This is a genomic window from Janthinobacterium pasteuri (assembly GCF_051380775.1).
Taxonomy (GTDB): domain Bacteria; phylum Pseudomonadota; class Gammaproteobacteria; order Burkholderiales; family Burkholderiaceae_D; genus Janthinobacterium.
In genome coordinates this window covers 1-83530 of sequence record NZ_JBNYXS010000024.1, presented here as the reverse complement: position 1 = coordinate 83530, position 83530 = coordinate 1, and the positions used below count along the sequence as shown (strand labels likewise).

Sequence of the window (83530 nt, the reverse complement as noted above, 5' to 3'; positions counted from 1 at the left end):
TATTACAATCACGACCGCATCAAGATGAAACTAAAAGGGCTGAGTCCTGTGCAATACAGAACCCAGCCCTTGGCTACCTAACAAACTTAACCGTCCAACTTTACGGGGTCAGTTCATGCGGGTCGCCGTTTTTCATTGCGCCGCCGGCTTTCCCCTTGCAGGGCGGTACAATACGGCCAGGGCCGATGGCCACCTCAATCAAATTACAGAAAAATCCCATGTCCAGCATCTCCACCACCTCGCCCCTCTCTGACGACGAATACGCCGAACTCGACACCCTGCTGGCCGCGCCTGCGCTGGAAAACCGCGCCATGGACGTGTCGATGCTGGAAGGTTTGCTGACGGCCGTCGCCCTGAGCCCGAAACAGATCACGCCTGAACAATGGTTGCCCTGGGTATGGGACAAGGCGGCGGGCAGCGCCGCGCACGCGCCGGACGAGGCCAGCGAACGGGCAACCAGCCTGGCGCTGCGCCACCACGCTTACATGGTCGAATGGCTGGCGAAGGACCCGGACAGCTTCGAACCCATCTACGTCTGCGGTCCCGAATGGAGCGTGCCCGCCTGGTGTGCAGGCTTCCTGCTTGGCACCAGTCTGGACAAGCCCCAGTGGGCGGCCCTGGCCGTCAGCCACCCGCAATACCTGACGCCGTTCCAGCATTTGGCCGCTGCCAGCGAGCTTGACGACGATGTAGCCGAAACGGCCATGGATGGCGTGATTCCTTCCGTCATCGCCATCAACGCCGCCTGGGCGCGCCAGCGCCACCTGAAAAGCCAGGCACACAGCCAGCCCGGCGCCACCGTGCTACGCGACGTGCCGAAGACGGGCCGCAACGACCCGTGCCACTGCGGCAGCGGCAAGAAGTATAAAAAATGCTGTGCCGACGCCGATAGCGCGGCCAGCTAAGGACGCATCTCCTTGCGCCAGTTGCTGACGGCCCTGCTGCGCTTTCTGCTGCGCCACGCGCTGCAGTTTGCACTGTTCATCGTCATCCTGCTGGCCGGACGCCTGCTGCTGGCCGAATGGCGCGCCTACAGCGCCGGCAGCGAGGCCGTGACCACCCTGCGCCAGGCTTCCAGCAACGCCGGCAACCATGGCGCAGGCCTGGCCGATGCCGCCACGGTCCGCGTCAACGCCTTGCAACACGCCTCGCAAACCGCCATCGCCACCCGCCTGCAAGAAGCACAGGCGCAGCTGCACCAGCTGCGCGCGCGGCAGCAACCGTCGCTGTTTACCCTCCCCCTGCCCGACACGAACACCCTGGCCCTGCACGCGCAGGACGAAGCGGCGCGCCGCGTGGAAATCGAAGTGCTGACGCAGGAAGCCCGTTATCTGAGCGCCCTGCACGCGGCGATCAGCGGTGAAGATGCGCGGCAGACCCTGGCGCGCCTGCACGCAGCACACGTCAGCGCGTATGGCGCGCTGCAGCACAACCTGCGCCAGCGCCGGGAACTGGAAGCGCAGCACCCGCTGGCGGCCCGCTTGCCCGGCAGCGACGCTTACGCGCAGTTGTCGCGCCTCGAAGCCGAGGGCCAGCGCTTGCGCGAGGTCAACCTGCAAGCGTATCGCGCCTGGCTGGCGCAGCGCGCACGCACCAGCGATGCGGCCCGCCCCATGCCATTCGCCATTGACACCAGCGCGCTGGCCGGCGCACTGGCGCCCTTGCAGACGGCCATCTCCATGAGCGAAGCGCTGCTGGCGCGCAACTGGATCGCCCGCTGGCGCGCGCCCGTGCTGGACGTGGCGCCCACGGCCGCACTGCTGGTGCTGTCGGCCATCCTGCTGCCAGTCGCCATCAAGGCCTTCTTTTACTTCGTGCTGGCGCCATTGGCTGCGCGCCTGAAACCATTGTCCATCGGGCACGCGCTGAACGTGACAGCCACTACTCTCCCCCTGCCGCCCGATGGCCAGTCCCGCATTTCCGCCGTCTCGCAGGCGCTGCAACTGCAGCCTGGCCAGCTAATGCTGATCCACCCCACATACCTGCAATCGTCGCCCGTCAGCAGCACCAAGCGCACGCAATGGCTGCTGGACTGGCGCTTCCCGTTCACCAGTCTGGCCGCCGGCATGGTGGCGCTGACCCGTTTGCACAGCGACGCGACGGCATCCGTCACGATCTCCGCCAGCGACGACCCGCTGCTGGAAATCGCCATCGTCCACCTGCCAGCCGGCAGCGCATTGGTATTCCAGCCACGGGGGCTGGTGGGATTGATCTGCAATTCTGGCCAGCCGCTGGCGATAGCGAGCCACTGGCGCCTGGGCAGCCTGCACGCCTGGCTCACCTTGCAGCTGCGCTTCATCGTCTTTCGCGGCCCCGTCACCCTGATCGTGCGAGGCTGCCGCGGCGTGCGGATGGAGCGGGCCGGCCAGGGCCGCAGTATCAGCCAGTCCGCCACCCTGGGTTTTAGCACCGACGTGCTGTATTCGACCCTGCGCAGCGAAACCTTCATCCCCTACCTGCGCGGCCAGCAGGCGCTGCTCAACGACCGCTTCGACGGCGGCAACGGCGTCTACCTGTACGAAGAAACCCCGCGCCACGGCAAACAGCCGGGCAAGGTGGGCAGCTGGTTCGAGGGTTTCACGGACGCCCTATTGAAAGTGTTCGGCATCTAGCCGGAGAGACCCTATGAACGATTTCCTGTTTGCCGATTTTCTCGAGGACCTGGCCGTGTATGCGGCGGTAGAGGCCTACTGGCAGGCACGCCTGGCCTTCCTCGACGGCCAATGCGCGCCGTATCTGCGCACCGCGTTTGCCAACGGCCAGCCGTTTTATGACGGCAATCCCATCGTCAATCTGGCGGACCGGAACGCTGGCAAGGCGGCGCGCATCGTGCAGGAATGCCCGCTGGAGTTCGGCCCCTGCTACACAAGCTTCGAGCAAGCCATCGAACTGGCCGACGGCGATAGGCACCGCCCGGCGCAGGAAAAGGTCATCGTGCTGACCTTGACGCAGGCAACGGCGCAACGCGCCGAGGATGAACTGCGCGCCTGGTTCATGCCACGCTAAGGGCAGCAGCATCCGGCACAAAATCGGGTTGCAGCAATCCATACACATGCAGGTCGACAAACACGCCGTTTAACCATTCCGCCTGCCGCAACACGCCTTCGTGCGCAAATCCCAGCCGCCCGGCCAGCGCCATGCTGGCGTAATTGCCGGCCGCGCACTGCAACTCGATGCGGTGCAAGTGCAGCGCGCCAAACGCATGCGCCAGGACGGCGCCTACCGCTGCGCTGGCGATGCCCCGGCCCTGGAACTGGCGTCCGACGTAATAGCCGATGCTGGCCTTGTGGTCCGCTGTATCGATCTCTTTCAGGCGGATGCTGCCGCATAAGGCTGTGCCGGAAAAAATATGCCATTCCAGTATGTCACCGCTGGCGGCGCGCGCGGCAGCGGCGCACAGATACGCCCGGGCATCATCGACGCACGCCAGTTGCACCACGGCGGGCAGGAAAGGCTGCAGATGCTCAAGGTTATTCCCTACCAGTTCAGCAAGGGCTTCGGCGTGTTGCGCCAGGATTGGAACAATAGAGATATCAGGAAATGTTGAAAGATTCATGCGCATCAAACTCTGGCGGGCCGGAAAGTTAAAGGACAAACACGTAGTGTGACCGTTACGCTGCAATCGAATGCGACACCGTCAGCCACTCGCCCGGCTGCAGCTTGGCCGCCGCCTCGCGGGTGGCCAGCACGCTGTCGGGGTCCAGGTCGGACCGGTTCAGCTTGTAGGAATAGGCAAAATCATCAACATCGAATGCCTGCCCTGCCTTGACGTAATACTTGAAACCGACAAAGGAGTCGGGATTGGTGACGACCGTGTATTCAAGCGTGACGCTGTTCATGGCGGGCCCCGTCAACGATGGTGAAGTAGTCATTATGCGTCAATTCTGGCGGCAGCGATGCGGCGGATGACCCTTGCGGCAAGTCAATGGCCCTGCCGGCTGCCAGCGCTACAGTAGCCTGAGCCGACCACCACGCCTTGACTGTCCATTACTGCCATGCACACCTTGCTCATGAAGATCAGGAACACACTGGCGCCGCAAGCGGCCCTGCCGGCGGCGGCGCGCATGGAGAGGCTGTCGGACAGGCGCGGCCTGCCCGCCGTCGACCCCGGACCGCAAGCCGTCGTCAAGGCTTGCACCGCCTGGCTATGCGCGGCGCAAGACCATTCCACCTCGGACGACGGCGGCGTCGCGCGCGACTACAGCCTGCTGACAGGCTGGTCGAGCTCCTACCCGGAGACCACCGGCTACATCATCCCCACCATGATCGCCCTGGCGCAGCGTACGGAAGACGATGCGCTGCACGGGAGGGCGCGCCGCATGCTCGACTGGTGCGTGGCCATCCAGTTCCCGCAAGGCGGTTTCCAGGGCGGAAAGATCGATTCGACGCCGCGCGTGCCCGTCACCTTCAATACGGGCCAGATCCTGCTTGGCCTGGCCGCCGGGGTGCAAGCGTACGGCGCGCCCTACCAGGATGCCATGCACCGCGCGGCAAGCTGGCTGCGCGACAGCCAGGATGCCGATGGCTGCTGGCGCAGGCATCCGACGCCGTTCGCCAGCGCCGGCGACAAGGCCTACGAAACGCATGTGGCCTGGGGCCTGTTCGAAGCGGACCGCATCGCGCCGGGCCACGGCTATGGCGTGGCCGGCTTGCGCCAGGTCGATTGGGCATTGAGCAAACAGCGCTCCAACGGCTGGTTCGCCTCCAACTGCCTGGACAACCCGCTCCTGCCTTTGACCCACACCATCGGCTACGCCTTGCGCGGCCTGCTCGAAGCGCACCGCTTTTCGGCACGTGCCGACTTGCTGGAGGCCGCCGCGCGCACCGGCACGGGCATCGCCAAGGCCGTGGCGGCCGATGGCTACCTGGCGGGCCGCCTCGGCCCGGACTTCCAACCCGGAGCCGATTACGCCTGCCTCACGGGCTCCGCGCAAAACGCGCATTGCCTGTTCCTGCTGTACCAGCTCACGGGCGAGCGGCACTACCTCGACGCGGCACGTCGCCTGAACCGTTACGTGCGGCGTTCGGTCAGCATCGACGGTCCCGCGCACGTGCGCGGCGGCGTCAAGGGCTCGTTTCCCGTCGATGGCGACTACGGCACCTGGGCTTACCTGAACTGGGCCGCCAAATTCTGCATCGATGCGAACCTGCTGGAACTGGCGCTGGAACCGCATTTGGAACGGAAAGCCGGCGATGCTTGAACCGGTCCAACGCACCGCCAGGGCCGCGCTGGAAGCGTGGCGACGCGCCGCCAGCGCCCGGCACGTGCGCCACAGCGCACCCCACGTGACGCGCGCCGCCATGGCAGCCGGCCTGGCGCGGCTGGGCATCGCGCAGGGAGATACCTTGTTCGTGCATTCTTCGCTGAAAAGCCTGGGCTACGTGGAAGGCGGCGCGCTGGCGGTGATACGCGCCCTGCAGGATGCCGTCGGCCCGCAAGGCACCCTGCTGCTGCCCACCTACTATCTGCCCGGCGGCACGGTGCGCGCCACCTGCGCGATGCCAGACTATGTGTTCGACCCGCGCCGCCACGGCACGCACATGGGACGCCTGCCGGAAGCCTTCCTCGCCAGCGCCGGTGTCCGGCGCAGCATCCACCCCACCCATTCCGTTTCCGCGTGGGGCCGCCATGCCGCCGATCTCACCGAGGCGCATCACCGCGCGCCCTCGATCTTCGGCATGGACTCGCCCTGGCAGAGGTTTATCGGCTGCGAGCACGCGAAGGTGCTGGGTCTCGGCATCTCCATGGGGCCGGTGACGTTCTATCACGCGCTGGAAGACGCCATGGGCGACGCCTTTCCCGTGCCCGTGTGGGAAGACCGGACCGCGCTGCTGGCCTGCCTGGACCACGCCGGCCAGCGCTGGGAAGTGCCCGTGCGCCCTTTCGATCCGGCAGTCGCGCAGCGCCGCATCGACCATCCCAGTCGTGGCGACCTGCGCGAGTACTTTCACCGGGAATTTGACGCCGCCGGCCTGCGCGTCAACGGACAGGTCGGCGATGCGGCGTCGTGGGCCATTCCGGCACAGGCATTTTTCGGGCACCTGCGCCAGCTGGCGTCCGAGCACGTGACGATCTACGCCAGCGCGGCGCAGCTGGCGGCGCGGCCTGTATCGCATCCATCGCCGTAATGCACACCTATAAAAAAAGCCGCCCGTATCGTCATGACACGGGCGGCTTTCACTGGATTGGCTAAAGCGTCAAGCCTGCGGGCTGCCCGCTTTTTTCTCTCTTGCGACGATATACAGCAGCACGATGATGACCGCATACGGCAGCAGGGACAGCGCATCCGAGTGCAGGCCCGCGTAGAACGGGTTGCCGTGTTCGGCCCAGTCGGCCATCATCTGGTCGAAGTGCGTCAGCACGCCGGCCGTAATCGCAATGATGATGCCGGCCAGCGCGCCGCCGGCGATGTAGCCGGAAGCCAGCAACACGCCCGAGCTGCGGTCACCCGCCAGCTGGCGCTCTTCTTCATTGAGCTTGGCGTTGTGTTCCAGCTTGTTGTTGCGGCGGTCCGCCAGCCAGCGCACCAGGCCACCGACGAAGATCGGCAAGGTGGACGACAGCGGCAGGTACACGCCCACGGAAAACGCCAGCGACGGGATGCCGGCCATTTCCAGCACCACGGCGATCATCACGCCAAACAGCACCAGGGTCCACGGCAGTTGCTGGTCGAGGATGCCCTTGATGATGTAGGACATCAGCACGGCTTTCGGTGCATCGTATTTCTTCACTTCCGAACCGTCGGGACGCTTGCTGTAATGGCCATTGATGCCAGGATCGACCAGGTAAGCCAGCTGGCCATCTTCCTTGACAAAATATTTGCCGGCCGGGCCGCCCACGGTGTCCGTCTTTTGCCAGACTTTATACGTATTGTGGTCGGTGTCGGCTTGCGGGCCATGCAGCTCGCCCATCACGGTCAGCTTCGACGCATCTACCGTCAGGCCAGGTGCCACTTGCGCGGCCGGCACGTAGACGGTGCTCGCTTCGTTCAGTTTCAGCAGAATCGGTCCGAGTATCAGCGCCGACGACAGCGCACCGGCAAGAATCGCATACTGCTGCAGGCGCGGCGTGGCGCCCACCAGGTAGCCGGTTTTCAAGTCCTGCGAGGTGGTGCCGGCATTGCTGGCGGCGATGCACACGATGGCGCCCACCGACAGGGCCGTCACATAGTAACGCCCGCCCGTCCAGCCCATGATCAGGAAGATCAGGCAAGTGAACAGCAAGGTGGCCACGGCCATGCCGGAGATCGGATTCGACGAGGAACCGATTTCGCCCGTCAGGCGCGACGACACGGTGGCGAACAGAAAGCCGAAGACGAGGATCAGCAGCGCACCGAGGAAATTCATGTGCAGCGGCGTGGCGAAGGTGATCACGGCGATGATGGACAGGCAGCCGATGATGACCCATTTCAGGGGAATATCCTGCTCGGTGCGCAAAGTGGAATTGCTCTTGACGCCCTTGCCGATGCCTTTCAGGCCAGCCGACAGGCTGCGCCAGATCATGGGCATGGCGCGCACCAGCGAAATCAGGCCGCCGGCGGCCACGGCGCCTGCGCCGATGTACAGCACGTAGGCGCTGCGCACGTCGTCGGCGCCCATTTCGCTGATCAACCTGGTACCGGGCGAGAGCACGGTGGTGAGGCTGTCGCCGAAGAACTTGATCATCGGGATCAGCAGCAGGTAGGACAGCACGCCGCCGGCCGCCATGGTGGCGGCGATGCGCGGGCCGATGATATAGCCCACGCCCAGCAATTCAGGGGAAATCTCGGCACCGATGGAGCCGCCCTTCAGCGGCGCGGCAAATTCCACGCCCGGCGTGTCCTTCCAGCCCTTGAACGAGATATTGAACACTTTATACAGCAAGCCGACGGCGAAACCGCCGAAGATGATCTTGGCGCGGCGCTTGGCGTCCAGCGCGGCAGCCGAGTCTTTCTCGATGCTTTCGCCGGCGGCGATGCGCGATTCTTCCGTGGCGGCCGCCTTCAGCACTTCGGCGCAAGCCGTGCCTTCGGGGAATTTGAGTTCCTTGTGCTGGTCGACGATCATGGTGCGGCGCATGGGGATCATCATCAGGATACCCAGCAAGCCACCGAGGATGCCGACCAGCATGACACGCGAGATTTCCAGGTCGAAGCCGAGGATCAGGATGGCGGGCATGGTCACGCCCAGGCCGAAGGCCAGCGATTCGCCGGCCGAACCGGCCGTTTGCGTGATACTGTTTTCCAGGATCGACGAATCCTTGCCGCCCACCTTCTTGGCCAGGCCGAACAGGGTGATGGCGATCACGGCGACGGGAATCGAGGCGCTGACGGTCAGGCCCACTTTCAGCACCAGGTACAGCGAGGAGGCGCCAAAGACCATCCCCAGGATGACGCCCATGAACAGCGCGCGGAAGGTCATCTCGGGCAGCTTCGCATCGGCCGGAATATACGGCTTCACGGCGCTCGGCATTGCATCTTTTGCCATAAATAAATCCTTAATTTTATAAAATAAACAGCCCGGATTTAAGTAATCCTCGGGAAATTAGTGTGAATTTATGACAAACAGAACCGGATGCTATGCAAGGCGCTCGCTGCGACGCAGTGCGAGCACTGCTAGCAGTGAGCAACGCCGCAGAGCGCCGGTTATGGAAGTCAGAAATCACAATAATTTATTGGGGGTTACTTAGGCCCGGGCTATTTGCTTGAAGCCGAGACTATCGCACAGCCACGTTTCGATGAAAAGGTTTTTTGCTCCCGCTCCCGGCGCCCCGTCCGCGCCGGAGCGGCTGGCGCATTGGTCTATAATCGCTGCCACCGTGCCTTGCACGCTACTGTGAGACTGCCTTGACTGCCAAACGATCCGGATTCCCCTGGCCTTCCCGCCGCGCCATCGTGCGCGGCTTCATCCTCGCCGGCTGCGCCGCGCTGGCCGCTGCCGTGCTGCTGGCCGCCTACCTGTTCCTGTACGTGCGCCCGCGCCTTCCCGAGCTGGGCGTCATCACGGACTACCAGCCGAAGATACCGCTGCGCGTGTACACGGCCGACAATGTGCTGATCGGCGAATTCGGCGAGGAGCACCGCGACTTCGTGCCGATTGCGCAAGTGCCGGAAATGATGAAAAAAGCCTTGCTGGCGATCGAGGACGGCCGCTTCTACGAACACCACGGCATCGACTTCGTGCGCGCCGGCGGCGCCGTGCTGTCGAACCTGCGCCACGGTTTCGGCCACGGCGGCGGTTCCACCATCACCATGCAGGTGGCACGCAATTTCTTCCTGACGCGCGAAAAAGTCGCCTCGCGCAAGCTCAATGAAATCATGCTGGCCCTGAAGATCGAAGCGGCCCTGTCGAAAGAGCAGATTCTCGAGCTGTACATGAACCAGATGTACCTGGGCCAGCGCTCGTTCGGCTTCGGCAGCGCGGCGCAGACCTACTTCGGCAAACCTTTGTCGGAACTGTCGATCGCGGAAATGGCCATGCTGGCCGGGCTGCCGCAAAATCCGTCGCGCCACAACCCGATCAGCAATCCGAAAAAGGCGCACGCGCGCCAGCAGCTGGTGCTGAAACGCATGCGCGAACTCGATTACATCAGCGAAGGCCAGTACCAGCAGGCGCTGGCGCAGCCACTGCATATCAATACCCGCGGCAAGCAGGGTTTTGACACGCACGCCGAATACGTGGCCGAACTGGCGCGCCAGGCCGTCTACGCCCAGTTCAAGGAAGACAGCTACACCAAGGGCATCAGCGTCTATACGACCATCCTGAAAGCGGACCAGGATGCGGCCTACGCCTCGACGCGCCGCAACGTCATCGCCTACGACCAGCGCCACGGCTACCGCGGCCCGGAAACCTTCATCGACATGCCGATCGACCCCGAACAGCGCGACGATGCCATCGACGCTGCACTGCAAAAACGCCCGGACAGCGACGGCCTGATCGCCGCCGTCGTCACGCAAGTCGCCAGCGGCAAGGTGGTGGCCGACACGGGCGATGGCGACGCCAAGGCCATCACGGGCGAGGGCTTGCGCTTTGCCGCCCCTGCGCTGTCCGCCAAGGCGAGCGCCGGCATCAAGCTGCGCCCGGGCGCCGTGATCCGCATCGCCAAGGATGGCAAGGGCAACTGGGCCATCACGCAAGTGCCGCTGGTGGCCGCCGCCTTCGTCTCGCTGGACGCGGAAACGGGCGCCTACCACGCCATGGTGGGCGGCTTCGACTACAACCTGCAAAAATTCAACCACGTCACGCAGGCCTGGCGCCAGCCTGGTTCGGCCATGAAGCCCTTCGTGTATTCGGCGGCGCTGGAAAAAGGCTTTTCGCCAGCTACCCTGATCAACGACGTGCCGCTGGAAATGCAGGCGGGCGGCAAGGTATGGGCGCCGCAGAATGATGACTTCAAGTTCGACGGCCCCATCACCATGCGCTATGCGCTGGCGCAATCGAAGAACGTGGCCTCGGTGCGCATCTTGCGCGCGCTGGGCGTCTCCTATACGCACGACTTCATGGAAAAATTCGGTTTCGACCCGGCCCGCCAGCCCAGCAATCTCACCATGGCTCTGGGCACGGGTTCCGTCACGCCCGTGCAGATGGCGGGCGCCTACGCCCTGTTCGCCAATGGCGGCCACCAGGTGGAACCGTATCTGATCGACCGCATCGTCGACGCCAAGGGCACGGTGCTGATGCAGACCAAGCCGCCCGCGCCTAACGATGACAAGACCCTGGCGCTGGACCCGCGCAACGCCTTCGTGATGGACAGCATGCTGCGCGAAGTAGCGCGCACCGGCACGGGCGCGGCGGCGACGAAAAAACTGGGACGCAGCGACATCGCCGGCAAGACGGGTACCACCAGCGACGCCGTCGACGGCTGGTTCGCCGGCTACGGCGGCGGCATCGTGGCCGTGGCGTGGATGGGCTATGACGAACCGAAATCGCTGGGCGGACGCGAATTCGGTTCGACCCTTGCCATGCCGATCTGGATCGACTACATGCGCACCGCGCTTTCCACGCGCCCGCAAGTGACGCGCGCCGTGCCGGCAGGCCTGAGCCAGGTCGATGGCGAGTGGCTGTACGATGAATTCATCGACATGAACGGGATCAAGACGCTGGATATGGACGTGGAGACGCCGACGGACCCGGCGGCGCTGCCGGAGACGCTGCCTGTCGAGACGAACTGAGGCCGTCTTACATGCCGCGCGTGTTTGTGAGCCTGCTATGCTTCGGTTTGTCCGGCGAAGGCATTGAGGAGGCGATTTACGACATCCAGGCCATTCGCGCCGTCGTCGGCATCGACGCGGGCCGCGAGTCGGCACTGGACGCGATTACGTTGCCCAAGTTTCGCCACCTCCTCGAGTCGAAGGAGCTGAGGCACCGGAACCTCGACACAATCAACGGCCACTTAGCCGAAAAGGGGCCTGACGATGCGCGAGCGGACCATCGTCGACGCGACGCTGATCGTCGCGCCACCATCGACAAAACAAGTCAGCAAGCGCCATCTGGAGATGCACCAATCGAAGATGTGACGCAAGCGCATGCGCTCCTGCACGGCGACGAGACCGCCGTGCTCGCCGCCGCCGGCTCTCAAGTCGCCGAAAAGCGCCCCTGAATTCCAGGCAAATCCGTGACCTTGCATGTGACCATGAAGAAAAATGCTACCGCCACTAGTATGCGCTGTCCGGTATCGTAACGGAGAAGCAGCTACCAACTCCCGGAGTGCTGACCAGCACTATCGTCCCTCGCATGGCGGTACTGACCAGGTTGTATGTAGTATGCAAGCCAAGGCCGCTGCCCCCCTGACCTAGTTGCGTAGTGAAGAACGGATCGAATACACGGCTTTGGTCCGCTGCCGATATGCCAACGCCATCGTCACTAACTGTCAATTCGATGCAGCGTGCATCCGTCATGCGGGCAGCGACCGTGACATTGCCCGGGGCACGACCAACGAACGCGTGACGTGCAGCATTTTCCAGCAATTCTACAAGCACATCGGCAAAAGCGCCCAGATAGCCGGTCATCGAAAGGTCTTCGTTGACGTTGTTGACGAGACGCAAACCTGGCACGGCGGCGGCCACGGTCTCGACAGTATGACGCAGGTTGAAGTGGCTCGGCGTCATATCAGTCGGATCCACGGAAATCCGTTTGAAGCTGGCTACCAGCTGCGACGCCCGCTCTAGATTACGCGTCAGCAGGAAGGTACCGTCATGCATAGCCTCACAAAAGCTGCTGAGATCAGTACGCGTCAGGCCTGTCGCCATCTTGTCGCGAAAAGCCAATGCCTGATCTTGGATTGTGCTGGCCACCAGTATGCTGTTACCGATAGGCGTGCCAAGCTCGTGCGCCACGCCGGCCACCAGCGCACCCAGGGCCGCATTCTTGGCCGATTTCAACAGCTCTGATTGCATCGCCGTCAGCGTGGCAAGTGCCAGATTGAGTTTTTCATTTGACCGCTGCAGTTGCTCGGCATCGCTGTGTTGGCGGGCAATGGCGGCGGTCAGCTCGATATTACTTCGCTTAAGCTGCTCTTGCTGCTCTATGAGCTGTTGCTGCTGCTCCATTAATTCTAAATCGCGCTCGATACTCTTTTTTATTTCCCACATCAGCTCGACGTACTTTTCATGGTAGGTACGAGTTTTGTTATCGAGGACGCAAATAGTGCCGAACACGTTCTGGTTCGGCCCAAGCAAAGGTACGCCTAGATACGAAATCATGTCCAACGCGACGTCGGGATTATCCTTCCAGTGAATATCGTCTAACGCATTGGGCACGTACAACAAGGCGCGAGTTTCCATCACCGTCTCACAATACAGGCCCGTGTTGAGCACGGCCATCTCGTTGGCGTGGTATGGATTGCCTACCCTTTGGGCGGCCACCAGCACTTCAATCTGCCCCGGCTGCACGCGCATGATCAGGCCAGCTGGCACCTCAAATACTTCGGCCATGACATCGACGGTATGCTGCCAGTTGTCCAGCACATATTCGGGAATCGTGGATGCCGGCTCAGGCATGGGATAGTCCTTTCGTTTTGGGGCAACGGCTCGCTAAGCAAGGTAGAGAATTGACGTCCCCTACCAGACAAGTCTACAGTTGACGGTACAACATAACCATTCCCGCTGCAAGCCATCGCACCTCACGGATAGACAGTCCGCTTACAAACGCCATGATACTCCGCCAAGAAAAAGCGCACGCGGCGCGACCGCTTCCGCGCCGAGATCGACAGCGTGACGCCGTGGGACTAGCTCCACAAACTCGTCGAGCCGTTCTATCCGAAGGTCGAGGGCGCGGGTCGGCCGCCAATCGGCTCGGCACGCATGCTGCGCATGTATGTGGCCCAACAATGCTGCGGTTTGTCGGACGAAGGCATCGAGGACACGATCTATGACAGCCAAGCCCTTCGCGCTTTCGTCGGCATAGACTTGGGCCGCGAGTCGGCGCCGGACGCGACGACATTGCTCAAGTTTCGCCACCTGCTCAGTCGGATCGGTTCAAATTGCTGTCGTAGCGCTGCAAAAATCGATCAACGTTGCCGGCGTTGGCGTCCGACTGCGCAGTTACCGATTACTGGCTAAGAAATCGAATTGGTCAGCGGCTCGCTGGAGGGTAAGGCTGCGCTCCGGCGGGCAGCGGTAGCCTGCTGCCAACAGGGCTCGTAACGGGGCCATGCCCTAGTGACATGCGCAACTGCCGGACCAATGCGGACGCCGCTCTAAACGCCGGTCACGCTCAGATACCCGCGCACCGTACTGACTACGCTATCGGCGAAATCGTCGACATTGACCTTCGCCGCGCGGTACTTCCAGCGCTTCACGTACCAGTCCTGGAACAGGGCCAGGCAGTGCGCGGCCAGCAAGGTGGGGTCGCCCTGCGGCTTCGGCTCGATTTCCGCGATGGTAGCGGCGATCAGCGTCTGCACATACAGTTCGGAATTTTTCGCCATGCTGCGCTGCTCCACCTGCAGCACGCGCGAATCCATGAAGACAAAATAAAACCACGGCTGCAGCACTTCGGACAGGTAGATCGACGAACGTATCATCGCCTCCAAACGGTCCAGCGGCGACTTCACGTTGGCAAACAGGAGCGGCAAGGCTTGCGTGGCGTGGCGCACCACGTCCTCGATCATTTCGGCCAGTTGATCCTTGCTGGTGATGTAGCCATACAGGCCGCCCATCGACAGCCCGGTCTCGCGGCACAGGTCGCGCAAGCTCATGGCGCGGAAGCCCACGTCATTGGCCAGGCGGAAAGTGGCGACGAAGATGCGCTCAAGATTTTCCAGCGCCGGCTTGCGGCGTTTGACGCCGATGCGCTCCGCATGGCGGTCAAGAATATATTCCCAGATGTTTTCGCCATTCAAAGGCGTCATCTGCTGAAACTGTTCAAAATTAAAATGGGTCGACAAGTGCATTCCCAAGTAACGGTGTAGGAACGATATCCATGCAATGCCTGGAACGGCATCGCAAGACGGCGGGACGGCTGATGCCGGGCCGATTATAGCTCAGGAAAACAACTGAGACTTTTCAACTATGCAATGGGCGCAAATGCAACGCAAAATTCCCACAGTTATTGCGCTGCATCATGCAATTCACTGCAATTTATATCCAGTGGTGCTACATTCAAAAACCGAGCGCTCGCTATCTTTAATGCATCGAGAATGTGCAGGAGCGCACGGTTCATCGCTACAGCATCGACATTTCCACTATTAATCGAGTATTAATACATAACGGAGACAACATGAAGACCCGCTTTTGGCAACTGCTATCCACCCTTCTGCTTTCCCTCGCCATCCTGCCCGGCAGCGCCAGCGCCGCCGGCTACACGCAAACGAAGTACCCGATCGTGCTGGTGCACGGCCTGTTCGGCTTCGACAAGCTGGGGCCCGTCGAATATTTCTATGGCGTGCCCGCTGCCCTGCGCAGCGGCGGCGCGCAAGTGTATGTAACCACCGTGTCGGCTGCCAACAGCACCGAAGTGCGCGGCGAACAATTGCTGTCGCAGGTGCGGCAAATCCTCGCCGCCACGGGAGCGGCCAAGGTCAATTTGATCGGCCACAGCCACGGCGGCCCCACGGCCCGCTATGTCGCTTCCGTGCGGCCCGACCTGGTGGCGTCCGTCACCAGCGTGGCCGGCGTCAACAAGGGTTCCAGGGTGGCCGATATCCTCAGCGGCGCCATTCCCAACACCAGCGGTGCTCTTGGCAATGCGCTCGCCTCCCTGATCGGCATTTTATCGGGCAACAAGGGGCTGCCGCAAAACGCGGGCGCCTCGCTGACCTCCCTGTCCACGGCCGGCTCGCTGGCTTTTAATAGCCGCCATCCGCAAGGCGTGCCCACCTCCGCCTGCGGCGAAGGCGCCTACCAGGTGCAAGGCGTGTACTACTTTTCGTGGAGCGGCGCGCAACCGTACACGAATGTGCTCGACGTGGGCGACCCTGCCCTGGCGGCCATCAGCCTGGCCTTCGGCGGCGTCAAGAACGATGGCCTGGTCAGCAGCTGCTCCAGCCACCTGGGCAAGGTGATCCGCGACGACTACGCCATGAACCACCTCGATGAAGTCAACCAGTTCGTCGGCATCGTCAACCTGTTCGAAACGAACCCCGTCACCGTCTTCCGCCAGCAAGCCAACCGCCTGCAAGGCCTGGGACTGTAAGGAGATGCGCATGCACGCGAAATGGATCATCGGCGGCAGCCTGGCAGCCCTGGCCCTGTACCTGGTGCTGCGCCCGGGCGAGCCGCCCGCCCCGCCGCAGGAAAAGCCGGAACCGGACCTGTTCGCGTTCGTGCGCTCGATGCAGGGCACGCGGCCCGACGGCAACGTGACGGTAGCCGCCGGCGACAAGCTGGTGGTCGACGCGGAACTGGGCCATCTGTTCGACTACTACCTGGCGGGCCTGGGTGAAAAGCCGCTGGCCGCCATCCGCAGCCAGATCGAGGCGGAACTGGACCGGCGCCTGGCGCCCGTCCCCGCCCGCGAAGCCAAGCGCCTGCTGGGCGCCTGGCTGGCCTACAAGCAGGCGCTGGCCGGTGCGGAACAGGCCTTGCCGCCGCAAGCCGATGCTGCCCTTGCCGCGCGCGCGCGCCTGCAAGCGATGCGCGCGCTGCGCGGTAATTATTTTACGCCCGAGGAAAGCGCGGGCCTGTTCGGCGCCAGCGACGCGTATGACGACGATGCCGTGGCGCGCATGGCGATACTCGGCGACGTCACCTTGGATGAAGCGCAGCGCCAGGCGCAACTGGCGGCGCTGGATCAAAAAATGTCACCGGCCCAGCGCGCCGCGCGCGATGCGCCGCTGCAGGTGGCACAGCTGGACGCCTCCGTCAAAACCCTGCGGGCACAGGGCGCCGGCGAGAATGAAGTCTATCGCCTGCGCGCCAGCACCTTCACGCCGGCGGCGGCAGCGAGACTGGCGGAACTGGACCGCGAGGAATCGCAGTGGCAGCAGCGCATCATCGCCTATCAAGCGCTCAAGGCGCAGCAGGCCGGCCTGGCCGGCGGCGCGCCAGATGCAGCGGCCCTGCAGCAGCTGCGCGACGCCAGTTTCACGCCGGAGGAGCAGCGCCGGCTGGGCGCTTACGAATAGCCATCAGGCCAGCTGCACCAGCAAAGCTGGCCGCCGCCATCACATCCTTGGTGTCACGCCCCTGCACCGTGATCTGCTCGGGCCCGCTGATGTATATAGCACTATTTTTTAGCAAGTGAAAACCGTAGTGCACGCCTGGGCACGCATGCAAAAACGGCCGCGCAAGGCGGCCGTCCGAAAGCGCATGCCGGCGCCGTCGATCCGTCAGAACACTTCCCACTCGTCGTCGCGCGGCGCGCTGTGGCGCGACGACGGTACGGCGTGCAGAGCCGGGCGGCCTGCGGTGGGACGCGGTGCCGGCCGCTTCGGTGCGGCGCTGGCCATCACGACACGCGGCGCGGCCGCTTTGGCATGCGCGGCCGGTGCCAGCACGCCATCGAGCTTGAAGACGCTGACCACTTCGGCCAGCTGGCCCGATTGCTCCTGCAGCGATTCGGCCGCAGCGGCCGCCTCTTCCACCAGGGCCGCGTTTTGCTGCGTCACCTGGTCCATCTGGCCGATGGCCTGGTTGATCTGGTCGATGCCCGAACTTTGTTCCTGCGTCGCCAGGCTGATTTCGGCCATGATGTCCGTCACGCGCTGCACGCTGGCGACGATTTCGGCCATCGTGTTGCCCGCCTCGGCCACCAGCTTGCTGCCCGCATCGACCGCCACCACGGAGTCGCCGATGAGGGTCTTGATTTCCTTGGCAGCTGCCGCCGAGCGTTGAGCCAGGTTGCGCACTTCCGTCGCCACCACGGCAAAACCGCGACCCTGCTCTCCCGCGCGCGCCGCTTCCACGGCCGCATTCAGAGCCAGGATATTCGTCTGGAAGGCGATGCCGTCGATGACGGAAATGATATCGACGATCTTGCGCGAGGAATCGTTGATGGCGTCCATGGTCTCGACCACCTTGCCCACTACCTCGCCGCCCTTGACGGCCACGCCCGAAGCGCTCAACGCCAGCTGGTTGGCTTGCTGGGCATTGTCGGCATTTTGCCGTACGGTGGACGTCAGTTCCTCCATCGACGACGCCGTCTCTTCCAGCGAACTGGCCTGCTCTTCGGTGCGTGAGGACAGGTCCAGGTTGCCGCTGGCAATTTCCGACGACGCCGTGGCGATGGTCTCCGTACCGCTACGCACCTGGCCCACGATGTTGACCAGGCTGGAATTCATGGCTTTCAGCGCCTGCAGCAGCTGGCCAGTTTCTTCCGTCGTGTGCACCTCGATGCGGCTGGTCAGGTCGCCCGAAGCCACCGTTTGCGCCACTTTCACGGCCGAATTGATCGGCTGCGTGATGGCGCGCGTGATGTAGGCGGCGCAGCCGATGCCCAGCGCCGACGCCAGCAAGCCCAGGATCAGCATCAGGCTTTCCGAACGCACTACGGCAGCGCTGCCATCCTTGATGCCAGCGTCGGCCACGCCGTTATTGAGCTTGATGATCTCATTGAGCGTGGCTTCGGCCTTGCCGAACAGGCTGCGCGAATCGAGGTACTGCTTGTAGAACGCCACGAACAGGGTCTTTTGCTGCTGCTCATCGCGATTGTCGGCCAGCTGGCGCAGGATGGCGCGCACCTTGTCGTCGTCCGCCTTCCAGGCTGTCCACTCGCCCTGGAAGCGCTGCCACAGCACGGCTTCCTCGGCGGTTTGCGGCAACGGCTCGTACAGCTTGCGGCCCGCCTCGATATTGCTCCAGGCCTTGGTGCGCAACTGCAGCGCTTCCGCGAACTTGTCTTGCGCCTGGTAATTGTTTTCATAGATGGCGGCTGTCAGGGTGGCGGCGGCGACGGCCGTCTGGCCTTCGCTGATCATCATCAAGCCCTGGATCGAAGGCAGGCGCACCACGCCAATTTCATTGACGGCGCGGCCCACGGTGGCGATGCCCGAGTAGCCGCTGATGCCCACCACCAGCAAGGCCGCCATCATCACGGCGACGAGGGTCGCCAACTTCCATTTGATCAGTAAATTCTTAAACACGACTAGGTCCTTTATAAAGTCACGACGACTGCTGGCGAGGTTCGGGCTAGCATGTTCGAGTAAAACAGCTGACAGTTGTATAAAGGTGGCGGGGATGGGGCATACGCTTCGTTACAATTGGTGATAATTACATCTGCAAGCATAGAGGAAAAATAGGTTTCTGACTGATACATACTTGATACAAAACAATATTTAATGTTTTATTGTGGCGTGCCTTGCACATAAACATCATTAAATGCCTCAATGCAATGCTTTGGTGCAAGAAAACTCCCTGTTCCACTATTGGCCAGGCAATTGATAGTCGTATAAGATGAGCAACAGGCAAACAACAGGCAGACCATGGCTTATCCTATCGAACACAAACTGGTGATCGGGGTCGCTTCCAGCGCCCTGTTCGACCTGGCCGAATCGCATCAGGTCTACCTCGATAACGGCCCCGAGGAATACCGCAAGTATCAGGAAGCGCATATCGACACGGTTTTGCCGCGCGGCGTGGCCTTTCCCTTCATCCGCCGCTTCCTGAACATCAACAAGCACTATCCGCGCCAGTCGCCCGTGGAAGTGCTGCTGTTTTCGCGCAATTCGCCCGAAACGGGCTTGCGCGTCATGCACAGCATCGCCCACTACGGCCTGGATATTTCGCGCGCCGCCTTCATGACGGGCAAGTCGCCCTATCCCTACCTTCCCGCCTTCAACGCCTCGCTCTTCCTCAGCGCGAATGAAGACGACGTGCGCAGCGCCCTGGCGTGCAACTATCCGGCCGGGCTGGTGCTGCCGTCGCGCACGGAAGACGACGAGAGCGACGAAGAACTGCGCGTGGCCTTCGATTTCGATGGCGTGATCGCCGACGATGAAGCGGAAACCGTGTTCAAGCGCAACAATGACGTCGATGAATTCCACGCCCATGAAACCCTGAACGTGGGCACGCCGCACCGCCCCGGCCCGCTGGCCGACCTGTTCCAGAAGCTGGCCACCATGCAGCGCCTGGAAGAAAAGGCGCAACGGCGCGACCCCGGCTACAAGAAGATCCTGCGCATCGCCATCATCACGGCGCGCAACGCTCCCTCGCACGAACGGGTCGTGACGACCCTGAAAAGCTGGGGCGTGGCGGCTGACGAGACGTTTTTCCTCGGTGGCATGGACAAGTCGCGCGTGCTGGCCGTGTTCAAGCCGCATATTTTCTTCGACGACCAGCTGAGCCACCTGAAATCGGCGGGCGGCACGATCCCCATGGTCCACGTTCCCTTCGGCATAGCGAATGTTCGCGCAGGATAAAACCTGCTGCGCGTCGTGCTTTGCGGCCTGCGATGCTCACCGTACTAGAGCACGGTTGCGCTTCTTAGCCACAAATCACTGCCGCTCGCGATGGTTTTCTCAAGCGCGGAGATAAGGGCGATGGTCTATAATCTCGCCTGTCGGCGCCGTCACTGGCGGCGCTGCGCGCACCACAGCTGTCCCACTCAACTGCCTCTGCCACTAGTGTCATCGCCTGCATGTCCTTAGACTTAAAAAAAGCCCTCCCAAAGCCCGGCAACCGCTACGCGCTGCCCGCCCTGTATGGTTCATCCGACGCCTATGCCCTGGCGCTGGCCGCTCTGGAATTGAAAGCGCGGGGCCAGATGCTGGCCGTGGTGGTGGCGCAGGCCAGCGACGGCCAGCGCCTGCTCGATGAAATCCCGTGGTTTGGCGGCACGGAACTGCGCTGCCATCTGCTGCCGGACTGGGAAACCCTGCCCTACGACGCCTTTTCGCCGCACCAGGACCTGGTCTCCGAACGCCTGGCCACGCTGCACGAAATCCAGACGCGCCAGTGCGACGTGCTGATCGTGCCGGCCACCACGGCGCTGGTGCGCCTGGCGCCGCCGTCCTTTTTGGCGGCCTACACCTTCTTCTTCAAGAAGGGCGAAAAGCTCGACGAGGCTCGCCTGAAGTCGCAGCTGACCCTGGCCGGCTACAGTCATGTGTCGCAAGTGATGTCGCCCGGCGAATACTCGGTGCGCGGCGGCCTGCTCGACCTGTTCCCCATGGGTTCGGCCCTGCCCTACCGTCTCGACCTGTTCGGCGACACCATCGAGACCATCCGCACGTTTGACGCCGACACCCAGCGCTCGCTCTACCCCGTGCACGAAGTGCGCTTGCTGCCGGGGCGCGAATTCCCCATGGACGAAGCGGCGCGCACCACCTTCCGCAACCGCTGGCGCGAACAGTTCGAGGGCGATCCATCGCGCTCCGTCGTCTACAAGGACATCAGCAGCGGCATCGCCTCGGCCGGCATCGAATACTATCTGCCCCTGTTCTTCGAGCAGACGGCCACCCTGTTCGACTACCTGCCGCCTGACGCTTCGCTGGCCCTGGTGGGCGAGATCGACGCGGCCATCGGGCGCTTCTGGACCGATACCCAGTCGCGCTACCGCTTTTTAAAAGCGGACCGCGAGCGGCCGATCCTGCCGCCCGAATCGCTGTTCCTGTCCGACGAGCAGTTCTTCGGCCTCGCCAAGCCCTACCCGCGCCTGGCCATCGTGAAATCAAACGATGCGCTGGCGTCCGAACTGTCGGCGCCCGTGCCGAACATCGCCGTCAACCGCCGCGCCGACGACCCGCTGGCCAACCTGCGCAGCTATCTGCTGCAATCGGGCCGCCGCGTGATGATTTGCGCCGAATCGAACGGCCGCCGCGAAACCTTGCAGCAGTACTTTACCGAATACGATCTGCACCTGACACCGGTGGAAGGCAGCGACGGCTTCCTGCAATCAAGCGCCAAGCTGATGCTGGGCGTCGCGCCGCTGCACGCGGGTTTCGAACTGTTTACGCCAGAAGGCAATCTGGCCTTCATCACCGAGACGGAGCTGTATGCAGGTTCCGGCCGACGCGTCGGAACAAAAAAACAGGAAGGCGTGACGCAGGTCGAATCGATGGTGCGCGACCTGTCGGAGCTCAAAATCGGCGACCCCGTGGTGCACATCAACCACGGCATCGGGCGCTACATGGGCCTGACCAGCATGGACCTGGGCGAAGGCGAGACAGAATTTTTGCACCTGGAATACGCCAAGGACACCAAGCTGTACGTGCCCGTGTCGCAGCTGCATGTGATCTCACGCTATTCGGGCGCCGCGCCGGAAGACGCGCCGCTGCACTCGCTCGGTTCGGGCCAGTGGGAAAAAGCCAAGAAACGCGCGGCCGAACAGGTGCGCGACACGGCCGCCGAGCTGCTCAACCTGTATGCGCGCCGTGCCCTGCGCCAGGGCCACTCGTTCGAATTCTCCGCGCACGACTACCAGCGCTTCGCCGACAGCTTCGGCTTCGACGAAACGCCGGACCAGGCCGAGGCCATCCACAATGTCATCAAGGACATGACTTCCGGTAAACCGATGGACCGCCTTGTCTGCGGCGACGTCGGCTTCGGCAAGACGGAAGTGGCGCTGCGCGCCGCCTTCATCGCCGTCATGGGCGGCAAGCAGGTGGCGATACTGGCGCCCACCACCCTGCTGGCGGAGCAGCATGCGCAAACCTTCGCCGACCGCTTCGCCGACTGGCCCGTGCGCATCGCCGAACTGTCGCGTTTCCGCACTGGCAAGGAAATCACGCAGGCGTTCAAGGGCATGGCCGACGGCACCATCGACATCGTCATCGGCACGCACAAGCTGCTCTCCGATGACGTGAAGTTCACCCGCCTGGGCCTGGTCATCATCGACGAGGAACACAGGTTCGGCGTGCGCCAGAAGGAAGCATTAAAGGCATTGCGCGCCGAAGTGGACGTGCTGACCCTGACGGCCACGCCGATCCCGCGTACCCTGGGCATGGCGCTGGAAGGCTTGCGCGACTTTTCCATCATCGCCACGGCGCCGCAAAAGCGCCTGGCTATCAAGACATTCGTGCGCAGCGAGGGTGAAGCCATCATCCGCGAAGCATGTTTGCGCGAACTGAAACGCGGTGGCCAGATCTACTTCCTGCACAATGAGGTGGAAACCATCCAGAACCGCCTGGCCATGCTGACGGAACTGCTGCCCGAGGCGCGCATCGCCGTGGCGCACGGCCAGATGCACGAGCGCGACCTGGAAAAGGTCATGCGCGACTTTGTCGCCCAGCGTTTCAACATTTTGCTGTGCACGACGATCATTGAAACGGGCATCGACGTACCGACGGCGAACACCATCATCATGCACCGCGCCGACAAGTTCGGCCTGGCGCAGCTGCACCAGCTGCGCGGCCGGGTCGGACGCTCGCACCACCAGGCTTACGCCTACCTGCTGGTGCACGACGTGCAGGGCCTCAGCAAGCTGGCGCAGCGCCGCCTGGACGCCATCCAGCAGATGGAAGAACTGGGCAGCGGCTTTTACCTGGCCATGCACGACCTGGAAATCCGCGGCGCCGGCGAGGTGCTGGGCGAAAGCCAGTCGGGCGAGATGACGGAAATCGGCTTCCAGCTGTATTCGGACATGCTCAACGAAGCCGTGCGCTCGCTGAAGGCCGGCAAGGAGCCGGACCTGGCCGCGCCGCTGGCGTCAACGACGGAAATCAACCTGCACGTGCCGGCCCTGCTGCCGGCCGACTTCTGCGGCGACGTGCACGAGCGCCTGTCGATCTACAAGCGCCTGGCCAACTGCGCCACGCAAGAGAAAATCGACGATATCCAGGAAGAGCTGATCGACCGCTTCGGCAAGCTGCCCGACCCCGTGAAAGCGCTGATCGAGACACACCGGCTGCGTATCGCGGCGAAAACCGTGGGCATCGTCAAGATCGACGTGCATGGCGAAGCGGCCACCCTGCAATTCATGGCCAAGCCGCCCATCGACCCGATGCGCATCATTGACCTGATCCAGAAGAACCGCCATATCAAGCTGCATGGCCAGGACAAGCTGAAAATCACGGCCGCCATGCCCGACCTTGCCGCGCGCGTGACGCAGATCAAGACCACCATCAAGCAATTGACGGTGTAAACAATTTCGACAATCTATGCAGGACTGCCCCATGACTAACACGACTTCCATCACCATGAATCTGATCCTGCAGGGTCTCGACGGCGACATGGCCAGGCTTGATCGCATCGCCGCCCTGGCCGCGCCGACGTCCATCACGCGCCTGGGCCCGAACGCCGTGCGCTGCGAAAAGATCGCCTATTCGCCCGCACTGCGCCCCACCATCGAAGTGGCGGCCCAGGCGGCGCAGCTGGACGCCACCTACATGATGGGCCAGCGCGAACTGAGCGAATTCAAGCTCGTGGCGATGGACATGGATTCAACCCTGATCACCATCGAGTGCATCGATGAAATCGCCGACATGCAGGGCCTCAAGCCGCAGGTGGCGGCCATCACGGAAGCGGCCATGCGCGGCGAACTCGATTTCGCCGCCAGTTTGAAGCAGCGCGTGGCCCTGCTTGAAGGCCTCGATGCGTCGGCCCTGCAGCGCGTCTACGACGAGCGCCTGAAACTGTCGCCGGGTGCGGAAACCATGCTGGCGGCCGTGCAAAAAGCCGGCCTGAAAACGCTGCTGGTGTCGGGCGGCTTCACTTTCTTTACCGAGCGCCTGAAACAGCGCCTGGGCCTCGATTACACGCATGCGAACGAACTGGAAATCGTCGATGGCAAGCTGACGGGCAAGGTCATTGGCGGCATCGTCGACGCCGAGGAAAAGCAGCGCACGGTGGAGCGCGTATGCGCGCAGCTGGGCATTACGCCAGCGCAGGCCATCGTCATGGGCGACGGCGCCAACGACTTGAAAATGATGGGCATCGCCGGCCTGTCCGTCGCCTTCCGCGCCAAGCCGGTGGTGCGCTCGCAGGCGGACGTGGCGCTGAACTTTGTGGGTCTCGATGGCTTGCTGAACGTATTGAGCTGACTTGGCGTCTGGCGGCGCGCGCACGGTGGAAAATTTTTGCTATATTGCAAACTTATGACTACCAAGCTTGCTCATCGTGAAAGAACACCGCATGCCGCCCTCGCTGCCAGAAGAGATACAACGCCACCTGGACTTGTTTGTCACCGCCGCGCAAAGGGCCTTTGGTAATGACCTTGCCGCCGCTGTGCTGTTTGGCTCGGCCGCCGATGGCCAGTTGCGCGCCACGTCCGACGTCAACTTGCTGTTGCTGCTCAAGCGCTTTACGCCGCCGGCGGCCGATGCGCTGCGCGGGCCATTGCGCATGGCGCACGCCGCCATCGATTTGCAAGTGATGTTCCTGCTCGAAAGCGAGTTGCCGCAGGCCGCCGACGCCTTCGCCGTCAAGTTTGCCGATATCATTGCGCGCCATCAAGTGCTGCTGGGCAATGATCCCTTCGCCAGCCTGCATACCAGCCGCGACGCGGTGCTGCGCCGGCTGCGGCAAGTGCTGCTGAACCAGCAGGTGCGCATGCGCGAACGCTATCTGCTGCTCAGCCTGAACGAAGAACAGCTGGCTGGCGCCATCGCCGACGCGGCCGGTCCGCTGCGCTCGGCCGCTGCATCGCTGGCGCAGCTCGATGGCCGGACGGCACTGTCGGGCAAGCAAGCGCTCGAAGCGTTTGTCGACCAACTGGGCGAACCTGCCCTGCACTCTGCCTTGCAAGCCATGTCGACGGCGCGCGAAACGGCGCACCTGGCGCCGGGGCAGGCCCTGCCCGCCTTTACTGGCCTGATGGCCATTACCGAACGCTTGCGCGAACACGCGGAGACCATGCGGTGAACGGGGTCAATCCGTTCGACTGGAGCGGGCCGTGGTTCCTGCTGGCCTACCTGATTTTCGGCCTGCTCGTGTATTACAGCGTGCGCGAATTGCTGATACGCCAGGAATTGCGCAATCCGCACGCCCAGCTGTCGCTGGCCGATGATCCCTACCGCATCGCCTTCCTGCGCGGCGGCGCCCTCGAAGCCGTGAAAATCGCCGCCATCGTGCTGGTCGACCGCGGCTTGCTGCGCGCCGATGGCCCGCTGCTGGAAACGGCCAGCGCCGACAGTCTGCGCTTCGCCACTCACGACATCGAACGCGACGTGCTGCGGCTGTACCTGGACCGCCAGGGTCACAGCAAGGAACTGGCCGTGCAGGCCGACATGCTGCCTTCGTGCCGCGCTTACCGGGACAGCTTGACGCTGCAGGAATTGCTGGTCGGCCCGCCGCTGCTGCGCCGCCGCGAACGCCTCACCTGGGTCGCACACTATCTGCTGCTGACGGTGGCCGCCATCAAGGCCGTCATCGCCATCAGCCGCCAGCACTACAACCTGCTGTTCCTGGCGCTACTGCTGACGATCTTCCTGCTCATGCTGCGCGGTTTGCGCACCCAGGCGATCAGCTGGAGCGCGCAGCGGCTGCTGAGCGACCTGCGCATGCTGTTTGGCCGGCTGAACCTACGCGCGTCGCGCCTGCAGGCTGGCAGCAGCAGCGCCGATATGGCCCTGCTGGCCGCCATCTTCGGACTCGGCGCCCTGCCCTTGTCCGTGTACGCGTATGTCGCCGAGCTGTACCCGGTACCCCGGCACAGCAGCGGCTCCTCGTCCGGCAGCACGGGCGACTCGTCATCGGGCGGCGGTGATGGCGGCGGCGATGGCGGCGGCAGCGGCTGTGGCGGTTGCGGCGGGGGCGGCGGCTGTGGCAGCTAGCACGGGTGCCACACGCGACCGCGTCGGCCTGGGCTGGCGCGGCGAACTGGCCGCCGGCATCCTGTCCAACCTGGCGCAGATCGACGTGCTGGAAGTGATCGCCGATGACTATTACCGCGCCTCGCGCGCCGGCATCGCGGCCTTGAGCAGCCTGGCGCGCCAGGTGCCCGTCAGCCTGCACGGCGTGGGCATGGGGCTGGCGTCAAGCATTCCCGCCGACCCGCGCCGCCTGCGTGCGATGGCGCGCCTGATGAAAGCGGTGCAGGCGGAGTCATGGTCCGAGCACCTGAGTTTCGTGCGCGCCGGCGGCGTCGAAATCGGCCACCTGGCGGCCCCGCCGCGCACGCCGCACAGCGCCGCAGGCGCGGTGGCCAATATCGCACTGGCCACCCGCATCGTCGGCAGCGCACCGCTGATGGAAAACATCGCCACCCTCGTCCAGCCTCCCGCCAGCACGATGGACGAAGCCACATGGCTGGCGCAGATTATCCACGGCGCGCAAGTGCCCCTGCTGCTGGACCTGCACAACCTGTATGCGAATGCCGTCAATTTTGGCGAGGCGCCGGAGGAACTGCTACTGCGCCTGCCCCTGGCCAGGGTCGGCGCCGTGCACCTGAGCGGCGGCCACTGGGTAGCTGCGCCTGGCGGCGGCCAGCGCTTGCTGGACGACCATCTGCACGATGTGCCGCCCGCCGTCTTTGCTTTATTGACCTTGCTGGCGCGCCATGCGCCGCAGCCCCTGACGGTGATCGTCGAACGCGACGGCAATTACCCATCGTTCGACCATGTGCTGGGCCAGCTGGACCTGGCGCGCGCTGCCTTGCGTGCGGGGCGGTGCGCATGAGTTCCGCCGCACTGGAAACCTACCTGGCAAGGCTGTACACGGACGACTCCCTGCGTACTGCCTTCCTGCTGGAACCCCGGGTGCAAGCCTTGCTGCATGGCTTGTCGCAGCAGGAAGCCGAGGCGATGGCGGCGATGGACCGCATCGGCCTGCAAATGGCGGCTGCCAGCTATCGCGCCAAACGCACCGGGCGCGCCGAGCATGGCAGCCAAGCCAGGCCGGCGCAACGCTGGTGGCGCCGGCTGCTGCAAGTCTGGCGCTGACGGCCAGCCGCAGCTGCTACAACTGCCACAGTCGCAGCGGCAGCAAGCCCCACCAGGCCAGCACCAGCAGCAGTTGCAATGCCGCCAGCAAGCCTACCCAATCCCATTTCGCCCACGAGCCGGCCTCGCCCGCCGTACCGCGGCTGCGCCAGCAGCGCGCCAGGCCAAACGCCATGGCCAGCGGCAGCGCACCCGTGACCAGCGCCAGCAGCACGCTGGCCACGGTGACATCGCCCAGGCGAAGGTAAGACTGGAAATAGAACAGCGGCAGGGGCAGGAGCAGCGACAACAGCGACAGCAGCGGCGCGAACAGATGATCGCCCCGCCCCAGGCTGCGCAGCGCGGCGCGCCAGACGCCCACCACCAGCACATACAGCAAGCCCGCCAAACCCAGCGCCAGGCTGCCCCACAACACCAGCATGCGCAGCATCGACACCCGCTCATAGCTGCGCAAGCCGTCGCTGAGGATATGCTTGCCATCCTCTTGCATCAGCACGTGCGACGCGGTGCTGCGGTCGCTGGCGCGGAACAGCAAGCCACCCACGGGTTCCAGTTCCCTCGGTTCGCCCTGGAACGGGATCAGGAACAGCGATTCGCCATCCCATTTCAGGCGCGTAAAGCCGAAGACCGCATCGACCCAGGCCATGCTGGCCATGGGGCTGGGCGACGGCACGTACACGCCCTGCCAGTTTTCCACCGTGGGTGCGGGCGTACCCTGCGGAGCCGGCGCGCGCAGCGGCAGCTCCAGGTCGCGCAGCAACAGGCGGTTGAAGCGTTCATAGTCGGCCTGTTCCGCATCCGTATTGAAGGCCACGAAGAAGGCGCTGTCCTGCTCCGGGTAGATGCACAGCATGGCGCGAAAACCCACGGTCGTGCCCGGGTGGCAGGCGCCCACCACATTGTGGCGGTCGCGCACGGCCAACGCCAGGCCGTGGCCCGTCTCCAGGCCCGCCTGCGCCGCATCCGTGCCGGCCGGATCGGACAAGGCACCCATCAGCGCCGGGTCGATGAAGCGCTTGCCCTGCAACTTGCCATCACCCATCAGGAATTGCGCCAGCTTGCCCATGTCGGCCGCCGTCGTGGTGAATTGCGCGGCCGGACGCAAGTACTGCGGCACGGCCGGCTGCGCCACGCCATGCTCGAAGTGGCCCATGGCCAGGCGCGGGTCCGCATGCGGGCCCGTCTGCGTGACGAAAGTAAACGTGCTGTCCGCCATTCCCAGCGGCTGCAGCAGCTGCGCATCAAGGTAGCGCTCGTAGGGCTGGCCCGTGACCTTTTCAATCACCATGCCCAGCAAGCCATAGCCCATGTTCGAATACGCGTAACGGCTGCCGGGCCGCGCCCGCACGCGCAGCAGATTGCGGCCGCCGTCGAAGGCGGCCGCCAGCGGCGTATCCGGCGCCGGGTTCAGGCTGAACGCCTGCCAGAAGCGCACATTATCGAGGCCGGACGTATGCGCCAGCAGGTGGCGGATGCGCACAGGATCGCTGGCCTGCCACGGGTTTTTCAGCGCCAGGTCCGGCAGCACCTGCTGCAAGGGCGTGTCGAGCGTGAGCCGGTCTTCGCTGATCAGGCGCAAGACGCCCAGTGCCAGCGCCACCTTGCCCACGGAGCCCACCTGCACGCGCGTGTCCGCCTGCATGGGTATGTGCTTGGCGGCATCGCGCAGGCCCGACGCGCCGACTTTGACTGTTCCGTCGGACAAGACTTCGCTCCAGACTGCGCCCGCCAGGCCCTCGTCCTTCAAGCCAGAAGCAAACTCCGCCTCCAGCGTAGGGCCGGCGGCATGGGCCACCGTGGCGCACAGCAGCAAGGCCGGCAAAGCGCGGCGCAGCCATGATCGGGCACGCGCAGACAAGGTGGGATGTGGATGTGCTTTCAACAATGTATTCCGCCTTTTTCCATGGACTGCGCTCCTGCGCAAAATAGCTTGTTACAATAAAAACCTGATTAAAACATCAAGCAGGAGCCTGCATGTCACAAGATATGATTCTCGATACCCAACTCCAGCAGACCAAAAACCTGGCCTGGTGGTTGTACCTGATACATGGCGCCAGCTTTGTGTTTTCGTTGGGCGCATTTTCCTTCATTCCGCTCATCATCAATTATGTGAAGCGCGGCGAGGCGGCCGGGACCTTCGTGTACAGCCATCACAGCTGGATGATCCGTTCCTTCTGGTGGTATGTGGCCTGGATCGTCGTCGGCGCCATCCTGTGGATCACGCTGATCGGCATTCCGCTGGCGCTCGTCGTGTGGGGCGTGGCATGGCTGTGGAAAGCCTACCGTTTGCTGCGCGGCTTCCTCGACCTGCACAACAACACCCCTGTGCCCATGTAAAAGGTGCTTCGCGGCAAGCCAACGGTTTGCCGCTGCCTACATTGCTGCGAACGCCCGTTCGATATCGGCAATCAAGTCCTGCGGATCTTCCAGCCCCACGTTCAGGCGCACCAGCTGACCCGGCAATTGCCAGCCCTTGCGCATGGCGCCGATGCGGTACGGCATCACCAGGCTGTTTGCGCCGCCCCAGCTGTAGCCTATCTTGAACAACTGCAAGGCGTCGACGAAACGGTCAGTGTGTGCCTCCGTGTAGCGGGCATCGAACAGCACGGAAAACAGGCCGCCTGCGCCCGTGAAATCGCGCTGCCAGATGGCGTGACCCGGGCAATCGTCGAAGGCCGGATGCAGCACCGTGGCAATCTCGCCTCTAGCCTTGAGCCAGCTGGCCACCGCACGCGCACCCGCATCATGGGCGTCGAAGCGCAGCTTCATGGTCGGCAAGCCGCGCAGCACCAGATAGGCGTCATCGGCGCCCACGCCCATGCCCAGACGCATGTGCGCCAGCGCCAGGCGCTCGTGCAGCGCGCGCTCGCGCGTAATGAGCGCGCCCATCAGCACATCCGAGCCGCCTGACTGGTATTTCGTCAGCGCCTGCATGATGATGTCCACGCCCAGGTCAAAGCCGCGCAGCGCCAGGCCGGCCGACCAGGTGTTGTCCAAAGCGACGAGTACGCCGCGCGCGTGGGCGGCCGCGCAGATGGCGGGCAAGTCCGGCACTTCCATGGTCACGGAACCCGGTGCTTCCGTCCAGATCAGCTTGGTATTTTCCTGGATCAAGCCTGCGATGCCGGCGCCGATCTGCGGGTCGTAATAGCGGGCCGTGATGCCGAAGTCCTGCGCCAGCCAGCGTCCCAGTTCACGGTTCGGGTTGTAGATATTTTCCGGCAGCAAGACATCATCGCCCGTCTTCAGCAGGGCAAAGTCCGCCATGGCGATGGCCGCCAGTCCTGACGGCGCCAGCAGGCAGTGCTTGCCACCTTCGATTTCGGCCAGCCGCGCTTCCAGGGTGAACGTGGTGGGCGTGCCGTGCAAGCCGTAGGTGTAGGCATTCTTTTCTTTCCAGTCGCCCGAACGCATGGCGGCCACGTCCTTGAACAGCACGGTCGATGCGTGATGAATGGCGTTGGGAAACGCGGCAAAGCCTTGCGGCGCCTGGTAATCGCTGTGGATCAGCGCGGTTTGCGGAGATTTGATGATGGTCATGGCGGCGTCGGCAAATAAAAAGGCGGGCCAGCAATTGCTGGTCCGCCTTGATTGTAAGGGCTTATGCCCTTGCCTGCCGTACTGTTGTTACACCTGCTTACTCGGCAGCGCCCCACAGGTCGTGCGCATCGGCCGACGTGATGGTCACGTCGACGAATTGGCCGACGGCCAGCTTGCGGTGCGGCTCGAACGGCGGCTTCACATACACGACGCCATCGATTTCGGGCGCGTCGGCGGACGAGCGGCCCACGCCGCCGGAGCGGGTGACTTCATCGATCAGCACGCGCACGGTCTTGCCGACCTTGGCTTGCAGGCGTTTTTTCGAAATTTCTTCCTGCAGCAGCATCACGCGGCCGCGGCGCTCTTCGCGCAGCTCTTCCGGCACGGGGTTGGCGATGGCGTTGGCGGTCGCGCCTTCGACAGGCGAATAGGCGAAGCAGCCCAGGCGGTCGATCTGCGCTTCCTTGAGGAAGTCGAGCAAGTACTCGAATTCCTCTTCCGTTTCGCCAGGGAAACCGGCGATGAAGGTCGAGCGGATGGTCAGGTCCGGGTTGATGGCGCGCCAGGCCTGGATGCGGTCCAGGTTTTTCTCGCCGCTGGCCGGGCGCTTCATGCGTTTCAACACGTCAGGATGCGCATGCTGCATGGGAATATCGAGGTATGGCAGGATGTGGCCGCCGCTCATCATCGGGATGATCTGGTCCACGTGCGGGTATGGATACACATAGTGCAAGCGCACCCAGGCGCCGTAGGACTTGGCCAGTTCGCCCAGCGCTTCCGTCAGTTGCGTCATGTGCGTCTTCACGGGACGGCCATTCCAGAAGCCGGAACGGAATTTCACGTCCACGCCATACGCCGAGGTATCTTGCGAAATGACCAGCAATTCCTTGACGCCGGCCTTGAACAGGTTTTCCGCCTCGATCATCAGTTCGCCGATCGGACGCGACACCAGGTCGCCGCGCATCGATGGGATGATGCAGAAGCTGCAGCGGTGGTTGCAGCCTTCGGAGATTTTCAGGTAAGCATAATGCTTCGGCGTCAGCTTGACGCCTTGCGGCGGCACCAGATCAAGGAACGGTGCATGCGGTTTCGGCAGGTGCAAGTGGACGGAATCCATCACCTCGGCCAGCGCGTGCGGGCCCGTGACGGACAGCACTTTCGGGTGCACCTTCATGATGATGTCGTCGCCGGCAGCATCTTTCTTGGCGCCCAGGCAGCCGGTCACGATCACTTTACCGTTTTCAGCCAGCGCTTCGCCGATGGCGTCGAGCGACTCTTGCACGGCAGCATCGATAAATCCGCAGGTATTGACGATCACCAGATCGGCGCCAGCGTAGGATTTCGCCGTTTCGTAGCCTTCGGCGCGCAGTTGGGTCAGGATTTGTTCAGAGTCGACCAGCGCTTTCGGGCAGCCGAGCGAGACAAAGCCCACTTTCGGCGCCGCACCTGGCATGGCCTGCATGGCCTCTGGCTTGGCGGAAGGAACAGCAATACGGTGAATTTCAGACATAGTTGGCAGCTAGTAAAATGGTGAGGCGAATCGGCTATTGTACCCCGAGCCGCCCTTAGCTGTCAGTGGCGGTCTGGTTTTGCTGCGGGATATGCAACGGTGGGAGCCACGGGCGACCTGCCCTGAGCATATTCTTTCACGCATTCCATATCTGGCTGCAGCCCATACTTGACTAATTTACTTGTTATTTCATACACAGTCTCGCTATAATAAGATTTTATTGCACTGTGGAAATAAAATGTTCATCAAAAATTTCGTTGCCAACGTTTTTGCAGGAGCCGTCTCTGCGCTGATGCTCGGTGGCTGTGTCACAACGCATGTGCAGCGCCCTCTCAGCGTCGGCGTGCCCTCCGAAGGTACAGCCGTTACTGTCAGCATTACTGCCAACACTGATGAGGTGAACGGATTGGGCCAGATCACCTTGGGCCGCCTGAGTAGCGGAGACGCAGTATCGAGCCTGGTCCTGCAGCAATATATCCTGAACCAGGTTGCCAAGGATATGGCGCGCGACACGACTCTTTTCATGGGGACCCTGCCACCGGGGAAATACTACTTCAGTCAACTGGCCGACGCCGGCAAATCAAACCGCTACATCAAAATGGGCAGCGGCCTGGGCTTATTTACTGTGGAGGAAGGCAAGCCGGTCGATCTGGGACGCCTGATCGTCACGCCTCTTTATGGCGAGCGTGTACTGGTCGGCCGCAGCGTGCGGGTGCGAGACAACCGAACCCTGCTCGAACGCTATTCTCCCGAGCACCTGAAGCTGTTTGCACCCGAAAAGACAGTCAGCTGGTCCGGATCGCGCAGTGATACGGATCGCGCTGAGGAAGTCGCCATGGCCCGCCCCACCGGCGCCGAATGCGTGACGGAGCTACCAGACGGCAGCGTGGCGGCCGCAACCCGCATGGGCACAGTGCTGTGGCGCAGCCCTGAGGGAACATGGAAACAACTGGCCAGCGACAAAATAGAGACGCTGAACTGCGTGCAGCCGGTGCAAATGCCGGATGCAGACTTGCTGGCCTTCGGCGAGTTCGGCACCCTGCTGCGCCATGCGCCGGGACAGAACAAGCTTGAACCGATTGACACTGGCAACCTTCCCTATGGCAATCTGGTCGGACTGGCTGGCAATATGGACGCTGGCTGGTATGTCGCCGTCCAGCGTAACAATGAAGTCACGATTTATCATTCCGCCCGTCTCGAGCGCGGCGAGTGGAATCAGGTACGCAGTGAAAAGCTGGGGAAGTGGCTCCTGAACCAGGACACCTGGTTCTGGCTGCGCGATATCGGCACAGGCTTTGCCTACACGTCGACGAAAGGAACGCTGCACCTCTACGACTACGCCAGTGGCCAGTGGTCAGAGCGGGCAATGCCCGATCGCCGTGTGGATGCGATGCGCATCAGCGGCAGCGGCATGTGGAGCCTCATAACACAAGGTTACGGGCCATTTGCGATCACCTCCAGAGATGCTTTCGTTTCAGTGAATCAAGGTCAAACCTGGCAAGAGGTCACCGCTAGCCACATTCCGCTGGTTCAGCGTACCGATGGCACCCTGCTGCGTTTTGAAAGCAGTATGATGAGCGATACGACCTTACATGCCAGTAGCGACATGGGCAAAACGTGGACACTGGTGGATGCCAAACCGAAATCACGCGAGTTGACCCCGCTTAAATCGGGTGCGATTCTGGGAAAAATAATGCGCTGGAGCGTGCCGGCGCAATTTGAAATATCGAACGACGGCGGTAAAAGCTGGACTGCCGAAAGCATGAAGTGAAAGTTCTGACCGTCAGTCGACAATGCCATGCCCACCCGATGTGAACGATGACTACCAGACGGCATCCGTGCCGTCTGCCTGGATCGACTTGCAGAGCAAGAGCCGGATGGCGGACGCGCCTGAATATGTGGTGGAAGGCACGTCGATTGAAACCCTGATTGAGCAGATCTTTGGCAGTCAGGAAGTCAGCCATATCCACGTCCACAACGCCAGACGCGGTTGCTACGCTGTCCGGGTTGACCGGGCATAGGTAGCAATAGATTGCATGTGCGATTCTCAGGCTGCTGCATCGCTTATCATCAAATGCAGGCTATGAGCTTGCTCAGTCCGGTTCCAAAGCACGGCAGGAAGCAGCACCTGGGAATTCAATACGTAGCTTGGGCCAGGTACCTTGCCAATTCTTGCCACGCACGCGGCCTGCGTAGACCGATTGCTTCGCTGTCAGAAATCGCTCTGTCGGCCGGACCACCAGATCGAAAAGATCATGCAGGCCGAAAGGAGCCGCTATATCGATGTCTGCAAGGTCATTGAGTCGCACACCCACGGCAGTGGCGGTTTCCGGCCAGTATCTCATGGCATCGGAAGCGGTCAGGTAAGGCAGGTCCGCATTGCGTTCATGCATACGCGCCTGATTCTTTACCGACCAGCCCAGCGTGCCGTCCCGCGCTCTTAAACTCGACTCAAGCATGGCGTCATGCGCCTGTGTCGCCTTGCTTGGGTCGTACCAGATGACGTCGATATCGTGAGGCAGTGGCGAAGGCGAACGTTGGTGCAAATGATCCCAGACACAGCATCGCACAAATCCCGCAGCAACCCAGCAATCGGGCAGATCAAGTTCCCTGACAAGACGAAGGACATGCATACGCTCATTATCGGCTGCAATCATTGCCTGCAATTGTTCAAGCAGCGCCATATAGACTCCTCGTGGACCTGCAGTTGCATATCAAACGAACGCTGCGATGTCATCCTTGCCGGACAGCGTCTGCCCATCAAGGAAAAATGGTTGCACCATGCTCCGATCAAAACCCGGCACACCGAGGCGATATGGCGCCTGAATGCACAACGGCACAGGAACTCCTGTGCCGTTGTGCGACGTAAAAACCGGATCAGCTTATTTTTTGTCCGTCGGCGGCACCGGCGGAACGAAGGGGAAGGTGCCGAACAGATTCTTGCTCTGGCTCTGCATCTGTTCCTGCATCTGCACGAACAGGCTCTTGCTCTGGTCGATGTAGTTGTTCATCATGCCTTGCATCATCGGGCCCTGGACATTCATGAACTGGGTCCACATTTCCGGGCTGAATGGCTTGCCTTCGAAGCTGCCGGCCGACGTGCCAGTGAATTTGTGCTGGATATCGGTGAACGCTTGAACGTTCTTTTCCAGGTAGGATCCCATCATGCCCTGCATGGCATGGCCATAGTAGCGGATGATCTGCGACAACACGCTGCTCGAGAACATGGGCGCGCCGTTCGCTTCTTCTTCCAAAATGATTTGCAGCAAGATGCTACGCGTCAAATCTTCACTGGATTTGGCATCGACGACGGTAAACACTTCATTGTCCAGCACCAGCTGCTTGACGTCCGTCAAGGTGATGTAGGAACTGGTTTGCGTGTCGTACAGACGGCGGTTGGGATATTTTTTAATCAGGCGGTCTATACTTTTTTTTGCACTACTCATCACAAGTTCCACTTATTGCGCCGCAGCGCGTACTGAGTTAATCCGAAAAAAAAGCGAACGTGGGTCCGCTTTCGCACCTGCCTACTTTTTCCATTATAGAGTGGAAAATGGCTCCATTGCACATCAGGGTAGTAGATTCCCGCATTTATTGCAACGCAACTAAAAGTAGATTCCTGACAAGACCGATGATTACGCCGACCTTGTCAGGCAAAAACGCTTTGTGACTTAATCTGCCCTGACTTTAACATATCGCCCCGGCGCCGGCTCGATTGCCGCGTGGCGTTTGTTGCCTGGCTTGCCTGGCGCCTTCACCTGTGCGCCGCCGTGCTCGGCCAGGAAGGCCGCCCATTCGGGCCACCAGCTGCCCACGTGCTCGGTCGCGCCTTCCATCCATTGCTCGGCGCTCAAGGGCTTGGCTTTCGCCGTGCGTGGCTGGTCATTGCTCCAGTAACTGCGCTTTTTCTTCGAGGCCGGATTGATCACGCCGGCGATATGGCCCGAAGCACCGAGGATGAAACGGTTGGCTTTCGGTTTTTTCGGGTTCAGCAGGGCCGTGCTGGCGTAGGCCGCGCCCCAGGGCACGATATGGTCTTCGCGCGAACCATAGATGAAAGCGGGCGCGTCGATGCTGCTGAGGTCGACCTGCTCCCCGGCCACCGTCAGCTTGCCCGGCACTTTCAGGCTGTTTTCCAGGTAAGTGTTGCGCAGATACCAGCAGAACATCGGGCCCGGCAAGCCCGTGCCGTCGCCATTCCAGTACAGCAAGTCGAACGCAGGCGGCTCCTTGCCTTTCAGGTAATTCGACTGCACGTAGTTCCACACCAGGTCGTTCGGCCGCAGGCTGGAGAACGTGCTGCCCAGGTCGCGGCCCGACATCAGGCCACCCTTGGCCAGGCTCTGCTCGCGCAACGCCACTTGCGGCTCGTCAATGAAGACGTCGAGCGCGCCCGTGTCGCAAAAATCGAGGAAGGTGGTCAAGAGGGTCAGGCTGGCGGCCGGACTCTCACCGCGCGCCTTGAGCACCGCCAGCGCCGTCGAGACGATGGTGCCGCCCACGCAAAAGCCGAACATATTGAGCTTGTCCTGGCCGGAGATGTCCTGCGTCACCTGGATGGCTTCGATCACGCCTTGCTCGACGTAATCGTCCCACGTCAGGTGCTGCATGCTCATGTCCGGATTACGCCAGGACATGAGGAATACGGTATTGCCCTGCTCCACCGCATAGCGCACAAGCGAGTTTTCTGGCTGCAAGTCAAGGATATAGAATTTATTGATGCACGGCGGCACCATCAGCAGCGGCCGCTGGTGTACCGTGGCCGTCGTCGGCGTGTACTGGATCAGCTGGAACAAGGCGTTTTCAAACACCACCGTGCCCGGCGTGGTTGCCACGTTGCGACCCACTTCGAAGGCCGATTCGTCGGACTGCGAGATGCGGCCCTTTTGCATGTCGGTCAGCATATTGCTCAAGCCCTTGGTCAGGCTTTCGCCCTTGGTCTCGATCAGGGTTTGCTGGGCATCGGGATTGGTGGCAAGAAAATTGGCGGGTGACATGGCGTCGACGATTTGCTGCACGGCAAACGCAATCTTTTGCTTCTGGTGCGGCGTCGCTTCCACGGCATCGGCCATGGCGCTGAGAAACTCCGCATTCAGTAAATAGGCGGCCGCATTGAAGGCCGACAGGGGACTGGCGTGCCAGGCGGGCGCGGCGAAGCGGCGGTCTTTCAGCTCTGGCGTCTTGCCGGCCATAAAATCGGTCCACAAGCCCGTCAGCTTGGCCACGTAGGCATCTTTCAGCTGCTCGATCGCTTCCGGCTTGATGCTGGCGCCCGCATCCTGCAAAATGCCGGCAATCGGATTGCCCTGGGGCTGCGGTACCATGTTGAACCACGTTTTCCACTGCTCAGGATTGCTGATCTGCGCCATCCATTCCTTGGTCATCATTTGAGGATCGGGCATATTCATAAAATGTAAGTCCATTCAAGAATTAATAAATAATTACTTCCGGGCCACCTGCATGCAAACTTTTACTGACTGCCACTACGCATGATGCTCATGACCGCTGTTGCCTGGATCTATGTCGTCGGCCTCATGGCGCTAACGGAACCATCCATCGTCGCCGGGGTGATGACCTTCGTGCTGTACTGCGTCATCCCGCTGTCCATCCTATTCTATCTGACGGGCTCGCGGCGACGCAAACGCAAGGCGGCGCGCATCGCTGAACTGCAGGCGCGCGCGCTTGCCTCAACAGACGATAAAACAAAAACGGCAGACACATAAGTGTCTGCCGTGCAGATTATTTGCGCCAGATCAAGCTGGCCTGTCTTCCCGTGACGCCATCGCGCCGGTACGAGTAAAACTGCGTCGCATCACTGACGGTGCAGTACTCCCCGCCCGCCACTTGCGCCACGCCATCGCGCAGCAACATGGTGCGCGCCAGGGCATAGATGTCGGCCAGGTACTTGCCCGGCTTGCCAGCGATGGCGGCGAACGCAGCACTCAGCACTTGCCGCTCGGCAGCATCGCGCGCGCCGTCGCGAAACGCTTGCAGCACGTCCTGTCCCACTTCGAATTGCTGCGGACCAATGGCCGGCCCCAGCCAGGCGAGGATATCCGTCGCGCCCTGCGCCCGCATGTTTTCCACCGTGCGCTGCAAGACGCCGTTGGCCAGGCCGCGCCAGCCCGCGTGGGCCGCACCGACGACCATCCCATCTGTCGAACAGAACAATACCGGCAAGCAATCGGCCGTCATCACCACGCACACGGCACCCGCCTGCGTGGTGATGCTGGCATCGGCATCGGGCACGCAACCGTGCAGCTTGGCTGCGTCCGCCACGGCCACGCCATGCACCTGCGACAGCCAGGCGGGCTCGGATGGCAAGATGGCCGCCAGCCGCGCGCGGTTGGCGGCCACGTGCGCGGGCTCGTCGCCCACGTGCACGCCCAGGTTCAAGCCACCGCCGCCCTGCCCGTCACCGTAAGGTCCTTGGCTGACGCCGCCCGCGCGCACGGTCGCCAGCGCGCCCACGTTCGCGGGCAGGCCGGGCCAATGGGGAATAATGCAAGGCAACGGTGACGTCATCAGACCTGTTCCGGCTCGGGAATACCGGCTGTGGCGATCAGCTCGGCGAAATCATCGGCCAGCGGCACGATCCACTCGCACGCTTCCAGGGTGCCCGGATGCACGAGACCCAGGCGGCGCGCCTGCAATGCCTGGCGCGAGAAGACGGACACCAGGTGCTGCTTGCCGTACACGTAGTCGCCGACCAGCGCAAATCCCAGGTGCTGCATGTGCACGCGAATCTGGTGCGTGCGGCCTGTTTCCAGGCGGCATTGCATCAGGCTGACGGGACGGCGGTCGAGCTCGCCGCTGCCGATCAATTCATAGTGCGTAATAGCCGGCTTGGCCGTAAAGTTTTCGGACACGGCCATCTTGACCCGGTCGCGCGGGTGGCGCGCGATGGAGGCGTCGATGGTGCCCGCCATTTTCGGCGTGCCCCACACCAGCGCAAAATACTCGCGCTTGACGGTGCGCGCCTGCAACTGGCGCACCAGATCCGTTTGCGAAGCCAGGGTCTTGCCGACCACCATCAGGCCGCTGGTATCCTTGTCCAGGCGGTGCACGATACCGGCGCGTGGCACGCCAGCCAGTTGCGGACAGTGGTGCAGCAGGCCGTTGAGCAGGGTGCCGGACCAGTTGCCGGGGCCCGGATGCACGACCAGTCCGGCCGGTTTGTTGATCACGATGATATGCTCATCTTCGTGCACGATGTTCAATTCCATCGCTTCCGGCTTAAAAGCCTCGTCTTCCGGCGCGCTTTGCGGCAGAATGACGATCTTCTCGTCGCCATAGGCGGTCATGTTGCGTTTGGCAACTTTTCCATCGACGGTCACGAAACCGGCTTCCAGCCACAATTGCAAGCGGCTGCGCGAGTATTGCGGCACCAGCTTGGAAATCACTTTATCGAGGCGGTGGCCGCAGGCGTCCGGCGTCAGTTCCAATGTAATCGGGGCCATTTCCTCGAAGACGTCGTCGGCGGTAAAATCGCCGTCAAACGCCTCTTCGGGAGCATGGTCAGAAAGGGAGTCAAACACGGGGTCAGCCAAATTAGGCTTCGGAGTTAATATCACAGCATTCCCATCGGCTATAATCAGCCTATTGTAAAATCTTGGTTAAAACCTTCTTGCAAAACGTCATGCAAAAAAAATTATCGTTGGTAGTCGCTTCAGTCGTTCTGCTCGGCATGTCCGCTTGCAGCTTGTTGCCTGAAAAAGTGGATGAGACCAAAAACTGGTCCGTTACGAAATTATACTCGGAGGCGCGTGAAGAAATGGCCGGGCAGCACTATGAAGCTGCAATCGGCCTGTTCCAGAAGCTGGAGGCTAACTATCCTTTCGGCAACTATGCTCTGCAAGCGCAGATGGAGATCGCTTACGCGTATTATAAGTCGGGAGACCAGGCGCAGGCACTGGCTGCTGTCGAACGCTTCATCAAGTTGCATCCGAACCACGCCAATGTAGACTATATGTACTACTTGCGTGGCCTGATCAGCTTTAACGACCAGATCAGCTTCCTGAACTTCCTGTACGAGCAAGACCCGACCGAGCGCGACCCGAAAGCCACGCGCGAAGCGTTTGCGGCCTTCAAGCAACTGGTCGACAAGTTCCCAAATAGCAAGTACGCGCCCGATTCGCTGGCCCGCATGAACTATTTGATCGATGCAATGGCGAAATACGAAGTGCACGTGGCGCGTTATTACTACCGCCGCGGCGCCTACCTGGCCGCCGCCAACCGCGCGCAAACGACGGTCAAGGACTTTGCCGCTTCGCCCGCCATCGAAGAAGCGCTGTTCATCATGTACCGCTCGTATGACAAGCTGGGCTTGACCGACCTGCGCGACGACACCTTGCGCGTGCTGACCAAGAACTACCCGAACACGGCATTCCTCAGCCCGGAAGGGGTGAACAAGGAACGCAAGTGGTGGAAATTCTGGCAGTAAGATAAAAAAACCGGAGCTTGCTCCGGTTTTTTCTTGACCCAACGGCGAAAACTGAGGTCGGTCGCTGCGCGATCGCCATGCGTCCCACTGGGACGTATGGCCCCTGAGGGGACGACCCCCGCTTTTGCAGCTGGGGTGCTTTACTGATTCATTCGCGCCTACTCGCCAACCTTGCGTCGAAACACCCAGCTGGTATCGTTCGACGCTTCCGGCACATACGCGTAGCCGTCGACGTCGAACTGTTTCAGCTGCTGCGGATCGCGGATCTGATTGACAGCCGCATAGCGGGCCAGCATGCCGCGCGCGCGCTTGGCGTAGAACGAGATGATTTTATACTTGCCATTCTTCCAGTCCTCGAACACGGGCGCGATGACGGGCACGTCCAGCTGGCGCGGCTTGACGGATTTGAAATATTCTTCGGAAGCAAGATTAACCAGCACTTTCGCGCCCTGCTCTTTTGCCGTGCGGTTCAGGCCATTGGTGATGGTGTCGCCCCAGAACGCATACAAATCCTTGCCGCGCGCGGTCGACAGGCGCGTGCCCATTTCCAGGCGGTGCGGATGGATCAGGTCCAGCGGGCGCAGCAAGCCATACAGGCCCGAGAGGATGCGCACGCGCGACTGGGCATAGTCGAGCTGGGCCGGCTGCAGGCTGCGCGCCTCGAAACCGGCATACACGTCGCCATTGAAGGCCATGATGGCCTGGCGCGCTTCCGCCAGCTTCGGCGTCCAGGAGGCGTAGCGGGCGACGTTGAGGGCCGACAAGGCGTCTGAAATACCCATCAGGCTGCCCACTTCGGCGGGCGAGAACTCGCGCATGCGGGCTATCAGCTGGGCGGAATGGTCGAGAAAATCGGGGGTGCTGTGCAACGAGGTTGTTGGCGGCGTCTCCAGGTCGAGACTCTTGGCGGGCGAAAGCACGATCAACATAAATTATCACTACAGAATAGAATTGCCGACATGATACCTGCTCCACAAAAACTCGTCCTCGACACCAACGTTTGCCTCGACCTCTTTGTCTTCAACGACCCGCGCTGGACAGCTTTGCTGGCGGCCATGGAAAGCGGCGCCGTGCATGCGATCACGCGCGAAGATTGCCGCGCGGAATATCTGGTAGTGTTGCATTACAAACATCTGCCGCTCGATGAAGCCAGCCGCGCGGTTGCCGCCGCCCGCTTCGACGCCCACATTACGGTGGTGGCACCGCCCGTCTCCGGCGTGCGCCTGCCCGTTTGCACGGACAAGGATGACCAGAAATTCCTCGAACTGGCGCGCGACGCCAACGCCGACATCCTCATCACCAAGGACAAGGCGCTGCTGAAACTGGCCCGCAAGACGGCCAAGGCCGGCATGTTCAAGATCATGCTGCCGGAAGGCTGGGCCTTGCCAGGCTGAGCCATCGAGGCCTGCACGGATCGACACGCGCTGCGCTAGAATGGGACACGATTCCACTTTACGCACCGCGACCCTACCGTTCATGAACAGCCCGTCCCTGCCCCATCTGACTCCCACCCTGACCTCCCGTTTGCCTCTAGTGGGCACCACCGTGTTTACCCGCATGTCCAGCCTGGCGGCCCAGCATGGCGCCGTCAACCTGGGCCAGGGCTTTCCTGACTTCGATTGCGACCCGGCCCTGGTCGATCTCGTCAGCAACGCCATGCGCGCCGGCCACAACCAGTATCCGATGATGACGGGCGCCGCCCCATTGCGCGAAGCGATTGCCGCGAAGATCGCCAGCCTGTATGGCCACGACTACGATGCGGGCACGGAGATCACCGTCACGGCCGGCGCCACGCAGGCGCTCACCACGGCCATACTGTGCTGCGTGCATCCGGGCGACGAAGTCATCGTCATTGAACCGGCCTACGACAGCTATCTGCCCGCCATCGCGCTGGCCGGCGGCGTGCCCGTGCTGGTGGCGATGGAAGTGGGAGAGTCCGGCTACAGCGTGCCGTGGGACAAGCTGGCCGCTGCCGTCAGCACCAGGACGCGCTTGATCATCATCAATACGCCACATAATCCGACGGGCACCATCCTGCGCCCTGCCGACGTGGCGGCCCTGGCCGACATCGTGCGCGGCACGCAAATATTGATCTTGTCCGATGAAGTCTACGAACACATGGTGTACGACGGCGTGCGCCATGAGTCGCTCGCGCGCAACGGGGAACTGGCGGCGCGCAGCTTCATCGTTTCCAGCTTCGGCAAAACGTATCACGTGACGGGCTGGAAGGTGGGCTATGTGGCGGCACCTGCGGCCCTGACGGCGGAATTTCGCAAGGTGCACCAGTACAACGTGTTTACCGTCAACACGCCCATGCAGCACGGCCTGGCCGGCTACATGGCGGACCCGCAGCCCTGCCTGGACTTGCCCGCGTTTTACCAGCGCAAGCGCGATGTGTTCCGCGACGGCCTGGCGGACAGCCGCTTTACTCTGCTGCCGGCCGACGGCACGTATTTCCAGTGCGTGCGCTACGATGCCATTTCGCAAGAGACCGAAGCGCAGTTTGCCGAGTGGCTGACGGCCGAAATCAAGGTGGCCGCCATCCCTGTCTCGGCGTTTTACGCGCAGGGCAAGGAGTCGGGCATCGTGCGCTTCTGCTTTGCAAAAAAAGACGAGACCTTGCACCTGGCGCTGGAGCGTCTGCGCAGCATTTAACCGAGCACTGAGCATGGCTTCGCCACGGCGGAGCAAAGGATGACAGCATGGTACAACGTCGCATCGGCCCGGCCGACCTGGTTCCCGGCGAACCCCTGCCCTGGGATATGTATCTGGCTGACCATAGTGCCGGCCCGCAACTACGCAAGGGGCAAATCATCACGGACGGTGCGCAGCTGGGCCGTTTGCTGCAACTGGGCCTCTACGTGGGCACGCCCGAACAGCCATCCGTGCTGCGCCTGCTGAACGAGGCGGCGCAGCGCCTGGAACGGCTGCTGCTGGACTTGCGCAGCGAAAGCAATGCCGAGCGCGACGTGCGCGACATCGCCCGCGAACTGCTGCGCGCGCTCGGGCACGATGCCGACATCGCCCTGGCCAGCATCCTGCTCAATCAGATCGCCGGCACCTACGCCGTGCGCCACTGCATCGAAACGGCGTTGCTGGCCATGCTGGTGGGGCGCAGCATGCACAAGTGCCACGATGAACTCATACTGATCGGTGCCGCCGCGCTGACGATGAACGTGGGCATGCTGCGCCACCACGACAGCTTCCAGGACCGGCGCGGCCCCCTGAATGATGAAGAAATGCGCATCGTGCGCCAGCATCCGCAGGAAAGCACGGAACTGCTGCGCTGCGCCGGCGTCGACGATGAGGAATGGCTCAGTTGCGTACTCTTGCACCATGAAAACGACGACGGCAGCGGCTACCCGCAAGGACGCACGGCCGATGAAATCCTGCAAAACGCCAAGCTGATCGGCCTGGCCGACCGCTATTGCGCCCGCGTCTCGGCGCGCAACTACCGCCGCTCCATCGTCCCCGACCAGGCGCTGCAGCACATCTTCCTCGACCAGGGCGTGCCCATCGACCCGCTGCTGGGAGAACAGTTCGTCAAGCTGCTGGGCAAATATCCACCCGGCACCCTGGTGCGCCTGCGCAGCGGCGAACTGGGCGTCGTCACGCAACGGGGCGCCGCCCACGTGCATCCGCTCAGCGCCCCCCTGGGCGCGCCGCTGGCCGCCGCCGAGCTGATGCAACTCGCCCCGCGCGACACGGCCGACAGCCGCTTTGCCATCATTTCGTCCCTGCATGAAGACGATGCCGGCTTGCATTTCAGCATGCGGCATGTGTGGGGTGATGAGGCGCGGTTGTAAAGCTGCTTCAGCTCACCCTCAAGAAAGCGTTCAGCAACGGCTGTTGGAGACCAAGCTCCAACGTTGTCCACTCCAGCGTTTCCGGGGCGAGACAGTCATGTGCGCCTGAGCGCGATTCACTTCACTGACGTCAAATACGCCCGCAATCCATGCGTCAGGACAAAAGGAAACACGCTCGCATGGTCTTCGTCCTCGAACACGCGCAAGCGCGTCTTCAAGCCGGGGAACTTGCGCGATTTCAACTTGCCGTCGAACTCGCGCAAATCGGCCAGCATGTCGGCGTCTTCCTCCGAACGCGAGCGCTTCTTTCCTGGTGCCAGCTTTTCCAGCCCGCCGATGCCGAAGAAGACCGATGCGGGCAAGTCCTTGTGGCTGGCGGCGTACGCCTGCTCGCGGTCGAACATGACGCCGGCGTCGTACCACAGCGACGGACTGCCGAGAATGTAATGCTCGAAGGTACGCGGTTCGCTGAGCAGGAATTGCAAGCCCAGCAGGCTGCCATAAGAATGGCCAATAAAAACCTTGCGCTGCATGTTCACGCGGTAATGCTGCGCGATGAAGGGAAACACCTCGCCCGAGACGAACTGGCCATAGGCCTTCGCTTCGCCGAATGCCGGTTGCCGCCCCGGCATGTCCGAGCGGTAATCATGCTTGCGCGGCGTGGTGGGCGTGTAATCGCGGCGGCGGCTGTACACCCCGCCATCGCCATTGGCGTACGACAGGCCGACCACCACCACTTCTTCCATCCCGGCATGCTTGTTCAGGCGCTGCGCGATATTGCGCACGATGGCGAACGAATAATTGGCGTCCACGACGAACAGCACCGGATAGCGCTTGCTGCCTTGCCGATAGGAATCGGGCAAGGCCACATACACCTGGTAATCGCGGTTCAAGCCTTGCGCATGGATGTCGCGTACCTCGGTATTGTCAAGAACGTAGGTGGCTGGCGCGCTGGCGGGTGCGGCCAGCGCGCTGTTGGCAAGGAAGCAAAAGACGATGAGCAGACTGCGCGGCTTCAAGCTGGCTTCTTTCATTGAGGTAATTGCTATTTTGCAGCAGCCGCCGTCAACTGTACCAGCTTGCGCTCGACAAACGCCTGCAGTTGCGGCGACAGGGTTTGCAAGCCCTTGGCCCGCTCGAACGCCTGGCGCGCCTGAGCCGGGTGATTGTCGGCTTGCAATGCTATCCCCAGGCCCATCCACCAGACGCTGTTGTCAGGCGCTGTCTGCAGGGCCAGCTGGTAGTGCTCGGCCGCTTCGCGGTAGCGCTGCTCGCGCTGCAACACGCCGGCCAGGAAGGCATGGTATTCGCCGCTGTCGGCGGCGTACGGCAGGCTGCGCATCAAAGTGTCGAGGGCCGCAGCGCCGCCGTTGGTCTTGTCCAGCTGCAAACGGGCCAGCATCATCGCCTGCGCCGGCTGTTTCGGGTCCAATGCCAGACTCAGCTGCAACTGACGCGCCGCCTCGTCGGGACGCTGCGCTTCGAGCAGCAGGCGCACCAGGGTTTCGCGCGCGCCCTGGTGGCGCGGGTCCAGCTGCAGGGTATGCTGCAAGCCGGCCAGCGCGTCCGAAACGCGGCCATCCTGCAACTGGGCCAGCGCGCGCCGGTAGTCATTCTCCACGCGCTGCTGCGCGGTGACTTGCTTGCCATCGATGATGCGCTCACTGACGGCAGGCGCTGGCGTCTTCGCCACGTGCGCCACGGCAGACCTGGCGGGTTTTTCCGTGATGCGGCGCATTTCAGCAGCGCGCAGCTTGGCTGGCGCGACCGTTTCCCCGGCCGGCAACACCGGCTCGGGTGCCACAGGCGCCGTAGCGACCGGCGCCGGCGCAGCGACCGGAGCAGGCGCAGCCACAGGCGCCGACACCGGTACGGGGAGCGGCACGGGTAGCGGTGCAGCCACCGGCTGCGGCGTGTTGGCCACGCTGACCAGCACGGGCGGCACGGCCGGGCGCTTCAGGTAGACCCAGCCCAGGGCGATGGCGGCCGCCGTCAGGCCGGCCGCGCCGCCGAAGACCAGCGCGCGCGAAACGCCGCGCTCGCGTTCGGGCACGGAGCGGATGCCGGCCGCGTCGCCGCGCCCATCGGGGGTGCCGCGCGCATCGAGGTCTTGCAACATCTTGTTAATCAGGCTCATCTACAGGCTCATCTTCGTCATCGATTCAATAAAGTCCAGCTCACGCCGCAGGCGGCGGCCAGCACGCCGGTGCCGGCCAGCCACGGCCATGGTCGTTGCCAGAAGCGGCGCGGCTTGCTGGCCAGGGTATCGCTGGCGGCCAGCGCCACGTGGCGTCCGCTGACCTGCTGCCGGCCTTCGCCGTACGCCACCATCAGCGCCTTGTGCGCCATGATGTTGATCAGGCGCGGGATGCCGCCGGAAGCCTTGTACAGCTTGCTCACGCCGCCCCGGCTGAACAGGCGCGCGCCATCGAAACCGGCCACGCGCAGGCGGTGCGCCACATAAAAATCCACATCGTCGCGCGACAAGGGCCCGAGGTGATAGTGAAAGGTGATGCGCTGCGCCAGCTGGCGGATTTCCGGCAGGGCCAGCTTGACGTCCAGCTCGGGCTGGCCGAACAGCACGATTTGCAACAGCTTGCGCTTTTCCGTTTCCAGGTTCGTCAGCAGGCGCAAGGCTTCCAGACTGTCGACGGGAATCGCCTGCGCTTCATCCAGGCACAGCAGCACGCGCTTGCCCTGTGCCGCCAGGTTGAGCAAGCGCAAGTTGAGCGACTTGAGCAACTGATGCTGATCAGCATCTTTCTCCAGCAACACATCGAGATCATCGGCCAGCGCCAGGATCAGCGAACGGGCCGGCAAGTTCGGATTCGGGATGTAGGCCGTGACGAAGTCCGGCCCCAGCGACTGCATGAACTTTCGGCAAAGAAAAGTCTTGCCTGTACCCACTTCGCCAGTGATCTTGATGAAGCCCTCGCCATTGCGCGCCGCCACCAGCAAGGTGTTGAGCGCCTTTTGCGACTGCGGGCCGTTGAAGAAGAAACTGGTATCGGGCGTGAGGCCGAACGGCGCCTCGCGCAAGCCGAAATGGGCCTGGTACATTTAGCGCCGCTCCGATGGGCGGCGGGGGTCGAGCGCCTCGATGCGCTTGCCCGAATCGAGCAAGTCCTCGTTCCAGCTGTTGGCGCCCTCAACGATGGTCGGCTTGATCAGCACCACCAGTTCGCGCTTCTGGATCACCTGTCCCGTATTGCGGAACAGCGCGCCCAGCACGGGAATATCGCCCGCGCCCGGCACTTGCGAGCGGTCCGAGGTGGTGGCCTGGCGCATCAGGCCACCGATGGCGACGATACGTCCATCCTGGCTGCGCACCATGCTGTCCATCTCGGACGTGCTGGAGGCGGCCAGCGGCAATTTCAGCGAACCGGCACTGCCCAGGTCGATTTCCTTGCTGATGGTGGTGACCTGGCTGACGGACGGATGCACGTGCAGGATGATATTGCCCTGATCATCGATCTGCGGCGTCACGTCCAGCACCACACCGGAAAAGAATGGCTGCAAGGTGACGTTCGGGCTGGAGGTGGTGCCGCCCGTGGTGCCGGTCGACGTGACGGTGGTGCTCACGCCGGTGACGAAGAATTCATCCGTGCCTATCTTTAGCACGGCCTTCTGGTTGTTCATGGTGGCGATGCGCGGGCTCGACAGCACGTGCACGGCACCTTGCGATTCCAGGAAGGTAATCATGGCAGCGAAATTGGCGGTCTGGAAGGCCAGGCCGAACATCGAGCCGGCCGCGTTCGCCGCCGAACTGAGGCCAAAACCGCTGCTGGCCGTCAGGCCGTTGCCATTCGTCATGTTCGGCGGCTGGCCACCGTTGAACGGCAGTGGCGCCAGGGTGCCGCCCGGCTGGATGAAGCCCGTCGAGATGCGGTTCGTATGGCCGCTCTTGATGGAGGCAAACGAGGCCCAGTTGATGCCGGTCTGGAAATTATCGTTCAGTTCTACTTCGAGAATCTTGGCTTCCAGGATCACCTGGCGGTCTACCGACAGCTGCGTCGCCTTCAGGTACAGGTCGACGGCGCGCAATTCGTCGGGCATGCCGCGCACCACGACGACGCCCGACTGCGGGCTGATCACCACCTTGCGACCATCGCCCGAGCCGCCGATGATGGCGCCCAGCGATTCTTTCAATTCTGCCCAGAAATTGCTGTCCGACGTGGTGCTCAGGTTGGAACTATCGATCACCACCTGGCTGCCGGGCTGGCCGGGCTGCTGCGGCTGGTTCTGCGGACTCTGCTGGCTGGACTGCCCCGACTGATTATTGCTGGTGCCGGCATTGCCCACCGAGGTCGAAGAAACGCGCAAATTCGATGTGCCCTTGCGGTTGCCCGTCAGGTAATTGACCTGGAACATGCGGGTTTGCATGGTGAGGGGCCGAATCGCAATGCGCGTGCCATCAACCTTGTAATCATAGCCATACATCTCGCGCACGGCGTCGAGCGCCTCGAACAGCGTCACATCTTTCAGGTTGGCGGAAATATTGCCCTGCACATCCGGATGCACGAGCATGTTGTAGCGCGTGCCGCTGACGAGCGAGTGAAAGAACTGGCGTGCCGGGACATTGTTGAACGCGACATTGAAACGCTCGTCCAGCACGCCGCGCGCCTTGGGCAACTGCGCGGCCAGCGCGGACGCCGGCGGCAGCAGCGCGTTTTCCACCGCGGCCGACTGCGCCGCCGGGCTGGTGGTGGCCACTGCGCCTGCCACCTGCTCCTTGATCGCATTGTAGGTGTCGCGCTTCACAGGCGCAACGTTGCAGGCGCACAAACCCGCAGCAAGTCCCAGCACGCTTGCCCGCTTGCTAATTTCAAGTATCTTCCGCATTCCCGCCTTGTGTTTATTGGGTGACATGAACCTGTTTCCTTCGTACATGCATTGCATCATTTGCGTCTACCGTCTGCGGAGTCAGCCGCAGCGTTTCCAGGGTCTTGCCGCGCCGCAGCGCCACGCTCGCTTCGCCTATGCTGACGACGACTGCGCCGTCCACTCTGTCACCGGCGCGCACGCTGCGGCCATCGATCACGGCCAGGCGCCGCCCGCCAGGCCGATTGGAAATCAACACCGATTGCAGCTGCGGCCGCACCGCACCGGCAGAGGCCGTACTACCGAGGACAGGCGCCGCATCGGGCGGCCGCGTGGGATCGACCAGCGCCTGTGCAAACACCCCCGGCGCCAAAGCCAGCAGCACGCCCGCAAGGAGCACGCAACGACCGGCGCGCATCACAGCGCGATCCATTTCTCGTCCAGGCTGAGCGTGTACAAGGTCAGGCTCAGCGTGGCATTCGGGTACTGCTCGACTTGCATATTGAGCTTGCCCCAGAACACATGGGACGGCATGGCCTCCACGGCATCCATATAATTCACCATATCCAGATAACTTCCACGCAAGACGATTTCCACACCATGGCGGTATAGCACGGCCGGCGCCTTCGCCGGCTCGGCGTCCGCTGGCGACTGCCCGGCAGGCGCGGCGGCAGAAGCGGACGCCGCCGCCTTGCTGGCGACATGGCCGCCCTGCCCCATGGGACCGGATGGCAAGGTGGCCAGCGACACCAGGCGCAAGTTAGCCTGCTGTTTCAGCAATTGCTGCAGCATCGGCACGATGCGTTCGGGCGCCACCAGGCCGTTTTGCGTCGATTGCAGGGCCTGCCGCATCTGCTGGACTTCCTGCCTGATCCGTTCGAGCCGGATGCGGTCCTGCTGGTTGGGGTCGCCCGCATGCGCGGCCATCCTTTGCGCCATCTCGGCATCGATGGCTGCGACGGCCTGCTGACGCTGTGCAATCGTGTCGGCCAGCGCCTTGCGCTTGTCCAACTGCGGATTGACGAACAGATACACCACCGTGAAAATCAGCAGCGCGGCACTGGCGCCAAAGACCATGAACCGTTCACGTGCGCTGAGCGCATCAAATTTCAGCGCAAATTGTTGCCATTGCTGTTTCATTGCTTGACCGCCCCTGCTTCGCTGACGGGTGCCGCCGACGCTTGCAAACTGAATTCGATAAAGCGCGGCACCGGTGCTGCCACGGCAGCGGCCGGCGCGGCGCCCGGCAATGCCGGCGCCGACACGGCGGCCTGAGCAGGAAGCTGAGCGGTGGCCATGTCGAGGCGCGCGAACGATTTGCCCTGCAATGCCGATTCCCTGGACAAGGCACTGATGTACTGGGGCAGCAAGTCCGGCTGCACGACGCGCCCCTGCAAGCCGATCTCGGTTTCCTTGCCTGCGCCGGCAATGCTCGCTCCCGTCAGCCACAAGCCATTGACCCTGGCGCGCGCGAAGGCGCGGAAATAATCGGCATAACCGTGTCTATTGCCCAGTTCGCCGCCCTGCAGAATTTGCCCGGCTTCCAGCAAGGCGCTGCGGTCAGCCTCTGCCCGGCCCAGCGCGCCCGCGATCAGCGGGTCCTTGCCGGGCACGGCAAACCGCGCGAACACATCCGCCCGCCGCGCCTCGCGTGCATCGAGCACGACCTTGGCGTCGGCCGCCGCCCGCTCCAGCGCGGCCACCTGGCGCGCGCCGAACCAGACCACCGCCGCACTGACGGCAAGGACCAGCCCCAGGCCCTGCAGCAAGCCCAGCGCCGACAGCGCCTGCTTGCGTTTTTCAAACGCAGGGTTGAACAGATTGATTTGCTGGCTCACGCTGGCATCTCCTCTTGCCGCAGGGCCGCACCCAGGGCCAGGAAAAAGCGCGCCTGGCCCGCAGCGGCCAACAGGTCCGGCACCTTGGAAAAATCAAACAGGGCCGTCAGATCCAGCGCCTCGACCGGCATGTACAAATTGTCCGCAAGGTAAGCATGCAGGCCGTCGCTGCCGGTCGGCGCCAGGACCAGCCTGGCAACGGAAATAAAATGGAATTGACGGTCGAAATGGTCAAAGGAACGCTGCAGTTCCAGCGTGATCCTGTCGTAATACTGCTGCCGCTGGGTGTCGCTGGTATCGGCCAGCTGCGCCACGGTCACGTCGATGCGGCGCGCCAGGTACAGTTCCCCATCGAACGTGACGGTCAACAGCCCCCCTTCGCCATCGAAAGACAGCATGGCCAGGCCGCGGCCCGGCGTTTCCATCAAGCCCGCGATATTTCGCTGGGCCATTTCCGGGATATCGATGACCGACAGGGCGATCTTGCATTCGCCATACAGCGCCTGGCGCTGGGCCACGGCAGTGTTGCGCGCCGCGACGGCGAACAGCGATTGCGCGCGTCCCGGCCCGTTTTTGTCGGCTGGAATATCGATGACGTCGACGGTGGCGTCCGCCGCCGGAAAGTCGATCATATCCTTCAGGCGCCAGCGCACGGCAGTCTTAAGCTCTTCCGGCGGCACGTTCGGCGCGTCGAGCGTCAGTATCTGATACTCGCCCGCGCCGAGCAAAGTGGTGTTTCGATAAGACTGGGCATGTACATCGCGGTGCATTTTCTCCAGGGTCGCCGCAGCCAGCGGCTTGCGTCCGGCATACATGACCGCTGCCTGCACCAGCGGCTTGTCGTCCGCGCGCCGCTTGACCACGGCAGCGCACACGCCTTCCGCTGAGAATGATGTCGCCAGCCAACCTTCGTGTTTTTTTGCTTTTGCGAATAAACCCATGCCACCGATCCAGAGAATGAAATGCGACGACAGCGGTGCCGTCCGAATGATGCATTGAATCAATTTTAATTCATAGCAGGTATGAACAGGTTAAAAAAGAAAACATTGACAACATATTTTCAGGAAAACACCACGATTGTCACGACGCGCCGAAAAATCGCCTGCCATTCAATATATTTCACGCATGAAGAGCAGTATGGGGTCGCTCTTGAATGCGCCTATGGTTTGGCGCGCCTGTCCCGGCAGGTAAGGTATCAGCGACTGTAGCGTGAGCGTGCCTTTTTTCGTCATGGGCGCGGCGGGCTTGGCCATCAGTACGCTGCCGGCGCCCTGCTGCAGCAAGCCACTGTCGAGCGGCAAGGTGGCCGCGGCTGGCAACTGCGCATCCGTCAGGTTGAGATAATCCTTCAAGACGAAATTCTTGCGCAGCAGGGCCGTGCAATTGTCCAGCGTATTGGCGGCATATGCGCTGCCGTTCCAGTATTGCGCGACCAGGGGCACCAGCAGCGCGCGCTTTTCCGAGCCATACATATTGTTGATGCGCAAGCGGCCATGGCGCAGCCGGGTATCGCCGATGGCGACACTGGCGGCGGGCGCGACCGCCAGGCTATTCACGCTGGAAATGAGCGCGCCGTCGCTGTCGCTGATGCCCACCACCAGCGAAAAATCGTCGTACGGGCCATCCTGACCGCTGGCCAGCCGGTCAAAGCTGTGCAGTACCGTGATGCCCGTCGCGCCACTGGGAATCGCCTGCTGCAGGCCAGGCGCGGCGAGCGTAATGCTGCCAGCGCCGGCAGTGCCTGTCTGCACCGTATAGATGGCGGTATCGCCGCCAAACTTGATCAGTTCGCCCGCCGACAGGCCGCCGCTGCCTGCCACCACCACTTGCGTGCTGCCGGCGGCATACGCGCCACCATCGGTCGTGTAGGAACGCCCGCTGCGCCCCTGGTTCCAGGCAAAGGTGGGCAAGGCTGGCGCCAGGCGGCCGATGGAGAGTGCCGCGCCGGCATTGCTGGCACCCACGCTGACGCTGGCGCGTCCGGGATAGGCGCTGCCATAGCGCGCCAGAATCTGGTTGCCCTTGCTCAATGCCGTCGCGCCCAGCACGACGCCCAGTTCGCGCTGGCCCAGGTAGGTGAAGTCGCCGCAGGCCGCCGTCAGTGCGCCCGTAAGCGCGTAGTGGTCAGGGAAAAAGCGGCCGAAGACGGGGACCGGGGTTTGCGCCTGGTTGGCGATATTGCAGCCAAACTTGCCATTCACGGCTGTATTGCTGCTGCTGCCAATGACGCAATCGCCAGGCTGGTCGACGCTGGTGTAGGCATTGTCGAGCACCGCCTCGGGCAGCATGCGGAAGGTGCCGACATCGCCATAGGTCACGCCGCTGTTGCTGGCCAGGCCGCTGGCCAGCACCGCCTGTCCCAGCGGAAACGGGCTGGCATTGGATGTCGACGCGAGGCGGTCGGTGTAGTCGGTGGCACTGAGGAAACCGGTGATTTTCTGGCCTGCCGCGGTATTGTCGACCAGCGGCGTGCCGTTATAGCCGGCAACGGCCGCCGCGCCCAAGGTGAACTGGGCGCCCGCCGCCAGGCTGGGCGTGCCGCTCAGGCCGCTATTGCTCATGTTGGAACTGAGCGTGAACTCCTGTGGCCGCACCGCAAAATTATCGGTCGAACAACCCACATTGGCTGTGCCGCACACGGCCGCGGTGCATGTCACGCGCACACGCACGTCGCGGTAGGCGCTGTACCGGGGCGCCACGGCGGCAATGGCGCTGGCCGGGATGCTGACGTTCGTGGTCGAATAGCCGCCCGTAAACGCCACCAGACCCAGCGGAATGACCGCCGTCTGGGTGAGCGGGCAATTATTCGCCCCCAGCGCGACGCCGGTAGCGGTATTGACCAGCAAATCGACCGTGGCCGCGCCAACGAAAGTCGTTTCCAGACTGGCATCGCTCTTCAGTTTTACCAGGTCGAGCTTGAAGGCCGTGTCGGCCAGCTTGGTATTGAGCCGCGCATAGCTGATACTGCTGGTGCTGGGCACGCAGCGGGGCGACGTCGCCTCGCAGGCGTTGAAACGGGCCACCGCGCACGCCTTGATCACCAGCGACTGGTCTTCCTGCTCCGTGAACTGTCCATCCGTCACATTCACGCTGACGGTGGCTGCCGTGCCGCTGCTCAGGCCGAACACTACCTGGTACTCGCCGTTGAACAGATACGTCGCCACGCCGTCGTTCAGCGTGCCATTCGACAGCACGCCATAGCCCGAGATCAGGGCCCAGTCGCCGATGCCGTTCGAGGTACTCAGCTGGATTTGCGTGGTGTTGTTGGGCATCACGATATTATTGTGATTGACGTCATGCGCCGTCACCGTGACCGTGCTTTGCTGGCAGGTCAGACCCGTGCCTGAATTGGTCACCGCATAATGGCTCAGGCAGCCGGCCTGGCTCAGGTTCTGATCGCGCTGCACCAGCGCCAGGCCGCCCTCATAATTATAGGCACGCAATTCGTCGATGGCGCCATCGGTGGAATTGCCGCTGCCGTTCTGCCCCGTCACCGTGCTGCGGTTGTCGCCAATGAACAGGCTGCCGATGCGCGGCGAGACCACCGCAGCGGTGGTAAACGCCGACTCCTTTTGCAGCACGCCATCGACGTAGATGCGCAGGCGGTCGCTATTGGACGCCGCCAGCGCATTGAAGCTCCAGCTCACGGCGATATGCTTCCAGGTACCGGCGGGCACGCTATTGGCAGCCGTTTCCACCACGCGCACGTTGCCCAGGCTGTCCGTGACGACGAAGCGCAGGGCGCCCGTGCTGCGCCGCACGAGAAAAAACCATTCATTGTTCAGCTGCGTGGCGTCGAGCAGTTGCGCATCGCGCGCCCCGCTGCCGGACCAGGCCGTGTTGGCCTTGTACCAGAACGTGATGGTGCCGGCACCGCCCATGTTGCCAGGCACGGAAAGGCCGCTGTCGACAGCATCGATGGCGGAGGTGCTGGTATTGAGGGGGAAACTGGCGGCACGGCAGACGCGACCGGCGGCGATCGTCTGCGCGCCGCCCAGCACCGTGCCGTCGCGCCCGTTGCCGCTGGTATCGCTCACTTGCGCCGGCGTATTGTTCCAGCTGGGCTGCTCCATGCGGTACTCGAGCACCGGGCGGGGAATGTAGAACTTGATCGCCGAGTTCGTCACCGGAAAACCGGTCTGCGGCGTATCGTAATCGTTGCTGTCCGCCTGCCAGCCTATCTGCCCCAGCTTGCCGGAAGGCCCCGCCACAGCGGCGCCATACTGGTAAACGAATTCGCCGTTTTCCTGCAAGATCAATTGCAGGCTGTAAGAGCCGGTCGGATTGGCGCCGGTGGTCCATTCCGGCACATTATTCCAGGTCACCACGAAGCTGCGATACGGCGCCGTGCCGATGGTGGCGTAGCTGACATAGCAAGTGAGGCGGCTGGCGCAGGGGGTATTGTAGGTGGGCACTTCCAGTTTCGAGGTGGGGTCGAGGTCGTTGCCATAGATGCGCATGGTGTAATTCAAACCGCTGTCCGGATAGGGCTGCGTCTGCACCGGGCTGCCATAGCCGCAGGTGACATTGTTATTGAATTGCACCCGACCATTCGTCATCACGCGCAAGGTGGTGAAGGCCACGCCGGAATACATGAAGCTGAAGCCGATGGGTAAGGCATCGCTGAGCGTATCGTCGAGGATGGGTGGCGCGGTGCCGCAGCCGGCGGAACCGTTGAATTTGTACGGTGTGGTGTTATAGCCGAGCTTGGCATGGTTGCTGGCGTCAATCCAGTTGTAGGCAAAACTGGTGTTGGCATAGGTTGCCGCCTGGGCCGGCGCGCAACAGAGCATGGCCAGAGCGGCCAGCCGGGCCAGTGCGTTTATCCATAACGAGATGACTGCCTGCATGTTGCTCCTTTAAGCTGCCGTTTAAAACTCCGCCTGCACGACGCGTTGCACATAATCGGGATTATTCGTGGCGTTGGCAGTGGCGCAAACGCCACCCACAGGCTGGTTGCAGGCGGTGGCAATCACCTGGAAACGGGGCAATGCGCCCGCCGCCTGCGTGCAGCGCACGGTCACGCGAAAGCCGTTCAGCGCGCTATTTGCCGGCAAGGCAAAATCGCTGCTGGCGACGCATTTGCCGTCGACGCGCTGCCGGTACACGCCCCACTCCATGCCGGCGCGGGCCGCCTGGTAGGCGCGCGCGCCCTGCACGTCCAGCGCCGACTCGGCATGCTGCATGGTGGAGATGGAGAGCAGCGCCACGCCCAGCGCGGACAGCACCACCAGCAGGAAGATGGCGGTGACGATGCTGAAGCCGCGCGGCGGGCGGCATGGCTGCCGCCCGTGCGACATGGGGGAAATGGAGTTTCTCATGGCGAATTATTGACTTGTGCCTGTTGCACCAGCGTGATCTGGCCCGCGTTGCCGCCGGGCATGCCCAGGGTCAGGCTGACACTCACCAGGCCGCGCTGCAGGTTCGGCAGCGTATCGAAAGAAAAACCGCAAGCGGCCACCTGATTGGCCAACAGCGCCGCCGACGGCGCGCCAGTCAGCAGCGCCGCTGTACTCACCGGCTGGGTCGCCTGGATCGTATAGCCGGCATAGCGCGTCAGCGTGCCCGTGCCGTTCGCATTCGGCGCGCAATGATAGGTCACGACCGTACTGACCACATGGAAACGATAGCTGAGCGAAGGCATGGACGGCGTTTGCGCGACGAAGGGATTGCTGGCCAGCGTGACATCGTTGCCGCTGATGGACGCGACCTGGGCGCGGTTGCACTGCCCGCTGCAATTATAGGCGTCCACCGGAGGCTGATCGCCCAGATTGTTGACGACGATAAAGTCGCCGGGAACGATGGTTTGCAAGCCGGACGGCACGGCGCCCACGATGGTAAAGACGTTCGCATTGCTCCCCGGCGTGAGGGGATCGAAGGCCAGCACCTTGCCCGGCGTCGCACTGAGGTCATCATCTTCCGACAGATAACGTCCGCCCGTCTTGGTCAGCAGCAGCTCCAGATAACTGCCGCTGCTATTGCTCGTCACGCGCACGCTGTTGGGCAAGGCCAGGCGCACCTCGCGCGTGATGCGCCGCGATGCCGTATCGGCCGCGTCCGCCAGTTCGGCGCGGGCGCTCACATCCAGGTAGCTTTGCACGGGGGCACGAATGAACACCGTCACCATGCCGGCGACAATGGCCGTGATGATGATGACCACGATCAGTTCGATCAAGGTGAAACCGCGCTGCCGGGGGCGTAAAGACATCATCATGGGACGGCATTGCCTGCATAGCGCGTGCGGTAGCCGGCCAGCACGAGCTGTTGATTCGTGCCATACGTCACCGTGACCGTGATGCGCAAGACATTCATGTTGATGGGCGTGGCGTCCGAAGGCAGCATGGCGTTTGCAGGCCCCAGCCCCGCATCGGGGCTGATGGCCACGCTCACCTTATAGCCGTCAGGAAGCAATTTTCCGGCCACGTCCTCCTTGTAGCTCAGGGGAGTGTTGAAGGCGCGCACATAGTCGCTGACATTGTAATACGGCCGGCCCGTGGCGGGCTCCGTCGCGCTGACATTTTGCGGCGTGTTGCAGCCGGTGGGATTGGTGGCACTGTTGACCAGTCCTGCATTCGTCGCCATGTCGGCGGCAGGATCAGCGAGCGGATCGCAAAACGTAAACCGTGCCCCTTCGATCTCATCAAGCATGGCTTCGGCGATGGCCAGCGCCTGCTTGCGCAATTGCGGATCGGCGCTGCTGGCCGTGGTGCGCGTAAAAATTTGCAGCAGGCCCACAACGGCGATGCTGACCACCACGATGAAGATGACCAGCTCGATCAGGGTCACGCCGCGCTGCCCCGGCCAGCGCGCCGCCATGGCTGCGCCCCTAGTAATGGACATAGCCGGTCTCCCCTTCGACGATGATGTTGCGCGCGATGCCGCCGCCATTGACGCCGATGCTGACGCGCGCGGGAAAGCTGGAGACAGGTTCGGTGTCAGTGGACTTGTAAGGACGGCCCAGTGCATTGAAGTAAAAAGCAGCGGCATCCGCCGGCACGCTGTAGCTGATCTTGTTGGGTGGCGCTTCACACAGCCACGCCGTGGTATTGGCGCAGGCGCCCATAGTGGCGCTGCGGCCACTGTTGCCGCCCGCCGGCGGCAAGACGCGGTTGGCGGCGTCGCAGGCAGTATTGAAACACAGGGCGATGCGGCCGCCGTTAAGCAATACGAAGACGGGCCGGTTTTGCGCGATCGCCAGCTTTTGCGCATAGCGCAGCATGCTGACGTTCTGATCGGCAAAACTGCGCGCATCAAAACTGTCTTGCCGGAAGAAACGCGGCACGGCGACGGCGGCAAGGATGCCACCCACCACCAGCACCGCAATCAGCTCGACCAGGGTGAAGCCGCGCTGCCGGCGCCCATGGCTGGCCGGCCCGGCAAACATCAAACCTGCTGGAGACAGCATCGTGGATACCTGTGGCAATGAGCGGCATGACGGCTGAAACATGCCCGGAAGAATAAAAACGCCTGGCGAACCAGGCGGATTGCATGCGGTGCGACTGTCCGCCGCATGCGGGGCTTACGCTATTAGCAATCTGTCTTGGCAGCGGCAGCGGTAGGTGCGGCGCTCACCACTGCCGCCGCAGTGGTCGTGGCGACGGTATAGGTAAACGCACATTTGAGATGGCTCGCATCGGCGGCGATCGATAATGGCGCGGCGCCCGTCAATGAGAAATCCGGTGCCGAGATACCGGCCGCCAGCTGAATACCAGCGACGTCAGGATAGCCGTTCACAATGGAGATATCGGTACCATCCATCGTCACCTTGGTGGCGGTGGCGACCGCACCTTCGACCAGCCATTGCGCATGAGCCAGGGCAGCGCCTGCCTGCACCGATCCACGGGCGCCGTTGATTTTCGCCAGGCGGGCATCCACCGACAAATTGATAAAACGGGGAACCGCGGTGGCCGCCAGTATGCCCAGGATAACGACGACGACGACTAACTCGATCAGCGTAAAGCCCGCTTGAGCACCCTGTTGAAAACGACGAATTGATTGCAGTTTCATGCTGATCTCCAAAAAATCAAAAAACAATGCTGGCAAAATTTGCCCGCAGAATATAAAAGTTATTTCAGCCCGCCCGCCTCGCCCAGCTGCATCAGGACCACCTGCGGCACATCCACCGGGCTTGAGGGCTTGGCCGAAGCAAGGGGCGCTTGCTGCAAGCTTACCTTGAATTGAAGCAACTCGGAACGGTATCCGCCAAAAATGTTGCCTCGATTTAATATATATATTAATTCTGCATTACTTTGATCAAAAAACCAATGACTTTGGGGAAGTTTTTCTATCGCCGGCGCCGTATAGGCACCCAAATAATTGACCGGTCTTTCAGCCAGCCAATCGATAGGATTTTTCCCGGCCAGCGCCGGCAACTGGTTTTGCCGGTCGGACGCATACAATTCCAGCACCTGCATGCGCAGCCCCGCGCGCAGCGCCAGCAGCGTTTGCTGTACCGCGACCCGCTCCGCTTCCTCCCGAAGCACCGTCAACCGGCTCAGCAGAACGACCGCCAGTACGGCGATGACGGACACGGTGACGGCCAGTTCAAACAAGGTAAAACCGCGCTGCCCTGTCTTGCCAGCCAACATGTTGTTTTTTGGCGAAATGCGCGGCTTCATTTATGCAGGGCCACCTTGCCCAGGTCCCACACCGGCAGGAAGATGCCCAGTGCCAGGACCAGCACCATGGCACCAAGAAAAGCGATCAGAATGGGTTCGATCTGCGCAGACAAGGTCTTCAATTCGTAATCCACTTCCCGTTCGTACATCTGGGCGATTTCATCCATCAGATCATCGAGTGAACCGGACTCTTCACCGACGGCGATCATTTGCAGCACCACCGGCGTGAAGACGCCTGCCGCCACCGAGGTGCGCAGGATGCTGTCGCCGCGCTCGACACCGTCGCGCATCTGTTCGACCCGGGCGCACAGGTAGGCATTGTCCACCGTCTGCGACACCACCGACAGCGCTTGCACGATGGGCACGCCGCTGGTGCTGGACAGGGCAAAACTGCGTGCGAAGCGCGCCATGGTGCCTTTCAGGATAATCTTGCCGGCGATGGGGAAGCGCAACTTGTAGCGATCCCATGTGAAGCGGCCAGGCACGGTGCGCAACCAGGCCCGGAACGCGGCTACCGCGGCAATACTCAGTACCAGCAGCAAAGGCCAATACGCCACCGTGAAGGCCGACGTGCCGATCAGGATGCGCGTCATCAAGGGCAGTTCGGCGTTGAAGCTGGCAAACACTGTCACGAACTGGGGAATCACGAACATATTGACGATGACCATGGCGACGATCATGGCCACGATCACGAAACTCGGGTAGCGCGTGGCAGACTTCACGCGCGCGCGCATGTCGCGGTCGAACTCCAGGTGGTCAAACAATCGCAGGAACACTTCATCGAGGCGCCCCGTCATTTCGCCCACGCGCACCATCGACAGGTAAAACGGTGTAAACACGGTGGGGTGGCGCGCCATGGCGGCCGACAGTTCGCGGCCCGCATCGAGTGATTCGCGCACATCCTTGATGATGCGCCCGAACGCGGGGCTGATGGCGGACTCCTGCAAGCCGGCCAGGCCGCGCATGATGGGCACGCCCGCCTTGAGCAGGGTGTACAGCTGGCGGCTGAACAACTGCACGTCCATCGAACTGACTTTTTTCTCCGTCAGTCTTTGCCACCAGCCGATATCGGCACCAGTGGTGGCGGCTTTTTTGGTCACCAGGATTTCCACCGGCGTCGCGCCGGTGGAAAACAATTGGTCGGCCACGGCGCCGCTGTCGGCGCCTTCCATCACGCCGGTCAGCAGTTCGCCACTGGCATTGCGCGCCCTGTAGGAGAAAAACGGCACCTTAATCCTCGCTCTGGTTGCTGATGCGCATCGCTTCCATCACCGTCGTGCGACCCTGTACCACCAGCTGCACAGCGTGGCGGCGCAGGGTTTCGCCCGCCATCTGCGCCATCGCCACCTTCATGAAGTGGGAAGGATCGGCATGGTTGGCGGCGTCGGCCACGGCGCGCGTGATTTCCAGCAATTCGTACACGCCCGTGCGGCCCCGGTAACCCATGCCATTGCAATGCGAGCAGCCCTTGCCGTGGAAATACTGGTTGCGTTCGACCAACTCACCGAGCTCCAGGCGCAACCATTCGTATTCGTTGGGCGTGGGCTGGTACGGCGTGCTGCAGCTTTCGCAGATCACGCGCACCAGGCGCTGCGCCAGCACGGCTTGCAGCGAACTGCCCACCATGTAGCGCGGCACGCCCATATCCATCAGTCGCAGCGGCGTGCTGATGGCGTCATTCGTATGCAGGGTCGACAGCACCAAGTGACCCGTCATGGCGGCGCGCAAGCCGATTTGCGCCGTTTCCTGGTCGCGCATCTCGCCGACGAGCACGATATCGGGATCTTGCCGCAGGGCCGAGCGCAGCACGCGGGCAAAATTGAGCTCGATCTTGTCGTTCACTTGCACCTGGTTAATACCGGGCAAGCGGTACTCGACCGGGTCTTCCACCGTGATGAGCTTTTTTTCCACGGAATTGAGTTCGGACAAGGCGCAGTACAAGGTCGTCGTTTTGCCGCTACCGGTCGGCCCCGTCACCAGCACCAGGCCGTTCGGGCGGTTCACGATGGCACGGAATTGTTGCACCAGCTTGGGCGGCATGCCGATGGCGTCCAGGCGCAAGGTCGTGCCGCCCTGGTTCAACAGCCGCATCACGACCGATTCGCCATACTGCGTCGGCATGGTGGAGATACGCACGTCGATGCGCTGGTTTTTCACGCGGATGGCGAAGCGGCCATCCTGCGGCAAACGCTTCTCGGAAATATCCAGGTCGGACATCAGTTTCAGGCGCAGCGCCAGCGAACTGGCGATCTTGCTGTCCGCTTCCGTCTGCAGGTGCAGCACGCCGTCGATGCGGAAACGGATCTGCAGCCGGCCTTCCTGCGGTTCGATGTGGATGTCCGAGGCGCGCACCTGCGTGGCGTCCTCGAACACCGACTGCAGCAGCTTGACGATGGGTGCCTCTTCCAGGCCCGGATTGGCGGCCAGTGCGCCGAAGTCGACGGACACGTCGCCCAGGTCTTGCTCCAGCTCGCGCGTCAGTGTGGAGATATCCTCCGTGCGGCGGTAGATGCGGTCGATGGCGGCCAGCACTTCCGTTTCGTTGACCACGGCTAATTCGATATGGCGCTTGACCAGGCGCGAGATTTCATCGTAAGCAAACAGGTCGGTTGGGTCGGACATGCCGATCAGCAAATCCTCGCGCCGGTCTTCCAGCACCAGCGCGCGAAAACGGCGCGCCTGGGTTTCCGGCAGCAGGCGCACCAGCTCGGGATTGATGTTGTAGAACTTCAGGTTAATGTAGGGAATGTCCAGCTGGCGCGCCAGGGCGCCCGAAATCTGCTCTTCCGTGACAAAGCCGTGCTCGACAAAAACGCGGCCCAGCTTGCGCCCCGAGCGCTTCTGCTCCGCCAAGGCCTGGCCCAACTGTTCTTCCGTCAGCAATTGCTGCTGCACCAAAATTTCACCGAGCCGGACTTTATCTGGCCTTGCCATGCTTGCTCCTCGACAGATTCAACAGATGCTGCACGCCAGCGGCGCACGGAGCTATTCTATTCCAGAACGTGTTGTTTCTTAAAGAAAATACATTCCGTGACTTGATTTTCGCGCATTTCAACACTCTGCAAGGAAACACTTGCAGCCCACCTGCACCCATGGCAATAATGGCGCTCGTACACCGTCTTGCCTGCCGCCCATTACCCCTATGAACGCCTGCGCCATCGAGTTTCACAACGTGCATCTGCAGCTGGCGGGCAGCGCCGTGCTGCGCGGCGTCAACCTGCAGGTACGCGCGGGCGAACTGTTCGGTCTGGTCGGCGTGAATGGCGCGGGGAAAACTTCCCTGCTGAAATGCCTGCTGGACTTTTGCACGCCCGAGCGGGGCGACATCGCCATTTTCGGCCAGCCGCACCGGCATGGCGCGGCGCGCCAGCCCTTGTCCTTTTTGCCGGAACGTTTCCAGGCGCCCTACTACCTGACAGGCGGCGACTTCCTGCGCTATCTGTCGCGCCTGCACAATGTGCGTCCCGATGCGCAAGCGCTGCGGCAAGCGCTGGACGCGCTGGACCTGGCGCCGGACGCCTTGCTGCGCCCCGCGCGCGACTATTCGAAAGGCATGATGCAGAAACTGGGGCTGGCCGCCTGCTTGCTGTCGGGCAAGCCGCAACTGGTGCTGGACGAGCCTATGAGCGGACTCGACCCGAAGGCGCGCGCGCAGTTCAAGCAAGTGCTGCGGCAAGCGCGCGCGCAGGGACGCGGCGCCCTGCTCACTTCGCATGCGCTGGCCGACGTGGAAGAATTGTGCGACCGCATGGCCATCCTGCATGGGGGCCGCATCGTGTTTGCAGGCACGCCCGCCGAATGCCGCACGCACCATGGCGGTGCGGAGGGCGCCAGCCTGGAACAGGCTTTCCTCAATTGCATCGCGGCATGAACACCGACACGCACGCTACGCCCCAGGCGTCGTCCGAGCGGCCTTACGCACCGTCTCCGCACGGCATGTATCTGGACCATTTCGGCTTGCGCACGGCGCCCTTCGGCATCACGCCGGACCCGGCCTTCTTTTATACCGGTAATACACGGGGCGAACTGCTCGATGCCCTACTGTATGCCGTCACGCAAGGCGAAGGCATCATCAAGCTGACGGGCGAAGTGGGCAGCGGCAAGACCATGCTGTGCCGCATGCTGGCCGAACGCCTGCCACCCCACGTCGACGTGGTGTACCTGCTCAATCCCCGCCTGGAACCGGACGAAGTGCTGCACGCCATCGCCGCCGAACTGAGCCTGGAACTGGACGGCTGCCGCGCCGATGCCGTGCTGCGCGCCCTGCACGGCGAGCTGATCGCCCGGCATGCGGCCGGGCGCCAGGTGCTGCTGCTGGCCGAAGAAGCGCAAGCCATGCCGGGCGCCACCCTGGAAGCGCTGCGCCTGCTGACGAACCTGGAGACGGCCAGCCACAAGCTGCTGCAAATCGTCCTGTTTGGCCAGCCGGAATTGCAGCAGACGCTGGACTTGCCCCAGTTCCGCCAGTTAAAGGAGCGCATCACCCACAGTTTTACCGTGCCGTGCCTGCCGCAGGCATTGCTGAACGACTATCTGATGTGCCGCCTGGCCGCCGCCGGCCGCACGGCTCCGCTCGTTTTCACACCGACCGCGCTGCGCCGGTTGGCGCGCTCCTCGCAGGGCATCGTGCGCAGGGTCAATATCCTGGCCGACAAGGCCTTGCTGGCAGCATTTGCGGACGATGCCCGGCAAGTGCATGGACGCCATGTGCGCCTGGCCATCGCCGACAGTCCCTTTTACCGCGCGCCATGGCACGCAGGCAAGCTGCTGGCGGGCGCCTTGAGCGCGCTGATGCTGATACTGGCCGCTGCGCTGCTGTGGCAATGGCTGACGCCTGGCCAGACAACGGCCATGGCGACGCCAGCCGCGCTTCAGGCAGCGCTCCCGCATGCGCCCCAGCCAGCGCCGTCAACGCTGCTCGACAGCAAGCTGGCCGAATCGCGCGGCTGGCTGGCACAGCAAGGGGCGCAGCAACTGGTACTGCAAATTGCCAACCTGCCCGCCAGCGAGACGGCAGCGGCAGAAACTTTTTTGCAGCAGGCGCAGCAAGCCATCGGCCTGCACGACGTCCACGTCTTTCGCCTGCCTGGCGCAGCCCCCGCAAGCAAGCCGCCAGCGAAGTCGCCAGGCAAGTCGCCACAGCAGGCGCCCGCCAGCCCCGCCGCGCGCCTGGCCATCGTCTACGGCAGCTTTGCCGACCGGGCCAGTGCCGAAACCGTCTGGGCCAGAATGGCCCCTGCGTCGCCACAGAAAATATTGCTGAGCAGCATAGACAGTATCCGCACGGAAATGAAAGCCGCGCCCCCGGCACAATCGGGGCGTGGCGCACCCTGACTTTATTTCTACATATTGCCTCCCTAGCCTGCACAGCCGATTGCTTTTAGGCCATCATGCTGGTTAAAATTACAAAAGCACAACACGACTCCAAGGGCGAACTTTTCATGAATCAACACCCTATTCCTGTGCTGGCCTCCTGGGTCACCCTCGCCTGCAGCGCGATGCTGGCTGGCTGCGCCGCGCATCAAACGCCGCTGTCGCCTGGCCACATCAATGCCCCGCCCCGCCCCGCCGGCGCCATTCCCGAACCGGTGCAGCAGAGCAGTGCGCTGGCCGCGCCCCTGCCCGCGCCCAAAGTGGAAACGTACAGCGTCACCGTGCACAAAGTGCCCGTGCAATCGCTGCTGTTTGCGCTGGCGCGCGACGCGGGCATGAATATCGACATCCACCCGCAGATCGAGGGCAGCGTCACCCTGAATGCGCTGAACCAGACACTGCCGCAGTTGCTGTCGCGTATCGGCAAGCAAGTCGACATGCGCTACGAAATCGATGGCAAGAACCTGACGGTGCTGCCCGACGCGCCCGTCTGGCGCAATTACAAGGTCGATTACGTCAACATGGCGCGCAGCACCAACAGCAGCGTGAATATCGCCACGCAAATCTCCACGGCGGGCGGCGGCTCGAACAACGCCAGTAATCCCGTCGGCAGTACGCAAGGCAGCAATGGCAACAACAATTCGACCACCCTGGTGGTGAATCGTTCGGAAAATAATTTCTGGTACAGCCTGGAAAAGAATATCCGCGACCTGCTGCGCGAGACCACGCTCAACGATGTGCAGGTGGACCCGCTGGCGCAGCTGAACCAGCAATTGACAAGCGTGCCCGGCCAGCAAGGGCAGCAGGGCCAGCCGCAAAACCAGCCCGGCAATGTCCCCGCGACGGGCGCGGCGGGCCAGTTCGGCGCCCAGCCGCCGATGCAAAATGGCGGACAGAATAGCGGCCAGTATGCGCCGGGTCAGCAGGTGGCCGGGCAGAACGCGAACCCTGGCCAGCCGCTGGACGCGAACGGCATGCCGCTGTTAAAACTGGCCAACAAGGGCAGCCCGTCGTCTGTGGTCGTCAACGTGGAGGGCGGGCTGATCGCCGTGCGGGCCACGGGGCGTCAGCACGAAAAGATCGCCGAATTCCTCGATGCGGTAGTGCACAGCGCCAAGCGTCAAGTGCTGATCGAAGCGACCATCATCGAAGTGCGCCTGAGCAATGAATATCAGCAAGGCATCAACTGGTCGCGCCTGACGGGCAGTCTGCAGCTGCGGCAAGGCCAGGTGGGCACGACGGTCCTGTCCAGCGGCGTCACGCCCAATATCACGCCGGGCATCTTCCTGCTCAATTATGCGAAAGACAGTTTTGCCACCACCATCCAGCTGCTCGAATCGTTCGGCAAGGTGAAAGTACTGTCCAGTCCGAAGATCAGCGTGCTCAACAATCAGACGGCCATGCTGAAGGTGGTGGACAACAATGTCTTCTTTACCATCAAAGTGACGCCCGCCGTGATCAGCTCGACGGGCACCATCACCACGCCGGCCACGTACGAATCGAAACTGGAAACGGTGCCCGTGGGCTTCGTCATGAGCGTCACCCCGCAGATTTCCGACAGCGATGAAGTGACCTTGAACGTGCGCCCCACCATCACGCGCATCGTTGGCTACGTGCAAGACCCGAATCCTGCCCTGGCCACGGCGAATGTGCAAAGCCGCGTACCCGTGATCCAGGCGCGCGAGCTGGAATCGATCATGAAAGTGAGCAATGGCCAGATCGCCGTGATGGGCGGGCTGATGCAAGATTCCATCGACAATGCCAAGGATGGCGTGCCGGGCCTGTACAGCCTGCCCTTGGTGGGCAATCTGTTTACCTATCGCAATGAAGCGAGCAGCAAGACGGAGCTGGTGATCTTCATGCGCCCCGTGGTGGTCAAGGATGCCAGCATCGACGGCGATTACCGCGACTACCGCTACCTGTTGCCCGGCCAGGCGCCGCTCAACACCCAGCCGTACACGGATGGCCCGCCTGCGCCCGCCGTCCAGCCGCAGGCACGCCTGCAGGGAGACGTCCCATGAGCTTGCTGATGCAGGCGCTCAAGAAGGCCGAGCGCGCCAAACAGAACAGCCTTTCCGACGATGAGCTTGAAAAGCCATCGGAAGCCTACGACCAGGTGCTGGAACTGGCACCGGCCGACGTCCTGCCGCCCCATCCCACGCCTGCCACGCCGGCGGGCGCGCCGCCCGTGCAGCCTGCCAGCACCCTGAGCCTGGAACCGCTGCCGGATGCACCGGCGCCGCAGCCGGCGCCCAGCGGCGCCCAGCCGGGTTCACCGCCAGACCCGCAACCGGGTGCGCAGCAGTCCCCTCGCCCCGAACCGCCACCCGCCCGGCCACGCGCCAGCCGCAGCAATACGCCGCCGAAAGGCCCCAGGGGGCCCATCAGCGTCGACCCGGCCACCGTGCGACTGGCCATCCTGTTGGCGATCCTGCTGCTTGTTACCGGTGCCATGGGGTATTGGTACTGGCGCGCCAGCACCAGCCCCGGCGCGGGCGCCAACCTGCCCGGCGTGCCCATGCCGCTGACGGACGCCCCGGGCGCGGTCGGTGGCGCCGGTCCCGTCGTGGTGGTGCCGGCAACGGGCACGGCGCAGCCAGACGCCCCGCCGTCCCCCGCGACGCCGCCGCCGGACATCGCACGTGACGCGCGCCAGCAAGCGGGTGCGGCAGACCAGCAGGCGATGATACAGGCGGCGGCCCAGGCCGCCGTGGCCGCGCAGTTGGCGCACATGGCGCCGCCCGCCCCGCCCAGCCTGCCGCCCATAGCGGCGCCCGACAATAGCCAGATCCAGGTACAGCGCAGCGTTGCCGCGCCGCAAATCAACCCCGGCGTGCAGCAAGCCTACCAGGCCTTCAACGGGGGCCAGCTGGGTCTTGCACGTCAGCAATATGAAACGGTGCTGCGGCAAGATGCCAACAACCGCGACGCGCTGCTGGGCATGGCGGCCGTGGCCCTGCGCGAGAACCAGGGTGCGAAGGCGGCAGCGCTGTACGTACGTTTGCTGGAAATCAACCCCGACGATGGCGAGGCGCTGGCCGGCCTGATCGGCCTGCGCCAGGGCGACGTGGTGCAGAGCGAAGCCAGGCTGAAAGCCATCCTGGCGCGTACCCCCGACAGCGCCCCCGTGTTGTTTGCACTGGGCAATGTGTACGCCAAGCAGCGCCGCTGGAACGAAGCGCAGCAGCAATTTTTCCGCGCCTACGGCGCCGCGCCCGCCAATCCCGACTATGCATTCAATCTGGCCGTGGGCCTGGACCGGCTGAACCAGCCAAGGCTGGCCGCCACGTATTACCAGCGCGCATTGACCCTGGCGCAAACCACGCCGGCCGCGTTCGACCAGGCCGTGGTGCAAACGCGCCTGCGCGACCTGGCAGCCCCCGCGCAGGCGGCAGCAGCAGGGACAGCTCCGGCCGAGCCGGCCACTATCACACCCCGTCAAGAATAAGCGACATGGCAGAACAGGCAAAACTTCCACTGGGCAAGTTACTGATCCAGAAAGGCGTGATCAGCGAAGACCAGCTGCGCATCGCCCTGATCGAGCAGCGGCGCAGCAGCGAACCGCTGGGCAAGCTGCTGATCACCTTGGGCTTCGTCACGGAAGCAACCGTGCGCGAGGCGCTCAGCGAAAACCTGAAACAGGTCAGCGCGGACCTGGCCAGCCTGGTGGTCGACGCCATCGCCCTGAAACTGATCCCGAAGGACGTGGCCAAGCGCTACCGCGTCTTTCCTATCGTCTACGAGCGCCAGGCGGACAACCTGATCCTGGCCATGGCCGACACCAGCAACATCGTGGCGCTCGACCAGATCAGCGCCATGCTGGTCAAGGGCATCACGATTTCCACCGTGCTCGTCAACGAATCGGATATTTCGCGCGCCATCGACCAGTACTATGGCTTCGAGCTGTCGATCGACGGCATCCTGCACGAAATCGAGACGGGCGAAGTCAGCTATCAAAGCATGGCTTCGCCGTCGGACGAATACAGCCAGCCCATGGTGCGCCTGATCGACGCGCTGCTGGCCGATGCCGTGCAGAACGGCGCCTCCGACATCCATTTCGAGCCGGAACAGTCGTTCCTGCGCATCCGCTACCGCATCGACGGCATCCTGCGGCAAATCCGCAGCCTGCACAAATCGTACTGGCCGGCCATGGCGGTGCGCCTGAAGGTGATGTCGAACATGAATATCGCCGAGGCGCGCGCGCCGCAGGATGGGCGCATCAGCATCAAGTTTTCCGGCCGGCAAATCGACTTCCGCGCCTCGGCCCAGCCCACCACGCATGGCGAAAACGTCGTGCTGCGCGTGCTGGACCGGCAAAAAGGCATCGTGCCGCTGGATGCCCTGGGCCTGGCCGAGGCGGAATTGAACTTGCTCAAATTGATGATCGCGCGCCCCGATGGCGTCATCCTGGTGACGGGCCCGACGGGCAGCGGCAAGACCACCACCCTGTATTCGATACTCAACCATATCAATACGGAAAGCGTCAACATCATGACGCTGGAAGACCCGGTCGAGTATCCGATGAACATGATACGCCAGACCTCCGTCAACGAATCGGTCAAGCTGGGCTTTGCCGACGGCATCCGCTCGATGATGCGGCAAGACCCGGACATCATTCTGGTGGGCGAAATCCGCGACCGCGAAACGGCGGAAATGGCCTTTGCCGCCGCCATGACGGGCCACCAGGTGTATTCCACCCTGCATACGAGCTCGGCCATCGGTTCCGTGGCGCGCCTGCTTGACATCGGCATCCTGCCCGACATCATGGCCGGCAACATCATCGGCATCGTGGCGCAGCGCCTGGTGCGCCGTTTGTGCCCGCATTGCAAGGAAACGCTGATCGCCGACGATGTCGAGCGGCGCCTGCTGGGCCTGACGGCAGACGAGGCGCCCGTGTCCATCTGCCGCGCCGTCGGCTGCGAGCGTTGCGCGCACCAGGGCTACAAGGGCCGGCTGGCCATCATGGAAATCCTCAAGATGACGGCCGAACTCGATGAATTGACGGCGCGCCGCGCCAGTAGCCGCGAATTGAAGAACGCAGCGCGCGCGGCCGGCTTCAAGGGTATCGTCGACGACGGCATGCGCCGCGTGATGGAAGGCGTGACGACCCTGGAAGAAGTGGGCCGCGTGGTCGACCTGACGGAGAGGCTGGCCTGATGGCACAATATGTCTACCGCGCCATGGATGCCGCCGGCGGCTTGATTCCCGGCAGCATGGAAGCGGCCAACGTGCCGGACCTGGAAGCGCGCCTGCACCGCATGCAGCTCGACTTGATCGATTGCAAGATCACGGGCCAGTATCTGGTACTGCTGGGCAAGCGCATCATCCACCGTCGCGACCTCATCAATTTCTGTTTCCACATGGAACAATTGACGGGTGCGGGCGTGCCCATCCTGGAGGGCTTGAACGACTTGCGCGAAAGCACGGACCACCCGCGCCTGCGCGAAGTCGTCACGGACTTGATTGAAAGCATCGAGGGCGGCTTGCCCCTGTCGGGTGCGCTGGCCCAGCATGGCGACATTTTCGACGCCACGTTTACCAGCCTGATCCTTGCGGGAGAACAAAGCGGCAGGATCGCCGACGTGTTCAAGAACCTGTCGGAAAGCCTGAAGTGGCAGGATGAGCTGGCGTCGCAGACGCGCAAGATCGTCATGTACCCCGTCATCGTGGCCGTGGTGGTGGCTGCCGTGACGTTTTTCCTGATGATTTATCTCGTGCCCCAGCTGACGGCTTTCATTCGCAACATGGGCGGCGAGCTGCCGCTGCATACGCGAGTGCTCATTTTTGTATCGAATGTCTTCATCGCTTACTGGTATCTGCTACTGGCCTTGCCCGTGCTGCTGTTTTTCGGCCTGCGCGCGCTCGTGCGCCGCAGCAGCGCGGCGCGCTACGCCTGGGACGGCCTGAAACTGCGGCTGTGGCTGGTCGGTCCCGTGCTGCACAAGATCATCCTGGCCCGCTTTGCCACTTTTTTTGCCTTGATGTATGCCTCCGGCATCACGATACTGGAATGCATCCGCCTGTCCGAAGGCATTGCCGGCAACCAGGTGGTGGCGGCCGGGCTGCGCCGCGCTGCGCAGCTGATCAGCGAGGGTTACGGCGTCACCGCCGCCTTCCAGCACACGGGTATCTTCCCGCCGCTGGTGATCCGCATGCTGAAGGTGGGCGAGGCAACGGGTTCGCTGGACACGGCCTTGCGCAATGTCAGTTACTTTTACAACCGCGAAGTGAAGGAATTGATCGAAAAAGTGCAGGCCATGATCGAGCCAACCATGACGGTCATCCTGGGCCTGCTGCTGGGCTGGATCATGCTGTCGGTGCTGGGGCCGATTTACGACACCATCAGCACACTCAAGACCTGAGGCCGCCGTGTTCCGCAAACAATTACTCTACATTACCAGCGACGCCCTGTGCGCCTACGACTGGGACCACGGCGTGCTGGGCCAGGGCCAGACCTTCCCTGCCAGCGCAGCCGGGCTGGATGGCTTCGCCGCCTGGCTGGAAGATACGCAGGCACAGCGGCTCGACGTGCCCGCCTACCTGCTGACGGACCTGATCGAGGAAGATTTCCAGCGCCAGTTGCTGCCCCACGTGCGCGGCAAGGCGGGCCGGGCGCTGCTGGAGCGGCGCAAGCAGCAATTGCACCGCGATACGCCCTACCGGGGCAGCACCTTGCTGGGCCGCGAAGACACTGGCCGCCACGACGATCAGGTGCTGTTCTTTGCGCTGACCAATCCCACCTTGCTGCAGCCGTGGACGGAGGCGCTCGAGCACTTGCGCGTGCCCGTGGCCGGCATCTATTCGACCAGCCTGCTGAGTATTGCCCTGGTCAAAAAGCTGTCGATCACGCACGAACACCTGCTGCTGGTGACGCAACAATCGGGCGGCTTGCGGCAAAGTTATTACGAAAAAGGCCAGCTGCGTTTTTCGCGCCAGACCCTGGCCATCGCGCTCGACGGCGTGGCCGTGAATATTGCGCTGGAAACGGAAAAGACACGGCAATTTCTCACCAGCACGCGCATGCTGGCGCGCGGCGACGTCTTGAATACCGTCATCCTGGCGCCGGCCGCGCAGATTGCCAAGCTCGAATTGCTGTGTGACAACGGTGTGGAAGTGGCTTACCACTTCATCGACCTGAAGCTGGCCAGCGAACGGGTAGGCTTGCGCCAGACGCCCGCGCTGGCCGACGAATTGCTGCTGACCTTGCTGGGCAAGCATCCACCGCCCAGCCACTATCCGCCCGGTACGCTGGCCCGCTATTACCACTTCCAGCGTGCGCGCAACACGCTGTATGGCGCCAGCGCGCTGATCGGCGGTTCGGCCGCGCTGTGGTGCGCGATTAACTTACTCAGCGGCATCACCGCCGATGCCGCTACGCAGCGCCTGGCGCAAGAAACGGCGTCCTACCAGGATCGCTACCGCATCGTCATGTCGGCTCAGCCGCCGGCGCCGGCCAAAACGCAGAACATGAAAGTGGCCGTGACCCTGGGCCAGATGATCGCCAACCAGGCGCCGGAGCCGGGCCGACTGCTGGGCATGCTGGGTGCCGCGCTGAACCAGGCGCCGCAGGTTGCGCTCAGCCAGCTGCACTGGCATGCGGGCCAGGCGCCCGTGCGTACGGCCGGCAGCCAGCCAGCGCAGCGGCCGGGCGCAGGCTTGCAGGGCGGCAGCGCCCAGGCCGGCATTCCCGTCGCGCCGCCGCAGGCGCTGCGCCTGGAAGCGGACGTGGCCATGCCGAACAATGACTACCGCGCCGCCCTGGCCGCCATCACGGCCTTCGCGCAAACCCTGGCGCGCCAGCCGGGCTTGCAGGTGACGATCGAGGAAACGCCGCTGGACTTGCGCCCCAGCGTGGCCCTGTCCGGCAAGAGCGCCGTTTCGTCGCCGGACAGCCAGGCCCGCTTTACCCTCTTGCTCGCGTGGCAGCCATGAGCGGCCCCGTCAAGCAGCCGCCCCTTCCCGGCATGCAGCGGGCCGGCACGCCCGCGCGCGCCCTGCCTGCCTGGCTGGGCGAACTGCATCTGGTGCGCAACGCCCTGCTGTGCTTTGCGCTGACCCTTCTGGCCAGCATGGTGCTGCTCAGCCTGAGCGCCACCTACCGCGCGCGCGAAGCGCAGCAGCTGGACATGGCGCATCGCACGCGCTCGGCGGCCACTACCCTGTTCAACCACGCGGAAGCGGAGAAGCAGGAAATCCGCGCCTACGAACCGCAATTTTTGGCCTTGCGCCAGCGCGGCCTGATCGGCGAGGAAAACCGCCTGGCCTGGATCGACGCCATCCGCCGCAGCCAGGAACAGCGCAAATTATTGCCGATAAGCTATGAAATCAGCCCTCAGCAAGGGCTGCAAGTGCCATTGCCCATGGTAATGGGGCAATATCATCTGCGCGGCAGCCGCATGCGCCTGCGCATGGATTTGCTGCACGAGATGGATTTGCTCAATCTGTTCGACGATTTGCGCCAGGTCGGCTATTTCGCCGTGCAGGATTGCACGCTCAAGCGCCAGGCAGCGGCCGGGGGCGGCAGTGGGGCGCCGCCCACCCTGGGCGCAGAATGCGAGCTGCTGTGGCTGACTCTGGGCAGCATGGCCGTGCCCGAACTGGGGCGGCCATGAAGTGCGCCCTCGTCCTGTGTGCGCTACTGGCCGGCAGCGCGCTGACGGCCCGCGCCCAGTCACCCCAGCTGGGGCGATTGTTCCTGTCGCCCGAGCAGCGCGCCCAGATCGATGCGCAGCGCTACGGGCCGCCGCCGGCCGATCCCGCCCTGGCGGCGCCCCCGCCACCGCCGCCACCCGCCCCGCCCGTGGAATTGAATGGCGTGGTGCTGCGCAGCAGCGGCCGCTCTACCGTCTGGCTGAACCAGGAAGCGCAGAACGAGCCGCACAACCGTCTTGCCCGTGGCATGCCCGGCACGTTGACCCTGCGCCTGTCGAACGGCCAGGTGGTGCTGCTGAAGCCTGGCCAGCGCTACGACCCGGCCAGCAGTACGGTCACCGAGGTGCAGGAGGCGCAGCCATGACGCCACGACAGCCACATCGCCAGCGCGGCGCGGCCCTGCTCCTGCTGCTGGCAGTACTAGGCCTGGGCGCGGCCAGCCTTTTGATCAGCGCCTTCGGCCGCAATACGGGCGAGGCCGAACGCCAGCAGCGTACCCTCGCCACCCTGACGCAGGCGCGCGAAGCCTTGCTGGGATTTTCTGCCACGCAAGGCCGCCTGCCCCGTCCGGCCGCCTCCGCCCTCGACGGGCGCGAGCGGGCCACCGACTGCGCCAACGATGCCGAGTGCAGCGGTTTCCTACCGTGGGTGGCGCTGGGCGTGGCGGGTGTTGACGCCTGGGGCAAGCTGCTGCGCTACAGCGTCACACCGGAAATGGCGCGCGCGCCCGTCGTCTCGTTTTCCGCCATCGCCAACCGCGTCGTCCTCACGCGCAACAGCCGCGGCGACTTCGTCTACGTGGCGGGACAGGAACAATGCGACGTCAGCGCCCAATGCCTGCCTGTCGTGCTGTTCTCGCAAGGCAAGGAACATCACGGCACGGCCGCCAGCGGCGTGACGCAGATCAATACGGCACGCGGCAATATCGACGAAGCAAGTAACGACAGCGCCAGCCGCCGTTTCGTTGCCCGCCCCGCCACCGATAATGCCGCGCTGGCGGGCGGCGCCTTTGACGACATGCTGAGCTGGATTACCTTGCCCACCCTGTATCAACGCATGCGCGCCGCGCGCAACCTGCCATGAGCGCCCTCCGTTCGCGCCGCCAGGGCGGCTTTTCCCTGATCGAGATCGCCATCGTGCTCGTCATCGTCGGCCTGATGATAGGCGGCCTGGTCACGCCATTGACGGTGCAGCTGGAACAGCGCAAGGTGGCCGAGACGCAAAAGGCCCTGGACGAGGCGAAGGAAGCGCTGACGGGCTACGCGCTGCGCTATGGCTACCTGCCGTGCCCAGCCATCTCCGCCGGCAATGGCCTGGAAGACCGCCTCGGCGTCCGCTGCAATGGTGAAAAGCGCGCCGGTTTCCTGCCGTGGGCCACGCTGGGGCTGCGCCAGGGAGACAGCTGGAACAATCTGTTCCGCTACAGCGTGACGCCTGCCTTCAGCGACAGCGGCCAGCTCTTCAGCCTGTCCACGCCGCGCGACATCAGCATCGTCACGCGCAATGGCGGCGCGCTGCTGCAGGCGACGGCGCTGAACGACATCCCCGCCATGATCATGTCCCACGGCAAGAACGGCTTTGGCGCCACCAGCGTGCAGGGCCAGCGCCAGGCTGTGCCTTTCGGCAACAATGTCGACGAGCGCAACAATGCATCGAACGCCACCACCTTCATCAGCCGCGCCGCCAGCGGCCCGCAGCAACCAGGCGGCGAGTTCGACGACCTCGTCGCCTGGCTGTCGCCGAATATCCTGTTCAACCGCATGGTAGCGGCACAAAGGCTGCCCCACTGATGCCGATGCCCATGTCCATGCTCCGGCCCGCCCTCACCATCGCCCGCTACACGCTGCTCGAAGCGCTGCGCAGCCGCCTGCTGTGGTTATTCGTGCTGGCCGCTGGCGGCGCCGCCGCCCTGGCCGGCTTCCTGCAGCAACTGGCGCTGACGGAAAGCGGCGCCGTGCAGGCGGCGCTGCTGGCGGCCACCTTGCGCCTGGCCAGCGTCTTCCTGCTGGCCACGTTCATCATCACCAGCATGGCGCGCGAAGCGGCCGACCGGGGCCTCGAATTGCTGCTCGCACTGCCCATGCCGCGCGCGGCCTACCTGCTGGGCAAACTGCTCGGTTACGCAACGCTGGCGGCCGTGCCCGCCTTGCTGTTCGGCCTGTTGATGGCGCTATTCGCCGCGCCCGCGCACAGTGCGCTGTGGGCGCTGTCGCTGCTGGGAGAACTATGGATCATCGCCGCCTTCAGCCTGCTGTGCGCGGCCAGCCTGCAACAGGCCCTGCCAGCACTGGCCGCCACGGGCGGCTTCTATGTGCTGGCGCGCATGCTGGGCAGCCTGCAACTGCTGGCGCACGGTCCCCACGTGGGCGACTCTCTGGCACAGCGGGCCACGGCGGGCGCCATCGACATGCTGGCCCTGCTCTTGCCCCGCCTCGACGCCTTTACGCGCACGGATTGGCTGCTGTACGCGACCGGCGACTGGCAAGCCCTGGGCCACGTGGCGGCGCAGACAGCCATCTATGTCGGCTTGCTGGCCAGTTGCGCGCTGTGCGACTTTTACCGCCGCAACATCTGATGGCCAGCTCCCAACGCCCCTGGTCGAGCGTGCCACGCCCTCTGTGCTGGCTGCTGGCCGCATGCCTGCTGCTGCAACTGGGCTGGCGTCTGGCGCAGCAGCACGCTCCGGCCCAGGCGCAACTCCTGCCAGCGCCGCCGCCAGCGGCCGTGGCGCGCCTCGCCAGCCTGGGCGAGCCGCTGGCGATGTCGAAGGCCATGCTGCTGTACTTGCAGTCATTCGAGGACCAGCCCGGCGTCAGCCTGCCGTGGCGCGAACTCGACTATGGCCGCCTGGCCGGCTGGCTGGACACGGCGCAAACGCTCGATCCGCGCAGCCAGTACGCGCTGGTGGCCGCCAGCGTCGTCTACGCGGGCGTGTCCGATGCGCAGCGCGCGCGGCGCATGCTGGCGTTTGTCGCCGCCAGCTTTGCCGCCGATCCGAACCGTCGCTGGCCCGCCATGGCACAGGCGACGCTGGTGGCCAAGCACCAGCTGCACGACCTGCCGCTGGCCCTGTCGTATGCGCGCGATCTGCGCCAGCTGGCGACGGGGCGGCAGGTACCACCATGGGTGCGCGAGATGGAAGCGTTCATCCTGCAAGACATGGACCAGCTCGACAGCGCCCGTCTGGTGATCGGCGGCCTGATCGCCAGCGGCCAGATCACCGACCCGCACGAACTGGCTTTCCTGGCGCGCCGGCTCGACGAACTGGCCGCCCAAATTGCCGCAAAGAAAGCCAGAGCCGTACCATGAGCCGCCGGCCGAAATGCTATGCGCGTCCGGCACCATTTGCAGTAAACTGCCATTCTAGGCACTAGCACTTTTTTTCAAGGAAACCCCATGCTCCCACGCCGCCAGCACGGCTTTACGCTCGTAGAAATCGCCATCGTCCTGGTCATCATCGGCTTGCTGCTCGGTGGTGTGCTCAAAGGACAAGGCTTGATCGACAGCGCCAAGGTAAAAAACATCATCCAGCAGTCGAATGCGCTGACGGCCGCCGTCAACGCCTACCAGGACAAATTCCGCGCCCTGCCCGGCGACGATATCCAGGGCACCACCCACGTGCCCAATTCGGCCGGCAACGGCAATGGCGACGGCCAGATCGGCGACGGCCAGCCGCGCGAATTCACCCTGGCGCCGCAGCACCTGGCGCTGGGCGGCTTCATCACGGGTTCTTACAACGGCACCTCGCAATTCATGACCAGCGCCCAGGGCGGCGCCGTCTACCTGTACAACGACGAAATCGGCGGGCGCGCCGGCAATGGCATCCGTTTTGACAACTTGCCCGAGAGCTACGCCGAGCAGATCGACAGCAAACTCGACGATGGCGTGGCCAGCACGGGCAGCGTGCGGGCGAACATGCCATATGGCAATGCCGGTGCGATCATTCCCCGCATCGCCGTGTTTTTCTGACCTGCCAGTCACTATCACAACAAAACCATGCAGGATGCGCACCTCGCCCGCCTGCCATCGGCACAGCGCGGCGCTGCATCTGTATGCCTGGCACAAGCTTTTTCCACTCCAGAAACTAAGCTTGTCAGACCAATCAATTTCGTCTAGCATCTTTTCACTCAAGGTCAGCCAGCGCGAGCCTGCCTGTCGACTCATCCATTCTGGGAGCTTTCCGGGTGCAAGATTTGCCTTCGATACGCTCACGAATTTCATGGCTGGTGCTCGCCTGGATCATTCCGACGGCGCTGGTGTTTCTCCTGCTCGTGGCACAAAGCTATACGCGCGAACGCGACCATGTCGTCAGCGAAACAGCGCAGGCGGCACGGGCAGTCGCCGCCACCGTCGAACGCGACCTGAGCGGCGCCCAGATGGCCGCGCGCATCCTCGCTGCCTCGCCGGCCCTGCAAGCCGACGACATCGGCGCCCTGCGCATCCTGGCCGACAGCCTGTTGCAGCCTGGCCTGGCCGTCAGTGCCTTCATCGTTTCCGACGCCAAGGGACGCCAGTTGATCAATACGGCCCTGCCCGCCAACCTGGCACCGCCCCCCTTGCCGCAAAAATGGGCCGCCGGCATGGAACGCGCGCGCGCGTACGGCAAGGCGCGGCTGACCAGCCTGCTCATGGCGCCGGACGACGTGCCGCGGCTGGCCCTGAACCTGCCCTTGCCTCGCGACAAGGGGGGCGCCCATGTATTGACGGCGCTGTACCCGCCCGACTACCTGCCCGTGCTGCTGCGCGAACTGCACCTGCCGGCCTATCTGGGCGCGGCCATCATCAATGCCGACGGCATCAACGTGGCGCGCACCCTGGCGCCGCAGCGCTATGTGGGCCAGCGCAGCGCGGCGCCCCTGCTGGAACAGATACGCGAGGCGCGCGAGGGCGTGCTGCGCCATGCCACCCTGGAAGGCCTGGACGTCTACACGGGCTTTCGCCGCGCTCCCGACGACAGCTGGACGGTGGCCGTCACCATGCGCACCAGCACGGTGACCGAAGCCCTGCTGCGCTCGGTAGTCACGGGTTCCGTCATCCTGGCTCTGCTGCTGGGTGCCGGCTTTGCGCTGGCCTGGCGCGTGGGCGGCCGCCTGGCCAGCACCCTGCAGGAACTGACCGTACAGATGCACGCGCTGGCACAGGGCAAACCGCTGCTCTCGAACAGGCACACGGATCGCGAATCGGCCGACATGGCCAGCGCCCTGGGCGCGCTGGAACGTGACCTGCGACGCCACCGCACGCAGCTCGAAAGCCTGGTGGCAGAACGCACGCTGGCCCTGGAAAAATCCACGCGCCTGCTGGAAACCGTGTATGCGACGGCGCCCATCGGCATGCTGTTCGTGGGCCTGGATTTGCGCATCGTCATGATCAACCACTACCTGGCCGCCATCAACGGTGCCAGCGTGGCGCAGCATCTCGGCCGTCCCGTGGGCGCCATGCTGTTCGACGACGCCGTGCGCGCGGACGTGGAGCGCTGCGTGCGCCAGGTGCTGGAGACGGGCATCCCCATCGTCGACATGGAGTTGAAAGGCCATAGCGGGCAGCAGCGCGAACAGCTGAGCCACTGGATCGTCTCGTATCACCCGATTGTCGGCCCGGAACAGCAGTTGCTGGGCGTATCGGGCCTGTGGCTGGACGTCTGCGAGCGCAAGCGCAGCGAAGCGGAATTTCGCCGTTCGAAACATCTGTTCGGCACCATCATCGAAAACATCCCGGCCATGGTCTTCGTCAAGCGCGCCGACAAGCTGCGCTTTGAAATGGTCAACCGTCACGCGGAACTGACCCTGGGACGCTCGCGCGAGCAATTGCTGGGCAAGACGGACCACGACTTCTTCCCGCCGCAGCAGGCGGCCGCCTTCGTCAGCGCCGACCGCAAGCTGCTGGCCACGGGGCAGATGGTGGAAATCGAAGAAGAGGCGATCAATACGGCCGACGGCACCACGCGCCACTTCACCACGCGCAAGGTGGTCTTGCGCGACGATACGGGGCGCGCCAGCCACGTGCTGGGGGTATCGATCGATATCACGGAACGCAAGCGCGCCACCGAGGTGCTGCACGCCACCACCGTGCGCCTGGAGCAAAGCGAGCGCTTCATCCGCACCGTCACCGACAACCTGCCCGGCATGGTGTCGTACTGGGACGCCGACTTGCGTTGCCGCTTTGCGAATAATTTCTATAATGAATGGTTTGGCCGCGGCAGCGCCGAGCTGGCCGGCATCCACATGCGCGAATTGCTGGGGCAGGAACTGTTCAACCTGTATGCGCCCCATGTCGAGGGCGTGCTGGCGGGCCGGCCGCAAAGCTTCGAGCGCGACCTGCTCGATCCCGCCGGCCAGGTGTACCCTACGTGGAACAATTACATCCCCGACATCGACGACAGCGGCGGCGTGCGCGGCTTTTTCGTGCTGGCCTCGGACGTGTCCGAACTCAAGCGCACACAATTGCGCCTGCACGAACTGAACGAGCAAATGGTGCGCGCGCGCGACAAGGCCGAGGCAGCCAGCACCGCGAAGAGCGAATTCGTCGCCAACATGAGCCATGAAATCCGCACGCCGATGAACGCCATCATCGGCCTGGCGCGCCTGCTGGAAGAGTCGCCGCTGGAGCGGCGCGAGCGCAGCTATGTCAGCAAGATCCAGATGGCCACGCAGTCGCTGCTCAATATCGTCAATGACGTGCTCGATTTTTCCAAGATCGAGGCGGGACAGATGGTGCTGGAACAACGCCGTTTCCAGCTCGAGCGCATGCTGGGCAGCGTAGGCGTGTTGCTGGCCAGCAGCGCCTGGGCGCGCGGCGTGGAACCCGTATTCGTGCTCGACCCTGGCGTGCCGGACGAACTGATCGGCGATGCCCTGCGCGTGGAACAGATCCTCATCAACCTGGTGGGCAACGCCATCAAGTTCACCGCGCATGGCGAAGTGGTGCTGGCCATCGCCAAGGTGGCCGAGGATGCGGGCAGCGCCACGCTCGAGTTTTCCGTGCGCGACACGGGCATCGGCATCGGCGCGGCCGAACAGGAACGCATCTTCGACGCGTTTTCCCAGGGCGACAGCGGTACCAGCCGCAAGTACGGCGGCACGGGACTGGGGCTGGCCATCTGCCGGCGCATGGTGGAATTGATGGGAGGCAGACTCAGCGTGAAAAGCGCGCTGGGCGAAGGCTCTGACTTCCGCTTCAGCTGCCGCTTTGACAAGGTGGCGCCGCCGTCCGAGCCGCCCGGCAAGAGCGCCTCCAGGGCGCTGTCTCTACTGATTATCGACGACAACGCCAGCGTGCGCGCCATGCTGGAAGACTGGTGCACGGCGCAGGGTTGGCACAGCCGCAGTGCCGACAGTGCTGCGACCGGCCTGGCGCTGCTGCGCGCCAGCGCCAGCGGCCTGGACGGCTTGCCGCCGGCTGACCTGCTGATGCTCGACGCTGCCATGCCCGGCATGGATGGCATTTCCATGCTCACCGAGGCGCGCGCCGACGAACACCTGGCGCTGCCGCCCGTGATCATGCTGGTGGCCGACCAGGATAGCGAAGACCTCGAACGCCTGGCCGACAGCCTGATGCTGGCCGGCGTCGTCTCGAAACCGACCACCCCGGCGCGTCTGCTGGCGGCCGTGACGGCTGTGCGCGAAGGCCGCAGCGCCCCGTCCGCGCTGCCCGTGTCCACGCCCCTGTCGGGCTTGCTGGAAGGCATGCGCATACTGCTGGTGGAAGACAATGAAATCAACCAGGAAGTGGCGCAGTACATCTTGCTGCACTCGGGGGCGCGCGTGGCCGTGGCCGCCAACGGCAAGCTGGCCGTCGAGTTGCTCACCAGCACGCCGGACGCCTGGGATGCGGTGCTGATGGATTTGCAGATGCCCGTCATGAATGGCTACGACGCCACCCTGGCCATCCGCGCGCTGGGCTTGGCAAACCTGCCCATCATCGCCATGACGGCCAATGCCATGGACGAGGACCGCCTGCGCGCCATCGCCAGCGGCATGAATGCGCACGTGGCCAAGCCCATCGATGTCGACGAGATGATCCAGACCCTGACCCGGCTGGTGCAGGCGCCCCAGAGGACGGGCAATAGCGCCGTCCACGCAGGCAATGCCCCCACGGAAACGCTGGAAGTGCCGGCCACGGTGCCCGGCATCGACCTGGCGGCCGCCCTGCACCGCTTCGGCGGTGATTACGGCGCCTTCCTGGCACTGCTCAAGCGCTTTGAGAATTCACAAGGCGACGCCGTCGAGGAAACCCGGCGCTTGCTGGACGCCGGTCAGGCGCAGCAGGCGGCGCAACTGCTGCACCGCGTGTGCGGCGTGGCGGCCAACCTGGGCGCCGCCCACATCGCCAGCCTGGCTGGCGAAGCGGAAAAGGCGTTGCAAGGGGCCCACTCGCACGCCACCGCAGCCCTTCTGGGGCAACTGGAACTGGCGATGGCCGAAGTCATCGACGCGGCGCGCGCCCTGCCCTCGCCCCTGAGACGCGGGCAGCAGGCGCGGGCCTCGCCCGGCAGCGAGCCATTCGACCTGCGCGCCAGCCTGGCCGAGCTGCTCGTCTTGCTCGGCAATAATAACCTGAAGGCGCTGGCGCACTTCCACGCGCTGCACCCCGCCCTGCAACAGTCAGACCGGGAAGCGGCTCTGGCGATGGCAAATGCGATCGAGACCTTGAATTTTTCCGAGGCGGAAAAGCTTGTGCTCGATCAGCTGAAACGAGAGGAAAACAAGTGAGCTGGACCAACCTTGCCATGAACGGGCGCATCCTCATCGTCGATGACGCCATGGAAAATATCCAGATCCTGCACCAGCTGCTGCGCGAGGAACACGAGGTGCTGTTCGCCCTGAACGGCGAGAAGGCGCTGGAAATTGCACATAATCAACTGCCCGACCTGATTCTGCTCGACGCCGTCATGCCCGGCATGGATGGCTATGCCGTGTGCAATGCGCTGCGCGAATCGGCCATCCTGAGCGCCATTCCCGTCATCTTCGTCACGGCCCTGAACCAACCGGAAGACGAGACGCGGGCACTGGAAGCGGGCGCCGTCGACTTCATCACCAAACCATTCAACGCAGCCGTCGTACGCGCCCGCGTGCGCAGCCAGCTGACCATCAAGCGCCAGGCCGACGCCATGCGCGAACTGTCGCTGACCGACTCGCTGACGGGTGTGGCCAACCGGCGCAGCTTCAATGACACCATGGACAGCGAATGGCGGCGCTGCGCGCGCGATGGCGTGCCGATGGCCCTCATCATGGCCGATATCGACCACTTCAAGGATTACAACGATACGTATGGCCACCAGGCGGGCGACCTGTGCCTGCAGCAGGTGAGCGCCGCCCTGCGCCGCTGCGCCACGCGCCCGCCCGACCTGCTGGCGCGCTATGGCGGCGAGGAATTCATCATCCTGCTGCCGCAGGAAACGCGCGACGGCGCTGAAGTGGTAGCCCGGCGCATGCTCGACGAAGTGCGCGCCCTGCACATCGCGCATGCCAGGTCGAGCGTCGGCCCGCATGTCACCGTCAGCCTGGGCGTGGCCAGCGTCATGCCCACCGAAGGCATGGACCCCAGCGCCCTGATCCGCGCCGCCGACGCCCTGCTGTACCGTGCCAAGCATACGGGGCGGGATAGGTATTGCGCGTCGGAGGGGGTGTGAGATTGATTATTTAGGCTCTGTCCCCGATAAGTAGGGGAATTCCGAGAATTTTCCTGGGGCCCTGCTGTCTGACGGTACATAGCAGACAAACGGGAGTCTTCCATGCAGCCAGCCCAGTGGAAAACCTTC

At 63.2% G+C, this 83530-nt stretch carries 72 protein-coding genes and 2 pseudogenes; 42 read left to right on the top strand and 32 right to left on the bottom strand.

Going from position 1 to position 83530, the window contains the following annotated elements; translation table 11 throughout:
- The 4 genes from ACQ4WN_RS21360 to ACQ4WN_RS21345 form a co-directional block, all read left to right on the top strand.
- Positions 1-81 (top strand): IS3 family transposase (locus ACQ4WN_RS21360; protein ID WP_436553328.1); only part of this gene is annotated, 81 nt, incomplete at its 5' end.
- Between the two features lie 137 nt (positions 82-218).
- A complete protein-coding gene (locus ACQ4WN_RS21355) occupies positions 219-905 on the top strand; it encodes a UPF0149 family protein (protein ID WP_436553326.1) in 687 nt (228 codons plus the stop codon).
- Between the two features lie 12 nt (positions 906-917).
- Complete coding sequence (locus ACQ4WN_RS21350; protein WP_436553325.1) at positions 918-2612, top strand: hypothetical protein; 1695 nt, start codon at positions 918-920, stop codon at positions 2610-2612.
- A 13-nt stretch (positions 2613-2625) separates the two neighbouring features.
- Positions 2626-3006 carry a hypothetical protein gene (locus ACQ4WN_RS21345; RefSeq protein WP_436553324.1) on the top strand — a complete coding sequence of 127 codons (381 nt, stop codon included), beginning with the start codon at positions 2626-2628 and terminating at the stop codon, positions 3004-3006.
- Here the strand turns inward: ACQ4WN_RS21345 and ACQ4WN_RS21340 are convergent.
- Together ACQ4WN_RS21340 and ACQ4WN_RS21335 are read right to left on the bottom strand one after the other, a co-directional pair.
- Entirely contained in the window at positions 2993-3556 is a 564-nt protein-coding gene (locus ACQ4WN_RS21340) for a GNAT family N-acetyltransferase (RefSeq protein ID WP_436553323.1), read from the bottom strand. The two genes, ACQ4WN_RS21345 and ACQ4WN_RS21340, sit on opposite strands and share 14 nt — an antisense overlap.
- Positions 3557-3611: 55 nt before the next feature.
- A complete protein-coding gene (locus ACQ4WN_RS21335; RefSeq protein WP_436553322.1) occupies positions 3612-3872 on the bottom strand; it encodes a hypothetical protein in 261 nt (86 codons plus the stop codon).
- Between the two features lie 138 nt (positions 3873-4010).
- Between ACQ4WN_RS21335 and ACQ4WN_RS21330 the strand changes: the two genes are divergently transcribed.
- Positions 4011-5201, top strand: coding sequence for a prenyltransferase/squalene oxidase repeat-containing protein (locus ACQ4WN_RS21330; RefSeq protein WP_436553321.1), 1191 nt, complete (start codon positions 4011-4013; stop codon positions 5199-5201).
- Complete coding sequence (locus tag ACQ4WN_RS21325) at positions 5194-6129, top strand: AAC(3) family N-acetyltransferase (RefSeq protein ID WP_436553320.1); 936 nt, start codon at positions 5194-5196, stop codon at positions 6127-6129. The genes ACQ4WN_RS21330 and ACQ4WN_RS21325 overlap by 8 nt, the downstream gene beginning before the upstream one ends.
- Before the next feature lie 69 nt (positions 6130-6198).
- Here the strand turns inward: ACQ4WN_RS21325 and ACQ4WN_RS21320 are convergent, their stop codons facing one another.
- Positions 6199-8466 carry an OPT family oligopeptide transporter gene (locus ACQ4WN_RS21320; RefSeq protein ID WP_436553319.1) on the bottom strand — a complete coding sequence of 756 codons (2268 nt, stop codon included), beginning with the start codon at positions 8464-8466 and terminating at the stop codon, positions 6199-6201.
- A gap of 359 nt (positions 8467-8825) precedes the next feature.
- Between ACQ4WN_RS21320 and ACQ4WN_RS21315 the strand changes: the two genes are divergently transcribed.
- Both ACQ4WN_RS21315 and ACQ4WN_RS21310 read left to right on the top strand, forming a co-directional pair.
- Positions 8826-11150 carry a penicillin-binding protein 1A gene (locus tag ACQ4WN_RS21315; RefSeq protein ID WP_436553318.1) on the top strand — a complete coding sequence of 775 codons (2325 nt, stop codon included), beginning with the start codon at positions 8826-8828 and terminating at the stop codon, positions 11148-11150.
- A gap of 5 nt (positions 11151-11155) precedes the next feature.
- Positions 11156-11489 (top strand): annotated as a pseudogene (locus ACQ4WN_RS21310) (IS5/IS1182 family transposase); the annotation flags it as partial.
- Between the two features lie 144 nt (positions 11490-11633).
- On the opposite strand, the gene ACQ4WN_RS21305 reads toward ACQ4WN_RS21310, so the two are convergent.
- Positions 11634-12977 carry an ATP-binding protein gene (locus tag ACQ4WN_RS21305; protein WP_436553317.1) on the bottom strand — a complete coding sequence of 448 codons (1344 nt, stop codon included), beginning with the start codon at positions 12975-12977 and terminating at the stop codon, positions 11634-11636.
- Positions 12978-13133: 156 nt separating this feature from the next.
- Here ACQ4WN_RS21305 and ACQ4WN_RS21300 point away from each other — a divergent pair.
- A pseudogene (locus ACQ4WN_RS21300) lies at positions 13134-13442 on the top strand (transposase); the annotation flags it as partial.
- Positions 13443-13675: 233 nt separating this feature from the next.
- Here the strand turns inward: ACQ4WN_RS21300 and ACQ4WN_RS21295 are convergent.
- Positions 13676-14371, bottom strand: coding sequence for a TetR/AcrR family transcriptional regulator (locus ACQ4WN_RS21295; RefSeq protein WP_436553316.1), 696 nt, complete (start codon positions 14369-14371; stop codon positions 13676-13678).
- A 326-nt stretch (positions 14372-14697) separates the two neighbouring features.
- Here ACQ4WN_RS21295 and ACQ4WN_RS21290 point away from each other — a divergent pair, with 326 nt between their 5' ends.
- Positions 14698-15612, top strand: a complete 915-nt coding sequence (locus tag ACQ4WN_RS21290; RefSeq protein ID WP_436553315.1) for a lipase family alpha/beta hydrolase — start codon at positions 14698-14700, stop codon at positions 15610-15612.
- Positions 15613-15622: 10 nt separating this feature from the next.
- Positions 15623-16543: a lipase secretion chaperone gene (locus tag ACQ4WN_RS21285; protein WP_436553314.1), complete on the top strand. Its 921-nt coding sequence runs from the start codon at positions 15623-15625 to the stop codon at positions 16541-16543.
- A gap of 204 nt (positions 16544-16747) precedes the next feature.
- On the opposite strand, the gene ACQ4WN_RS21280 is transcribed toward ACQ4WN_RS21285, so the two are convergent.
- Positions 16748-18499 carry a methyl-accepting chemotaxis protein gene (locus ACQ4WN_RS21280; protein ID WP_436553313.1) on the bottom strand — a complete coding sequence of 584 codons (1752 nt, stop codon included), beginning with the start codon at positions 18497-18499 and terminating at the stop codon, positions 16748-16750.
- A gap of 339 nt (positions 18500-18838) precedes the next feature.
- Here ACQ4WN_RS21280 and ACQ4WN_RS21275 point away from each other — a divergent pair, with 339 nt between their 5' ends.
- From ACQ4WN_RS21275 to ACQ4WN_RS21245, 7 genes are all read left to right on the top strand, one after another.
- Positions 18839-19774 (top strand): 5'-nucleotidase, encoded by a 936-nt coding sequence (locus ACQ4WN_RS21275; protein WP_436553312.1) that lies wholly within the window; start codon positions 18839-18841, stop codon positions 19772-19774.
- Positions 19775-19992: 218 nt separating this feature from the next.
- Positions 19993-23436 carry a transcription-repair coupling factor gene (mfd, locus tag ACQ4WN_RS21270; RefSeq protein WP_436553311.1) on the top strand — a complete coding sequence of 1148 codons (3444 nt, stop codon included), beginning with the start codon at positions 19993-19995 and terminating at the stop codon, positions 23434-23436.
- Between the two features lie 55 nt (positions 23437-23491).
- Positions 23492-24334: a phosphoserine phosphatase SerB gene (gene serB / locus ACQ4WN_RS21265; RefSeq protein WP_436553327.1), complete on the top strand. Its 843-nt coding sequence runs from the start codon at positions 23492-23494 to the stop codon at positions 24332-24334.
- Positions 24335-24425: 91 nt separating this feature from the next.
- A complete protein-coding gene (locus ACQ4WN_RS21260) occupies positions 24426-25154 on the top strand; it encodes a hypothetical protein (protein ID WP_436553310.1) in 729 nt (242 codons plus the stop codon).
- A complete protein-coding gene (locus ACQ4WN_RS21255; RefSeq protein ID WP_436553309.1) occupies positions 25151-26065 on the top strand; it encodes a TIGR04222 domain-containing membrane protein in 915 nt (304 codons plus the stop codon). Before ACQ4WN_RS21260 ends, ACQ4WN_RS21255 begins: the two co-directional genes overlap by 4 nt.
- Complete coding sequence (locus ACQ4WN_RS21250; protein WP_436553308.1) at positions 26055-26909, top strand: MbnB/TglH/ChrH family RiPP precursor modification enzyme; 855 nt, start codon at positions 26055-26057, stop codon at positions 26907-26909. The genes ACQ4WN_RS21255 and ACQ4WN_RS21250 overlap by 11 nt, the downstream gene beginning before the upstream one ends.
- Positions 26906-27172, top strand: coding sequence for a hypothetical protein (locus tag ACQ4WN_RS21245; RefSeq protein ID WP_436553307.1), 267 nt, complete (start codon positions 26906-26908; stop codon positions 27170-27172). The genes ACQ4WN_RS21250 and ACQ4WN_RS21245 overlap by 4 nt, the downstream gene beginning before the upstream one ends.
- A gap of 16 nt (positions 27173-27188) precedes the next feature.
- Here the strand turns inward: ACQ4WN_RS21245 and ACQ4WN_RS21240 are convergent, their stop codons facing one another.
- The gene (locus ACQ4WN_RS21240; protein ID WP_436553306.1) at positions 27189-29054 is read right to left on the bottom strand and encodes a serine hydrolase domain-containing protein; all 1866 of its coding nucleotides are present in this window, start codon (positions 29052-29054) and stop codon (positions 27189-27191) included.
- 92 nt (positions 29055-29146) lie between these two features.
- Here ACQ4WN_RS21240 and ACQ4WN_RS21235 point away from each other — a divergent pair, with 92 nt between their 5' ends.
- Positions 29147-29509 (top strand): DUF4870 family protein, encoded by a 363-nt coding sequence (locus tag ACQ4WN_RS21235; RefSeq protein WP_436553305.1) that lies wholly within the window; start codon positions 29147-29149, stop codon positions 29507-29509.
- Between the two features lie 36 nt (positions 29510-29545).
- On the opposite strand, the gene ACQ4WN_RS21230 is transcribed toward ACQ4WN_RS21235, so the two are convergent.
- Complete coding sequence (locus tag ACQ4WN_RS21230; RefSeq protein WP_436553304.1) at positions 29546-30712, bottom strand: cystathionine beta-lyase; 1167 nt, start codon at positions 30710-30712, stop codon at positions 29546-29548.
- Between the two features lie 97 nt (positions 30713-30809).
- Positions 30810-32165 (bottom strand): 30S ribosomal protein S12 methylthiotransferase RimO, encoded by a 1356-nt coding sequence (gene rimO, locus ACQ4WN_RS21225; protein ID WP_133993417.1) that lies wholly within the window; start codon positions 32163-32165, stop codon positions 30810-30812.
- 295 nt (positions 32166-32460) lie between these two features.
- On the opposite strand from rimO, the gene ACQ4WN_RS21220 reads away from it, so the two are divergent.
- Positions 32461-33993 carry a beta propeller repeat protein gene (locus tag ACQ4WN_RS21220; protein ID WP_436553303.1) on the top strand — a complete coding sequence of 511 codons (1533 nt, stop codon included), beginning with the start codon at positions 32461-32463 and terminating at the stop codon, positions 33991-33993.
- Between the two features lie 22 nt (positions 33994-34015).
- The gene (locus ACQ4WN_RS21215) at positions 34016-34243 is read left to right on the top strand and encodes a DUF1203 domain-containing protein (RefSeq protein WP_436553302.1); all 228 of its coding nucleotides are present in this window, start codon (positions 34016-34018) and stop codon (positions 34241-34243) included.
- Positions 34244-34315: 72 nt separating this feature from the next.
- Here the strand turns inward: ACQ4WN_RS21215 and ACQ4WN_RS21210 are convergent, their stop codons facing one another.
- The 3 genes from ACQ4WN_RS21210 to phaC form a co-directional block, all read right to left on the bottom strand.
- Positions 34316-34906, bottom strand: coding sequence for a nucleotidyltransferase family protein (locus tag ACQ4WN_RS21210; protein ID WP_176384465.1), 591 nt, complete (start codon positions 34904-34906; stop codon positions 34316-34318).
- Between the two features lie 198 nt (positions 34907-35104).
- Positions 35105-35668 (bottom strand): polyhydroxyalkanoate synthesis repressor PhaR, encoded by a 564-nt coding sequence (gene phaR, locus ACQ4WN_RS21205; RefSeq protein ID WP_071076767.1) that lies wholly within the window; start codon positions 35666-35668, stop codon positions 35105-35107.
- A 225-nt stretch (positions 35669-35893) separates the two neighbouring features.
- Positions 35894-37609, bottom strand: a complete 1716-nt coding sequence (gene phaC / locus ACQ4WN_RS21200; protein WP_436553301.1) for a class I poly(R)-hydroxyalkanoic acid synthase — start codon at positions 37607-37609, stop codon at positions 35894-35896.
- A 102-nt stretch (positions 37610-37711) separates the two neighbouring features.
- Here phaC and ACQ4WN_RS21195 point away from each other — a divergent pair, with 102 nt between their 5' ends.
- Complete coding sequence (locus tag ACQ4WN_RS21195; RefSeq protein ID WP_436553300.1) at positions 37712-37945, top strand: hypothetical protein; 234 nt, start codon at positions 37712-37714, stop codon at positions 37943-37945.
- A gap of 16 nt (positions 37946-37961) precedes the next feature.
- Here ACQ4WN_RS21195 and pgeF read toward each other — a convergent pair whose 3' ends face one another.
- Complete coding sequence (gene pgeF / locus ACQ4WN_RS21190) at positions 37962-38747, bottom strand: peptidoglycan editing factor PgeF (protein WP_436553299.1); 786 nt, start codon at positions 38745-38747, stop codon at positions 37962-37964.
- A complete protein-coding gene (locus ACQ4WN_RS21185) occupies positions 38747-39760 on the bottom strand; it encodes an RluA family pseudouridine synthase (RefSeq protein ID WP_436553298.1) in 1014 nt (337 codons plus the stop codon). The genes pgeF and ACQ4WN_RS21185 overlap by 1 nt, the downstream gene beginning before the upstream one ends.
- 101 nt (positions 39761-39861) lie before the next feature.
- On the opposite strand from ACQ4WN_RS21185, the gene ACQ4WN_RS21180 reads away from it, so the two are divergent.
- Positions 39862-40665, top strand: coding sequence for an outer membrane protein assembly factor BamD (locus ACQ4WN_RS21180; RefSeq protein WP_070220227.1), 804 nt, complete (start codon positions 39862-39864; stop codon positions 40663-40665).
- Positions 40666-40823: 158 nt separating this feature from the next.
- Here the strand turns inward: ACQ4WN_RS21180 and yaaA are convergent, their stop codons facing one another.
- A complete protein-coding gene (gene yaaA, locus ACQ4WN_RS21175) occupies positions 40824-41594 on the bottom strand; it encodes a peroxide stress protein YaaA (protein ID WP_436553297.1) in 771 nt (256 codons plus the stop codon).
- A gap of 30 nt (positions 41595-41624) precedes the next feature.
- Between yaaA and ACQ4WN_RS21170 the strand changes: the two genes are divergently transcribed.
- The 3 genes from ACQ4WN_RS21170 (at position 41625) to ACQ4WN_RS21160 (ending at position 44471) form a co-directional block, all read left to right on the top strand.
- On the top strand, positions 41625-42059 hold the full coding sequence (locus ACQ4WN_RS21170; protein WP_436553296.1) for a putative toxin-antitoxin system toxin component, PIN family: 435 nt from the start codon (positions 41625-41627) through the stop codon (positions 42057-42059).
- Positions 42060-42141: 82 nt separating this feature from the next.
- Positions 42142-43320 carry a pyridoxal phosphate-dependent aminotransferase gene (locus tag ACQ4WN_RS21165; protein ID WP_436553295.1) on the top strand — a complete coding sequence of 393 codons (1179 nt, stop codon included), beginning with the start codon at positions 42142-42144 and terminating at the stop codon, positions 43318-43320.
- Positions 43321-43367: 47 nt separating this feature from the next.
- Positions 43368-44471, top strand: a complete 1104-nt coding sequence (locus ACQ4WN_RS21160; protein ID WP_436553294.1) for an HD-GYP domain-containing protein — start codon at positions 43368-43370, stop codon at positions 44469-44471.
- Positions 44472-44587: 116 nt separating this feature from the next.
- Here ACQ4WN_RS21160 and ACQ4WN_RS21155 read toward each other — a convergent pair whose 3' ends face one another.
- From ACQ4WN_RS21155 to ACQ4WN_RS21075, 17 genes are all read right to left on the bottom strand, one after another.
- Complete coding sequence (locus tag ACQ4WN_RS21155; protein WP_436553293.1) at positions 44588-45505, bottom strand: alpha/beta hydrolase; 918 nt, start codon at positions 45503-45505, stop codon at positions 44588-44590.
- An 11-nt stretch (positions 45506-45516) separates the two neighbouring features.
- The gene (locus tag ACQ4WN_RS21150; protein ID WP_436553292.1) at positions 45517-46608 is read right to left on the bottom strand and encodes a tetratricopeptide repeat protein; all 1092 of its coding nucleotides are present in this window, start codon (positions 46606-46608) and stop codon (positions 45517-45519) included.
- A gap of 17 nt (positions 46609-46625) precedes the next feature.
- Positions 46626-47531 carry an ExeA family protein gene (locus tag ACQ4WN_RS21145; protein ID WP_436553291.1) on the bottom strand — a complete coding sequence of 302 codons (906 nt, stop codon included), beginning with the start codon at positions 47529-47531 and terminating at the stop codon, positions 46626-46628.
- Complete coding sequence (gene mshL / locus ACQ4WN_RS21140) at positions 47532-49340, bottom strand: pilus (MSHA type) biogenesis protein MshL (protein ID WP_436553290.1); 1809 nt, start codon at positions 49338-49340, stop codon at positions 47532-47534.
- Entirely contained in the window at positions 49327-49725 is a 399-nt protein-coding gene (locus ACQ4WN_RS21135) for an MSHA biogenesis protein MshK (RefSeq protein WP_436553289.1), read from the bottom strand. Before ACQ4WN_RS21135 ends, mshL begins: the two co-directional genes overlap by 14 nt.
- Entirely contained in the window at positions 49710-50432 is a 723-nt protein-coding gene (locus tag ACQ4WN_RS21130; protein WP_436553288.1) for a type II secretion system protein M, read from the bottom strand. Before ACQ4WN_RS21130 ends, ACQ4WN_RS21135 begins: the two co-directional genes overlap by 16 nt.
- On the bottom strand, positions 50429-51130 hold the full coding sequence (locus tag ACQ4WN_RS21125; protein ID WP_436553287.1) for an MSHA biogenesis protein MshA: 702 nt from the start codon (positions 51128-51130) through the stop codon (positions 50429-50431). The genes ACQ4WN_RS21130 and ACQ4WN_RS21125 overlap by 4 nt, the downstream gene beginning before the upstream one ends.
- Complete coding sequence (gene pilM, locus ACQ4WN_RS21120) at positions 51127-52071, bottom strand: type IV pilus biogenesis protein PilM (RefSeq protein ID WP_436553286.1); 945 nt, start codon at positions 52069-52071, stop codon at positions 51127-51129. Before pilM ends, ACQ4WN_RS21125 begins: the two co-directional genes overlap by 4 nt.
- Before the next feature lie 168 nt (positions 52072-52239).
- Positions 52240-55980, bottom strand: a complete 3741-nt coding sequence (locus ACQ4WN_RS21115; protein ID WP_436553285.1) for a LamG-like jellyroll fold domain-containing protein — start codon at positions 55978-55980, stop codon at positions 52240-52242.
- A gap of 21 nt (positions 55981-56001) precedes the next feature.
- Positions 56002-56451, bottom strand: coding sequence for a pilus assembly PilX family protein (locus ACQ4WN_RS21110; RefSeq protein WP_436553284.1), 450 nt, complete (start codon positions 56449-56451; stop codon positions 56002-56004).
- The gene (locus ACQ4WN_RS21105; RefSeq protein WP_436553283.1) at positions 56448-57344 is read right to left on the bottom strand and encodes a prepilin-type N-terminal cleavage/methylation domain-containing protein; all 897 of its coding nucleotides are present in this window, start codon (positions 57342-57344) and stop codon (positions 56448-56450) included. The genes ACQ4WN_RS21110 and ACQ4WN_RS21105 overlap by 4 nt, the downstream gene beginning before the upstream one ends.
- Positions 57341-57970, bottom strand: a complete 630-nt coding sequence (locus ACQ4WN_RS21100; RefSeq protein WP_436553282.1) for a type IV pilus modification PilV family protein — start codon at positions 57968-57970, stop codon at positions 57341-57343. Before ACQ4WN_RS21100 ends, ACQ4WN_RS21105 begins: the two co-directional genes overlap by 4 nt.
- The gene (locus ACQ4WN_RS21095; RefSeq protein WP_436553281.1) at positions 57957-58535 is read right to left on the bottom strand and encodes a pilus assembly FimT family protein; all 579 of its coding nucleotides are present in this window, start codon (positions 58533-58535) and stop codon (positions 57957-57959) included. The genes ACQ4WN_RS21100 and ACQ4WN_RS21095 overlap by 14 nt, the downstream gene beginning before the upstream one ends.
- A 122-nt stretch (positions 58536-58657) precedes the next feature.
- On the bottom strand, positions 58658-59137 hold the full coding sequence (locus ACQ4WN_RS21090) for a prepilin-type N-terminal cleavage/methylation domain-containing protein (RefSeq protein WP_436553280.1): 480 nt from the start codon (positions 59135-59137) through the stop codon (positions 58658-58660).
- A gap of 59 nt (positions 59138-59196) precedes the next feature.
- Positions 59197-59748, bottom strand: a complete 552-nt coding sequence (locus ACQ4WN_RS21085; RefSeq protein ID WP_436553279.1) for a type II secretion system protein — start codon at positions 59746-59748, stop codon at positions 59197-59199.
- On the bottom strand, positions 59745-60977 hold the full coding sequence (locus tag ACQ4WN_RS21080) for a type II secretion system F family protein (RefSeq protein ID WP_436553278.1): 1233 nt from the start codon (positions 60975-60977) through the stop codon (positions 59745-59747). The genes ACQ4WN_RS21085 and ACQ4WN_RS21080 overlap by 4 nt, the downstream gene beginning before the upstream one ends.
- A gap of 1 nt (position 60978) precedes the next feature.
- A complete protein-coding gene (locus ACQ4WN_RS21075; RefSeq protein WP_436553277.1) occupies positions 60979-62682 on the bottom strand; it encodes a GspE/PulE family protein in 1704 nt (567 codons plus the stop codon).
- 208 nt (positions 62683-62890) lie between these two features.
- On the opposite strand from ACQ4WN_RS21075, the gene ACQ4WN_RS21070 reads away from it, so the two are divergent.
- The 16 genes from ACQ4WN_RS21070 to ACQ4WN_RS20995 all read left to right on the top strand — a co-directional run bounded on the left by ACQ4WN_RS21070 (position 62891) and on the right by ACQ4WN_RS20995 (position 83401).
- The gene (locus tag ACQ4WN_RS21070) at positions 62891-63619 is read left to right on the top strand and encodes an ABC transporter ATP-binding protein (RefSeq protein WP_436553276.1); all 729 of its coding nucleotides are present in this window, start codon (positions 62891-62893) and stop codon (positions 63617-63619) included.
- Complete coding sequence (locus ACQ4WN_RS21065; RefSeq protein WP_436553275.1) at positions 63616-65082, top strand: AAA family ATPase; 1467 nt, start codon at positions 63616-63618, stop codon at positions 65080-65082. The genes ACQ4WN_RS21070 and ACQ4WN_RS21065 overlap by 4 nt, the downstream gene beginning before the upstream one ends.
- A 107-nt stretch (positions 65083-65189) precedes the next feature.
- The gene (locus ACQ4WN_RS21060; protein ID WP_436553274.1) at positions 65190-67142 is read left to right on the top strand and encodes a secretin GspD/PilQ domain-containing protein; all 1953 of its coding nucleotides are present in this window, start codon (positions 65190-65192) and stop codon (positions 67140-67142) included.
- Complete coding sequence (locus tag ACQ4WN_RS21055) at positions 67139-68569, top strand: tetratricopeptide repeat protein (RefSeq protein ID WP_436553273.1); 1431 nt, start codon at positions 67139-67141, stop codon at positions 68567-68569. The genes ACQ4WN_RS21060 and ACQ4WN_RS21055 overlap by 4 nt, the downstream gene beginning before the upstream one ends.
- A gap of 5 nt (positions 68570-68574) precedes the next feature.
- The gene (locus tag ACQ4WN_RS21050) at positions 68575-70278 is read left to right on the top strand and encodes a GspE/PulE family protein (RefSeq protein WP_436553272.1); all 1704 of its coding nucleotides are present in this window, start codon (positions 68575-68577) and stop codon (positions 70276-70278) included.
- Complete coding sequence (locus tag ACQ4WN_RS21045; RefSeq protein ID WP_436553271.1) at positions 70278-71483, top strand: type II secretion system F family protein; 1206 nt, start codon at positions 70278-70280, stop codon at positions 71481-71483. The genes ACQ4WN_RS21050 and ACQ4WN_RS21045 overlap by 1 nt, the downstream gene beginning before the upstream one ends.
- Before the next feature lie 7 nt (positions 71484-71490).
- Positions 71491-73053, top strand: coding sequence for a hypothetical protein (locus ACQ4WN_RS21040; protein WP_436553270.1), 1563 nt, complete (start codon positions 71491-71493; stop codon positions 73051-73053).
- Positions 73050-73733, top strand: coding sequence for a hypothetical protein (locus ACQ4WN_RS21035; RefSeq protein ID WP_436553269.1), 684 nt, complete (start codon positions 73050-73052; stop codon positions 73731-73733). Before ACQ4WN_RS21040 ends, ACQ4WN_RS21035 begins: the two co-directional genes overlap by 4 nt.
- A complete protein-coding gene (locus tag ACQ4WN_RS21030) occupies positions 73730-74137 on the top strand; it encodes a hypothetical protein (RefSeq protein ID WP_436553268.1) in 408 nt (135 codons plus the stop codon). The genes ACQ4WN_RS21035 and ACQ4WN_RS21030 overlap by 4 nt, the downstream gene beginning before the upstream one ends.
- Complete coding sequence (locus ACQ4WN_RS21025) at positions 74134-74856, top strand: hypothetical protein (protein WP_436553267.1); 723 nt, start codon at positions 74134-74136, stop codon at positions 74854-74856. Before ACQ4WN_RS21030 ends, ACQ4WN_RS21025 begins: the two co-directional genes overlap by 4 nt.
- Positions 74853-75563 (top strand): type II secretion system protein, encoded by a 711-nt coding sequence (locus ACQ4WN_RS21020; RefSeq protein WP_436553266.1) that lies wholly within the window; start codon positions 74853-74855, stop codon positions 75561-75563. Before ACQ4WN_RS21025 ends, ACQ4WN_RS21020 begins: the two co-directional genes overlap by 4 nt.
- A gap of 11 nt (positions 75564-75574) precedes the next feature.
- On the top strand, positions 75575-76348 hold the full coding sequence (locus ACQ4WN_RS21015; protein ID WP_436553265.1) for an ABC transporter permease: 774 nt from the start codon (positions 75575-75577) through the stop codon (positions 76346-76348).
- Positions 76348-77082: a hypothetical protein gene (locus ACQ4WN_RS21010; RefSeq protein ID WP_436553264.1), complete on the top strand. Its 735-nt coding sequence runs from the start codon at positions 76348-76350 to the stop codon at positions 77080-77082. Before ACQ4WN_RS21015 ends, ACQ4WN_RS21010 begins: the two co-directional genes overlap by 1 nt.
- Positions 77083-77169: 87 nt before the next feature.
- A complete protein-coding gene (locus ACQ4WN_RS21005) occupies positions 77170-77742 on the top strand; it encodes a prepilin-type N-terminal cleavage/methylation domain-containing protein (protein ID WP_436553263.1) in 573 nt (190 codons plus the stop codon).
- A gap of 257 nt (positions 77743-77999) precedes the next feature.
- Entirely contained in the window at positions 78000-82481 is a 4482-nt protein-coding gene (locus tag ACQ4WN_RS21000) for a PAS domain-containing protein (RefSeq protein ID WP_436553262.1), read from the top strand.
- Positions 82478-83401 (top strand): diguanylate cyclase domain-containing protein, encoded by a 924-nt coding sequence (locus tag ACQ4WN_RS20995; RefSeq protein WP_436553261.1) that lies wholly within the window; start codon positions 82478-82480, stop codon positions 83399-83401. Before ACQ4WN_RS21000 ends, ACQ4WN_RS20995 begins: the two co-directional genes overlap by 4 nt.
- Positions 83402-83530 lie beyond the last annotated feature (129 nt).

What these genes read in the sequence shown, in the direction of transcription:
- ACQ4WN_RS21180 (WP_070220227.1), top strand. Translation starts at nt 39,862, where the DNA reads ATGCAAAAAAAATTATCGTTGGTAGTCGCTTCAGTCGTTCTGCTCGGC.
- ACQ4WN_RS21085 (WP_436553279.1), bottom strand. Translation starts at nt 59,748, where the DNA reads ATGAAGCCGCGCATTTCGCCAAAAAACAACATGTTGGCTGGCAAGACA.
- ACQ4WN_RS21355 (WP_436553326.1), top strand. Translation starts at nt 219, where the DNA reads ATGTCCAGCATCTCCACCACCTCGCCCCTCTCTGACGACGAATACGCC.
- ACQ4WN_RS21150 (WP_436553292.1), bottom strand. Translation starts at nt 46,608, where the DNA reads ATGAGCCTGATTAACAAGATGTTGCAAGACCTCGATGCGCGCGGCACC.
- rimO (WP_133993417.1), bottom strand. Translation starts at nt 32,165, where the DNA reads ATGCCAGGTGCGGCGCCGAAAGTGGGCTTTGTCTCGCTCGGCTGCCCG.
- ACQ4WN_RS21030 (WP_436553268.1), top strand. Translation starts at nt 73,730, where the DNA reads ATGAAGTGCGCCCTCGTCCTGTGTGCGCTACTGGCCGGCAGCGCGCTG.
- ACQ4WN_RS21325 (WP_436553320.1), top strand. Translation starts at nt 5,194, where the DNA reads ATGCTTGAACCGGTCCAACGCACCGCCAGGGCCGCGCTGGAAGCGTGG.
- ACQ4WN_RS21070 (WP_436553276.1), top strand. Translation starts at nt 62,891, where the DNA reads ATGAACGCCTGCGCCATCGAGTTTCACAACGTGCATCTGCAGCTGGCG.
- ACQ4WN_RS21210 (WP_176384465.1), bottom strand. Translation starts at nt 34,906, where the DNA reads ATGGCGCTGCTTGAACAATTGCAGGCAATGATTGCAGCCGATAATGAG.
- ACQ4WN_RS21305 (WP_436553317.1), bottom strand. Translation starts at nt 12,977, where the DNA reads ATGCCTGAGCCGGCATCCACGATTCCCGAATATGTGCTGGACAACTGG.
- ACQ4WN_RS21170 (WP_436553296.1), top strand. Translation starts at nt 41,625, where the DNA reads ATGATACCTGCTCCACAAAAACTCGTCCTCGACACCAACGTTTGCCTC.
- ACQ4WN_RS21115 (WP_436553285.1), bottom strand. Translation starts at nt 55,980, where the DNA reads ATGCAGGCAGTCATCTCGTTATGGATAAACGCACTGGCCCGGCTGGCC.
- mshL (WP_436553290.1), bottom strand. Translation starts at nt 49,340, where the DNA reads ATGTCACCCAATAAACACAAGGCGGGAATGCGGAAGATACTTGAAATT.
- ACQ4WN_RS21005 (WP_436553263.1), top strand. Translation starts at nt 77,170, where the DNA reads ATGCTCCCACGCCGCCAGCACGGCTTTACGCTCGTAGAAATCGCCATC.
- ACQ4WN_RS21285 (WP_436553314.1), top strand. Translation starts at nt 15,623, where the DNA reads ATGCACGCGAAATGGATCATCGGCGGCAGCCTGGCAGCCCTGGCCCTG.
- ACQ4WN_RS21345 (WP_436553324.1), top strand. Translation starts at nt 2,626, where the DNA reads ATGAACGATTTCCTGTTTGCCGATTTTCTCGAGGACCTGGCCGTGTAT.
- ACQ4WN_RS21220 (WP_436553303.1), top strand. Translation starts at nt 32,461, where the DNA reads ATGTTCATCAAAAATTTCGTTGCCAACGTTTTTGCAGGAGCCGTCTCT.
- ACQ4WN_RS21095 (WP_436553281.1), bottom strand. Translation starts at nt 58,535, where the DNA reads ATGCTGTCTCCAGCAGGTTTGATGTTTGCCGGGCCGGCCAGCCATGGG.
- ACQ4WN_RS21215 (WP_436553302.1), top strand. Translation starts at nt 34,016, where the DNA reads ATGCCATGCCCACCCGATGTGAACGATGACTACCAGACGGCATCCGTG.
- mfd (WP_436553311.1), top strand. Translation starts at nt 19,993, where the DNA reads ATGTCCTTAGACTTAAAAAAAGCCCTCCCAAAGCCCGGCAACCGCTAC.
- ACQ4WN_RS21155 (WP_436553293.1), bottom strand. Translation starts at nt 45,505, where the DNA reads ATGAAAGAAGCCAGCTTGAAGCCGCGCAGTCTGCTCATCGTCTTTTGC.
- yaaA (WP_436553297.1), bottom strand. Translation starts at nt 41,594, where the DNA reads ATGTTGATCGTGCTTTCGCCCGCCAAGAGTCTCGACCTGGAGACGCCG.
- ACQ4WN_RS21235 (WP_436553305.1), top strand. Translation starts at nt 29,147, where the DNA reads ATGTCACAAGATATGATTCTCGATACCCAACTCCAGCAGACCAAAAAC.
- ACQ4WN_RS21010 (WP_436553264.1), top strand. Translation starts at nt 76,348, where the DNA reads ATGGCCAGCTCCCAACGCCCCTGGTCGAGCGTGCCACGCCCTCTGTGC.
- ACQ4WN_RS21065 (WP_436553275.1), top strand. Translation starts at nt 63,616, where the DNA reads ATGAACACCGACACGCACGCTACGCCCCAGGCGTCGTCCGAGCGGCCT.
- serB (WP_436553327.1), top strand. Translation starts at nt 23,492, where the DNA reads ATGAATCTGATCCTGCAGGGTCTCGACGGCGACATGGCCAGGCTTGAT.
- ACQ4WN_RS21035 (WP_436553269.1), top strand. Translation starts at nt 73,050, where the DNA reads ATGAGCGGCCCCGTCAAGCAGCCGCCCCTTCCCGGCATGCAGCGGGCC.
- ACQ4WN_RS21110 (WP_436553284.1), bottom strand. Translation starts at nt 56,451, where the DNA reads ATGAGAAACTCCATTTCCCCCATGTCGCACGGGCGGCAGCCATGCCGC.
- ACQ4WN_RS21290 (WP_436553315.1), top strand. Translation starts at nt 14,698, where the DNA reads ATGAAGACCCGCTTTTGGCAACTGCTATCCACCCTTCTGCTTTCCCTC.
- phaC (WP_436553301.1), bottom strand. Translation starts at nt 37,609, where the DNA reads ATGATGACCAAGGAATGGATGGCGCAGATCAGCAATCCTGAGCAGTGG.
- ACQ4WN_RS21330 (WP_436553321.1), top strand. Translation starts at nt 4,011, where the DNA reads ATGAAGATCAGGAACACACTGGCGCCGCAAGCGGCCCTGCCGGCGGCG.
- ACQ4WN_RS21245 (WP_436553307.1), top strand. Translation starts at nt 26,906, where the DNA reads ATGAGTTCCGCCGCACTGGAAACCTACCTGGCAAGGCTGTACACGGAC.
- ACQ4WN_RS21025 (WP_436553267.1), top strand. Translation starts at nt 74,134, where the DNA reads ATGACGCCACGACAGCCACATCGCCAGCGCGGCGCGGCCCTGCTCCTG.
- phaR (WP_071076767.1), bottom strand. Translation starts at nt 35,668, where the DNA reads ATGAGTAGTGCAAAAAAAAGTATAGACCGCCTGATTAAAAAATATCCC.
- pilM (WP_436553286.1), bottom strand. Translation starts at nt 52,071, where the DNA reads ATGGGTTTATTCGCAAAAGCAAAAAAACACGAAGGTTGGCTGGCGACA.
- ACQ4WN_RS21130 (WP_436553288.1), bottom strand. Translation starts at nt 50,432, where the DNA reads ATGAAACAGCAATGGCAACAATTTGCGCTGAAATTTGATGCGCTCAGC.
- ACQ4WN_RS21295 (WP_436553316.1), bottom strand. Translation starts at nt 14,371, where the DNA reads ATGCACTTGTCGACCCATTTTAATTTTGAACAGTTTCAGCAGATGACG.
- ACQ4WN_RS21075 (WP_436553277.1), bottom strand. Translation starts at nt 62,682, where the DNA reads ATGGCAAGGCCAGATAAAGTCCGGCTCGGTGAAATTTTGGTGCAGCAG.
- pgeF (WP_436553299.1), bottom strand. Translation starts at nt 38,747, where the DNA reads ATGACGTCACCGTTGCCTTGCATTATTCCCCATTGGCCCGGCCTGCCC.
- ACQ4WN_RS21275 (WP_436553312.1), top strand. Translation starts at nt 18,839, where the DNA reads ATGGCTTATCCTATCGAACACAAACTGGTGATCGGGGTCGCTTCCAGC.
- ACQ4WN_RS21260 (WP_436553310.1), top strand. Translation starts at nt 24,426, where the DNA reads ATGCCGCCCTCGCTGCCAGAAGAGATACAACGCCACCTGGACTTGTTT.
- ACQ4WN_RS21320 (WP_436553319.1), bottom strand. Translation starts at nt 8,466, where the DNA reads ATGGCAAAAGATGCAATGCCGAGCGCCGTGAAGCCGTATATTCCGGCC.
- ACQ4WN_RS21195 (WP_436553300.1), top strand. Translation starts at nt 37,712, where the DNA reads ATGATGCTCATGACCGCTGTTGCCTGGATCTATGTCGTCGGCCTCATG.
- ACQ4WN_RS21100 (WP_436553282.1), bottom strand. Translation starts at nt 57,970, where the DNA reads ATGTCCATTACTAGGGGCGCAGCCATGGCGGCGCGCTGGCCGGGGCAG.
- ACQ4WN_RS21105 (WP_436553283.1), bottom strand. Translation starts at nt 57,344, where the DNA reads ATGATGATGTCTTTACGCCCCCGGCAGCGCGGTTTCACCTTGATCGAA.
- ACQ4WN_RS21060 (WP_436553274.1), top strand. Translation starts at nt 65,190, where the DNA reads ATGAATCAACACCCTATTCCTGTGCTGGCCTCCTGGGTCACCCTCGCC.
- ACQ4WN_RS21015 (WP_436553265.1), top strand. Translation starts at nt 75,575, where the DNA reads ATGTCCATGCTCCGGCCCGCCCTCACCATCGCCCGCTACACGCTGCTC.
- ACQ4WN_RS21045 (WP_436553271.1), top strand. Translation starts at nt 70,278, where the DNA reads ATGGCACAATATGTCTACCGCGCCATGGATGCCGCCGGCGGCTTGATT.
- ACQ4WN_RS21055 (WP_436553273.1), top strand. Translation starts at nt 67,139, where the DNA reads ATGAGCTTGCTGATGCAGGCGCTCAAGAAGGCCGAGCGCGCCAAACAG.
- ACQ4WN_RS21090 (WP_436553280.1), bottom strand. Translation starts at nt 59,137, where the DNA reads ATGAAACTGCAATCAATTCGTCGTTTTCAACAGGGTGCTCAAGCGGGC.
- ACQ4WN_RS21145 (WP_436553291.1), bottom strand. Translation starts at nt 47,531, where the DNA reads ATGTACCAGGCCCATTTCGGCTTGCGCGAGGCGCCGTTCGGCCTCACG.
- ACQ4WN_RS21335 (WP_436553322.1), bottom strand. Translation starts at nt 3,872, where the DNA reads ATGACTACTTCACCATCGTTGACGGGGCCCGCCATGAACAGCGTCACG.
- ACQ4WN_RS21050 (WP_436553272.1), top strand. Translation starts at nt 68,575, where the DNA reads ATGGCAGAACAGGCAAAACTTCCACTGGGCAAGTTACTGATCCAGAAA.
- ACQ4WN_RS21340 (WP_436553323.1), bottom strand. Translation starts at nt 3,556, where the DNA reads ATGAATCTTTCAACATTTCCTGATATCTCTATTGTTCCAATCCTGGCG.
- ACQ4WN_RS21135 (WP_436553289.1), bottom strand. Translation starts at nt 49,725, where the DNA reads ATGGATCGCGCTGTGATGCGCGCCGGTCGTTGCGTGCTCCTTGCGGGC.
- ACQ4WN_RS21160 (WP_436553294.1), top strand. Translation starts at nt 43,368, where the DNA reads ATGGTACAACGTCGCATCGGCCCGGCCGACCTGGTTCCCGGCGAACCC.
- ACQ4WN_RS21165 (WP_436553295.1), top strand. Translation starts at nt 42,142, where the DNA reads ATGAACAGCCCGTCCCTGCCCCATCTGACTCCCACCCTGACCTCCCGT.
- ACQ4WN_RS21020 (WP_436553266.1), top strand. Translation starts at nt 74,853, where the DNA reads ATGAGCGCCCTCCGTTCGCGCCGCCAGGGCGGCTTTTCCCTGATCGAG.
- ACQ4WN_RS21230 (WP_436553304.1), bottom strand. Translation starts at nt 30,712, where the DNA reads ATGACCATCATCAAATCTCCGCAAACCGCGCTGATCCACAGCGATTAC.